The organism is Dactylosporangium aurantiacum, assembly GCF_000716715.1.
GTDB classification, from domain to species: Bacteria; Actinomycetota; Actinomycetes; order Mycobacteriales; family Micromonosporaceae; genus Dactylosporangium; species Dactylosporangium aurantiacum.
Genome location: NZ_JNYJ01000016.1, coordinates 1 through 114,056, shown reverse-complemented (window position 1 = coordinate 114,056; position 114,056 = coordinate 1). Strand labels below are relative to the sequence as shown.

At 74.3% G+C, this 114,056-nt stretch carries 102 protein-coding genes, 2 pseudogenes and 1 riboswitch (1 of these 105 running past the window's edge); of the genes and pseudogenes, 58 read left to right on the top strand and 46 right to left on the bottom strand.

Features of this window, described 5'->3' with window-relative positions:
- Positions 1-1,020, top strand: the end of a protein-coding gene (locus tag OP18_RS19865; protein WP_033360440.1) for a CHAT domain-containing protein. The gene continues 1,905 nt to the left of window position 1, outside the view; the window shows 1,020 of its 2,925 coding nt (coding positions 1,906-2,925); its start codon lies beyond the left edge, outside the window; it ends in the stop codon at positions 1,018-1,020.
- A gap of 13 nt (positions 1,021-1,033) precedes the next feature.
- On the opposite strand, the gene OP18_RS19860 is transcribed toward OP18_RS19865, so the two are convergent.
- The 3 genes from OP18_RS19860 to OP18_RS19850 form a co-directional block, all read right to left on the bottom strand.
- Positions 1,034-4,366 carry a CHAT domain-containing protein gene (locus OP18_RS19860; RefSeq protein ID WP_052387000.1) on the bottom strand — a complete coding sequence of 1,111 codons (3,333 nt, stop codon included), beginning with the start codon at positions 4,364-4,366 and terminating at the stop codon, positions 1,034-1,036.
- Positions 4,367-4,429: 63 nt separating this feature from the next.
- Positions 4,430-4,858, bottom strand: a complete 429-nt coding sequence (locus tag OP18_RS19855; RefSeq protein ID WP_063745543.1) for a DUF6114 domain-containing protein — start codon at positions 4,856-4,858, stop codon at positions 4,430-4,432.
- 1 nt (position 4,859) lies between these two features.
- On the bottom strand, positions 4,860-5,414 hold the full coding sequence (locus OP18_RS19850; protein ID WP_245635454.1) for a DUF6230 family protein: 555 nt from the start codon (positions 5,412-5,414) through the stop codon (positions 4,860-4,862).
- A 281-nt stretch (positions 5,415-5,695) separates the two neighbouring features.
- Here OP18_RS19850 and OP18_RS19845 point away from each other — a divergent pair, with 281 nt between their 5' ends.
- The 4 genes from OP18_RS19845 (at position 5,696) to OP18_RS19830 (ending at position 9,409) form a co-directional block, all read left to right on the top strand.
- On the top strand, positions 5,696-6,616 hold the full coding sequence (locus tag OP18_RS19845) for a hypothetical protein (protein WP_033360438.1): 921 nt from the start codon (positions 5,696-5,698) through the stop codon (positions 6,614-6,616).
- A 34-nt stretch (positions 6,617-6,650) separates the two neighbouring features.
- The gene (locus OP18_RS19840; RefSeq protein WP_033360437.1) at positions 6,651-7,328 is read left to right on the top strand and encodes a hypothetical protein; all 678 of its coding nucleotides are present in this window, start codon (positions 6,651-6,653) and stop codon (positions 7,326-7,328) included.
- A 90-nt stretch (positions 7,329-7,418) separates the two neighbouring features.
- The gene (locus OP18_RS19835; protein WP_033360436.1) at positions 7,419-8,030 is read left to right on the top strand and encodes a hypothetical protein; all 612 of its coding nucleotides are present in this window, start codon (positions 7,419-7,421) and stop codon (positions 8,028-8,030) included.
- Between the two features lie 83 nt (positions 8,031-8,113).
- Positions 8,114-9,409, top strand: a complete 1,296-nt coding sequence (locus OP18_RS19830) for a PucR family transcriptional regulator (RefSeq protein WP_052386999.1) — start codon at positions 8,114-8,116, stop codon at positions 9,407-9,409.
- A 5-nt stretch (positions 9,410-9,414) separates the two neighbouring features.
- Here OP18_RS19830 and OP18_RS19825 read toward each other — a convergent pair whose 3' ends face one another.
- The 8 genes from OP18_RS19825 to OP18_RS19790 form a co-directional block, all read right to left on the bottom strand.
- A complete protein-coding gene (locus OP18_RS19825; RefSeq protein ID WP_033360435.1) occupies positions 9,415-9,648 on the bottom strand; it encodes a cation:proton antiporter regulatory subunit in 234 nt (77 codons plus the stop codon).
- Between the two features lie 12 nt (positions 9,649-9,660).
- A complete protein-coding gene (locus OP18_RS19820) occupies positions 9,661-9,981 on the bottom strand; it encodes a TraR/DksA C4-type zinc finger protein (protein ID WP_033360434.1) in 321 nt (106 codons plus the stop codon).
- 11 nt (positions 9,982-9,992) lie between these two features.
- Positions 9,993-10,310: a TraR/DksA family transcriptional regulator gene (locus OP18_RS19815; protein ID WP_033360433.1), complete on the bottom strand. Its 318-nt coding sequence runs from the start codon at positions 10,308-10,310 to the stop codon at positions 9,993-9,995.
- A gap of 751 nt (positions 10,311-11,061) precedes the next feature.
- Positions 11,062-11,835 (bottom strand): acetate and sugar kinases/Hsc70/actin family protein, encoded by a 774-nt coding sequence (locus OP18_RS19810; protein ID WP_052386998.1) that lies wholly within the window; start codon positions 11,833-11,835, stop codon positions 11,062-11,064.
- Between the two features lie 368 nt (positions 11,836-12,203).
- On the bottom strand, positions 12,204-13,274 hold the full coding sequence (locus tag OP18_RS19805) for an ABC transporter ATP-binding protein (RefSeq protein WP_033360432.1): 1,071 nt from the start codon (positions 13,272-13,274) through the stop codon (positions 12,204-12,206).
- Positions 13,271-14,083, bottom strand: coding sequence for an ABC transporter permease (locus OP18_RS19800; protein WP_033360431.1), 813 nt, complete (start codon positions 14,081-14,083; stop codon positions 13,271-13,273). The genes OP18_RS19805 and OP18_RS19800 overlap by 4 nt, the downstream gene beginning before the upstream one ends.
- Before the next feature lie 9 nt (positions 14,084-14,092).
- Positions 14,093-14,902, bottom strand: a complete 810-nt coding sequence (gene modA, locus OP18_RS19795) for a molybdate ABC transporter substrate-binding protein (RefSeq protein WP_033360430.1) — start codon at positions 14,900-14,902, stop codon at positions 14,093-14,095.
- The gene (locus OP18_RS19790; protein ID WP_033360429.1) at positions 14,899-15,312 is read right to left on the bottom strand and encodes a TOBE domain-containing protein; all 414 of its coding nucleotides are present in this window, start codon (positions 15,310-15,312) and stop codon (positions 14,899-14,901) included. Before OP18_RS19790 ends, modA begins: the two co-directional genes overlap by 4 nt.
- 143 nt (positions 15,313-15,455) lie before the next feature.
- On the opposite strand from OP18_RS19790, the gene OP18_RS19785 reads away from it, so the two are divergent.
- The 3 genes from OP18_RS19785 (at position 15,456) to OP18_RS57315 (ending at position 17,933) form a co-directional block, all read left to right on the top strand.
- The gene (locus OP18_RS19785; protein ID WP_156089642.1) at positions 15,456-15,950 is read left to right on the top strand and encodes a hypothetical protein; all 495 of its coding nucleotides are present in this window, start codon (positions 15,456-15,458) and stop codon (positions 15,948-15,950) included.
- A gap of 183 nt (positions 15,951-16,133) precedes the next feature.
- Entirely contained in the window at positions 16,134-17,732 is a 1,599-nt protein-coding gene (locus OP18_RS19780) for a methyl-accepting chemotaxis protein (protein WP_245635453.1), read from the top strand.
- A 45-nt stretch (positions 17,733-17,777) separates the two neighbouring features.
- A complete protein-coding gene (locus OP18_RS57315) occupies positions 17,778-17,933 on the top strand; it encodes a hypothetical protein (RefSeq protein ID WP_156089641.1) in 156 nt (51 codons plus the stop codon).
- Positions 17,934-18,035: 102 nt separating this feature from the next.
- Here the strand turns inward: OP18_RS57315 and OP18_RS62335 are convergent.
- Positions 18,036-18,146: pseudogene (locus OP18_RS62335) on the bottom strand (hypothetical protein); the annotation flags it as partial.
- Positions 18,147-18,151: 5 nt separating this feature from the next.
- Between OP18_RS62335 and OP18_RS62570 the strand changes: the two are divergent.
- Positions 18,152-18,429, top strand: a pseudogene (locus tag OP18_RS62570) (IS5/IS1182 family transposase); the annotation flags it as partial.
- A gap of 223 nt (positions 18,430-18,652) precedes the next feature.
- Here the strand turns inward: OP18_RS62570 and OP18_RS19770 are convergent.
- Positions 18,653-19,396, bottom strand: a complete 744-nt coding sequence (locus OP18_RS19770; RefSeq protein WP_033360426.1) for a hypothetical protein — start codon at positions 19,394-19,396, stop codon at positions 18,653-18,655.
- A gap of 334 nt (positions 19,397-19,730) precedes the next feature.
- Here OP18_RS19770 and OP18_RS19765 point away from each other — a divergent pair, with 334 nt between their 5' ends.
- Together OP18_RS19765 and OP18_RS19760 are read left to right on the top strand one after the other, a co-directional pair.
- Positions 19,731-20,051, top strand: coding sequence for a hypothetical protein (locus tag OP18_RS19765; RefSeq protein WP_211273601.1), 321 nt, complete (start codon positions 19,731-19,733; stop codon positions 20,049-20,051).
- A gap of 171 nt (positions 20,052-20,222) precedes the next feature.
- Complete coding sequence (locus OP18_RS19760; protein ID WP_033360425.1) at positions 20,223-22,640, top strand: putative bifunctional diguanylate cyclase/phosphodiesterase; 2,418 nt, start codon at positions 20,223-20,225, stop codon at positions 22,638-22,640.
- A 52-nt stretch (positions 22,641-22,692) separates the two neighbouring features.
- Here the strand turns inward: OP18_RS19760 and metE are convergent, their stop codons facing one another.
- The gene (gene metE, locus OP18_RS19755; RefSeq protein ID WP_033360506.1) at positions 22,693-24,939 is read right to left on the bottom strand and encodes a 5-methyltetrahydropteroyltriglutamate--homocysteine S-methyltransferase; all 2,247 of its coding nucleotides are present in this window, start codon (positions 24,937-24,939) and stop codon (positions 22,693-22,695) included.
- 109 nt (positions 24,940-25,048) lie between these two features.
- Positions 25,049-25,261: riboswitch (cobalamin riboswitch) on the bottom strand.
- A gap of 101 nt (positions 25,262-25,362) precedes the next feature.
- Between metE and OP18_RS19750 the strand changes: the two genes are divergently transcribed.
- Complete coding sequence (locus OP18_RS19750) at positions 25,363-28,635, top strand: NACHT domain-containing protein (RefSeq protein ID WP_033360424.1); 3,273 nt, start codon at positions 25,363-25,365, stop codon at positions 28,633-28,635.
- Between the two features lie 362 nt (positions 28,636-28,997).
- Here OP18_RS19750 and OP18_RS19745 read toward each other — a convergent pair whose 3' ends face one another.
- Positions 28,998-31,055 (bottom strand): RICIN domain-containing protein, encoded by a 2,058-nt coding sequence (locus OP18_RS19745; RefSeq protein WP_033360423.1) that lies wholly within the window; start codon positions 31,053-31,055, stop codon positions 28,998-29,000.
- 93 nt (positions 31,056-31,148) lie between these two features.
- Positions 31,149-31,526 carry a hypothetical protein gene (locus OP18_RS57305; RefSeq protein ID WP_156089639.1) on the bottom strand — a complete coding sequence of 126 codons (378 nt, stop codon included), beginning with the start codon at positions 31,524-31,526 and terminating at the stop codon, positions 31,149-31,151.
- A 74-nt stretch (positions 31,527-31,600) separates the two neighbouring features.
- Here OP18_RS57305 and OP18_RS19735 point away from each other — a divergent pair, with 74 nt between their 5' ends.
- The 4 genes from OP18_RS19735 (at position 31,601) to OP18_RS19720 (ending at position 34,508) form a co-directional block, all read left to right on the top strand.
- Complete coding sequence (locus OP18_RS19735; protein ID WP_033360421.1) at positions 31,601-32,290, top strand: GNAT family N-acetyltransferase; 690 nt, start codon at positions 31,601-31,603, stop codon at positions 32,288-32,290.
- A 179-nt stretch (positions 32,291-32,469) separates the two neighbouring features.
- Positions 32,470-33,732 carry a cytochrome P450 gene (locus OP18_RS19730; RefSeq protein ID WP_033360420.1) on the top strand — a complete coding sequence of 421 codons (1,263 nt, stop codon included), beginning with the start codon at positions 32,470-32,472 and terminating at the stop codon, positions 33,730-33,732.
- A complete protein-coding gene (locus tag OP18_RS19725; RefSeq protein ID WP_033360419.1) occupies positions 33,732-33,932 on the top strand; it encodes a ferredoxin in 201 nt (66 codons plus the stop codon). Before OP18_RS19730 ends, OP18_RS19725 begins: the two co-directional genes overlap by 1 nt.
- Before the next feature lie 9 nt (positions 33,933-33,941).
- Positions 33,942-34,508 carry a GNAT family N-acetyltransferase gene (locus OP18_RS19720; RefSeq protein ID WP_052386997.1) on the top strand — a complete coding sequence of 189 codons (567 nt, stop codon included), beginning with the start codon at positions 33,942-33,944 and terminating at the stop codon, positions 34,506-34,508.
- A gap of 83 nt (positions 34,509-34,591) precedes the next feature.
- Here OP18_RS19720 and OP18_RS19715 read toward each other — a convergent pair whose 3' ends face one another.
- The 5 genes from OP18_RS19715 to OP18_RS55235 all read right to left on the bottom strand — a co-directional run bounded on the left by OP18_RS19715 (position 34,592) and on the right by OP18_RS55235 (position 38,818).
- Complete coding sequence (locus tag OP18_RS19715) at positions 34,592-35,044, bottom strand: cation:proton antiporter regulatory subunit (RefSeq protein WP_052386996.1); 453 nt, start codon at positions 35,042-35,044, stop codon at positions 34,592-34,594.
- A 17-nt stretch (positions 35,045-35,061) separates the two neighbouring features.
- Positions 35,062-36,348 carry an ArsB/NhaD family transporter gene (locus tag OP18_RS19710; RefSeq protein WP_033360418.1) on the bottom strand — a complete coding sequence of 429 codons (1,287 nt, stop codon included), beginning with the start codon at positions 36,346-36,348 and terminating at the stop codon, positions 35,062-35,064.
- Positions 36,349-36,490: 142 nt separating this feature from the next.
- Positions 36,491-36,841 carry a hypothetical protein gene (locus tag OP18_RS19705; RefSeq protein WP_156089638.1) on the bottom strand — a complete coding sequence of 117 codons (351 nt, stop codon included), beginning with the start codon at positions 36,839-36,841 and terminating at the stop codon, positions 36,491-36,493.
- A 79-nt stretch (positions 36,842-36,920) separates the two neighbouring features.
- Positions 36,921-38,054, bottom strand: coding sequence for a cellulose binding domain-containing protein (locus OP18_RS19700; RefSeq protein WP_156089637.1), 1,134 nt, complete (start codon positions 38,052-38,054; stop codon positions 36,921-36,923).
- An 89-nt stretch (positions 38,055-38,143) separates the two neighbouring features.
- Complete coding sequence (locus OP18_RS55235) at positions 38,144-38,818, bottom strand: DUF4232 domain-containing protein (RefSeq protein WP_162189809.1); 675 nt, start codon at positions 38,816-38,818, stop codon at positions 38,144-38,146.
- A gap of 264 nt (positions 38,819-39,082) precedes the next feature.
- Between OP18_RS55235 and OP18_RS52750 the strand changes: the two genes are divergently transcribed.
- Both OP18_RS52750 and OP18_RS19685 read left to right on the top strand, forming a co-directional pair.
- Positions 39,083-39,868, top strand: a complete 786-nt coding sequence (locus OP18_RS52750) for a hypothetical protein (protein WP_052386994.1) — start codon at positions 39,083-39,085, stop codon at positions 39,866-39,868.
- Entirely contained in the window at positions 39,869-42,286 is a 2,418-nt protein-coding gene (locus tag OP18_RS19685; RefSeq protein WP_156089636.1) for a winged helix-turn-helix domain-containing protein, read from the top strand.
- Here the strand turns inward: OP18_RS19685 and OP18_RS19680 are convergent.
- Entirely contained in the window at positions 42,264-42,818 is a 555-nt protein-coding gene (locus OP18_RS19680; protein WP_033360414.1) for a TIGR03086 family metal-binding protein, read from the bottom strand. The genes OP18_RS19685 and OP18_RS19680 overlap by 23 nt on opposite strands.
- A 159-nt stretch (positions 42,819-42,977) precedes the next feature.
- Here OP18_RS19680 and OP18_RS57300 point away from each other — a divergent pair, with 159 nt between their 5' ends.
- The gene (locus OP18_RS57300) at positions 42,978-43,115 is read left to right on the top strand and encodes a hypothetical protein (protein ID WP_156089635.1); all 138 of its coding nucleotides are present in this window, start codon (positions 42,978-42,980) and stop codon (positions 43,113-43,115) included.
- 10 nt (positions 43,116-43,125) lie between these two features.
- Here OP18_RS57300 and OP18_RS19675 read toward each other — a convergent pair whose 3' ends face one another.
- From OP18_RS19675 to OP18_RS19665, 3 genes are all read right to left on the bottom strand, one after another.
- A complete protein-coding gene (locus OP18_RS19675; protein WP_156089634.1) occupies positions 43,126-43,545 on the bottom strand; it encodes a hypothetical protein in 420 nt (139 codons plus the stop codon).
- Positions 43,546-43,705: 160 nt separating this feature from the next.
- Positions 43,706-44,017, bottom strand: a complete 312-nt coding sequence (locus OP18_RS19670) for a hypothetical protein (protein WP_033360412.1) — start codon at positions 44,015-44,017, stop codon at positions 43,706-43,708.
- A complete protein-coding gene (locus OP18_RS19665) occupies positions 43,963-46,674 on the bottom strand; it encodes a hypothetical protein (protein WP_033360411.1) in 2,712 nt (903 codons plus the stop codon). Before OP18_RS19665 ends, OP18_RS19670 begins: the two co-directional genes overlap by 55 nt.
- Before the next feature lie 173 nt (positions 46,675-46,847).
- Between OP18_RS19665 and OP18_RS19660 the strand changes: the two genes are divergently transcribed.
- Positions 46,848-47,669, top strand: a complete 822-nt coding sequence (locus OP18_RS19660) for an alpha/beta fold hydrolase (RefSeq protein ID WP_245635452.1) — start codon at positions 46,848-46,850, stop codon at positions 47,667-47,669.
- A gap of 7 nt (positions 47,670-47,676) precedes the next feature.
- On the opposite strand, the gene OP18_RS19655 is transcribed toward OP18_RS19660, so the two are convergent.
- Complete coding sequence (locus tag OP18_RS19655) at positions 47,677-48,264, bottom strand: copper resistance CopC family protein (RefSeq protein ID WP_052386993.1); 588 nt, start codon at positions 48,262-48,264, stop codon at positions 47,677-47,679.
- A 224-nt stretch (positions 48,265-48,488) separates the two neighbouring features.
- Between OP18_RS19655 and OP18_RS19650 the strand changes: the two genes are divergently transcribed.
- A complete protein-coding gene (locus tag OP18_RS19650; protein ID WP_033360499.1) occupies positions 48,489-49,694 on the top strand; it encodes a Dyp-type peroxidase in 1,206 nt (401 codons plus the stop codon).
- A 37-nt stretch (positions 49,695-49,731) separates the two neighbouring features.
- Here OP18_RS19650 and OP18_RS19645 read toward each other — a convergent pair whose 3' ends face one another.
- Positions 49,732-50,109, bottom strand: coding sequence for a LamG domain-containing protein (locus OP18_RS19645; protein ID WP_033360410.1), 378 nt, complete (start codon positions 50,107-50,109; stop codon positions 49,732-49,734).
- A 333-nt stretch (positions 50,110-50,442) separates the two neighbouring features.
- On the opposite strand from OP18_RS19645, the gene OP18_RS19640 reads away from it, so the two are divergent.
- The 3 genes from OP18_RS19640 (at position 50,443) to OP18_RS19630 (ending at position 54,186) form a co-directional block, all read left to right on the top strand.
- The gene (locus OP18_RS19640; RefSeq protein WP_033360409.1) at positions 50,443-52,590 is read left to right on the top strand and encodes a substrate-binding and GGDEF domain-containing protein; all 2,148 of its coding nucleotides are present in this window, start codon (positions 50,443-50,445) and stop codon (positions 52,588-52,590) included.
- Positions 52,591-52,655: 65 nt separating this feature from the next.
- A complete protein-coding gene (locus OP18_RS19635; protein WP_033360408.1) occupies positions 52,656-53,495 on the top strand; it encodes an NAD(P)-binding domain-containing protein in 840 nt (279 codons plus the stop codon).
- 55 nt (positions 53,496-53,550) lie between these two features.
- Complete coding sequence (locus OP18_RS19630) at positions 53,551-54,186, top strand: adenylate kinase (protein WP_052386992.1); 636 nt, start codon at positions 53,551-53,553, stop codon at positions 54,184-54,186.
- 1 nt (position 54,187) lies between these two features.
- On the opposite strand, the gene OP18_RS19625 is transcribed toward OP18_RS19630, so the two are convergent.
- A complete protein-coding gene (locus tag OP18_RS19625) occupies positions 54,188-56,545 on the bottom strand; it encodes a glycoside hydrolase family 3 C-terminal domain-containing protein (protein ID WP_052386991.1) in 2,358 nt (785 codons plus the stop codon).
- A 261-nt stretch (positions 56,546-56,806) separates the two neighbouring features.
- Between OP18_RS19625 and OP18_RS19620 the strand changes: the two genes are divergently transcribed.
- From OP18_RS19620 to OP18_RS19600, 5 genes are read left to right on the top strand one after another with little or no spacing between them, the layout of a single operon-like run.
- On the top strand, positions 56,807-58,516 hold the full coding sequence (locus OP18_RS19620; RefSeq protein ID WP_052386990.1) for a type 2 periplasmic-binding domain-containing protein: 1,710 nt from the start codon (positions 56,807-56,809) through the stop codon (positions 58,514-58,516).
- 13 nt (positions 58,517-58,529) lie between these two features.
- A complete protein-coding gene (locus OP18_RS19615) occupies positions 58,530-59,495 on the top strand; it encodes an ABC transporter permease (RefSeq protein ID WP_052386989.1) in 966 nt (321 codons plus the stop codon).
- A gap of 38 nt (positions 59,496-59,533) precedes the next feature.
- Positions 59,534-60,421 (top strand): carbohydrate ABC transporter permease, encoded by an 888-nt coding sequence (locus tag OP18_RS19610; protein WP_245635451.1) that lies wholly within the window; start codon positions 59,534-59,536, stop codon positions 60,419-60,421.
- Positions 60,422-60,425: 4 nt separating this feature from the next.
- Positions 60,426-62,354 carry a beta-galactosidase gene (locus OP18_RS19605; RefSeq protein WP_033360406.1) on the top strand — a complete coding sequence of 643 codons (1,929 nt, stop codon included), beginning with the start codon at positions 60,426-60,428 and terminating at the stop codon, positions 62,352-62,354.
- Positions 62,335-64,665: a glycoside hydrolase family 95 protein gene (locus OP18_RS19600; protein WP_052386988.1), complete on the top strand. Its 2,331-nt coding sequence runs from the start codon at positions 62,335-62,337 to the stop codon at positions 64,663-64,665. The genes OP18_RS19605 and OP18_RS19600 overlap by 20 nt, the downstream gene beginning before the upstream one ends.
- A 43-nt stretch (positions 64,666-64,708) precedes the next feature.
- Here OP18_RS19600 and OP18_RS19595 read toward each other — a convergent pair whose 3' ends face one another.
- Positions 64,709-64,900 (bottom strand): DUF3072 domain-containing protein, encoded by a 192-nt coding sequence (locus tag OP18_RS19595; protein ID WP_033360493.1) that lies wholly within the window; start codon positions 64,898-64,900, stop codon positions 64,709-64,711.
- A 165-nt stretch (positions 64,901-65,065) separates the two neighbouring features.
- On the opposite strand from OP18_RS19595, the gene OP18_RS19590 reads away from it, so the two are divergent.
- From OP18_RS19590 to OP18_RS19580, 5 genes are read left to right on the top strand one after another with little or no spacing between them, the layout of a single operon-like run.
- Positions 65,066-66,217 (top strand): DUF1996 domain-containing protein, encoded by a 1,152-nt coding sequence (locus tag OP18_RS19590; RefSeq protein ID WP_156089633.1) that lies wholly within the window; start codon positions 65,066-65,068, stop codon positions 66,215-66,217.
- Positions 66,218-66,253: 36 nt separating this feature from the next.
- Positions 66,254-66,472 (top strand): pyridoxamine 5'-phosphate oxidase family protein, encoded by a 219-nt coding sequence (locus tag OP18_RS60675; protein ID WP_245635450.1) that lies wholly within the window; start codon positions 66,254-66,256, stop codon positions 66,470-66,472.
- 20 nt (positions 66,473-66,492) lie between these two features.
- A complete protein-coding gene (locus OP18_RS60670; RefSeq protein WP_245635449.1) occupies positions 66,493-66,744 on the top strand; it encodes a pyridoxamine 5'-phosphate oxidase family protein in 252 nt (83 codons plus the stop codon).
- Positions 66,639-66,926: a tyrosine-protein phosphatase gene (locus OP18_RS61890; RefSeq protein ID WP_279327177.1), complete on the top strand. Its 288-nt coding sequence runs from the start codon at positions 66,639-66,641 to the stop codon at positions 66,924-66,926. Before OP18_RS60670 ends, OP18_RS61890 begins: the two co-directional genes overlap by 106 nt.
- 36 nt (positions 66,927-66,962) lie before the next feature.
- Positions 66,963-68,075, top strand: a complete 1,113-nt coding sequence (locus OP18_RS19580; protein ID WP_156089631.1) for a glycoside hydrolase family 130 protein — start codon at positions 66,963-66,965, stop codon at positions 68,073-68,075.
- Positions 68,076-68,121: 46 nt separating this feature from the next.
- Here the strand turns inward: OP18_RS19580 and OP18_RS19575 are convergent, their stop codons facing one another.
- Positions 68,122-68,460: a hypothetical protein gene (locus OP18_RS19575; RefSeq protein WP_245635447.1), complete on the bottom strand. Its 339-nt coding sequence runs from the start codon at positions 68,458-68,460 to the stop codon at positions 68,122-68,124.
- Between the two features lie 92 nt (positions 68,461-68,552).
- Between OP18_RS19575 and OP18_RS19570 the strand changes: the two genes are divergently transcribed.
- Positions 68,553-69,317: an ArsR/SmtB family transcription factor gene (locus OP18_RS19570; RefSeq protein ID WP_033360491.1), complete on the top strand. Its 765-nt coding sequence runs from the start codon at positions 68,553-68,555 to the stop codon at positions 69,315-69,317.
- 20 nt (positions 69,318-69,337) lie between these two features.
- Here the strand turns inward: OP18_RS19570 and OP18_RS19565 are convergent, their stop codons facing one another.
- Together OP18_RS19565 and OP18_RS19560 are read right to left on the bottom strand one after the other, a co-directional pair.
- Positions 69,338-71,008: an ABC transporter ATP-binding protein gene (locus OP18_RS19565; RefSeq protein WP_052386986.1), complete on the bottom strand. Its 1,671-nt coding sequence runs from the start codon at positions 71,006-71,008 to the stop codon at positions 69,338-69,340.
- Positions 71,009-71,129: 121 nt separating this feature from the next.
- Complete coding sequence (locus OP18_RS19560; protein ID WP_081970926.1) at positions 71,130-72,719, bottom strand: ABC transporter transmembrane domain-containing protein; 1,590 nt, start codon at positions 72,717-72,719, stop codon at positions 71,130-71,132.
- A gap of 229 nt (positions 72,720-72,948) precedes the next feature.
- Between OP18_RS19560 and OP18_RS19555 the strand changes: the two genes are divergently transcribed.
- The gene (locus OP18_RS19555; protein ID WP_156089630.1) at positions 72,949-73,701 is read left to right on the top strand and encodes a hypothetical protein; all 753 of its coding nucleotides are present in this window, start codon (positions 72,949-72,951) and stop codon (positions 73,699-73,701) included.
- A gap of 114 nt (positions 73,702-73,815) precedes the next feature.
- Complete coding sequence (locus OP18_RS19550; protein ID WP_033360402.1) at positions 73,816-74,958, top strand: EstA family serine hydrolase; 1,143 nt, start codon at positions 73,816-73,818, stop codon at positions 74,956-74,958.
- Here OP18_RS19550 and OP18_RS19545 read toward each other — a convergent pair.
- From OP18_RS19545 to OP18_RS19530, 4 genes are read right to left on the bottom strand one after another with little or no spacing between them, the layout of a single operon-like run.
- The gene (locus OP18_RS19545; RefSeq protein WP_033360401.1) at positions 74,947-75,915 is read right to left on the bottom strand and encodes a nitroreductase family protein; all 969 of its coding nucleotides are present in this window, start codon (positions 75,913-75,915) and stop codon (positions 74,947-74,949) included. The two genes, OP18_RS19550 and OP18_RS19545, sit on opposite strands and share 12 nt — an antisense overlap.
- The gene (locus OP18_RS19540) at positions 75,912-77,000 is read right to left on the bottom strand and encodes a hypothetical protein (protein ID WP_033360400.1); all 1,089 of its coding nucleotides are present in this window, start codon (positions 76,998-77,000) and stop codon (positions 75,912-75,914) included. Before OP18_RS19540 ends, OP18_RS19545 begins: the two co-directional genes overlap by 4 nt.
- Entirely contained in the window at positions 76,997-77,440 is a 444-nt protein-coding gene (locus OP18_RS19535) for a hypothetical protein (RefSeq protein WP_033360399.1), read from the bottom strand. The genes OP18_RS19540 and OP18_RS19535 overlap by 4 nt, the downstream gene beginning before the upstream one ends.
- Positions 77,437-78,978 (bottom strand): phenylacetate--CoA ligase family protein, encoded by a 1,542-nt coding sequence (locus OP18_RS19530; RefSeq protein ID WP_033360398.1) that lies wholly within the window; start codon positions 78,976-78,978, stop codon positions 77,437-77,439. The genes OP18_RS19535 and OP18_RS19530 overlap by 4 nt, the downstream gene beginning before the upstream one ends.
- 118 nt (positions 78,979-79,096) lie before the next feature.
- Here OP18_RS19530 and OP18_RS19525 point away from each other — a divergent pair, with 118 nt between their 5' ends.
- On the top strand, positions 79,097-80,713 hold the full coding sequence (locus tag OP18_RS19525; protein ID WP_033360397.1) for an amidohydrolase: 1,617 nt from the start codon (positions 79,097-79,099) through the stop codon (positions 80,711-80,713).
- On the opposite strand, the gene OP18_RS19520 is transcribed toward OP18_RS19525, so the two are convergent.
- On the bottom strand, positions 80,694-81,476 hold the full coding sequence (locus OP18_RS19520) for a phosphotransferase (RefSeq protein WP_052386984.1): 783 nt from the start codon (positions 81,474-81,476) through the stop codon (positions 80,694-80,696). The genes OP18_RS19525 and OP18_RS19520 overlap by 20 nt on opposite strands.
- A gap of 162 nt (positions 81,477-81,638) precedes the next feature.
- Between OP18_RS19520 and OP18_RS19515 the strand changes: the two genes are divergently transcribed.
- The 3 genes from OP18_RS19515 to OP18_RS52745 all read left to right on the top strand — a co-directional run bounded on the left by OP18_RS19515 (position 81,639) and on the right by OP18_RS52745 (position 88,981).
- Positions 81,639-87,047 (top strand): AAA family ATPase, encoded by a 5,409-nt coding sequence (locus OP18_RS19515; RefSeq protein WP_052386983.1) that lies wholly within the window; start codon positions 81,639-81,641, stop codon positions 87,045-87,047.
- 118 nt (positions 87,048-87,165) lie between these two features.
- Positions 87,166-87,927, top strand: coding sequence for a hypothetical protein (locus OP18_RS19510; RefSeq protein WP_033360396.1), 762 nt, complete (start codon positions 87,166-87,168; stop codon positions 87,925-87,927).
- Between the two features lie 130 nt (positions 87,928-88,057).
- Positions 88,058-88,981, top strand: coding sequence for a universal stress protein (locus OP18_RS52745; RefSeq protein WP_081970906.1), 924 nt, complete (start codon positions 88,058-88,060; stop codon positions 88,979-88,981).
- Here the strand turns inward: OP18_RS52745 and OP18_RS19500 are convergent.
- From OP18_RS19500 to OP18_RS19490, 3 genes are all read right to left on the bottom strand, one after another.
- Positions 88,971-89,645, bottom strand: coding sequence for a 2OG-Fe(II) oxygenase (locus tag OP18_RS19500; protein WP_033360395.1), 675 nt, complete (start codon positions 89,643-89,645; stop codon positions 88,971-88,973). The two genes, OP18_RS52745 and OP18_RS19500, sit on opposite strands and share 11 nt — an antisense overlap.
- Before the next feature lie 2 nt (positions 89,646-89,647).
- A complete protein-coding gene (locus tag OP18_RS19495; protein WP_156089629.1) occupies positions 89,648-90,502 on the bottom strand; it encodes a hypothetical protein in 855 nt (284 codons plus the stop codon).
- A 152-nt stretch (positions 90,503-90,654) separates the two neighbouring features.
- The gene (locus OP18_RS19490; RefSeq protein WP_033360393.1) at positions 90,655-91,458 is read right to left on the bottom strand and encodes an SDR family oxidoreductase; all 804 of its coding nucleotides are present in this window, start codon (positions 91,456-91,458) and stop codon (positions 90,655-90,657) included.
- 291 nt (positions 91,459-91,749) lie between these two features.
- Between OP18_RS19490 and OP18_RS19485 the strand changes: the two genes are divergently transcribed.
- The 4 genes from OP18_RS19485 to OP18_RS19470 all read left to right on the top strand — a co-directional run bounded on the left by OP18_RS19485 (position 91,750) and on the right by OP18_RS19470 (position 97,154).
- On the top strand, positions 91,750-92,652 hold the full coding sequence (locus OP18_RS19485; protein WP_033360392.1) for a carbohydrate ABC transporter permease: 903 nt from the start codon (positions 91,750-91,752) through the stop codon (positions 92,650-92,652).
- Positions 92,649-93,464 carry a carbohydrate ABC transporter permease gene (locus tag OP18_RS19480; RefSeq protein WP_033360391.1) on the top strand — a complete coding sequence of 272 codons (816 nt, stop codon included), beginning with the start codon at positions 92,649-92,651 and terminating at the stop codon, positions 93,462-93,464. The genes OP18_RS19485 and OP18_RS19480 overlap by 4 nt, the downstream gene beginning before the upstream one ends.
- 25 nt (positions 93,465-93,489) lie before the next feature.
- Complete coding sequence (locus tag OP18_RS19475; protein WP_052386981.1) at positions 93,490-94,887, top strand: ABC transporter substrate-binding protein; 1,398 nt, start codon at positions 93,490-93,492, stop codon at positions 94,885-94,887.
- 101 nt (positions 94,888-94,988) lie between these two features.
- Entirely contained in the window at positions 94,989-97,154 is a 2,166-nt protein-coding gene (locus tag OP18_RS19470) for an MMPL family transporter (RefSeq protein WP_245635446.1), read from the top strand.
- A 76-nt stretch (positions 97,155-97,230) separates the two neighbouring features.
- On the opposite strand, the gene OP18_RS57290 is transcribed toward OP18_RS19470, so the two are convergent.
- A complete protein-coding gene (locus OP18_RS57290) occupies positions 97,231-97,380 on the bottom strand; it encodes a hypothetical protein (protein WP_156089628.1) in 150 nt (49 codons plus the stop codon).
- A 39-nt stretch (positions 97,381-97,419) separates the two neighbouring features.
- Between OP18_RS57290 and OP18_RS19465 the strand changes: the two genes are divergently transcribed.
- Genes OP18_RS19465 through OP18_RS19455 form a run of 3 tightly spaced genes read left to right on the top strand, consistent with a single transcriptional unit; the run spans position 97,420 to position 99,782 of the window.
- On the top strand, positions 97,420-98,082 hold the full coding sequence (locus tag OP18_RS19465) for a HEAT repeat domain-containing protein (RefSeq protein ID WP_033360483.1): 663 nt from the start codon (positions 97,420-97,422) through the stop codon (positions 98,080-98,082).
- Positions 98,083-98,089: 7 nt separating this feature from the next.
- On the top strand, positions 98,090-99,088 hold the full coding sequence (locus OP18_RS19460) for a MerR family transcriptional regulator (protein WP_033360390.1): 999 nt from the start codon (positions 98,090-98,092) through the stop codon (positions 99,086-99,088).
- Between the two features lie 58 nt (positions 99,089-99,146).
- On the top strand, positions 99,147-99,782 hold the full coding sequence (locus OP18_RS19455) for an HD domain-containing protein (RefSeq protein ID WP_081970905.1): 636 nt from the start codon (positions 99,147-99,149) through the stop codon (positions 99,780-99,782).
- A 32-nt stretch (positions 99,783-99,814) separates the two neighbouring features.
- On the opposite strand, the gene OP18_RS19450 is transcribed toward OP18_RS19455, so the two are convergent.
- The gene (locus OP18_RS19450) at positions 99,815-100,306 is read right to left on the bottom strand and encodes a MarR family winged helix-turn-helix transcriptional regulator (protein ID WP_033360388.1); all 492 of its coding nucleotides are present in this window, start codon (positions 100,304-100,306) and stop codon (positions 99,815-99,817) included.
- 60 nt (positions 100,307-100,366) lie between these two features.
- Between OP18_RS19450 and OP18_RS19445 the strand changes: the two genes are divergently transcribed.
- From OP18_RS19445 to OP18_RS19420, 6 genes are all read left to right on the top strand, one after another.
- Positions 100,367-101,215 carry an LLM class flavin-dependent oxidoreductase gene (locus tag OP18_RS19445; protein WP_033360387.1) on the top strand — a complete coding sequence of 283 codons (849 nt, stop codon included), beginning with the start codon at positions 100,367-100,369 and terminating at the stop codon, positions 101,213-101,215.
- 195 nt (positions 101,216-101,410) lie between these two features.
- On the top strand, positions 101,411-102,628 hold the full coding sequence (locus OP18_RS19440; protein ID WP_052386980.1) for an ABC transporter substrate-binding protein: 1,218 nt from the start codon (positions 101,411-101,413) through the stop codon (positions 102,626-102,628).
- A 12-nt stretch (positions 102,629-102,640) separates the two neighbouring features.
- Positions 102,641-103,516, top strand: coding sequence for a branched-chain amino acid ABC transporter permease (locus tag OP18_RS19435; protein ID WP_033360386.1), 876 nt, complete (start codon positions 102,641-102,643; stop codon positions 103,514-103,516).
- Complete coding sequence (locus OP18_RS19430; RefSeq protein ID WP_052386979.1) at positions 103,513-104,463, top strand: branched-chain amino acid ABC transporter permease; 951 nt, start codon at positions 103,513-103,515, stop codon at positions 104,461-104,463. The genes OP18_RS19435 and OP18_RS19430 overlap by 4 nt, the downstream gene beginning before the upstream one ends.
- Positions 104,456-105,253 (top strand): ABC transporter ATP-binding protein, encoded by a 798-nt coding sequence (locus OP18_RS19425; protein ID WP_211273599.1) that lies wholly within the window; start codon positions 104,456-104,458, stop codon positions 105,251-105,253. The genes OP18_RS19430 and OP18_RS19425 overlap by 8 nt, the downstream gene beginning before the upstream one ends.
- A complete protein-coding gene (locus tag OP18_RS19420) occupies positions 105,240-105,959 on the top strand; it encodes an ABC transporter ATP-binding protein (protein ID WP_211273598.1) in 720 nt (239 codons plus the stop codon). The genes OP18_RS19425 and OP18_RS19420 overlap by 14 nt, the downstream gene beginning before the upstream one ends.
- Positions 105,960-105,995: 36 nt before the next feature.
- On the opposite strand, the gene OP18_RS19415 is transcribed toward OP18_RS19420, so the two are convergent.
- On the bottom strand, positions 105,996-106,796 hold the full coding sequence (locus OP18_RS19415) for a class I SAM-dependent methyltransferase (protein ID WP_033360385.1): 801 nt from the start codon (positions 106,794-106,796) through the stop codon (positions 105,996-105,998).
- 329 nt (positions 106,797-107,125) lie between these two features.
- Positions 107,126-107,869: an SDR family NAD(P)-dependent oxidoreductase gene (locus tag OP18_RS19410; protein WP_033360384.1), complete on the bottom strand. Its 744-nt coding sequence runs from the start codon at positions 107,867-107,869 to the stop codon at positions 107,126-107,128.
- 41 nt (positions 107,870-107,910) lie between these two features.
- Between OP18_RS19410 and OP18_RS19405 the strand changes: the two genes are divergently transcribed.
- Genes OP18_RS19405 through OP18_RS19390 form a run of 4 tightly spaced genes read left to right on the top strand, consistent with a single transcriptional unit; the run spans position 107,911 to position 111,731 of the window.
- A complete protein-coding gene (locus OP18_RS19405; protein ID WP_052386978.1) occupies positions 107,911-108,777 on the top strand; it encodes an LLM class F420-dependent oxidoreductase in 867 nt (288 codons plus the stop codon).
- Positions 108,774-109,619, top strand: coding sequence for an SDR family oxidoreductase (locus tag OP18_RS19400; protein WP_033360383.1), 846 nt, complete (start codon positions 108,774-108,776; stop codon positions 109,617-109,619). The genes OP18_RS19405 and OP18_RS19400 overlap by 4 nt, the downstream gene beginning before the upstream one ends.
- Positions 109,609-110,772: an acyl-CoA dehydrogenase family protein gene (locus OP18_RS19395; RefSeq protein ID WP_033360382.1), complete on the top strand. Its 1,164-nt coding sequence runs from the start codon at positions 109,609-109,611 to the stop codon at positions 110,770-110,772. Before OP18_RS19400 ends, OP18_RS19395 begins: the two co-directional genes overlap by 11 nt.
- Complete coding sequence (locus OP18_RS19390; protein WP_052386977.1) at positions 110,769-111,731, top strand: acyl-CoA dehydrogenase family protein; 963 nt, start codon at positions 110,769-110,771, stop codon at positions 111,729-111,731. Before OP18_RS19395 ends, OP18_RS19390 begins: the two co-directional genes overlap by 4 nt.
- A 93-nt stretch (positions 111,732-111,824) precedes the next feature.
- Here OP18_RS19390 and OP18_RS19385 read toward each other — a convergent pair whose 3' ends face one another.
- Both OP18_RS19385 and OP18_RS55225 read right to left on the bottom strand, forming a co-directional pair.
- Complete coding sequence (locus OP18_RS19385; RefSeq protein WP_033360381.1) at positions 111,825-113,939, bottom strand: 3-hydroxyacyl-CoA dehydrogenase NAD-binding domain-containing protein; 2,115 nt, start codon at positions 113,937-113,939, stop codon at positions 111,825-111,827.
- A complete protein-coding gene (locus OP18_RS55225) occupies positions 113,939-114,052 on the bottom strand; it encodes a hypothetical protein (RefSeq protein ID WP_245635459.1) in 114 nt (37 codons plus the stop codon). Before OP18_RS55225 ends, OP18_RS19385 begins: the two co-directional genes overlap by 1 nt.
- Positions 114,053-114,056: the final 4 nt, after the last annotated feature.

The following is a 114,056-nucleotide window of genomic DNA, read 5'->3' as shown; positions in this document are numbered from 1 at the left end:
GGTCCGGCGGTCGTGATCAACGTCGCGCGGCACCGATGCGACGCACTGGTGGTGATCGGCGACGAGGTCAGTCACGCCGAACTGCCGCAGCTGAGCTACGCCACGGCCCGTGACGACGCCAACCGGCTCCTGCGGGCCGTGTCCGAGCCGGACTGGAGCACCGCGGGCGAGCTGCGGGCCGTCCTCGCCGACCTCTGGGACCGGGTCGCCCTGCCGGTCCTGGACCATCTGGAGGCACGCGGGTGGGCGGCGGCCGACCGGCACGTCTGGTGGATACCGACCGGACCGTTGACGGTGGTCCCGCTGCACGCGGCCGGCCGTGACGACGGGACCGACACCTCGGTCATGGCCCGCACGGTCTCGTCGTACGCGCCGACGGTCCGGGCGCTGGCCCACGCCGCCGAGCGGATGCGCACGGCGACGCCGGTCACGGCCGGGACGTCGCTCGTCGTGGCGGTGCCCGACCCGGTCGGCCACCGGCCGTTGCCGGAGACCTCAGCGGAGGCGGCGGATGTCGTGCGCCGGCTCGAGGAGGCCGGTGAGACGTCCGTGACGACGTATCTCGGTGCGGCGGCCACCAGAGCCGACGTCCTCGCCGCGCTCGCCGGCAGCCGCTGGGCGCATTTCGCCTGTCACGGTGCCAGCGAGCAGAATCCCGCCGACAGCCACCTCGTCCTGCACGAGGAGGTGCTGACGGTTCGCGACCTCGCCGAGCTGGATCTGCGGCAGGCGGACCTGGCGTACCTCTCGGCCTGCACCACGGCGTTCGGTGGGGCCGACCTCATCGACGAGGCGGTGCACATCTCGTCCGCGTTCCAGCTCGCCGGCTTCACCCACGCGATCGGGACACTGTGGCGGATCGGCGACGCCGACGCCCGGCTGATCACCGCCGAGATCTACGCCGAGCTGCTCGACCGCCGGCCGGTCGCGGTCGGGGTGCACACCGCACTCGCCCGGCTCCGGCAGCGGTACCCGGACAATCCACTGCTCTGGGCGGGACACGTCCACGTCGGCCCGTAGGAGCCGGCCGTGGTCAGGGCCCCAGATGGATGTGGGAGGCCCACAGGTGGGGATTGTTCGGGTAACGGTCGCGTGCGGCCCGCGCCGCCCGATGCACGGCGTTGGCCGTCGTCGTGCCGGAGGTGACCTGGCCGTAGACGCGCTGGGCGAACTCGAGGCCGTAGTGGTCGTCGACCTCCCACAGCGTGCCCACGACGTGGGCGAAGCCGGCCGCCTGGAACGCGGAGGCGATGTGGATCGACTCGTCCAGCAGCGCCGTCCCGCCGAACGCGGTGGTGCACGCGGACAGGAAGGCCAGGTAGGCGTCCGGCAGGTCGAGCCGCACGACGTCGCGCACCGACAGTCGCCCCCGGGCCCGGGCCAGCAGCCGGACGGTGGGGGCGTAGGACGAGACGACCCGGTCGAGGGCCGTGCCGCCGGCCGCCCCGCCGTGCCGGCCCGCGGCGTGGATGGGCAGCACGGACAGCGGCCCGGTCGCCAGCCACCAGACTCGGGGCAGCTCGCCGTCCGGTGCGGTGAAATGCCCGAGATGGGCCAGAATCGGCTCGACCGTCGTGTCCCACAGCCATGCGAGCACATCGGACATGACGGGGTTGGTGGTCCAGTCCGGCCGACGCACCGCCGTCAGCAGCTCCTGCGCCCGCGCGACCGCGTCCGCGCCGGTCAGGTCCGGCAGCGGGCACGTGTCGACGCCGTCGCCGGAGACCAGCAGCGCGTCGCAGCGCCACGCGGTGACGTTGAGCGCCACGACGGTGCCGCCGCCGGCCGCCGCGCGCAGCTCACCGGTCGTCGGCAGCTCGCCGAAGCGTTCGTACCCGGCTTTCGTGCGCAGTGTCCGGGTCAGGACCTCCCAGTCGCGCCGGGCCTGCCGGCGGATGTCGGGGGAGCTGACGCTCTCGTCGTTGAGCAGGGCGCGGACCCGGCTCATCTCCTGGGCCAGCCCGGGGTGCTGCCGCCGTAGCCCGTGATCGGCACTCGTGTCGAGCGCCTGGCCGAGCAGCACGCCACGGCCCTGTTCGAGGGCCTGCCATGCCTGACCGGGACGGCCGAGGGCCAGCGCGGCCGCGGCGGCACCGGTGCTCACCGTGGCGAAGGCGCGCAGGTTGTGCTGCCGGTCGGAGCGGGACAGCCCTCGGTCCACGACCAGGGGAAGCAGCGACAGCACCGTCTCCCACGCCGGCCCGGCGGTCTCCCAGTCGCCGCGGTCGGCCGCGAGCCGCGCCAGTCCGACCCCGCACCGCACCCGCCATGCCGGTGTCGCGGTCTCCAGGCCGAGCCCTTCGGCGAAGTGGCGTGCCGCCTCCGCGAGGTCCCGCGGGTCGCCGCCGCGGTCGGATCGCGCCAGCAGGGCATTGGCCAGGTTGCACAGTCGTCCGGCGCGGGCCGGGTGGTCGCGCGGGGTCAGGCCGGCCGCCTCGGCGCTCAGCGTGATCGTGGCATCGACGTCGGCGCGGTCACCGGACCATTCGAACCGGGCCCACAGGGCGTTGGCGAGGTTCAACAACCGGCCGGCCCGGTCCGGATGGTCGGCAGCGGTCAGCACCGTGGCTTCCCGGCTGACCTCGATCGCCGCGGTGAGATCCGCGGGGTCGACGGCGTGCTCGAACCGGTCCCGCAGCGCGTTGCTCAGGTTGGTCAGATACACGGGCCGGCTCGCATGGTCCGTCGGCGTCCGCCGTACCGCCTCGGTTCCCGCGTCGACGGCCCCGGCGATGTCGGCCGGGTCTGCCGTACGCGAGAACCGGTCCCGCAGGGCGTTGCCGAGGTTGGAACAGTAGAGCGCACGGTCGGTGTGGTCGGGCGGGGTCGCCGCGACCGCCGCGCCGAGCAGGTCGACGGCCTCGGCGAGGTCGGCCGACTCGCCGCTGGTGGAGAAGCGTCGCCACAGCACGTTGGCGAGATTGGACATGATCCCGGGCCGGTCCGGATGGTCCGCCGGGATCGCGCCGAAGGCCTCCCGCAGGGCCGCGACGGCCGCGTCGACGTCGGCAGGATCGCCGGTCCGGCTCGCCCGGGTGGAGTACGCGGTGCTGAGGTTCGACAACCGCGCCGGCCGGTCGACGTGGTCGGGCGGGGTCGCGGACACTGCCCGGCGCAAGAGGTCCACGGCGGTCGAAAGGTCGGCCAGCTGACCGGCCCAGTCGAACCGGACCTGGAATGCGGTGCCGAGGTTCGACAGGTACATGCCGCTGTTGGGATGGCCGTCGGCGGCGGCCACCGCCTCGCCGCCGGTCGCGATGGCGTCGTCGAGATCGTCGCGGTCGCCGGTGCGCAGGAAACGGGTCAGCAGGGTGTTGGCCAGGCTCGCCTGGCGTCCCGGCCGATCGAGGTGCCCGGCCGGGGTGGACTCCACGGCGGCCCGTCCGGCAGCGACCGCGGCGGTGAGGTCCTGCATGTCCCCGGTCAGCTCGAACCGGCGCTGCAGCGCATTGCCGAGGTTCGCGAGAATCCTGGCACGGTCGGGATGGCCTGCCGGCGCGAGCTCGGCCGCGTGCCGTCCGGCCGCCACGGCGGCATGGATGTCGGCGGGATCGCCGAAGCGCGTGAACCGGCTGTGCAGGGCGTTGCCGAGGTTGGACAGGCGGGTGGCGCGGCTCGGATCGTCGGGTGGTGTCCGGTCGACGGACGCCCGCAGTCTGTCGACCGCAGCCGCCCCGTCCGCGGCGAGGCCGGTGCGCGCGAAGCGCATCCGCAGCATCGCGCCGAGGTTCGACAAGATCCGCGGCAGCTCCGGGTCCTCAGGTGGCGCGTGGTCGAGCACCGAGGTCATCGCGTCCACGGCGGCCGTGATGTCATCGAGGTCGCCGGAGCGGCGGAACCGCTGGAACAGCGCCGTCCCGAGGTCGGCGAGGAGCCCGAGCCGATCGGGATCGCCGTGGTCGGTGGCGGCCAGGGCACGTCGCAGCAGCCGCACCGCCCGGTCGGCGAGCGCGAGGTGGCCTGCCGCGTCGGGATCGTCGAGCAGGCGTCGCGCCTCGTCCTGCCAGTCCGTGATCCCGTCGCCGGCAGGCGGCGCGTGCTCGGCCAGCGTGGGCAACAGCGCCGGTGGCACCGCACCGGGCCGCCACGGCAGCAGGCGGGCGAACCATGCGACGGCGGACCGGGCGTCGGCGGCGTGCTCACCCTCGGGCAGGAACTGCAGGCGCAGCCAGTGCAGGGCGGCGAGCAGATGGACGACCTCGGTGTCGAGGCGGTCGGGCTCGGCCCAGCCGGCCAGATCAGCCGCGTCGGCGAGCGCGCCGGTGTCCGTCACGGCGGCCCGGTCGCCGGCCGCGGCGCGCTCCAGCCGGTGCTGGACGGCGGCGACCGCCTCGGTGCGGGTGGAGAGGCGATCGCCACCTGACATGCATGGATCGTATTGCCTGCGGGTCGTCGTCGGCCGCCGCCCCGCGGCTTCGCGACCCGCGGGCTACCGGTCCGCCCGCTCCGGCTCCACCGGCTCCGGGTCGGGTCCGGCGGCGTCGGGTTCGGTGTCCGTGGCGGCGGGCCGGGCGGGTGGTCGTACCGGCTGCCAGGAAAAGGCCAACGAGCCGCCGATCATGCCCAGGAGCAGCCCGATCAGGAAGCCGCCGAGGTTGGACGTGACCCAGGAGGCGAAGGCCATGAGCAGGGCCAGCACCGAGTAGAAGGTGCGGTTCTCGGGGCTGAACCACAGCAGCACCCCGCACAGGAACATGATGATCGGCACGAGGTAGCCGGCCAGGCCCTGCATGCCGATGTGCAGCACCACCGGCAGCGGGGCCTTGACGGTCAGGAAGATCTCCACGGCGGCGACGACGATGAACAGCCCGCCCCAGAAGGGGCGGCTGCGCCGCCAGCGACGGAAGGAGGGGCGCAACTCAGCAGCCCTCGTCGCTGAAGCTCATGTGCAGGTTCGGCAGGATGAAGGTGGCGGCCGTGGTGGCGTAGTTGTTCTGCCGCAGGTGCTTGATGGTCACCGTCTCGGCCTGCTGGCCGAAGATGCCGATGCCGCCGGTGGCGCCGGGGACACGGGTCAGCGTGCTGGCGTCCTGGCCGATGTCGATGGTGGTGAAGCTGGCGTCGCCGCTGATCAGGTCGGAGTCGACGATGAGCTTGGTGGCGGTGACCGGGTGCTCGGCGCTGCCGGCGGTCAGCTTCAGGTTCGTCCCGCCCAGGTTGATGCTCTGGCACAGGTTGGTCAGCTTGGCGTTGTCGACCGCCGAGACGATGAGGATCAGCTGGCCGCCGGTGTCGCCCTCGTTGGGGCTGCCGGGCTCCATCGTGTCGAGCACCGCGTACTGCTCGAAGCCGGTGCCCTGCAACTCGTCCGCGGTGACCACGAACGGCAGCCCGGACACCGAGAACGAGGCGGCGATGACGCCCTGACCGGTGAGCACGACAAGGGCTGCGGTGACCGCGGATGAAATGCCCATCGTCAATGCGAATCGGCGCCAGCGGGTCTTTCCCTGCAGCGGTTCTTCCTGATCTTCGGCCTGGGTCATGGCGGGACCTCCACATGTGAAGCGGGCGGCGTTCCCCGGGAAGTTACTCGCGGGTATAGATCAGGTCAACCCTGCTCACCGGTATTTCACGGATTGAAAACTCCGGCGGTATTCGATCTCCTGAAGCCGATTATCGGTGCGCGATTCTTGACGTTAGATACTCGCCGGGTTTACAACTCGTCACACCCCGCCGAAATCCAGCAGGAGGTTCCATGCGCTCCAAACGTGTGTCCGCCGCGACCGCGGCGGTGACCGCCGGCATCCTCGCGATCTTCGGCACCCCCGCAAGTGCACAGCCGGTCGCGACCGCCAAACCGACCGGCATCTACACCGGGATGGGCAACTGCCCGCTGTCCAGCCCGGTCCTCGCCGACCCGGGCAACCAGCAGGTCGGTTGCGTCATCTCGGTGACCCGCGGCGGCAGCGTCACGATCGGCTCGACCACGGTCCCGCTCACCCAGCCGATCACGCTGCAGTTCGGCGTGTACTGGCCGGCGAGCGGCCCGACGGTCGAGTTCCCCGACGGCACCGTCGCCAACGTGTTCAGCACCGTGCCGTCCGCCGACGGCAGGACGCTGACCTCGTCGCCGTTGCAGGTGCCGATCCCGGGGCTGGCCAACTTCCTGCCCGGTGTCACCAGCGCGTTCGCCCAGGTGGAGCTGGCCGGGCCGATCACCGAGTTCGTCCCGCTCGCCACCGGCGAGCCCGCCCCGGTGTTCCGCCTGCCGATCAAGCTGCACCTGTTCAACGCGCTGTTCGGGCTGCACTGCTACATCGGCTCCAACGCCAACCCGATCGTGCTCGGCCCGACCACCGGCACGACCAGCCCACCGCCGCCCAACGGCCCGATCACCGGCGACGCCGGCGTCATCGACCTCGCCTCGGACCCGAACGGCTTCGGCGCCTTCGTGGTGTCGTTCTCCGGCGCGTCGCTGGTCGACAACAGCGTCAGGGTGCCGGCGGCGAACGGCTGCGGCATCGGCGGCTCGCTGGACTGGGTCATCAACACCGTGTTCGGCCTGCCCGCCGCGGCCGGACGCAACACCGTCGTGTTCAGCCAGACGAACACGGCACTGGCCGTCGACCCGAGCCTCGACGACCTCAAGCAGGCCATCGCCGCGTCCGCGCACTGACCGGCCGCGCAAACCCGCACGAGAAAGGCCTCCCATGCGCAAGTTCTGGACCCTGTCCGCCGCCGCGCTCACCGCGGTGCTGGTGGCCGGGCTGCTCCCCGCCGCGGCGCACGCCGCGACCGTCAACGTCCTGACGATCAACAGCGTCGGCGGAGCCAACGTCGCCAACGGCGACGCGCTCAGCGCGACGCTGAAGACCGGCACCACGGCCACGTTCTACAACACCCCGGGCGGCTCCAGCTTCATCAGCTGCACGGTGTCGAACTTCGGCGCCACCGTCACCGGCAACGTGCCCGCACCGGGCACCGCCGCCGAGTCGCTGACCCTGCAGAACTTCTCGTCGTGCACGCCGACGGGCATCCCCACCGTCACCGGGGTGCAGAGCATCGTGGTGAACAACCTGCCGTACGCCACCACGGTGACCTCCCCGCCGAGCAACCAGGTCAAGGTGACCGGCACCGCGACGCTGCCGATCCAGACCACCATCAAGCTCGTCTCGGGCCTGGGCATCATCACCTGCGTGTACCGCGCCGACCTCAACCAGGTGCTCGGCGTGGCGAACAACGTCGGGCAGTCGATCACGTTCACGAACCAGAAGTTCAACCGCTTCTCCGGTCCGTCGGCGTGCTTCCCGAACGGCTACTTCAGCGCCGCCTACGGCCCGGTGAAGGACACCACCGTCGCCGGCGGCCCGCTGGTGTTCGTCAACTGAGGCACGCGGATCCACCCGTCGCGGGGTGTGAAGGCGCGGCCCCGTCCGAGCGGACGGGGCCGCGCCCTGCGGCCGGTAGAGTCGACCACCGTGCCGCCCGCCGATCCGACGTTCGAAGAGCTCCAGGCCGCGGTCGAGGCGACGCTCGACGACCTGTACCGGCTGGACGAGGCGATCCTGCAGACGACCGAACGGGTGGTCGTCGGCAGGATGATGATCTACCTGGACCGGCACCTCGATCGGTGGCTGGCCCGGGAGCCGGACGACGGGGGACTGCACCTCGACCAGGAGTACGAGCGATTCGCCGGCGTGACCAAGGTGCTGCGGGGCGAGAGCTCCGACCGCGCCCGCAAGATCTCGCCGGACGTCGTGCTGCACCGGCGGCGCACCAACGACGACGGCGCCAACGTGCTGGCGATCGAGGTGAAGGTCCGCCAGGACGCGCCGGACCGCCTGCACGACCTGGCGAAGCTGTCCGTGCTCACCGGCCTCAGCGGGGCCTACGCCTACGGGGCGGGCCTGCGGGTCCGGCGCGACAACACGCTCGGCGAGCCGACCGCCATGGTCGGGCTGCCGTACGACGCCGGGACCGGCGAGCAGATGCGCCCGTACCGGTTCGGGCTGTGGCTGCCGATCACCGGCCACAGGGGCCGCGACGCCGCACGGACCGTGTGGCTGCACGGCCGGCACCGGGAAGGGTGAGGCCGGCAAGCCCATCACCTGCGGCACCGGGACCGCGTCCGGGGCTACACTGCCGCTGGCTGGACGTCAGCGGGGGGTGGGGTGTGGCCGAGCGCGGCCGGCGGGAGTCAACCGGCGCGTCCGCGGCGCCGCCGGCGCAGCAGGTGTGGCTGGCCGAGGTGGCCACCGCCGCCGCCCGGGACGCCGGCGGGGTGCCGGTGCAGCTGCTCGGTGACTACCTGCCGATGCTCGCCGACGCGGCGGTCAGCGGCCGCCGGCCCGGCCGCGCCGAGCTCGACGCGGTGGCCCTGCTCGGGCGGCAGGCCGCGGAGCAGGGCATCTCCGCCGGCCGGGTGGTGCAGCTGTACCTGTCGGCGGCCCGCCGGCTGTGGCAGGACCTGCCGATGGTGGAGCGTTGCGGCGACAGCGAGGTCGTGCGGGCGTCGGCGGCCGCGGTGCTGCACGTCATCGACGACGCGGTCGCCACCCTCGCCGACGGCTACGCGGTCGCCCGCCGGGACCTGGTCCGGCGGGAGGAGGCGCTGCGCCGGGAGCTCGTCGACGACCTGCTGCGGGGCGACTCCGACCTCGGCAGCGTGGTCGAGCGGGCCGAGCCGTTCGGGCTCGACCTCGCCCGGGTGCACCAGGTGGCGCTCGCCGCGCCGAGCCGGCGGCTGCCGGACGCGGACGCGGCGATCAGCGCCCTCGAGGCGGTCATCTTCGACCGGCTCGGCGACCGTGACGTCCTCGTCGCGACCAAGGAGCACCTGCTCGTCGTCCTCGCGCCGGCGGAACCCGCCGCGGCCGGCCCGACCGCACCCGCCGGCCCGACCGCACCCGCCGGCCCGACCGCACCCGCCGGCCGGGCCGCTCCGTCGGGCCGGGACAGCGAACTGGGCGAGCTGATGCACGGCGAGCTCGAGCGGCTCCGGCACGGGCGGCCGTGGCGGGTCGCGGTCGGCCGCCCGCACCCCGGCCTGTACGGCATCGCCCGCTCCTACGAGGAGGCCCGCGAGGCGCTGACCATGGCGGGCCGCCTGCACGTCGACAGGCCCGTCATCACCGCGCACGACCTGCTGGTGTACCGCGTGCTGCTGCGCGACCAGCCGGCCATCGTCGACCTGGTCTCGGCCGTGCTCAGCCCGCTGCTGCAGGCCCGCATCGGGGTCGGGGCGCTGCTGGACACCCTCGACGCGTACTTCGCCACCGGCGGGGTCGCCACCGAGTCCGCGAAGCGGCTGCACGTGTCCGTGCGGACGGTGACGTACCGGCTGGGCCGGGTCAAGGCCCTCACCGGCTACGACGCGGCGGACCCGGCCCACCGGTTCACCCTGCAGGCCGCGGTCCTCGGCGCCAAGGTCCTCAACTGGCCGGCCGAGACCCGCCCGGGCACGGCGTGACCCGCTCACGGCCGGGCGCTCGGGTCTGCGTCGCCGGTGACGTCGAAGACCCCGAGCAGCCCGGCCAGGACGATCGCCTCCTCCCTGGTGAGGGTGAGGCGGGACCGGCCGTCGGGACCGTGGATGAGCTCCCGCCGGCCGCCGGCGTGCTGCGCGACCACCGCCACCCGGTGCCCGGCGGCGGTGGTGAACGCCCGGCAGGTGCCGATGCCGGGCAGCGCGGTCCGTTCGATCTCCATGCCGGCGCCGCGTCACACCGCAGGCCGGTGACCGGCATCGGCGCAGCCGGGACAGCGGGTCGCCGCCGGCTGCCGGAGCAGGTCGTCGATGCGGATGTCGGCGGTACAGCCGGCGCACACGCCGTAGGTGCCGCGGTCGATCGCGTGCAGCGCGTGCTCCAGGTCGCGGAGCCGGTGCCGGGTGAGCGCGGCCAGCGCCGGCTGCTCGGTGCCGGCGCCGTCCCGCGGTGGCTGGTTGAGCAGGCGGAGCTGGGTGTGGCAGCGGTCGCGGTGCTCGTACAGCAGCACCCGCAGCGCATCGAGCTCCCGCTGCCTGCTGAGGACGCCCGTCATGGCCGGCCTGCTCAGCGCCCGCGGGCGTGGCACGGCACGCACAGCCGGGCGTGCGGCAGGATCTCCAGCCGCTCGGCGGGGATCGGACCGGCGCAGCGCTCGCACCGCCCGTAGCTGCCCGCGGCGACCCGCGCCAGCGCGGCGTTGGTCTCCTCGATGGCCTGCCGGGCGGCGGCCGTACGGGCGGCCACGGCCTGCGGGTCCTCGCCGGCGGTGTCCGGGTCGGCGCCCGCCGCGACCAGGGCCGCGAGGGTCTCGGTGTGCTGGCGCAGCTGGTCCTGCAACGTCTGCCGCACCGTGTCGGTGTTCGCGGCGGTGTCGACGTCCATGCGTGGTGCTCCCATCGTGTGTGTCGAAAAGCGGCCCGCGCCGGAGAACAGCGCGGCAAAGCCCCAGAGCGCCCCGCGCCGTGCCGAGTACGCGGCCCGTGCGTGCGGTGCGGCGGTACCTGTCGTGCGGCGGTGCCTGTGGTGCCTGTTGTGCGGCGGTGCTTGTTGTGCGTGCGGTGCGGGCGGGCGATGCGTGTTGCGGTGCCCGCAGTGCGGTGCCGGGCGGTGCCGCGCGGTGCCGACGCTGAATGCGGGGGCGTTGCGTGCGTCGGTGGTGCGGCGCGGCATCGGGTCTGCCTGTTCTCTGATCCAGTCATCAACCTCGCTACTGGTCCAACCAGTTGATATATGAGTTGGAGCTACGGCGCGGCCTGGAGCCAACGGCTGCGCGCGGTGCGAGCGGTGCGGCGGTGCTGGCGGTGCCCCGGTGCCGGCGGTGCGGCCTGGAGCTAATGGCGGCCTGCGGTGACGTGGGGTGCCTGCGGTGCGGTGCCTGCGGCGTCCGCAGTGCGGTGCCGGCGGCGCGGTGCTGGCGTGTCGGCCAGGGCCGCTTAGGCACTGCGGCGTCGCCCGGCGTGCCGGTCCGGGCCGGATGACACCACACTGTGCGTGCCGGTCCGGGCCGGATGGGACTGCACGTGCGTGCCGGTCCGGGCCGGATGACACCGCACCGTGCGTGCGGGTCAGGGCCGCTGCACACCGCGGCGTGCGTGCCGGTCAGGGCCGCTGCACACCGCGGCGTGCGTGCCGGTCAGGGCCGCATGGCGCCCCGGCGCAGCGCGGCCAGTGCGGCCAGCCCCGCCCCGCGCGCCGCGGCCAGGTGCGGCGCGGCCGGCCGGCGGACCGGGGTGCCGGCGGTGCCGGCGATGCGGGCGGCCAGCCGTGGCCGGGACGCGCCGCCGCCGACGAGGAGCAGGCCGCCACGGACCGCCGCCGCGACGGCCTGGCGGTCGCCGGCCTGCCGGCACACCTGGCGGACGAGGTCGGCGACGGCCGCGACGACCGCCGCGTCAGGGTCCGGCCCGCCGGCGTCGTGCAGGCCGACGTCGCGCCGCCGGGCTGCGACGGTCAGCCCGTCGGCGAGCACGGCGACCTCGGTCAGGTGCGCGCCGATGTCGGCGATGAGCAGCGGCGACGAGGTCGCGCCGGCGCCGATCGCGGCGGCTCGGACGGTGTCGATGAACAGCAGGCGCTCCGGCTCGAACACCGTCGTGACCACCCCGCGCACCGCCGACTCCACCGAGGTGTCGCTGCCCACGGGCCGGCACGCCACGACGATGGCGCCGCCGGGCAGTGGTCGCCGGCGGCCGGCCCGCAGGCCCGACAGCAGCGCCCACATCGCGGCCGGGTCGGTGATCCGGCCCCGGACGACCGGGCCGGGACCGGCCGCGGGCGGGGTCGCCGGGTACCCGAGCTGCAGCATGCCGTGGCCCGACGCCCAGACCCTGATGCTCGCGCCGCCGAGGTCGAGCCCGACCGCCGAAGGCCCGTGCGACACGGTGTCGACGGATGGCTGGGTGAACATGGAAGTCTCCTCTGGGTGCCAGGACGCGGCCCAAGGCAAGCTCGAGCGAGGGGTGCCGCGTGCGGCGGAGTGCGGGAACCGGCGGTCAGCGGGCGGCGGTCGTCACGCCGGCACGGCCGGGGGCGTGTGACGACTGCCGGAAGGAGCGCGCGAGCGCGAGCCGTCCCCGCAGCGCTCGTGCCGCCGCCGGCGCGGGGCGCACAGCGACGGGGACAGCGGTCGGCCCGCCGTTCACCACACCAGTCGCCATGATCACCATCCCGCGTGCGCCGTACCGAAGGAACCTCCAGCATCGGCGACCCGCCTGGGGCGGACATCGGGAGCCGTCGGCAAACCTGACCCCGGTCCGGTTGCCGATCATCGGCAACCTAGCTCCGGGCCTCGGCGGCCGGGTAGGCGTGCGTCTCGGCGGCCTTGACGGCGGCCCACAGCCGCTGGCCCGGGGCCAGGTGCAGGTGCGCGGCGGCGGCCGGGGTGACGTCGGCGGCGGCGGTGATCGGCCCGGTGAGCTGGATGCGCAGGTTGTCGCCGTGGCGCTGGATCCCGGCGACGGTCGCCTGCCACGTGTTGCGCGGGCTGCCGTCCGGCTGGTGCGGGTGCAGGGCGACCGCGGCGGGCCGGAACACCACGAAGGCGTCGCCGTCGAGGGGGTCGGCGGCGGCGAGGCTGAACCCGTCGGCCAGGTGCACGGTGTGGCCGTCGGCGCGTCCCCGGTACAGGTTGAGCCCGACCAACCGGGCGACGTAGTCGGTGCGGGGCCGGGCGGTGATGGTCGCGGCGTCGCCCTCCTGCACGACCCGGCCGTCCTCGACGATGACCAGCCGGTCGGCGAGGACGAGCGCGTCGAGCGGATCGTGGGTGACGAGGAGCGCGGCGCCGGCGTGCTCGGCGAGGTGCCGTTGCAGCTCGGCACGGGTGTCGAGCCTGGTGCGCGCGTCGAGCGCGGCGAGCGGCTCGTCCAGCAGTAATAGCGCCGGCTGTACCGCCAACGCCCGGGCGAGCGCGACCCGCTGGGCCTGCCCGCCGGAGAGTTGGCGCGGTCTGCGGCGCGCGTGGCCGGCGAGCCCGACCCGGTCGAGCCACCCGGCGGCCTGCTCGCGGGCGGTGCGCCGGTCGACGCCGTGCCGGCGCGGGCCGAACGCGACGTTGTCCAGGGCGCTGAGATGCGGGAAGAGCAGGTAGTCCTGGAACACGACGCCGATCGGGCGGCGCTCCGGCGGGATGAACCGGCGCCGGCCGGGCCGGTCGAGGTCGGTGCCGTCGACGGTGACGTGGCCCGCGGTGAGCGGCTGCAGGCCGGCGAGGGCGCGCAGGGCGGTGGTCTTGCCGGCGCCGTTGGGCCCGAGCAGCGCCACCACCTGTCCCGGGTCGATCCGCAGCCGGACGTCGAGCCGGAACGTGCCGCGGTCCACCACGACGTGCGCGTCGACGGACGTCATGGGCTGGTGATCCAGCGGTCGCGCAGGCCGGCCAGGATGGCGACGGAGACGGCGAGCAGGATGAGGCTGAGCACGATCGCGGCGTCCAGGTCGGTCTCGAGGGCGAGGTACACGGCGAGCGGCATCGTCTGCGTGGTGCCGGGGTAGTTGCCGGCGAACGTGATGGTGGCGCCGAACTCGCCGAGCGCCCGGGCCCAGCACAGCACCGCCCCGGCGGCGATGCCGGGCGCCACGAGCGGCAGCGTCACGTGCGTGAACGTGGTCCACCGGCCGGCGCCGAGGGTGGCGGCGGCCTCCTCGTAGCGGCTGTCGGCGCCGCGCAGCGCCCCCTCGACGGCGATGATGAGGAACGGCATCGCCACGAACGCCTCGGCGATGACGACCCCGGTGGTGGTGAACGGCAAGGTGATCCCGAACGTGGTGTCGAGCCACCCGCCGAGCAGCCCGCGCCGGCCGAAGACGAGCAGCAGTGCGACGCCGCCGACGACGGGCGGCAGGACGAGCGGGACGGTGACCAGGGCCCGCACGAGCCGCCGGCCGGGGAACTCGACGCGGGCGAGCAGCCACGCGAGGGGTACCCCGAACAGGACGCAGACCGCGGTGGCGAGGGTGGCGCACTGCAGCGACAGCCGCAGCGCGGTGAGCACGCCCGGCTCGGTGAGCCGCTGCGGCAGCGTCGCCCAGGGCGCGCGGACCAGCAGGCCGGCCAGCGGGAAGGTGAGGAAGAGCAGGCCGAGCCCGGCCGGCAGGAGCAGCCCGGCGGGGATCCGCTGTCGCCGGGCCGCCCTCGCGGAGTCCGTGATCGGCATCGCGGGAGCCTACGGTGCCTGGAAGCCGGCGGTGGTGAGGACGTTGCTGCCCTTGCCGGACAGGACGTAGGCGACGAACGCCTGCGCGCCGGCCGGGTTCTTCGCCTTCTTCAGCACGATGATCGGGTAGTCGTTGACGGCGCCCGCGGACTCGGGGAACTCGACGCCTTCGACGTCGGCGGCCGCGGTCCTGGCGTCGGTGCGGTACACCAGCGCGGCGTCGACCTCGCCGAGCTTCACCTTCGACAGGGCGGCCTTCACGTCCTGCTCGAGGGTGACCGGGGTGACCTTCACGGCGGCGGCGGTCAGGACCTTCTTCGCCGCGGCGCCGCACGGCACCTGCTCGGCGCACAGGGCGACCTTCACCCCGGGCCTCGTGAGGTCGGCCAGGCCCTTGATCGCCTTCGGGTTGCCCTTCGGCACGGCGATGACGAGCTGGTTCTTCACGAACGTCGCCGGGCTGCCCGCACCGCCGCCGGCGTCGGTGACGGTCTTCATGTTCGCCGGTGCCGCGGGGGCGAACACGTCCGCGGGCGCGCCCTGGTTGATCTGGGTGGCGAGGGCGGAGCTGCCGGCGAAGTTGAAGGTCACCTTCGTGCCGGGGTTGGCGGTCTCGAAGTCCTTGCCGATGGTCTTGAACGACTCGGTCAGCGACGCGGCCGCGAACACGGTGATGTCACCGGTGACCGCGGCGCCGCCGGAGCTGCCGGTCGACGGCTGCGGCCCGGCGGTCTTCGGGTCGTCGCCGCAGGCGGCGACCCCTGCGACGGTCAGCGCCGCGAGCGCGGCCAGGCCGGCGCGGATCCAGCGGGACGTCACGAGCCGCTCCTCCCCTTGTTGGCCACGGCCGGGGTGGAGCGCTCCACCACGACCGTGGTCGACTTGATCACTGCGACGGCCACCGAACCGACCTGGAGATCCAGCTCGTCGACGGCCTCGCGGCTCATGAGCGACACCACCCGGAACGGGCCGCACTGGATGTCCACCTGCGCCATGACCGTGTCCTTGACGACGGCGGTGACGATCCCGCGCAGCCGGTTGCGCGCCGAGGACATGCCTGAGTCGGCGCCCTCGGTGCGGACGAACTCGGCGAGGTCGACACCGTCGACGAGCCGGTGGCCGTGCTCGTCCCGGCCGGCGGCCAGCCGGCCGGCGTCGACCCAGCGGCGGACGGTGTCCGCGCTCACGCCCAGCAGCTCGGCCGCCTCACTGATCCGGAACACGGTCACGCGGTCACTCTAGCCGCCGCAAGTGCGGCGGCAAACCCGCTCTGCCCCTGGCTTCTTCGAGGAGTTCGGTATAGGAGCCTCGCATCTGCATGACGGGGTTGATGACCGCTCGGCGTGCCGGTGGCGGCGCGTACCGTGGCGGTGTGCAGCTACGTGGGGTGGAGACGGCGGACAGGACCATGGCGACGCTGTGGTTCACCGGCGACGGCGTGTACCTGGTCCGGCACTCCGCCCGGCAGGCCGTGCTGCTGCGCCGGGCGGGCGGCACCGCGTTCGCCGCCCTGGCCGTCGCGCTGACCGCGACCGGCGTCGGCAGCGCGGTCAACGGGCGGGCCGGCGGCATCCTGTTCGCCGGTGCCGGGATCCTCGCGGTCGCCGCCGCGGCGACGGCGGTCGCGGGATGGGTCCTGTCCCGCCGGCACGCACGGGCGATCCGCGAGGCAGCGGCGGCGCCGGACCTGCCGCTGGCCGGTATGGTCTGGGCCCGCAGCACCGACGAGGGGGAGCGCAGGCGCGTCACGGTCGGCATGACCGGCGGGGAGGTGCACGAGTTCACCGCGGCGGGGATGACCGGCATCGACCTGGTCCGGCAGTTCGGCGCCCTGCTGCGGCCGGACGGGGCCCTGGACGGGCGTTGACGGCGGGCGTCGTTACAGCCTGGTCCGCAGGTCGGCATGCCGGGCACGAACGATCCCGCCGCCGCCACGAGCACCACCACCAGCGCCGCCGGAAGCCCCGGCGCCGCGCGACGGCCGTCGCCACGACGCCCCGAGCACGACAAGTACGACTACACACAGTACATGGCGGCATACGCTGTGGACATGGTACGGGTGAGGGCCTCGATCGCCGACCTCGGCGTCAACGTCAAGATCCTGCTGGCGGTCGGGGTGGCCGCGCTGGTAGCGCTGGTCGTGGGGGTGCTCGGGCTGGAAGAGCTCGGCCGTGCCAGCGACGCGGCGGACCGGATCTACCGCAGCAACGTCGCCAACGTCCGGACCGCAGGTGAGATCCAGGAGGCGGTGACCCAGGCGCGGGTGGACGTGGCGAACCACGCGATCTCCAGCGACGGGGCCGACACGGCGAAGTTCGCGCAGGCGTTCGCCACCGACCTGCGGACGTTCGACACCGCGCTGGCCACCTACCGGGCCGGCCACCCGGCCGCTGACCCGGCGCGCATCGCCGACCTGGACACGAACTGGCGGGCCTACGTCCAGGTCGCGAAGACCAGGCTGATGCCCGCCGGGGAGCGCGACGACCTGGTCGCGTGGCTGCGCATCCGCGACACGGAGGCCGCCCCGCTGGTGTCGAGCATCTCCGCCGACGTGGACGAGCTCAACGAGGCGGAGCGCGCCGACGCCGCCCGCAACGCGGCCGCGGCCCGCAGCGGGTACGAGTCCAGCCGCACCACCTCGACCGTCGTGCTCGCCGCCGGGCTGCTGCTGGCGCTGGCGACGGGCGCGTTCGTGGCCCGCCGGATCGTGGCGTCGCTGCACCGGGTGACCGAGGTGTGCGACGGCCTGGCCGCGGGCGACCTGACCCGCACCACCGGACTGACCTCACGCGACGAGCCGGGCCGGATGGGGCGCGCCCTGGACACGGCGATGGCGCGGCTGCGCGAGGCCGTGTCGACCATCGACGAGTCGGCGTCGTCGCTGTCCGGCGCGTCCGAGCAGATGACGGGCGTCGCCACGCAGATCGCCGCGTCGGCGGAGGAGTCCACCGCGCAGGCCGACACCGTGTCCGCCGCGGCGGAGCAGATCTCCCGCAGCGTGCGGACCGTGTCGGCCGGCAGTGAGCAGCTGGGTGCGGCGATCCGGGAGATCTCCCGCAACGCCGGCGAGGCGGCCGGCGTGGCCGCCGAGGCGGTCGGGATCACCGCGGCGACGGCCGCGACGATGGGCAAGCTCGGCGCGTCGTCCGCGGAGATCGGCGACGTCGTCAAGGTCATCACCGCCATCGCCGAGGAGACCAACCTGCTCGCGCTCAACGCCACCATCGAGGCCGCCCGCGCCGGTGAGACGGGCAAGGGCTTCGCCGTGGTCGCCGCCGAGGTCAAGGAGCTCGCCCAGGAGACCGCCCGCGCCACCGACGACATCTCCCGCCGGGTCCGCACCATCCAGGACGACACCGCCGGCGCGGTCGCCGCGATCGGGCAGATCAGCCGGGTCATCGCCCGCATCGACGACCTCCAGGCCACGATCGCCTCCGCCGTCGAGGAGCAGAGCGTCACCACCGCGGAGATCAACCGCAGCGTCGCCGAGGCCGCGACCGGCAGCGCCGAGATCGCCAAGAACATCACCGGCGTCGCCGAGGCCGCCCGCCTCACCAGCGAAGGGGCCACCGAGACCCAACAGGCCACAGCCGACCTGGCCCGCATGTCGACCGACCTGGCGGCCCTCGTCGCCAGGTTCCGCCACTGAGCCCGGCCGGCGCCGGCCCACACCCGGCTGAGCAGGAACGCGGTGATGAACCCGAGGCAGGTGCTCAGCCCGCCCACGCTGCCGGCGTGCTCGTACGCCTCGGGCATCATCGTGTCCGCGAGCATGGTGAGGATGGCTCCGGCGGCGAAGGCCTGGGTGACGGCGATCGCCTCCGGCGGCGCACCGCCGAGCGCCGCGTAGCCGACCGCCGCGGCGACCGAGGAGGCGACGGCGACGCCGGTCCACGGGCCATGCGTCCTCGTCCGGGGCGAGCCCGGCCCGCCGGGCCAGGTGCAGCCCGTCGAGCGTCTCGCCCCACACGTCGAGCTGGAACTGGCCGGATGCGGCGTTGCCCACGCGGGCCGGCGCGGCGCCCCCGTAGCCGGGCAGCCAGTCCAGGGTGAGGTCGCTGAGCCGGCGGGATGACGTGCTGGCGGCGGCTGGAGGAGTGGAACCGGGCCGGGGTCTGGAAGCAGCTGCACGAGCTGCTGCTGGCCGAACTGCACGCCGCGGGGAAGCTGGACTGGTCCAGAGCGGTCATCGACTCCTCCCACGTCCGCGCTGCTCGTCGCGGCCCAAAAGCGGTCCGAGCCCGGTCGACCGCGCCCGAGCGGGCTCCAAGCACCACGTCCTGACCGAGGGCGCCGGCATCCCCATCGCCGCATCGCTCACCGGCGCCAACCGCAACGACATCACCGCAACGTCCTCCGCCGCAAGGGCATCCATCCGAGGATCGCCCGGCATGGCCCACCGCACGGCTCCGGCCGCGGCGTCCACCGGTGGATGATCGAGCGAACCATCGCCTGGTACCACGGCATGAAACGGCTCCGCATCCACTGGGAACGCCGCGACGACATCCACGAAGCCTTCCTCGGCCTCGCGACCTGCATCATCACGTACCGACACGTCAGACGACTTTGTTAGGACTGGTCGACGCCCGGCAGCGGCAGCCACATGCCGTCGTCCTCGTCGCCGGCGGTGCCCGGGGCGTCGTGGTCGAGCATCCCGCCGAGCCGCTCCACCTCCGGCAGCAGCCGCACCGCGAACAGCAGCTCGCCGAGCCCCACGCACGCGGCGGCGACGACGAGCCCGGTCGTCGGCGCGACGGCGACCGCCATCGCGGCGACCACCCCGCACGCCGCCCGCAACCGCAGGCAGCCGCGGGCGAGGCCGGGGAACCGCGCCGCGGCACCGGCGTCGCCGGCCGCCGCGATCCCCAGCGCGAGGCTGATCGCGGCGACCGCGACCGCCGGGTCGTACGCCGGCAGCTGCACCACGACCAGCCCGGCCACCGCCAGCAGCGCCGCGCCGGACTGGAACAGGCGGGGGCCGCCGTAGCGGGCGCGCAGCAGCTGGCCGCCACCGAACCGGCCGAGCGCGACGAACAGCAGCCACGAGCCGGCCGCGGCGGCACCGAACATCCGCACCGACGACGGCCACAGCCCCGCCAGCACGGCCAGCAGCAGGCTCAGCACGCCGAAGCTGGTCACCGCCCACCAGCCGAGCACCCCGTTGAGCGGGCCGGCCTGGCGGCCCGCGGTGCGCAGCCCGGCCAGCGCGTCGCGTTCGGCGGTGCGCAGCCAACCGCGGGCCTGCTGTGGCGCCGCCCGCAGCGCGGTGCGGACCTGGTCGGCGTCGGTGCCGGCGGCGGGGGAGGGTCGCATGAGCCGCCTCCTTCGGTCGGGGTCGGCCATCTGGTACCCGCCGGACCGGCCGGTCGAACGCACTGCGCGTGCCATCGCCGCCGCCGGTACGGGCAGCACCATCGTCGCCGGTTTCGATGCCGGCCGTCCCCGGTTCCGGGGGCGCGCCACCCGAACGGGGACCGTGGGACGGGCGGCCCGCCGGTGCCCGGCGTGGACTTCCCCGGCGGGTCCGGCCCGCGGCGCCGCAGCCGCCCGAGCCGCTGGTCGCATCCGTCCACAGAGGACCGTGCGGTGGCCGCCGGTCGCCGGTCGCGCCGTCGAGATCGCGGCCGGTGAGCGTTACGCTTGGCCGGTGTCCACCGTGACGCAGGTGCTGATCTACGTGCTCGCCCTGGTGATCCTCGGCGTGGTGGTGCTGCGGGTGGCGCGGGTGTCCCAGCAGCGGGGGTACCGGTTCGGCCGCGACGTGATCGTGCGGTGCCGCGACGGGCACCTGTTCATGACGACCTGGGTCCCGGGCATGTCGTTCAAGGCGGTCCGCCTCGGGTTGCTGCGCTACCAGCACTGCCCGGTGGGCGACCACTTCACCGCCGTGCGGTTGATGCGCGACGGGGACCTCACGCCCGCCGAGCGGCTGCAGGCGGCCCGGCACCGCGACAACGGCGTCCCGTAGCGGGGTAGGGGCGGCCCCACCAGTGGATGGGTGGGCCACCGCAGTGACCGCGGCCGGCGCGCCGACCAGGGCGGCCCGCCCGCTGAGGACGGCGGACCGGAGGCACCGGAGATCTTCATACCGGGTTCCGGCGGCCGATGGTACGGGCGACGGAGGTCCTGGGAGGACGGGTTGAGCCTGCGGCGCAAGCTGGTCGGCGGATACGTGCTGGTCGCGGTCCTGGTCGCGCTCGTCGGTGCGGTCGCGTGGCGGGTCGACGTCCGTTCCGCGCAGCGTGCCGCGATCACCGAGGCCGAGCACGTCGCGTACGGGGTGGCCAAGGACGTCGCGTTCGGGCTGGCCGCCGACACCAGCGGTGAGAACCCGGGGCCGCTGTACGACAACCCGGAGGGGCTCGCCGCGTACCTGGACCGGCTGGGAGAGCTGCAGGGCCGCGACATCGTCGTGGTCGACGCGCGGCAGCGGGTGCTCGGCGACGCGGTGCCGGAGAACATCGGCACCGTGTTCGACCACGACACGGCCGACGAGGTCGGCGCCACGGTCCGTGACCGGGTGCCGCGCACGTTCGTCGAGGTCAGCGTCGACTACCCCGACGGCATCAAGCAGCTGGTCGTGCCGCTGGTCGGGCGGGACGGCACGACCCTCGGCGCGGTGATCCTGGAGTACACGCCGCTGTACGACGAGATGGTCGCCTCGACCCGGCGGGCGCAGCTGACGATCGCCGCCGTGTGCACCGCCGGTGTGCTGCTGGTGCTGCTCGTCGGCGGGCTGCTCGCCGCGTCGCTGACCCGGCGGGTGGCGACGCTGACCACGGCGGTGCTGGACGTGCGCGACGGCGGCTACGAGCGGCGGGTACCCGCAGGTGGGCGCGACGAGCTGCACCGGCTGGGCCGGGCGTTCAACGACATGGCCGCCGAGCTGGAACGCTCCGCGCGGGAGATCCTGGCCAAGGAGTACACCGACGCCATCCTGGCCAGCGCCGCGGAGGGCATCTGCGGCGTGGACCAGCACGACCGCATCACGTTCGCCAACGCGGCGGCCGGGCGGCTCACCGGCCTCGGCGTCGACGGGCTGCTCGGCGAGCCCGCCGCGACGGTGCTGCCGCACATCGAGCCGGCGCTGGGCGACGGCCGCGGCGACACCGTCCGCGAGCACGACATGCCGGCCCCGGACGGCTCGTCGGCGCGGGTGTCGTGCACCATCAGCCCGATCATGAAGGACGGGCGGCGCGCCGGCGCCGTGGTGCTGCTGCGGGACGTGACCCGGCAGCGGGCCCTGGAGCACGAGCTGCGCCACCAGGCGCTGCACGACGGGCTCACCGGCCTGCCGAACCGGGCGCTGTTCAACGACCGGCTCGAGCAGGCGATGGCCCGTGGCGCGGCCGGCCACGGGCGGGTCGGTGTGCTCTTCGTCGACCTCGACGGGTTCAAACGGGTCAACGACAGCCTCGGCCACAGCGCCGGCGACCAGCTGCTGCAGACCGCCTCCGACCGGCTGCGGGCGGCGGTGCGGCCCGGCGACACCGTCGCCCGGTTCGGCGGCGACGAGTTCGGCATCCTCGTCGAACCCGCCGACGACGCCGCCGTCGCGCTGATGCCGGAGCGGCTGCTGCGGGCGATGGGCGAGCCGTTCCTGCTCGCCGGGCGGGAGGTGACCGTCACCGCGAGCATCGGCGCCGTCTGGGACGCCGGGCGGCACGCCGACGCCGGCGAGGTGGTCCGCAACGCCGATGTCGCCATGTATGCCGCGAAGGAGCAGGGCAAGGCGCGCTGCGTGGCGTTCCAGGCGGACATGCACACCCGCCTCGTCGACCAGCTCGACCAGGAGCGCCGGCTGCGGGTCGCCATCGACCGCGGCGAGCTGCGCCTGTACCTGCAGCCGATAGTGGACACCGTCGCCGGCCGCACCGAGGGCGTGGAGGCGCTCGTACGGTGGCAGGATCCGCAGGCGGGGCTGCGGGCACCCGGCACGTTCCTGCCGCTGGCCGAGAGCACCGGCCTCATCACCGACATCGACCGGTGGGTGCTGCGGGAGAGCTGCCTGACGCTGCGCGCCTGGCAGGACGAGGACCCGGCGGGCGCGCCGGACTGGATCACCGTCAACATCTCCGCCGCGTTGCTGGACAGTCCGGACCTGCCGGACCTCGTCACGCGGACGCTGCGCGACACGGGGCTGCGGCCGGAGGCGCTGCTGCTGGAGGTGACCGAGACGACCCTCATGCGCGACGTGGCCGGCACCGCACCGCGGCTGGAGCGGCTACGGTCCTGCGGTGTCCGTATCGCCATCGACGACTTCGGCACCGGCTACTCCTCGCTGGGCTACCTGCGCGACATCCCGGCCGACGTGCTGAAGATCGACCGGTCGTTCCTCGACGGGCTCGTCGGCAGCGCCCGGCACCGGGACCTGCTCGCCGCCGTCGTGCAGCTCGGGCACACCCTCGGGCTGCGGGTCGTCGCCGAGGGTGTCGAGGACGCCGCGCAGCTCGCCGAGCTGGTCGGCCTCGGCTGCCGGTACGCCCAGGGGTACCACCTGGCCCGCCCGGCCCCGGTGGCGGCGCTGCGCGCCGCCGCACAGCCCGTCGGCGGTTAGCCGGGCCCGGGCGGGCGCCCCGCAGGGAAGCGCCCGCCCGGGTGCGGACCCGTCAGGCGCCGCGCAGCTCGGCGGCGGCCGCGACGAGGTGCCGCAGCGCCGCCTCGACCTCGGGGTAGCCGCGGGTCTTCAGGCCGCAGTCGGGGTTGACCCACAGCCGCTGCGCCGGGACGGCGGCGACCGCGCGGCGCAGCGCGGCGACGATCTCGTCGCGGGACGGCACGCGGGGGGAGTGGATGTCCCAGACGCCCGGGCCGACCCCGCGGCCGTGCCCGGCGGCGGCGAGGTCGTCGAGGATCTCCAGCCTGGACCGGGCCGCCTCGATGCTGGTGACGTCGGCGTCGAGAGCGTCGATCGCGGTGATGACGTCGCCGAACTCGGAGTAGCACAGGTGGGTGTGGATCTGGGTGCCGTCGGCGACGCCGCCGGTGGCGAGCCGGAACGCGCCGACGGCCCAGTCCAGGTACGCCTTCCGGTCGGCCTCGCGCAGCGGCAGGGTCTCCCGCAGCGCCGGCTCGTCGACCTGGATGACCCCGATCCCGGCGGCCTCGAGGTCGGCGCACTCGTCGCGCAGCGCGAGCGCGACCTGGTCGGCGGTGTCGGCCGGGGGCTGGTCGGTGCGCACGAACGACCAGGCGAGGATCGTGACCGGGCCGGTGAGCATGCCCTTGACCGGCTTGCGGGTCAGCGACTGCGCGTAGGTGGACCACTCGACGGTCATCGGCGCCCTGCGGGCCACGTCGCCGTGGATGATCGGCGGGCGGACGCAGCGGGAGCCGTACGACTGCACCCAGCCGCGCTCGGTGGCGGCGAACCCGGACAGCTGCTCGCCGAAGTACTGGACCATGTCGTTGCGTTCGGGCTCGCCGTGCACGAGCACGTCCAGGCCCAGGTCCTCCTGCAGCCGGATGACGTGCCGGATCTCCTCGCGCATCCGGTCGGCGTAGCCGGCGGCGTCCAGCCCGCCGGCCCTGACCGCGGCGCGGGCCCGGCGCAGCTCCGGGGTCTGCGGGAACGAGCCGATGGTGGTGGTCGGCAGGTCGGGCAGCCGCAGCCGCTCCTGCTGGACCCGGGCCCGGACGGCGGCGGAGCCGCGCTGCCGGTCCGCCGGGGTGAGGGCGGCGAGGCGGGCCCGGACGGACGCGTCGCGCCACGCCGCCGGGATCGGCGCCGGCGCCGGCGGCAGGTGGGCGGTGCCGTCGCGGACCGCCCGGCCGAGCAGCACGACCTCGTCCACCTTCTGCCGGGCGAACGCGAGCCGCTCGTGCAGCGCCGGGTCGAGCCGCGTCTCCACGGACAGGTCCACCGGTACGTGCAGCAGCGAGCACGAGGTGGACACCGCGACATGGTCGGCGAGCGCGGAGACGGTCGCGCCGCGGACGGCCGCGGTGCGCAGATCGGTGCGCCAGACGTTGTGCCCGTCGACGAGCCCGGCGACGATCGTCTTGCCGCCGAGCGGTCCGGACGCGGCGAGGCGTTCGAGGTTGCGGGGTCCGGCGACGAGGTCCAGGCCGATCGCCTCGACCGGGGTGCGCAGCAGCGCCGGGAGGGCGTCGCCGAGGTCGCCGAAGTAGGTGGCGACGAAGAGCCGCGGCCGGTCCCGCAGCTGCCCGAGGCGGGTGTACGCGCGGCGCAGCCCGTCGATCTCCGGCGGGGTGCGGTCCGCGACGTACGCCGGCTCGTCCAGCTGCACCCAGGCCACGCCGGCGGCGGCGAGCAGGGCGAGGATCTGGCCGTACGCCTCGACCAGGTCGTCGAGCCGGACGAACGGGTCGGTGCCGTCGGTGCCCTTCGCCAGCAGCAGGAACGTGGCCGGGCCGACGAGGACCGGCCGGGTGGCGATGCCCAGCGCGCCGGCCTGCGCGACCTCGCCGAGCGCCTTGCCGGGGTTGGCCGCGAACGTGGTGCCGGCGTCGATCTCCGGCACCAGGTAGTGGTAGTTGGTGCCGAACCACTTCGTCAGCTCCAGTGCCGGTTCGGCGTCGACGCCACGGGCCATCGCGAAGTAGGTGTCCAGCTCGGACAGGCCGAGCCGGGCGAACCGGGGCGGGACCGCACCGACGGCGACGGCGGTGTCCAGCACGTGGTCGTAGTAGGAGAACGTGTTCGACGGGATCGCGTCGAGACGGGCGTCACGCAGCGTCCGCCACACCTCGGCCCGCAGGCCGGCGGCGGTCTCCTCCAGCGCGGCCGCGTCGATGCGGCCCGCCCAGTACGCCTCGACGGCCCGCTTCAGCTCCCGGTCGCCGCCGATGCGCGGATAACCGAGGACGGTGCTCTGCCCGAACGGGGTGCTCACCACAACAGGAACCCTTCCCTCGAAGTCGCGGCGACGCTCGCGGGAGGGAAGGCGGCAAGACCCGGCTTCCGCCCTGACCCTCCCGAGGGGTCGCCGGCGGCGCACACCGGCGGTGTGCGCAGTGCGGGCAGGTCTTCGGACTCGCGGGCGTGACCACGGATGGTCGCCTACTGGCCGTCGCTTCCCAGACCTCGCGGTCCAGTGCTTGATGACGGCGGTCGTTCCCACTCACCGCTGCGGGGCAGTCCCGGTCTCACACCGGGTTCCCTCTTACGACGCCCCGATCTCACGAGCGGGGCGAACCAGCACTGCCGGACATCCTACGCGTGCCCGGCCAGTCGAGGCGTCCCGGGCCGGTGCCGTGCCACATTCGTTGCGATGATTGTGGCGGCGTGGGTGGGCGCGGGTGGGACAGGAGTGGCTGTGACCGGGATCGAGACGGTGTTGCTGCAGGTCGGGAGGGTTGTTGTCGGGCCCGCGGTCACACGATGGCTCGGTGAGCGGCGCAAGCGGGCAGAGCGCGGGCTGCCGCTGTCGGAGCTGATCAACCGGCGGTTCACTGACCGGTTCTCCCGGCGGAAGGCGGAGCGGGAGATCGAAGCGATGATCGACTCCGTTGCCGAACGGCTGCAGCCGCTCGTACTGACCCGGTTCGCGGGCCTGCCCGACGGCGAACGGGACGCGGTCCTCGCCGCCGTCGGCGAAACGTTCAGCCGTGCCGACCTGAGCGACGAAGGGCTGTTCGGCGCGGACGTACAGCCGGCGGCACTGGCGGACCGGCTGCGGCGACGCTGCACCGACGCGTCCCGACGGGCGGGCCTGTCCGAACTCGGCACCCGGCTGTACGAGCTGATGCTGGACGAATGCTGCACCTACCTCGCGGCGCTCATCGTGGAGCTGCCGCAGTTCCCGGCCAGAGCCGATGCGGACCTGCTCGCGCGGACCGCCCGACTCGCCGACGAGCTGCGACAGCTGTCCGTTCGCGTGCCGCAGACCAGCCTCGACGCACCGGCCGGGACGCTGCACGACGACGCCTTCCGGCACCGCTATCTGAGCTACCTCGGCACCTGGCTCAACGACGTCGAACTGTTCGGCGTCGACATCCACCACTACCGGCCGCGGACCACCCTGTCGATCGCCTACATCAGCCTGACCGTCAGCACGACCGACGCCGCCGCGTCGGCGGGTGCGGTGGCCTGGGCGCCGGCGGACCTGCGCAGGTCCGCCGTCCAGCTGCCCGGCATCCGGGTCGAGCAGGCGCTCGGGCGGGGCACCCGCTTCCTGTTGCGTGGTGAGGCGGGATCCGGCAAGTCCACGGTGCTGCGGTGGCTGGCCGTGACCGCGGCACGACACGGGTTCACCGGGGAGCTGGCCGCGTGGAACGGCTCCGTCCCGCTGCTGGTGAAGCTGCGCAGTCACGCCGGAGGACCGCTGCCCCGGCCGGAGCACTTCCTGAACGGTGTGGTCGATCCGATCGCCGGTCTCATGCCCGCGGGCTGGGTGCACCGCCAACTCATGTCCGGCGCCGCCGTGCTGCTCGTCGACGGCGTCGACGAGCTGCCCGCGGCGGAACGACCCGCGGTCAAGCCGTGGCTGGCCGGCCTGTTCCGCGCCTACCCGCACATCAGGGTCGTCGTCACATCCCGGCCGGCCGCGGCCGCCGAACGCTGGCTGGCCGATGAAGCCTTCACCAGTGCGATGCTGGAGCGAATGAGCCCGGCCGCCATCCGGGCGCTCATCCGGCACTGGCATCTGGCGGTCCGCGACGCCGCGAACCTGCCGTGCCCGGAGCAGGAGCTGCCGCGGTACGAGAGTGCGCTCCTTGCCCGCCTCGACAGCAGCCCGCACCTGCAGTCGATGGCGGCGAGTCCACTGCTGTGCGCGATGTTGTGCGCGCTGAACCTGGATCGCAACACCCACCTGCCTCGCGACAGGATGGCGCTGTACCAGGCCGCGGTCGATCTGCTCCTGGAACGCCGGGACACGCAACGAGACATCGCCGAGGCGGTCACCGGCCTGTCGTCCGGCGCCAAACTGCAGCTGCTGCAGGGCCTTGCGTGGCGACTGTCCATCAACAACGCGACGGAGATGGCACGGCAGACGGCCCAGCAACGCGTCCAGGAACGGCTCGCCGTGATGCCGGGCATGGACGGCGCGCCCGGTGACGTCCTTGAGCACCTGGTGCACCGCAGCGGCGTCCTGCGCGAACCCGTTCCCGGGCGGATCGACTTCGTGCACCGTACGTTCCAGGAGTACCTGACCGCCCGAGAGGCCGCCGAGCAGGGCGACGTCGGGCTCCTTCTCCAGCACGCCCATCTCGACTCGTGGCGCGAGGTCGTGGTCATGGCCGCCGGGCACGGCAACGCGGTCGTGCGGCGGCACCTGCTCACCGGCCTGCTCGAGCGGGCCGAGGCCGCACCGCGGCACGCACGCGCGATCAGACTCCTCGCCGCGGCGTGCCTGGAGACCGTGCCGTCGCTGCAGCCACCCGAACTGCTGCGCCGGGTGGAGGATGAGTTCAGGACCCTCGTGCCGCCGCGCAGCGTCTCCGAGGCCCGCAGCCTCGCCGCGGTCGGCGACCCGCTCCTGCGGTGCCTGCCGCGGGACAGCCGCGACATGCCGGAGACCCGAGCCGCCGCGGCGATCCGAGCGGTCGCCCTGGTGAACGGGCCCGCCGCCCTCGACCTGCTCGCCGGGTACGCCGTCGACGGGCGACCCGCCGTCCAGCGGGAACTCGCCCGGGTCTGGGAGTTCTTCGACCCGCACGAGTACGCCGACCGGGTGCTGGCCGGCGCGTCACTGATCGACGGTGCGCTGACCATCACCAACCCGAACCTGCTGCCCGCCACGTACCGGCTGTCGAACCTGCGGGCGTTGGCGGTCGCGTTCGCGACCCCCATCGATCTGCGCTGCCTGGACGACGTGCCGATGCTGAGCGCTGTCACCTTCGACGAGGGCATCCTGGGTGACCTGACGCCGCTCGCGGCGCATCCACGACTGCGCCGGCTCGACGGTTACTTCGGTGACCGCGAGACCGACCCGTCCCCGGTGGGAGCCCTCGCCGACCTGGACTTCCTGAACCTGTGGCTGTTGCCCGGCATCACCTCGATCGACTTCGTCCGCCCGCTGGAACACCTGACAGGGCTGGAACTCGGATACGTCAACAAGGTCCACGACTTCACGCCGCTGTCCTCGCACGGTCGGCTCACCAGACTGCAACTGCACGAGTTTCCGGCGCGCGACGTGTCCTTCCTCGCCGATCTGGCGGCGCTGGACATGCTGGGTCTGTACGACTCCGCGGCACCGACCGGTGGCCTCGCCGCCCTCGCGAGCGCGATCCCGGCCGTCCGGCAGCTGTGGCTCAACGGCAGCCGGTGGGCGACCGACCTCCGTCCGCTGCTGCGCCTGCGCGGCCTCGAGGAACTCGCCGTTTCCGACATCCCCGGCGTCGACCTGCAACCACTGTCGGAATCCGGGACGCTGCGGACACTCGTTCTCGGGCGCACCGACGCGCTCGACCTCACCCCCGTCGCCCGTATACCGGCCCTGCGCTCGGTACGCATCGCGAACGTGTCCACCCCGGTTGATCTCACCCCGCTCGCCGGCTGCACGGTGGAGGTCCATCTCGGGCCGAACCAGCTGGTCAGGGGCGAGGCCGAACTGGGGCCGGGCGTCCGGATCAAGCACGCCCGGTAGGCCATGACGCCATCTGACACCCGCCGCACCGGCCGGTCGAACGCACTTCGTGTGCCATCGCCGCTGCCGGTACGACAGGACCATCGTCACCGGATCCGGTGCGCGCCACCCGACGGCTCATCCGGCATCACGCGCCGCAGCCGGCATCGAGCCGGCGCCCGGCGCGGACCTCGTCCCGCGGCCGGCAGCGGCGAGCCTTACCGGTCCCGGTGGGCCCGTCGCGATGGCTTGGATGGCGTTGCGTCGGTACCGCGACGACGGGGTCCCGCTGCAGGGCCGCCGGCCGTGACGCAGCCGGGCCCGCCACCCAGCTGCGCCACGCCGCCGATCAGGTCGCGACGCTCGTCCGAGCGGCTACCGGCTCACGACAGCGTCCAGCGCTGGTTGGTGCCCGAGCCGCACGCCCACAGGATGATCTTCGTGCCGTTGGCGGTGCCCCGGTTGCTGGCGTCCAGGCACAGGCCGGACAGGGCGCTGGTGATCGTGCCGTCGGCGTTCACGTTCCACTGCTGGTTCGCCTGGCCGTTGCAGTCCCAGATCACCACGGTGGTGCCGTTGGTGGTGCCGCTGTTGTACGCGTCGAGGCACTTGCTGCCGTACACGGTCAACTGCCGGCTCGACGTCTGGGTCCACGCCTGGTTGCTCTGCCCGTTGCAGTCCCACAGCTGCAGCTGCACGCCGTTGGTGGTGCTGGAGTTGTTGACGTCGAGGCAGCGGCCGGACTGCACGCCCTGGATGCGCACGGTGGCCGGTGCCGCCGCCCCGGACAGCGCGCGGACCTCGACGGCGTCCAGGTCGGGCGCCCACGCGGCGGCGTTGCCGAACGTCAGCGTGTTGGCCGAGCCGGCCGTCAGCTGCACGATGACCGAGACGGTGCCGGGCGTGGTCCACGACCCGGTCGGCGGGAACGCGACCACGGTGGACGGCTGCCCGTTGACCTGCAGCGTCGCCGTGCGGGTCGCGGTGTCGCCGTTGGCGTAGGCGATCGTCGCCACGGCGAGCCCGGCCGCGGCGGCGGTGACGGCGTTGAAGCGCAGCGTGCCGCCGTTGCCGATCCCGCCGACCTTCGAGCCGCCGGAGCAGCCGGCGCAGGCGGCGACCGTGGCGCCGGTGCGGGTGTTGCCGGCCGCCTCGGCCTCGTACGTGCTCGCGGCCGCCTCGGTGCCGGTCACGGTCAGCAGCACCGACTCGTTCGCCGGGACGTTCACCGTGTACGACGAGGCGAAGCTGCCCGCGTTCGTGGCCGACCACAGGTTGCGCACGGTCGCGGTCGTGGCGGCCAGCCCGAGGTCGGCCCAGCGCACCGTCATCGCCGCGGCGGTGGAGGTCCGGTTGAGCAGCAGCACGGCGCGCCGCCCGGAGCCGGACAGCACCTTGCCGTACACCTGCCGGCCCTGCGCGTCCTGGGCGACCTTCACGCCCTGCAGCCCGCGCGGGTCCTGGTCGACCGCGATGACCTCGGCGTTGCGCAGCGTCGCCAGAGTGGTCGCGTCCATGGTGGCGACGTCGTCGCCGATGAGCAGCGGCGCGCCCGAGATCGCCCACAGCCCCAGGTGGGTACGGTTCTGCGCCGCGGTCAGCCCGGGCATGCCGGCGATCATCATGTCGGGGTCGTTGTAGTAGCCGGTGTGCTGCGCCGTGGGGTGGACGCCCTGGTCGAAGTTGGCGAGCACCATCGCCTGCGTCGCGGTCTGCCCGTAGTAGATGATGTCGCCGCTGGTGCGCCACATGGTGCCCAGGCCGGGCGCCCAGTTCCACGGGCTCTGCACGCCCCAGTTGCAGATCGACAGCGTGAGCGGCCGACCGGTGCTCGCGGTGGCGGCGGTGACGGCGGCGCTGATCGCGCGGTACGTCGACTGCGGGTCGAGCCCTTCGGCGCTGCCGCCGCACCAGTCGACCTTCACGAAGTCGAAGCCCCAGCGGGAGAACTGCAGCATGTCCTGCGCGTAGTGCCCCTCGCTGCCGCTGCCCGGCGCCGCCGGCCGGCCCGTCGGGTAGTAGTAGCCGCAGCCGTCGCGCCCGGCGTCGGTGTAGATGCCGGCCTTGAGCCCCTTGCTGTGGAGGTAGTCGGCGATCGCGGCCATCCCGCCGGGCCACTCGGCGGTGTCGACGGTGATGTTGCCGGCGGCGTCGCGGGTGCCCTGCCACCAGCCCTCGTCGATGTTGACGTACGTGTACCCGGCGGCGGCCAGGCCGGAGGAGACCAGCGCGTCGGCCTGCGCCCTGATGACGCTCGCGTTGATCTTCGCGGCGAACGTGTTCCAGGAGGCCCACCCCATCGGCGGGGGCGGCACGGGCACCTGGGTGCCGGTCACCGCGACGGGTACCGGCACCGGTTCGGGCGCGGGCCCGGTGGCCGCGGCGGTGACGAGCCCGGCGAGCAGGGCGAGGGGCGCGAGGAGACGGACCGCGAATCGCATCGGCAGAAGTCCATGTCAGTGATGCCCGGATCGGCGGCTCCGGGCGGCTGCGTCGATTGTGAGCGCGCACACTGACGTCCGTCAATGACCAGTTCAAATCTCCATGTGAGCGCACACGTCGCTGACGGGTGCGGACCATCCACCACCCGCTGCGGCGACAGCGTGCACGGGCGCGTGCCGCTGCGGGAACTCCTCGACCAGCGCGGTGACCTCGCCCGCCTGGCCACCGCCGAGCAGGCCGGTGCCGTGCTCCGCGCCGATCGGCAGGAACACCTGGTGCGCCACGTTCTTCGGCGCCGTGGTGTCGAAGCGCTGCGCCGCCTCGGCGAACGGGTGGTCGTTCTCCGCGGCGAGGGACAGCGCCGGCGCAGGGTGACCGCGGCGGCCAGGGACGCGGCGCCGCCCTTCGACACGCCCATCAGCACGACGTCGGTGACGCCGCCGGCGCTCCCGCGATGGTCCCGACGACACCGGATCACGTGCTCCCGTAGAGTGGCCGTCGGTCCGGTGCCCGGCCGGGCGACCCGACGAGCTGTGAGCGTGCCGTGCCCGGAACCGACCTCGCCGCCCTCGACGACCCTGTCGGTCACTCGCTGCGCGGCCACCACGCGCACCTCGCGCGGTGGGTCGGCGGCGCCGGGACGTACCAGGCCGGGGTGGCGACGTTCGCGACGGTGCCGGCCGAGCCGGGGGCGGGCGACTGGCGCGACCTGGCCCGGCTGCTCGGCAGCGGGGAGCTGGCCGACCTGTTCAGCGCCCCGGTCGCCGCGCCGGCCGGGTGGGAGCCCGTGTTCGACCTGGCCGGCTACCAGATGGTCCTCGAACGGCCGGTCGAGCCCGTCGAGCCGGGGACCGTCGTGGCGCTGGGGCCGGCCGACGTGCCGGAGATGCTGGCCCTGACCGCGCGGGCCCGGCCCGGGCCGTTCTGGCCGCGGACGGTCGAGCTGGGCGCCTATTACGGCATCCGCGAGCACGGCGCGCTGGTGGCGATGGCCGGCGAGCGGCTCCGGCCGCCGGGCTGGACCGAGATCAGCAGCGTGTGCACCGCCGCGCACGCCCGCGGCCGCGGGCTGGCGTCCCGGGTCGTCAGGGCCGCCGCCGAGCGGGTCGCGGCGCGGGGTGAGCGGGTGTTCCTGCACGTCGCGGCCGCCAACGCGACCGCGATCCGGTGCTATGAACGGCTCGGGTTCGTCATCCGCGGGCCGGTGCGGTTCCACGGCTACCGCGTGCCCTGAGCGCTCCCAGTCGCGGCCCGCCGCGCAGCCCGACGTGGTTGTCCAGGCGGATGCCGGCGGCATGCGGAAATCGTCGATCCGGGCCGGGAACTTCCCGGCCCGGACGGTGGTGTTTCATCGATTGGTCGATGAAGATGGATCGGTTGTTGCCGGGTGCCGAACCATCGGGGGTCAAACTGATGACAGCTGTCAGCGAGAACGAGACCGGGGCGCTGCCGCCGCTGCCACTGCCGGGGGAGCGGACCTGCCCGTTCGGGCCGCCGCCGGAGTACGAGGACCTGCGCGCCGGCCACCCGGTGATCAGGGTCGCGTGCCCGACCGGGGTGGACGCGTGGCTGGTCAGCCGGTACGCCGACGTGCGCCACGTGCTCGGTGAGCCGGAGCTGTTCAGCAACCGGGCCGGGGTCGCCGCGCACATCCTGCTCGGGTTCGGCGGCCGCGACGTCCCCGTCGGCGAGGGCGAGTTCCCGCGCATGGACGGCGCCGAGCACCTGCGCTTCCGCCGGCACATGGCGCCCGAGGTGTCCAACATGAAGCGGATCAACCAGCTCCGCCCCCTCGTGCAGAAGCTCGTCGACCGGCAGCTCGACCTGCTGGCGAACACGCCGCCGCCGGTGGACCTCTACTCGGCGTTCGCCCGGCCCGTCACCACGGCCGTCATCGCCGGGCTGCTCGACGTGCCGGAGGCCGACCGGCCGCTCTTCCAGCGGGCCGCCGAGGCGCTCAACGCCGGCGCGTCCAGCGCCGAGGAGGTGGCCGCGGCGCTGCGGCCGCTGTTCGAGTACCTGTACATGATGGTGGTGACCCGCCGCGCCGACCCCGGTGAGGACGTCATCAGCCGCATGATCGTGCGCAGCGACCAGACCGACCGGCCGTTCACCGACACCGAGCTGGTGTCGATGTCCGCGGCGCTGCTGCTGGCCGGCTACGACACCACGGCCAGCCTGATCAGCCACAGCATCGTCGCGCTGCTGGAGCACCCGCAGGAGCTGCAGCGGCTGCGCGCCGACCCGACCCTGGCCGGCAGCGCCGCCGAGGAGATGGTCCGCTACCTCGGCGTCGGCGGCGGCCTGCTGCGCGAGGTCACCCGGGACACCGAGATCGCCGGGCAGCCGGTGAAGGCCGGCGACTTCGTGGTCGTGGCGGTCCAGTCGGCGAACCGCGACAGCGCCCTGTACCCCGACGGCGACCGGCTCGACATCGGCCGGACCAGCGGCGCGCACCTCGGCTTCGGCCACGGCCCGCACCAGTGCGTCGGGCAGCAGCTGGCCCGCCTCGAGCTGACCTCCGTGCTCGGCACCGTGCCCCGGCGGATCCCGACGCTGCGCCTGGCGGTGCCGTTCGAGGAGATCCGGTTCAAGACCAACAGCGCCGTCCTCGGCCCGGTCGCCGTGCCCGCCACCTGGGACGAGATCGTGCCGGCGCTGGAGACGGAGGCGTGATGCGGGTCGAGGTCCACGCCGACCGGTGCATCGGCTCCGGCGTCTGCGCGCTCGTCGCCCCCGACGTGTTCGACCAGCGCGACGACGACGGCGTCGTGGTGCTGCTCGCCGAACACCCCGCCGACGAGCACCACGAGTCGGCGTACGAGGCGGCGACCCGCTGCCCGGCGGCGGTCATCGACATCCACGAGGCCGGGTAGATCCGCCGGATGCGCCGCACGACGCCCGACCACGGGGGGCCGCCGACCGACCCCGACCGGCCGGTCCTGCGCATCGCCGGGCCGCCCGACGCGGCGGCGCTGCTGAAGCTCAAGCAGCGCCTGGACGAGGAGACCTCGTTCATGCTGCTGGAGCCGGGCGAGCGGGACGCCTCGGTGCCGGCGCTGGCCCGCCACCTGGAGCAGGTGGCCCGGTCGGAGAACTCGGTGGTGATCGTGGCCGACCGGCGCGGCGAGCTGGCCGGGTACGTGGAGCTGACCGGAGGGGCGTTCCGGCGCAACCGGCTCACCACGCACGTCGTCATCGGTGTCCTGGCCGGCGCGAGCGGTGCCGGCGTCGGCGCCGGGCTGCTGGAGGCGGCGAAGGGCTGGGCGGCCGCCAACGGCCTGCACCGCATCGAGCTCAACGTGATGGCCCACAACCACCGGGCGATCGCCCTGTACGAGCGGATGGGCTTCGTCCACGAGGGCCGCCGCGTGGGCTGCCTGCTGATCGACGGCGAGTTCCGCGACGAGCTGTCGATGGCCATGATCCTGCCGGGCCCGGCGTCGCCGTGACCCTGCCCGCCGCCGGCCGCGGGCGAGCAGTGTGGCGCCGGGCTGCCGCGGTCCCACCGAGGCGGGACCGCGGCAGGACCGGTTCAGGCCGCCGTCACCGCGTCGATGACGTCGAACACGGCGTCGGGGCCGCCGATGATGACGACGATGTCGCCGGCCCGGCATCGGAAGTCCGGGCCGGGCGGCGGCAGCACCCGCTCGCCGCGCACGACGGCGGCGACGACGGCGCCGTCGACGCCGGCGTCCGCCAGCGGCCGGCCCACCCGCGGCGAGCCGCCGCCGATGAGCACCTGCAGCACGCAGACGCCGTCGTCGTGCCGGTCGAGGCGGGCGCAGTGGGTGGCCGGTCCGTCCGCGCCGGCGACGTCGGCGAGGACCTGGGCCTCCGCCGCGGTGAGCAGGACGCCGGTGCGCCGGGGCGCCGGGTCGGCCGGGTGGTGCACGACGAGCTCCCGGTGCCCGTCGGGGTGCCGGGCGACCCCGACACGATGGCCGTCGGAGGCGGTGAGCAGGTGCACGTTGCTGGTGGTATGCATGATGGCTCCCTGAGCTGTCACGAGAAGTACCGCAGCCACACGTAGGCCCACGCGATGACGGTGGTCATCACGGTGGTGACGATGCCGTAGCGGGTGAACTGCCAGAAGCTGATCGGCTCGCCGGCGCGGGCCGCGATGCCGAGCACGACGACGTTGGCGCTGGCCGCGACCGCGGTGCCGTTGCCGCCGAAGTCCGCGCCGAGCGCGAACGCCCACCACAGCGACTGGCCGGTCGCCGGGTCGGGGGTGGTCGCGACGATGTCCTCGACGATCGGGGCCATCGTCGCCACGTACGGGATGTTGTCGAAGAACGCGCCCAGCACCGCCGAGCCGAACAGCAGCCCGGTCGCGGCGAGGAAGTAGTCGTCGCCGACCTGGCCGGTCGCCCAGGTGCCGATGCCGTGGATGACGCCGGTCTCGACCAGGCCGCCGACCATGACGAACAGGCCCATGAAGAAGACCAGCGTCGACCACTCCACCTCCTGCAGGTAGACGGAGGTGTCGACCCGCGCGACGAGCACCATCAGCCCCGCGCCGAGCAGGGCGATGATGGCCGGCTCGACGTGGATGACGGCGTGCAGCGCGAACCCGGCGACGACCAGCGCGAGCACCGCCAGGCAGCGGGCCAGCAGCCGCCGGTCGGTGATCGACGCCCGCTCGTCCATGGCCATGACCTCGGCGACGCGCTCCGGATGGAACTCGAACCGCTTCCGGAACATGACCCAGGCCAGCAGGATGAACAGCGCGAACAGGACCACGACGATCGGCGCCATGTGCACCACGAAGTCGTTGAAGGTCAGCCCGGCGCGGCTGCCGATGATGATGTTCGGCGGGTCGCCGATGAGCGTGGCGGCGCCGCCGATGTTCGACGCGAGGGCCTCCGCGATGAGGTACGGCGCGGCGGGTATCCCCAGCCTGCGGCACACGAGCACGGTCACCGGCGCCACCAGCATGATCGTGGTGACGTTGTCCAGGAACGGCGACGCGACCGCGGTGATGACCATGAGCAGCACGAGCAGCTTGTACGGCCGGCCACCGGAGCGTTTCGCCGCCCAGATGGCGAGGAACTCGAACACCCCGGTCTGCTTGATCACCCCGACGATGATCATCATGCCGAGCAGCAGGAAGATGACGTTCCAGTCGATGCCGGCGTGCTCGGAGAAGAACACGTCCTTGCCGGGCACCAGGCCCAGCAGCGCCATCATGCCGGCGGCGAACAGGGCCACCGCCACCCGGTGCACCTTCTCGGTGGCGATCAGGACGAACGCGATCGTGAAGATGGCGATCGCGGCGAGGGCGCTCACGTGCGGCCCGGCGGGCCGTGCGGCGTGACGAGCTGGCGAGGACGCGGCGGTATACGGGACATGACGGAAACCTCCGGAAGGCAACACGACGAGACCGTCGACCCGGCGGGTCACGGCGGTGGGACGCGAGTCGTCTCGTGCGTCAGGAGGTGGGTGGGCCCCGGCAGCCCGGCGTCCCCGCCGACCGTCCATCGTGGAGGGTCACCGCGGTGGGGGCGGCGCACGCCGCCCGGAACCCCGGCTCGACGTCGGTGCTGTCGGGCAGGACGGCCAGCCACTGCGGCGCGTCGGTGCGCGAATGCCGCGGCTCGGGCACCTTCCTGCCCTGCGGTGTCTCAGCCCCGGCGACGGCGGCGACCGCGGCCGCGGTGCGGGCGACCTGGAACGTGTCACCCGGCAGCGCGTCGTGCGCCCGTGACAGCCCGAGCAGCAGCGCGCACAGGCTCAGCGCGAGGCCGACGGCGGTCGTGCGCACCGGACCGGATCGCCGCACGCCGCACCTCCCGCCGTCTCTGGAGCCATCCACCTTACCAGGCGAAACGGTCAGTCCGGCGGTTGTCCGAAGTGGACGGTCAGGCGGTGCAGGGCACCCCGTTGACATACACGGTCGGCGGCGGCGTGGGCGGGCTGGTGCGGCTGCCGTACAGGCCGACCGTCACCGAACCGCCCGGGGGAATGATCCGGTTCCAGTCGGCGCGGGTGAGGGTGACCGCGGCGCCGGACTGGCTGAAGGTGGCGTTCCACGCCTGGCTGACGCGCTGGTCGCCGCCGAAGCTGAAGGTGATCACCCAGTCCGTGATCGGCGTGGTCCCGGTGTTGGTGATGGTCACGTCGGCGACGAAGCCGGTCGCCCACACGGACGTGTAGGTGAACCGCGCGCGGCACGACAGCACGGGCGGCGCGCTGCTGGACGGGCTGGCCGCCGGGCTGCTGGGCCCGCTGGTGCCGCCGGTGACGGTGACCGTGTTGGAGGCGATCGACACGTTGCCGGCCGCGTCGCGGGCCCGCACGTAGAACTGGTCGCGGGGCGTGGCGACGGTGGCGGTGTAGCTGGTGCCGGTGACCGTGGCCAGCAGGGTGGAGATGAACACGCCGTCGAAGCGGTAGACGTCGTACCCCGTGACCGCCACGTTGTCCGTGCCCGGCGACCAGGTCAGGGTGGTGGTGGGGCCGTTGGTCGGGTCGGCCCGCAGGTTGCCCGGCGCGCCCGGCGGCACCGTGTCCGGGCCGGTGTCGACGACCGGGGTGACCACGACGACCACGTTGGATCCGACTGAGCGGTGGCCGAGGTCGTCGTGGGCGGTGACCAGGAAGCTGTACTGCGTCCCCGGCCGGATGTCGGCGGTGATGGTGGCCGTGGTGACGTTGCCGAGGTTGGCGACCCGGCCGACGTCGTAGAACGCCTGCATGTAGGTGACGTCGTAGCCGGTGACCTGGCAGCAGCCGGGCGTCGAGGCGGTCCAGCTCAGCGTCACCGACGTGGACGTCACCGCGGTGACCCGCAGGTTCGCCGGCGCGGTCGGCGGGAACGGCGAGGTGTTCGGCGTGCCCGAGCCGGACGGTGCCGGCGCGGCTGGGGCGGCCGCGGCGGGCGGCACACTGCCGCTGGCGTCATTGACGGCGACCAGCAGTGCGCCGGCGAGCAGGGCGGTGGCGGCGACGGACGCCAGTCGGAGCGGCGACAGCAGCGCTCGGGTCCCGGACATGCCCCGACCCTGGCCCATGGCATCGACGTCCGTCAACTATGTCGGTCTCCTGCGCCGGTACGGGCACCGCACGGGTGAAACTTCCGCGATCACGGGGACGGCTCGATCGGGCGGACCCCGGCCTTCGCGTCGCACAGCCCCTCGCCCGGCGTCCACGCCATGCGGGCGAAGGTGGTCTCGGCGGTCAGCCGGGCCTCCAGGGCCGCCGGCGCCGGCGGGCACAGCACGTCCGGGTCCGACGGCAGCGACCGGGACCGCCGCCACTCCAGGCCGGCGTTGGCGGCCCGGCCCGGCTGCAGCACCGACGTGGAGCCCGGCATCGACCCCGGCAGCCGTTCGACGGTGACCGGCATCGGCCGGCCGCCGCCGTCGAGCCACCGCACGGTGATCGTGCCGCTGACCCGGCAGCGGTCGGCGGCGGTGTTGGTCATCCGCACCGACCCCGACGCGAACGGCCCGGCCATCGGCAGCCCGAGACTCAGCGAGAACCGCAGGTCCGCCATCGTGCACGGCCGGGCGAGCGACCCGGCCGGCGGGGTGGTCCCGGCGCTCGTGCGGCTCGTGGCGGGCTTCGCCGACCGGCCGCCGCCCGCGGCGGACGCCGAGGCCGGCGACTGCTCCGCGAGCGGGACGGTGGAGGCCGCCGCGTCGGTCGACGGCGGATCCGGCCGGCCGACCGGTGCGGTGGAAGCCGGACCGGACGCCGAGCAGCCGGCGACGGACAGGCCCAGCATCGCGATGAAGGTGAATGTCCTGATATGCACGGCGCGCATCGTAGCCGTCGGTGCCCGGCCCGGGTGACCCGTCATGGCAGCACGCTAGTCCTCGTACCGGTGAAATTTCTCAGCGAATCGTCCGGGAACGATCGACTATGCACCGTTCTGACCATGACTGGCGGTGCATATTGACAACGACTGGAGTAACCAATTTGGCAACCGCAACGCAATTCTTGGTGGATGATGAGCCACGCTCCGACACTGAAAGTGCATGTTCCGATCCACCGAAATGGATGGTGAAGTGAGGCTGCCGTGATCGAGTCACTGGTGCGGCTGCGCGGCGACGTCGAGCGGGCCACCGTCGAGGTCATCCTCGAGGGGCGGTGGGACGCGCGCGTCAGGATCGACCTGGCCGCGGCCGTGCGCAAGGGCCTGGCCGAGCAGCCGCGGGCGCTGCTGCTGAACCTCGCGGCGGTCACGGAGCCCGACCCGGCGCTGGTCGGCGCGGTCCTGCTGGCGGAGCGGCGCTGCGGCGCCGTCCAGCCGGCGGTGCCGCTGGTGCTCGTGGCGTCCGACGCCGTCTGGCACCGGCTCACCGCCGTCGGGCTGATGCACCGGCTGCCGATCTACACCAGCGTGGCCGCGGCCCAGGACGCGCTCCGCCGCGGGACGCCACCGTTCGGCCGGGTCCGGCTCGACCTGCAGCCCGGCATCCTGGCGCCCTCGACGGCACGGACGTTCATCGGCGACACGGTCCTCGCCTGGGACCTGCGCGACCTGCTGCACCCGGCCCGGTCGATCATCTCGGAGCTGGCGACCAACGCCGTGGAGCACGCCGGGACGCCGTTCACCGTGACCGCCTCCCGGCGCGGGCAGCTGCTGCACCTCGCGGTCGAGGACGGCGACTTGGGGCTGCCCGCCGTGCTCGACCGGGTCCACGGCGCGCACACGGGGCTGGACTTCCGCGGCATCGGGCTGCGGTTCGTGGCCGACGCGGCGAAGGCCTGGGGAGCGATGCACACGGCGGCGGGCAAGGTGGTCTGGGCGACGCTGACGATGCGGGCCCAGCGCAGCATGGCAGCCGCGCACGATCGGTAGATGCACAGCGCTGAGGGGGCGACGCGCATGCAGCACACGGATCAGCACGACCACGGCGACCCACCGGCACTCCTGCACGCGAAGCTCGTCGTGCCCGAGATCGTGCCGGAGGCACTGTGCCGCCAGCAGCTGCAGGACCAGCTGTGGAACCTGACCGACCTGCCGGTCACCGTGATCACCGGGCCCGCCGGCTGCGGCAAGACGCAGCTGGTGGCCGCGTGGCTGGCCGAGGACGGCGACCCGGTCGCGTGGCTGACCCTGGACCGCGACGACCGGCAGCAGCCGAACCGGATGTGGCGGCACCTCATCGGGGCGTTGCGCGCCGCCGGGGTCATCCTGCCGGCCGGGCTGCTGGAGCGGTGGGCCGAGCTGGCACCCGACCACGACTGCGTCATGGAGGTCGCGGCGGCCCTGGCCGAATGGAACCGCTCGCTGCTGCTCGTGCTGGACAACGCGACCTGGCTCGACGAGGAGCAGCTCGCCGAGGTCGACTACCTGGTGCGGCACGTGGGCTGCCTGCGGCTGCTGCTGATCGGCCGGTGCCGGCCCAGGTTCCCGCTGCACCGGTACCGCCTCGCGGATCAGCTCAGCGAGGTCACCGCCGACGAGCTGCGGCTCGACGCCGAGGAGACGCGGGCGCTCTTCGCGCTGCACGACGTCGAGCTGTCCGACGAGGAGCTCGCCGACGTGATCCGCCAGACCGGCGGCTGGATCACCGGCGTCCGGCTGTGCGCGCAGGCGATGCGGCACGACCCGGGCGGGCCGGTGCCGGACCTGGCCGCCCACGAGCACATCGTGGAGTACCTCACCGGCGAGGTCCTGCACGAGCTCACCGCGCCGCAGCAGGAGCTGCTGCACGGCGTCGCCCTGCTCGACACGTTCACCGACGACCTCGTGGCGGCCGCCGCCGGCGAGCCGTCGCCCACCCACCTGCTGGAGCGGCTCGTCGAGGCCGGCGCCCTGATCGAGACGGTCGACGCCGACCGGCGCATGCACCGCGTCCACCCGCTGCTGCGCCCGCTGCTGGACGCCCGGCTGGCGGCCCGGCCGCACGACGCGCGGGCACTGCGGCTGCGGCTGGCGCGGTGGCTCGCCGCCATCGGCGACGTGGCGGGCGCCGTCGCGCAGACCGCCGCCGCCGGCGCCTGGGACGACGCGGCACGGATCCTCGTGGCGGACCACGGGGTGTGCGCGCTGGTCGTCGACGGCCGCCGCGGCCCGTTCGCCGAGCTGCTCGGCGACGCGCCGGCCGCGCCGTCGACGGCGGAGGGTGCGGTCGTCGCCGCCGCGCTCGCGATCACCCGCGGCGACCGCGACGGGGCCGAGCGGCTCATGGCCGGCCGCCCGGTCGAGCCGGCGCCGGGTACCCCGCTGGCGCTCGCCGTGTCCACCTGCGTGCTGCACCAGGCGCTCGCCTTCTTCGCCGGCGACGTCGAACGCCTGGCGGCCGCCACCGGCGCCGGCGTCCACCTGCTCGAGCTGGCCGGCGAGCGGCTGCGCGACCGTCCCGAGCTGCGGGTGTACGTGCAGGCCGGCGCGGCGACCGTGCTGCTGTGCACGGGCCGGCTGGCCGAGGCGGCGCAGGCGTTCACCGACGCGGCCCTGGCCGCCGAGGGTCCCCGCTGCGCCGAGCTGCTCGCGTACTGCATGCAGCACCTCGCCCTCACCGAGGCCCTGCGCGGGCGGCTGCGCACCGCACACCACGCCGCGCAGCGGGCGATCGCCCTGGCCTCCGTCGACTGCCGGCGCCACCACGTCGCCGACGCGGCGCTGGCCTGGGTCGCCACCGAGTGGTACGACATCGACGCCGCGTGGCGGCACCTGCGGGCCGCCGAGAGCGGGCTGGGCGCCTCCGCCCGCACGCCGCAGGCCGGGGCCTTCGCGACCGTCCTCGCCCTGGTCCGCGCCCGGCTGCTGCGGGCCCGCGGTGAGCTGCCGGCGGCGCTGTCCGCGGTGCGCCAGGCGGGCGGCACCGGGCAGTCCAGGGTGTGGATCCGCCACCAGGCCGCGCTCACCGAGCTGCGCCTGCTCCTGGCGATGGGCCGCGACCAGGAGGTCCGCGACGGCCTCGCCGGCCTGGACCCCGGCGCGCCCGACGTGGTCCTGGTCGGCGGCGAGGCGCTGCTGGCCGCCAGCGAGCCCGACCGCGCGATCGAACGCGCCGACCTCGTGCTGCGCGACGTGGACCTGCCGCAGGACGTCGCCGCGGAGGCGTGGCTGCTGCTCGCCGCCGGCGTCGCCCGGCAGGGCGAGCAGTGGCGGGCGGTGGAGGCGCTGCGCACCGCGGTCGAGCTGATGGCCGAGGAGGGCGCCGTCCGGGTCGCCTACGAGGCCGACGTGTCCGTGCGACGGCTGCTGCGCCAGCAGGACCTCGCCCTGCCCGCGATGGACGGCGCTACCGCGGATCGCGGCCGATGAACGCCAACAGCCGGGTCTGCGGGCCGGCGTCGTCGGGCACGTCCACCCGCGGCCCGTAGTGCCCGCTGCCGCGCATCGTCGCCTCCATCGGCAGCATCCCCTCCAGCATCGCCGCGCACCGGTCCGGGTCGAGGCGCTCGTCCTGCCCGGTCGCGCGGGCCAGGTCCCACGTGTGCAGGAAGACGTCGGCGGTGTAGAACTGGCTGATCGCCCGGTCGAGCGGCAGGTCACCGATGTGCGGGTTGCTCAGCGTCCGCCCGCCGCAGGCCGGGTCGTCCAGCACCGCTTGGACCGCGTCGCTGTGCACCTGCCACGCGGCGACCGGGTCCTCGCCGACCGGCGGTCCCTGCGGCAGCTCGATGCCGGCCCCCGCCCGCAGGAACCCGGGGAACCACTCGACGAGGTGGCCGACGACGTCGCGGGCCACCCAGCCAGCACACGGCGCCGGGCGGTCCCAGCCACCGGCCGGCACGCCCCGGACCCGCTCGGTGAACGTCCCTGCGATCTCCCGGTGCTCCTGCGCTGCGTCCATCCGGCCACGCTAACGCCTCCAGCCACCCGCCGCGGTCCCTTCGGCGCCGTCGCAGCACCCGGCGCGCCCACCGTCGTGGGCCGGCCGGGACCGGCACGGGCGGCAGTCGCTTCCTGATGCCCGGCGCTCCCAGCCGGCGCGGACCGCGGCACCGTCGTCGTGCTCACCGCCGGCGACGCCATGCCCGCCGCCGACCGCAACTCGCCCGACCCCGACCCCGACCCGGGCACCGGCACCCGGATGATCGGCGTCGGCGGTCCAGGGGTCCGGGCGCTGCCCGGCGGTTCGACGCGCTGACCGGGACGGCTCAGCCGATGTCGATGAGCAGCGCCTCGTCGCCGGTGAGGGCGGCGAGCTGCCCGCGGAGCAGCTCGAGGGTCTCCCGCGTCGCGACCGGGGCCTCGTCGAAGTCCGCGAAGCCCATCTCGTCCAGGTACTCCCCGAACGCGGCCTGGTCGAACGACGCCGGGTCCAGCCGCGGCAGGTACTGCTGGTGCTCCGTGGTGAGCAGGAAGTACAGGCCCTCCACGCCGGCCAGCTCCTCGTCGTGCCGGGACTCGGAGACCGGCACGCCCTGCTCGTCGAGGAACAGCATCAGGTACAGCATGAAATAGCCGGACCAGTGGAAGGCGTCATGCAGCTGCCGGCCCTCCGGGGCGACACCCGACTCGGCGAACGCCTTGACGTCAGGCCCCTGCAGCACATGGATGGAAGCGATCGACGACACCCGCACAGGGTATGCCCGGCGGGCGTTACGGCGTCCCACGTGGACCGGCGTTTCCGCGGCTGTGCGCCGGGAGCGGGTCGCCGCCCACGACCCGCGGCGGGACCGGCCGCTCGACGACGAGGTGCGGGCCGTCGTCGACGACCTGGCGGGGCCGGCGGCGCTACCGTGGGCGCGGGTCGGTCCCGTCGCCGAGGATGGTGCCGGTCTTGCGCTTGCCGCGGAACACGACCGACAGCGTGAGGTAGCCGGCCATGCCCAGCAGCAGGCCGATCGAGTACCAGCCGAAGGCGTCGGAGTCCGTGTTCGGGAACAGGGCGGTGATCGCGCCGCCGCCGACCGCGCCGAGGACCGCGGCGATGTCGGACACCTGCGGGGCGACCGTCGCGCGGGCCAGGGTGCGGTACGTGATGTAGCCGGTCACGACGCCGAAGCAGGCCGCGCCGACGCTGCCGACGAGCGGGCTGTGTCCCATGAGCGCTCCATTGTGGGAAGTCGGAGGTTGACGTCGCAGTAGGCGGAGTACGCCAGGCCCATCACGTTGCCGCGGGCGAGCAGCTGCCGGCGCACCCGCCACAGCGCGAGCCCGACGCCGTCGCCGGTCCACAGGTGGCTCAGCAGCAGCTCGACGGCGTGGCACGCCAGGCCGCTGTCGATCGCCACCTCGGTGGTCAGCACCCCGGCCGCGCCGAGCGAGCCGACGAACGCCGACACGAACTCCGCCAGCGTCGCCGGCAGCACCTCGCCGGTGTGGCAGCCGTTGAGCACGACGAGCGGGCGGCGGGTCGCCCAGCGCACCGGCGGCGACAGCTCAGCCCAGTCGGCGACGCCCTGCGGCGTGATCCGGTCGGCCGGGCCCAGCTCGAGCTCGACGCGGTCCGGACCGCCGAGCCAGTGTGGCTCGCGCCGGCCGTGGCACAGGAAGTACAGCAGGTCGACCCCGGCGACGGCGGCGGCGCGGAGCGCGGCGGTGCTCGTCACGACCAGCGCCTCCGGCGGGCGGCAGATCCGGTCGAGCGCGGCGCGGTGCGGGTCCCAGCCGGCACCGACCGCGGCGCGGTTCACCGCGGCGAGCACGGTCGCGGGAGCGTCGGCGCCGGTGCGTTCGGCCAGGTCGGCGCCGCGGCTCCACGGCGGCACCTCCAGCCGGTACGCCACACCCCAGAACCCGAACGGGCACACCACCCCGTGCGGCCCGTGATGACCCGGGTCGTCCTCCAACCGGCAACGGACCCGGAACGGGTCCCGCTCCAGGTCGGCGAGGCCCGGGCAGATCGTCGCGTCCGCCAGCCGGTCCGGCACCGGCAGCTCGTACAGCAGCTGCCACGGCACGGCGACCCGGCTGTTCGCGGTCCGTGCCACCTGGATCGTGCCCGGCAGCCCGTCGCCGCGGCCGAGGGCGAGCCGGTCCCGCAGCGACCGCCGCCGGGCGGCGTCCGGGAACATCGCCACGTACGCCTCCCGGCCGGCGACCGCCAGCCCGTGCAGGTCCGCGGCGAGCAGCGCGGGGGGCTTGGCGAACGCCGCGTCGTAGCGGCTGCCCCAGGAGCCGTCGCCGTGCTGCACCAGGTGGGCGGTGAACAGCCGGGTGCGCAGCAGCCGCGCGGCGGTGCCGGCCTGCTCCTCGGCCAGCTCGAACGGCTCCGGCGCGTGCTCGCCGTCGTTGAGCACCAGCTGGTGGCGGCCCGCGACCGGCTCCGCCGCCACGATGCCGACGCTGCGGTCGGCGAACCGGCCGAGCCCGCGCAGGTCCCGGGTCAGCGAGAACACGACCTCCCGGCGGTGCTGCCCCTCGGCCCGCACCACGACGACGATGCGCAGCACCTGCACCGCCGCCGGCCCGTGGTAGACCACCAGCCGCAGCTCCGCCTCGCCGGCGCCGGCGGTGACGAACGGCAGCTCCACCCGCGGTGTGCGCGCCGTTTCGTCGCAGCTGTGCCTCGTGTACGGGGCGCAGCCGCACCGGTACGCCGCCCCGACGACCCCCAGGAACACCGGGGTGGGCCGCGGCGGGCACCGCACGTCGCGGCTGGACAGCGACAGCTCCAGCCACCAGCCGACGTCGCTGGGCGGCAGGCGGTCCACGGGCAGCGCCTCGTCGCCGAGCGCACGGACCCCGGTGCGCCGCAGCGGGCCGATGTCGACCTCCAGCAGGTACCGGGTGTCCACGGCGAGCGGCCCGGGGACCGGCGCCCCGCTGACGGCGTCGAGCACGTCGACGTTGACGTGCCGGGCCAGCCGGTCCTCCGGCGAGGGCCGTGCGGCGCGGCCGGCGCGTTCGTCGTCCGGTGCCGCCGAACCGGGGGCGTCCCACGGGTCCCCCAGGCGCGCGAACTCGCCGGTGTCGGCATCCCAGCCCCGGCCGTTGTAGCCGCCGACGGTGTCGCCTCGCCCGCGCAGAGGTATCCGCTGCTGCGGCAACGCGGGACCGACCGTCACGCCCCCGTGGCCGACCTCGTCGCGGGGCGGCGGCAGCCGTCGGCGGGCGTTGCGGGCGATCACGACCGGCTCGCCGGCCACGAAGACCGACACGTCGAAGGGCCGGCCGCGCAACAACGAATGCCGGCGCAGGTCCGGGTACGCCACGTCGGGCGTGATCCACGGCGACCGGTCCGCGACACCGTACTCGACCAGATCGGCCAGGGCCGCGGTGCCGGCGCCGGGACCGTCGCCGGCGAACACCAGCCGGGTGAGGAAGGGCTCCGGCGCCCAGCCGTGGCGGGCGCCGGAGCCGCTGTCCACGATGAGCGCCCGCCGCCGGGCCCGGATCCGGCCGATCAGGTCGGTCAACCGGTCGTAGCCGATCAGGCTCCGGGGCAGGTCCGGCTCACTGTCGGCGCAGGCCAGGGCGGGACGCCCGGCGTCGTCGAGGACGGTGTGCCCGGCGAAGTGCACCAGCAGCGTGTCGGTGGTGTCGGCGGCCTGGTACAGCGCGCCCATCACCTGGTCGTACGTCGGGTCGAGCAGCACCGTGCAGCGCGCGGGATCCAGCACCGCGGTCGGCGGCGCGGTCAGGGCCCGGGCCAGCGCGGCCACGGCGGGCTCGACGCCGGGTAGGGCAGGAAGCGCGGTGGAGCGGTGCCGGGTGACCCCGACGAGGATCGCCCTGGAGCGCTGCGGATCGGGCTGCATCAGTCGCGACGCTAGCGCGGGCGCCACCGTGAGCGGCTCCTACTGCGGACCGTAACCGGACGGTTTCAGGCTCGCCGGCGATGGCTGGTCGGGGGCTGATACGCCGTCCCGGCCAGCGTCGCGTCCACCGCTCGGATAGGTTGGGTGCTCCCGACCGGCGGAGGGGACGTCCGTTGCGCAACGAGTTCGTGACCGTGGGCGGGGTGCGGCTGCACTACGAGGACAGCGGCACCGGCGACGCGGTCGTGCTCGTGGCGGGGACCGCGGCGGCCGGGCGGACGTGGCGGCTGCACCAGGTGCCGGCGCTCGTCGCCGCCGGGTACCGGGCGATCACGTTCGACAACCGGGGTGTCGCGCCGAGCGACCCGGCCGGACCCGGCCTGACCGTCGAGGACCTCGTCGCCGACACCGCCGGGCTGATCGAGCGGCTGGTCGGCGGTCCCTGCCGGCTGATCGGCTCGTCGATGGGCGCGCACGTGGTGCAGGAGCTGCTGCTGGCCCGGCCCGAGCTGGCGACCCAGGCGGTGCTCATGGCCGGGCGGGGCCGGCCCGACGCGTTCTCCCGGGCCCTCGCCGCCGCCGAGCGCAGCCTGTACGACGAGCGCGTCCGGCTGCCGCCCGGCTACGACGCGGCGGTGCGGGCGCTGCAGAACCTGTCGCCCCGCACGCTGCTGGACGAGCAGGCGGTGCAGGACTGGCTCGACCTCTTCGAGATGGCCGCGCCGGACGTCACCGATGCCGCGGTCCGCCCGCAGCTCGACGTCGACGTGGACACCGACCGGCTCGGCGCGTACCGGCGGATCAGCACCCCGACGCTGGTCGTCTCGTTCGCCGACGACCTGGTGGCGCCGGCGGCTCGTGGGCGGGAGCTGGCCGCCGCCATCCCGGGTGCCCGGTACGTCGAGATCCGCGACGCCGGGCACTACGGCTACCTGGAGCAGCCCGAGGCGGTCAACGCGGCGGTGCTGGACTTCTTCGCCGGCCGGACCGCCTGACGGCCGCTCAGCCCTTGCCCGGGGCGCGGCGGCGCCACCAGAGGGTGCCGCCGACCAGGACCAGCACGACGGCGGCGGCGACCGATGCGGGCCACAGCAGGCCGCTGCCGCCGTCGTCCGACGACGAGGCCGGGTCCGCCGCGCCGGTCGTCGCGGACGGCGGCGGTGCCGGGGCGGCACTGGTCGGCGGGGCGCTGGACGGGGCGGCGCTGGACGGGGCGGGGGCGGCGTTGGTGAAGGTGAACTGCCCCTCCAGGGGGTGACCGTCACCGGAGACGGTGCGCCACACGACCTTGACGGCGCCCGGCGGCAGCGGCTTCACCGGTTGGGTGAGGGTCTTGTCGACGGACTTCGGGGTGCCGTCGCTGTAGGAGACGCCGTCGGCGCCGGTGACCACGACCGTGCTGAACTGCTGCTTCACCATCTCGTTGAAGGTGAAGGTCACGGCCGTGAGCGGGGCGGTGACGGTGGCGCCGGCGGCCGGGTCGCTCTTGACCAGCATCGCGTGCGCCCAGGCGGGCCGGGCCGGCAGCAGGATCACCAGCAGGGCCGCCACGGCGGCGAGGGTCGCGCGGAGCGTCACGTACGGTCGCATGGGCCAATCCTGGACCCTGCCCTGCGGCCGGCGGAGCACCGGGGTCGGACGAGCCGCCGGCGACCACCCGTCGCACGTGTCCGTCAGAACAGCGCGTTGAGGGTGAAGGATCGCTGATGTCGTTACGCAACCGTGGACCGCTCACCGCCGGCGACGGGTCCTTCCCGGGCGGCGCCGGCCCGACGACGGTGGGCTGAGGGGTGCACGAGGCAGCCCGTGGCCCGCTGCGCCGGCGCGTCCTGCTGGCCGGTGGCGCATTGACGGTCGGTGGCGCGGTCGCCGCCGGTGCGGCCGCGGCCAGGAGCGGCGGCGGTGGCGGTACCGACGCGGCGGCACCGGCGACCGTGGACGGCCTCGGCGGGCAGATGGTGCCGTTCCACGGCCCGCACCAGGCGGGGATCGCGACGCCGGCGCAGGCGCACGCCGCGTTCGTCGCGCTCGACCTGGCCGCCGGCGTGGACCGGGCGGCGCTGCGCCGGCTCATGCTGGTGCTGTCCGGCGACGCGGCCCGGCTCACCCAGGGGCGGGCGCCGCTCGCCGACGGGCAGCCGGAGCTGGCGTACGTGCCGGCCCGGCTCACCGTCACGTTCGGGTTCGGCCCGCGGCTGTTCGACGCCGCCGGCCTCGCCGGGCAGCGGCCGGAGACGCTGCGGCAGCTGCCGGCGTTCCCGATCGACCGGCTGCAGCCACGCTGGTGCGGCGGTGACCTGCTGCTGCAGATCTGCGCCGACGACCCGCTGACCGTCGCGCACGCGCAGCGGGTGCTCGTGAAGGACAGCCGCCCGTTCGCCACCGTACGGTGGGTGCAGCGCGGGTTCCGCCGGGCCAGGGGCATGCAGGACGACGGGGTGACGCAGCGCAACGTGCTCGGGCAGCTGGACGGGACCGGCAACCCGGCGCCGGGCGGTGCGGTGTTCGACGGCGCGGTGTGGACCGACACCGGGCCGGGGTGGCTGCACGGCGGCACGACCCTGGTGCTGCGCCGGATCCGGGCGGAGCTGGAGGCGTGGGACGCGGTGGACACCGCGGGCAAGGAGTTCGCGGTCGGCCGCCGGCTGTCCGACGGCGCCCCGCTGACCGGCCGGCGGGAGCAGGACCCGCCCGACTTCGCCGCGAAGAACGCGCTCGGGCTGCCGGTCATCTCGGAGCGCTCGCACGTCGCGCGGGCCCACGTGACCGGTGACCGGCAGCGCATCTTCCGCCGGCCGTACAACTACGACGAGCCGCCGGGCGCGGACGGCACCGCCGACTGCGGGCTGATCTTCGCCGCGTACCAGCGTGACGTGGGCGGGCAGTTCCTGCCGATCCAGCGCAATCTCGCCGAGGCGGACCTGCTCAACGAGTGGGTCACGCCGATCGGGTCGGCGGTGTTCGCGATCCCGCCGGGGTGCGAGCCGGGCGGCTGGATCGGCCGGACGCTGCTGGGATGACGCCGGACGCCGCTGGGATGTCGGTGGAAACCGGTGGTCACCGCGGGCCGCATCCACGGTGACCACCGGTGCTCGGGGTGATCTTCAGGTTGCCCGAGCCGTCGAGGCCGATGTTCTGGGTGCTGGTGGTGTAACTCTGGATCTCGCCGGTGCCGAAGTTGGCCGGGCCGTTGGGGTACTGCGTGCCGGTGGTGAGGAGCCAGTTGTTCGACCACGGCAGGGCGTTCGCCGACCCGGTGAAGTCGTCGCTGCACTGCGGCGACCATCCCGACGGTGTCGCGGGGATGGCGGCGTACGCGTTGACGGTGACCGCGGCGGTGCCGGCCAGGACGGTCGCGGCGGCGGTGGCGAGCAGCGCCCGGCGGCGCCGGGAGCGGCCCGGTGCGGTGCGTCCGGGGGTGTCGGTGGGGGTCATCGGGAAACCTCCGCGGCGGGAAAGGTGCGATTCGAGGTGACCGGGCGGGGCTCTTAGTGAGAGCGCTCTCACGTTTCTAACGAGTTACAAAATCGCCGTCCATGGCGAGATGCGGAGTATTTTTACTGGTCAGAGTGTTCATGGCGGTCCCGGGGCGCGCACGCCGATGAGTTGGAGAGAGCGCTCTCTGGGCTGGTCGGCGGTCGTTTCGCGCGCCGGCCGCAACCGGTACCGCAACCGGTCCCGAATCGACCCCGGGACACGGTGACGGCGACAGCGGGGAACACGAATCCGGCCGCGGTTCGTGCCGATACGGCAAGACCGGAGGTGCGCATGGGCAACGGACCGGTGATCGGTGTGCTGTCGCCGTTCGTCGGCGGCGCCTACTACGGCACGATCCTCGCCGGGATCAGCGCCGCCGCCTCCGCGGCCGGCAGCCGCACCGTCGCCGTGCAGACCCTCGACGCCGCCGCCGCCATGGCGGTCAACGGCGGTACGCCCGGGTTCACCGCGCCCGTCGCGTGGGAGCACCTCGCCGGGTTCGTGGTCCTCGCCGACGCGGTCACCGGCACGTACGTCGACCGCCTGCGCGCCGCCGGCAAGCCGGTCGTCCTGCTCGGCCACACCGCGGACGCCGCCGGGAGTCCCGCCTCGGGCGGCGGGCCGCCGGCCGTCGTCGCCGACAACGGTGCCGGCATCCGCGCCGCCGTGGAGCACCTGCTCGGCCACGGGCACCGCCGGATCGCCTTCACCGGGTACGTGGCCGCCTCCGACGTCGCCGAACGGCACGCCGCCTACGCCGGGACCCTGCGCGCCCACGGCATCGAGCCCGACCCGGCGCTGTTCGTGCCCGCCGCCGACAACCTCGAGAGCGGCGTCGCCTGGGCCACCCCGCAGGCCCTGCGGGACCTGGCCGCCACCGCGATCGTGGCCGGCACCGACCGCAACGCCATCGGCCTGCGGCGGGCGATGGCCGCCGCCGGGCTGACCGGCCCCGGCGACCTCGCCCTCACCGGCTTCGACGACACCGAGGTCGCCGCCTATCTCACCCCCGGCCTGGCCAGCGTCCGCCAGCCCCTCGAGGTGATGGCGGCCCGGGCGGTCGAGCTGCTGCTGCGGGCCGTCGCCGGGATCGCGGTGCCGCCCGGCGAGCGGCGCATCCCGACGGTCTTCGTCCCCCGGGCCTCCTGCGGCTGCGACGACGCGGCACTGTGCCTGCCGCCGTCCGGCGCCGCCGCCGGCCCGCAGCGGCTCGCCGAACGCCTGTCGATGCTGTTGCCGCCCGGCGCGGTGCGCACCGGCGAGCATCTCGCCGTGCTGGCCGAGGCGGTCGACGCGGTGGTCGGGGCGGTCGGGGCCGCGGCCGCCGGCCGCACCCCGGACCCCGCCGGTGCCACCGGGGCCCTGCTGGCCCTGCACGGCCTGCAGGCCCGGCCGGAAGGGCCGCCGATCGTGGCCCGCGCGGTGCGGGAGTACACCGAGCAGATCCCGGCCGGCGACGTCGGCACCGCCCGCCGCCTCGACGACTGCGTGCAGGAGCTCATCATGGGCGTCCTGCGGGTGCGGCAGGTGGCCGGCTTCGCCGACCGGTGGCGGCTGCGCGCCACGATCGGCGCGCACTACGACCTGTCCATGGCGCTGCTGTACCACCGCCGCTCCGACCCGCGCGACCTGGGCTGGCTCGCGGTCACCCCGGCCAGCGCCGGCGCGCTCGGGCTGTGGAGCGACGGCGGGCGGCTGGCGGCGCAGCCCGGCTGGCGCCGGGAGCCGGGCCCGCCGATCCCCGCGGGCACCTTGCGGGTGAGCGCGTTCCCGCCGGCGGAGCTCATCGCCGCGGCCGGCCCGGGGGAGACGGTGTTCGTGGTGCCGGCGAAGGTCGACGCCAGCGACCGCGGGCTGCTCGCCGTCGTCGGCGTCGTGGAGTGCCAGGTCGAGGACGGCCGGGAGCTGGTCAACCAGTGCGCCGCGCTGCTCACCGTCGGCCTCGACCTGCGCGAGCAGGAGGAGCGGCTGCGCCGCGCGGCGCTGTGCGACACCCTGACCGGCCTGCCCAACCGGGCCGCGTTCGTGGAGCACCTGGACCGCGCCGTGCGCGGCACCGAGCGGCGCTTCGCCGTGCTGTTCCTCGACCTCGACGGCTTCAAGCAGGTCAACGACCGGCTCGGCCACGCCGCCGGCGACGAACTGCTCGTCTACGTCGCCGAACGCATCCGCCGCTCGCTGCGCGCCGGCGACATGGCCGCCCGCTTCGGCGGCGACGAGTTCGTGGTGTTCCTCGCCCGGGTCGGCTCGGCCGAACACCTGCACCGCATCGCGGAGCGGCTGCGGGCGTCGATCGAGGCACCGTACACGGTCGGCGGCCGCCTGGCGCGGATCGGGGTGAGCATCGGCTGCACCGCGTGCGGCGACAGCGGCAGCGCCGACGAGATCCTGTCGGCCGCCGACGCCGCCATGTACCGGGTGAAGACCGCCGGCCGCTGACCCTTGCCGCGGGCGCCGGCACTCCCGATGATGGATACGCTGTTTCCATTTGCTGGGGGTGGTCGGTGCGGTACGTCGTCATCGGGTGCGGCAACGTCGGCATGGAGCTGGCCCGCCGCTGGTCGGCGGCCGGGCACCACGTCGTCGGCACCACCACCTCGCCGGCCCGGGTCGCCGAGGTCGCCGGGGTGTGCGCCGACGTCGCCGTGCTGCGCGGCAGCGACGAGGGCGCGGTCCGGCGGGCGGCCCGCGGCGCGGACGCGGTCGTGCTCACCGTCAGCCCGCGCGTGGGCCGCGCGTTCGACGCCCGCGACCGGGTCCAGGAGTACGCCGACACGCTCACCGCCTCCGCGGCGACCGCCGCGCGGGTGCACCCGCGGGTGGTGTTCACCAGCTCCGTGTCGGTCTACGGCGCCGGCACCGGCGCGCTGATCGACGAGGACAGCCCGCTCACCGGCGACCACGACGCGTCGCCGCGCAACTTCATCGCCGCCGAACGCGCCGTGCTCGACGCGTCGCCCGGTGGGGCGGTGGTGCGCATCCCCGACGTGTACGGCCACCCGCGCGACCTGGACTACCCGGCGCGCGTGCGGCTGGCCCACGAGCTGCTGGGCGGCAGCGTCCCGTTCGCCGCCGACGCGCTGCTGTACCGGATCGACTACCGGGACGCGGCCGCCGCCCTGGACCTCGTCGTCCGGGCCGGGCTGACCGGGGTGTACAACGCCGTGCCGGACGCGGTCGTGCCGCCCACGAACCGGGAGGTGTTCGGCGCGATCTGCGCCGGGCAGGGCCGGCCCGACCTCACCTACCGCGCGGAGATCAGGACCCCGGTCGTGCCCGTGTCGTCGGCGAGGCTGCGCGCGGAGGGCTGGGCGTGCACCCACTCCGTCGCCGGCCCCGGCTGAGCGCCGCGGCCACCGCGATATCGTGGCGTGCCGACCCGGCGAGCGGAGGACGAGCATGCGCGTGTTGATGGTGGCCCCGCCCGGCGCGGGCAAGGGCACCCAGGCGGCGGTGATCTCGGCGCACTTCAACATCCCGCACATCGCCTCCGGCGAGCTGCTGCGCGATCACGTGGCCCGCCGCACCGAGCTCGGCGCCGCCGTCAAGGAGCACCTCGACCGCGGCGAGCTGGTGCCCGACTCCGTCATCATGGCGATGATCCGGGACGCGCTCACGGCCGCGAAGGCCGCCGGCGGCGGCTACGTGCTCGACGGGGTGCCCCGCACCATGGCGCAGGCGAAGGCCACGTACCTGATCGCCCGGGAGCTCGGCATGACCGCCGACGTCGCCCTGCACCTCACCGCCTCCGACGACGAGCTGCTGCGGCGCCTGCAGGCCCGGGCCCTCGTCGAGCACCGCTCGGACGACACCGAGGACGTCATCCGGCACCGGCTGCGCCTGTACTACGAGGTGACCCACCCGATCGTCGCCTGGTACCGGCGGCGCGGCATCCTCGTCACCGTCGACGCGATGCGTCCCGCGAAGGACGTCGCCCACGAGGTCATCGCCGCGCTGGAGGCGAAGCAGGCCGAGCCCAGGGCCGAGGACCCCGCGCCGGACGACGGCTGGGGCCTCGACCTGTCCGGCCCGTGACTCAACCACCCACGGTGACGGTGCACCTGGCGTCGGGTCCGGCGTGGAACTCGTACTCGCCCGCCGGCGTGACGAAGCGCCCGTCCCGCGCCGACCAGTACGCCAGGGCGGTGCCGGGGACGTCGAAGCGCACCCGCCGGGTCTCGCCCGGGGCGAGGGGCACCCGTTCGAAGCCGGCCAGCCGCCGCTGCGGGGCGGGCACCGGCCAGCAGCGCGGGCTGACGTACAGCTGCACCACCTCGTCGCCGGCGCGGTCGCCGGTGTTCGTGACGGTCACCGTCGCCGAGCGCCCCGAGGGGTCCACCACCAGCGGCCCGTAGGCGAACGTGGTGTACGACAGCCCGTGGCCGAACGGGTACAGCACCTCGCCGCGGTGGTACTGGTACGTCCAGCCCGAGCCGATGACGTCGTGGTCGGTCGGCGCGGGCAGCACGGTGCCGGCGCCGTACCAGGTCTGCGGCAGCCGGCCGCCCGGGTTGGCCGCGCCCAGCAGCACGTCGGCCACGGCCGTGCCGAGCTCCTGGCCGGCGTGCGACGTCCACAGGATCGCCGGCACGTGCCGCTGCGCCCAGCCGACCGCGTACGGGTAGCTGGACACCAGCACCAGCACCGCCGCCGGGTTCGCCGCGACCACCGCGCGCAGCAGCGCCTCCTGCTGCGGCGGCAGCGCCAGCGACGCCCGGTCGACGGTCTCCCGCCCGTTGATGTGCGGGTCGTTGCCGAGCACCACCACGACCCGCGCCGCGGCCCGGGCGGCCGCCTCCGCCTCGGCCACCCCCGAGGAGACCGGCTCCAGGACGAAACGCAGCGCGCCGGACGCCTCGCCGGTGGTCAGCCGGCCGTCCGGGCCCTCGGTCACGTACCGCCCCAGCGCGTTGGACCACAGCAGCACCTGCTCGCCGCCGGCCGGGTGCAGCTCCCACAGCTCGCGCACCACCCACCCGTCCGGGGTGACCGCGGTGGCGGCCAGCGCGCCGGAGTCCTCGACGGTGACGTACCGGTCCGCGGCGGTCTCCCGGAACGTGTGCACCGGCACCGGGCACTGCACGCTGGTGCCCCAGTCCTGCCAGGCGAAGACCGCGCCCGGGCCGCCGGTGAGCCGCAGCGCCCCGTCGACCCGCCGCCCGTCCGGCGTCGCCAGCCGCACCCGGTCCAGACCATCCGCAAAGGACACGTTCGACGACGGGGTCGCGGCGCACCGGGACCGCAGCGCGCCGGCGATCGTCACCGCGTACGGCAGGGTGCCGCTGTACCAGTCGGTGAGCACCCGGTCGCCCAGGTGCCCGATGACCGCGACGTCACCGGGCGCGGCCCACGGCAGCGCGCCGGGGGAGTTGCGCAGCAGCACCACCCCGGCGGCGGCCGCGCGGGCGGCGAGCCGGGCGTGCGCCTCGCAGGCGATCACGTCGCGCCGGATGCCGCGGTACGGGTCCCGCGCGGGCTCGAACTCGCCGGTGCTGGCCCGCATGCGCAGGATCCGCCCGACGGCGGCGTCGATGTCGGCCTCCGTGACGAGCCCCCGCTCCAGGGCCTCGGTGAAGCGGGCGATCGTCGGCCCGGGGTCGGGGCCGTTGTCGGTGTAGCTGTCGACCCCGGCGTGCAGCGCCGCGGCGTGCGACTCGGCGTGCGAGGCGAAGTACCGCTCGGTCTCCACCAGGTTCGACGGCGCCTGCGCGTCGGAGCACACCACCAGGTCGGGCGCCGCCGCCCGCAGCACCGTGGCGAGCAGTGGGTGCACGTGGTTGGGCACGCCGTTGACGAGGTTGTAGGCGGGCATCACCCCGGCCGCGACCCCGGCGCGCAGCGGCTCCAGGAAGCCGGGCAGCTCGTACTCGTGCACGACCCGCTCCGGCACGGCGACGTCGGCGACGTCCCGGTCGGTCTCCACGTTGTAGGCGAGGAAGTGCTTGAGCACCGGCGCGGTCCGCCACACCGTGGGGTGCGGGCCGCGCAGCCCGGTGCAGTACGCCACGGCCAGCTGCGCGGTCGCGAACGGGTCCTCGCTGTAGCCCTCCTCGTTGCGCCCCCACCGCGGGTCGCGCAGCGGGTTGACCACCGGCGCCCACACGTTCAGCGAGGCGCGGCCGTCCGCCGGCGGGTCGTGGTGCAGCGCCCGGACCTCGGTCGCGGCGGCCTCGCCGACGTCGTGCAGCAGCGCCCGGTCCCAGCTCGCGCCGAGCCCGACGGCCTGCGGGAACACGGTCGCCCGGCCCAGCCAGGCGGCGCCGTGCAGCACCTCGCAGCCGGTGTGGAACTCGGCCAGGCCGAGCCGGGGGATCGCCGGCTGCCGCTGGTGCAGCAGGGCGATCTTCTCGGCGGTGGTGAGCTGCCGCAGCAGGTCCGCGACGCGGTCGGTCATGACTCCCCACTCTGCCGGACAAGCCCCGACACGAGCGCTGTCGAAGCGCTTCGATGATCGGTACCAGGCCCTGACGTGTCAAGCGGAGCGAAACTTTCACGCCCGGCGGCACGGTCCGCGCGGTCCGGCGGCGGCGGCCGTCGATGTCCTTGTGGGTCACGCATCGATGCCCTACGGTCTGGCAGTCGAAGCGCAGTCGAAGCGCTTCGATACTTCGCGCACCGCATCGTGCACCTCGATCACCCGAAGGGTGGAACCACCATGCAAAGCGGAGCGACCCCGGCGCCGGACGCGGGCGCCGGCCTGAGCCGGCGCGGCCTGCTCACCTCCATCGCCGTTATCGCCGCGGTGCCGCTGCTGGACGCCTGCGGCAGCCCGAAGGAGAAGAACTCGGGCACGACCAGCGAGGGCGACCTGTCCAAGGCGCTGCCCGCGTACGCGCCCAGCGACCTGGTCAAGCCCGACATCCCCGTCATCGCCGGGGCCAACGGCGCCGCCACCGACCCGGCCTTCCTGGCCTACCCGGCCAGCCCGGTCCGCACCGTGAACGGCCAGGTCGGCCACGGCGGCACGTACGTCACCATGACCCCGCTGTGGGGTGCCATCCCGCCGTCGAACGGCAACGCGTACTACGACGCGGTCAACAAGCAGCTCGGCGCGACGCTGAAGCTGCAGCCCGCCGACGGCAACACCTACGGCGACCTGCTGCCGCCGCTGTTCGCCGCCGACAAGCTGCCCGACTGGATGAACATCCCCAGCTGGAACACCACCAAGCTGAACTTCGGCGAGGCGGTCCGCACCAAGTTCGCCGACCTCACCCCGTACCTCGCCGGCGACAAGATCAAGCAGTACCCGAACCTCGCCGCCCTGTCCACCAACGCCTGGGTGGCCGGGGTGTGGAACGGCAAGCTCTACGGCCTGCCCATCTACTCCTCCAACGCCGTCATCGCCGGCATGTACTACTACCGCAAGGACCTGCTGGACAAGGCCGGCGTCTCGGCCGACGTCAAGAGCGTCGCGGACCTGGAGACGATCGGCAAGGCGCTCACCAACGCCGCCGCCGGCCAGTGGGCCTTCGACGACCTGTTCGGCAAGGACGCCGCGTACATCTACCAGATCTTCGGCTTCCCCGGCACCGGCTACCCGTGGACGACCGACTCGGCCGGCAAGCTCGTGCACCGGTACGAGACCGAGGGCATCGTCGAGGCCCTCAACTGGCACGCCAAGATGGTCAAGGCCGGCTACCTGCACCCCGACGCCGTCGCCGACAACAGCCAGAACGCCAAGCAGCGGTTCTGGAGCGGCAAGGTCGCCGTGTGCGCCGACGGCACCGGCGCCTGGAACGGCGACGACGCCAAGTCCGGCACGGCCGCCACCCCCGGCTACCAGCGGCAGGCGTTCAAGCTGTTCAGCGCCACCGGCGGCAAGCCCACCGTGCAGCTGGGCAACGGCGCGTCGATGTACAGCTACCTGAACAAGAAGCTCAACGACGGCCAGATCAAGGAACTGCTCGCGATCGCCAACTACCTCGCCGCGCCCTACGGCTCCGCGGAGTGGCTGACCGTCAACTTCGGCACGGCCGGCACCCACTACACCATGAAGGACGGCAACCCGCTGCTGACCGAGCAGGGCAGCAAGGAGATCGCCACCACCTACCAGTTCCTGGCCTGCCCCGCCTCCGCCAGCACCGTGCAGTCCGGCGCCGTGCAGGTGACCAAGGACGCCGCCGCCTGGCAGGCCGACATGGTCAAGTACGCGGTGAAGCCGCTGTTCTACGGCATGAACGTGAGCGAGCCCGCCCAGTTCGCCGCGCTCGGCCAGCCGATGATCGACATGATGACCGACGTCAAGCTCGGCCGGAAGCCGATCTCCGAGTGGACCTCGGCCGTCGACACCTGGCGCCGGCAGGGCGGCGACGACCTGCGCAAGTTCTACGACGGCATCCGCGACAAGTTCGGCACCGGCAAGTGAGCGCGGGGACCCGGTGACACTGCTCAAGCCGGCCGCGGAGACGCGGCCGGCCACGCCCCCGGCCCGCACGGTGCCGCGCTGGCGGATCCGGCTGCGCCGGGACCGGTCGCTGCTGCTCATGACGCTGCCCGCGGTCGCGCTGCTCGCCGTGTTCGCCTACGCGCCGATGCTCGGGCTCGTCACCGCGTTCCAGAGCTACGACATCTACTCCGGCTTCTGGTACAGCCCCTTCACCGGCCTCGACAACCTCGAGCGCCTGCTGCAGGACCCGATCTTCTGGCACGCGCTGACCAACACCCTCGTCATCAGCGCCGTCCAGCTGATCCTCTACTTCCCCGTGCCGATCGCGCTGGCGCTGGTCCTCAACGAGGTCGCCAACGGCCGCGTCCGCTCGTTCGTGCAGTCGGTGGTGTACCTGCCGCACTTCTTCTCCTGGGTCCTCGTCGTCACGGTGTTCCAGGAGATGCTCGGCGGCGCCGGCGCGCTCAACACGATCCTGCGCCGGCACGGCTGGGCCACCTGGGACATCATGACCAACCCGGACGCCTTCAAGTACCTCGTCACCGCCCAGGCGGTGTGGAAGGAAGCCGGCTGGGGCATCATCGTGTTCCTCGCCGCGCTCGCCGCCGTCGACCAGAGCCTCTACGAGGCGGCCGCCGCCGACGGTGCCGGCCGGTGGCGCCGGCTGTGGCACGTCACCCTGCCCGGCATGCGCGGCGTCATCGTCCTCATGCTCGTGCTGCGGCTGGGCAACGCGCTCACCGTCGGCTTCGAACAGATGCTCATCCAGCGGCAGGCGGTCGGCCGGGACGCCTCCGAGGTGCTCGACACCTTCGCCTACTACTACGGCGTCGTCAACAACAACTTCAGCTACGGTGCCGCCGCCGGCCTGTTCAAGGGCGTGCTGTCGCTGCTGCTGGTGCTGGCCGCCAACAAGCTCGCACACGCCTTCGGCGAGGACGGACTGTACCGCAAATGACCGTCGAGACCAGACCGCGACCGCGGCACAGCGGCCCTGTGTGGGAAGAGCCGCCCACCGCCGCCGGACGGGCCGGCAAGGGCATCACGCTGTTCATCGTGGTGGCGGTGATCCTGGTGCCGCTGTACTCCATCGTGCTCACCAGCTTCTCCACCCAGGCCGCCATCAACCGGGCCGGCGGCCTGGTCACCGTGCCGACGGAGCTGACGGTCGAGGCGTACCGGCAGATCTTCACCAACCAGCTCGTCACCCACTCGCTGCTGGTCAGCCTCGTCATCACCGTCGTCGGCACGGCACTGTCGATGGTGGTCACCGTGCTGTGCGCCTACGGGCTGTCCCGGCACGGCACGTTCGGCCACCGGGGCATCCTGCTGTTCCTCGTCGTCACCATGTTCTTCAGCGGCGGGCTGATCCCGTCGTTCCTCGTCGTCACCGCCCTCGGCGGCTACGGCGAGTACTGGACGATGATCCTGCCCAGCGCCGTGTCGGTGTTCAACGTCCTGGTGATGCGCGGCTTCTTCAGCAGCACCGCCCCGGAGCTCATCGACGCCGCCCGGATGGACGGCGCGGGGGAGTGGCGCATCCTGTGGTCGGTGGTGCTGCCCACGTCGCGGGCGGTGACCGCGGTCATCACCCTGTTCTACGCCGTCGGCTACTGGAACTCGTTCTTCAACGCCCTGCTGTACCTGCCGGACAACGGCAAATGGCCGCTGCAGATGATCCTGTACACGTACACGCTGCAGGGCAGCTCGATGCCCGGCACCGGCACCACCGGGACGGGACAGTACGCCGGGCACCAGCAGATCGCGCAGCTGTCGCTGCAGATGGCGGTCGTCACCCTCACCCTCATCCCGATCGTGGTGGCCTACCCGTTCGTGCAGCGGCACTTCACCAAGGGCATGCTCATCGGCGCGATCAAGGGCTGAGCCGGTGCCCGGACTGCACGACGTCACGCGCGGGCGGCTGCTGTACGGCGGCGACTACAACCCGGAGCAGTGGCCGCCGCACGTGTGGCGCGAGGACGTCGCCCTCATGCGCGACGCCGGCGTCAACCTCGTCACCGTCGGCGTCTTCGCCTGGGCGCAGCTGCAGCCGGCACCGGACCGCTTCACCTTCGACTGGCTCGACACCGTGCTGGACCTGCTGCACGACGGCGGTGTCGACGTCGCCCTGGCCACCCCCACCGCGTCGCCGCCGCCGTGGCTCGGTCACCACCACCCCGACACGCTGCCGCAGGGACCCGACGGGATCCGGCGCCTGTACGGCTCCCGCAACCAGTACTGCCCCTGCGCCCCCGCGTACCGGGCGGCCGCCCTGAGGATCAGCGACGCCGTCGCGGCCCGCTACGCCCACCACCCGGCGCTGCGGCTGTGGCACATCGGCAACGAGTACGGCACCACCTGCCACTGCGACCACTGCGCCGCACGGTTCCGCGACTGGCTGCGGCGTCGCCACGGCGACCTCGACGGGCTCAACACCGCGTGGGGCACCGCCGTGTGGTCGCAACGCTACGACGACTGGGCGCAGGTGCTGCCGCCGCGGCGCGTCCAGTACGTCATCAACCCGGCCCAGGACCTGGACTACCAGCGCTTCTGCGACGACATGCTGCTGGAGTGCTTCGCCGCTGAACGCGACACGGTCCGCGCGCACAACCCGACCGTGCCGGTCACCACGAACTTCATGGACACCTACCGGCACACCGACGGCTGGCGGTGGGCCGCCGCCGAGGACCTCGTCTCCCTCGACACCTACCCGGACCCGAACGACCCCGGCGCCGCGCCGCGCGCCGCCATGTCCAAGGACATCATGCGCTCCCTCGGCGGCGGCCGGCCCTGGCTGCTCGCCGAGCAGTCACCCGGGGCCGCCAGCTGGCGGCCCGTCGCCACCCCGAAACGGCCCGGGCTGAACCGGCTGTGGTCCATGCAGGCCGTCGCCCGCGGCGCCGACGGCGTCCTGCACTTCCAGTGGCGCGCCTCCCGGCAGGGCGCCGAACGCGCGCACGGCGCGATGGTCCCGCACGCGGGCCCCGACTCCCGCGTCTTCCGCGAGATCCGCGCGCTGGGCCGGGAGCTCGCCGGCCTGTCCGGTGTCGTCGGCACGACCGTGCCCGCCGACGTGGCGATCGTGCTGGACTGGGACGCGTGGCGCGCCGCCGAGCTCGACCACCAGCCGCACGCCGGCTTCCGCTACGTCGAGCGGCTCCTGGAGTACTACACACCGCTGTGGCGGGACAACGTCACCTGCGACTTCGCCCCGGCCGCCGGTGCGCTGGACCGCTACCGCCTGGTGCTGGTGCCCAACCTGTACCAGGTGAGCGCGGCCGCCGCGGCCACCGTGACCGGGTACGTCGCGGCCGGCGGCACCGTGGTCGTCGGCCCGTTCACCGGGGTCGCCGACCCGGACGAGCGCGTCTACACCGGCGGCTGGCCCGGACCGTGGCAGGACCTGCTCGGCGTGCGGATCGAGGAGCACTGGCCGCTGCCGGACGGCGCTCGGCTCGACGTCGCATCGGCGGCGCTGGGCGACTTCACCGCCACCACGTGGGCCGAATGGGGCGAGTCGCGGGGCGCCGACGTCGTGGCCACCGTGCGCGGCGGGCCCCTCGCCGGCCGGCCCATGGTGCTGCGCAACCCGTACCACGCCGGCACCGCCTGGTACGTCGCCACCCAGCCGTCGCCCGACGCCATGCACCGGCTGCTGCGGCGGGTCTGCGCCGAGGCCGGCGTCGCGCCGGTGCTGCCGGACCTGCCGCCGGACGTCGAGGCGGTCCGCCGTGGCGACCTGGTGTTCCTGCTGCACCACGACACCGGCCGGGTCGAGATCCGGCGGGAAGGACACCATGACCCGGCACCGCATTGAGCGCACCGCACCCGCCGCGGACTTCCCCGACGGGTTCCCGATCGGCAACGGCCGCCTCGGCGCCATGCTGCACGGCCGGCCGGGCGCCGAACGCATCGACCTCAACGCCGACACCCTCTGGTCCGGCGGCCCGCTGCCCGATCCGCCCCGGGACGGCGCCGGTCAGGACGACGCGGTGCCGGCCCGGCTGCTGCCGGCGCTGCGGGCCGCGGTCGCCGCCGGTGACCACGCCGCCGCCGACGCCCTCGCCCGGCAGCTGCAGGGCGACGCCTGGACCCAGTCGTTCCAGCCGATCGGCCACCTCGAGTGGCGCTACGCCGACCCGGACGGCGTCGCCGGCTACCGCCGGCACCTCGACCTCGCCGACGCCGTCGCCGTGACCGGCTACGACAGCGCGTGCGGGCCGGTCCGGCTCACCGCGTTCGTCTCGGCCCCCGACGACGTCCTCGTCGTCTCGGCGACCGGACCCGGCAGCCTGGCCTCGACCGCCCCGCCCAGGCTGCACAGCCCGCACCCGGTCACCGCCGGGGTCGTCGACGCCGGCGCCGGGCCGTGCCTGCTGTGGACCGGCCGCGCCCCGGCGCACGTGCTGCCCGACTACGTCGACCGGGAGCCGGCCGTCGTGTACGCCACCGACACCGGTGCCGCGGTGCCGGCCGGCATGGGCTTCGCCGTCGCCGCCGCCGTGCGGCAGACACCGGACGAGACCCGGCTCGTCGTGGCCGTCGCCACCGGGTTCCGCGGCCACCGGCACCCGCCCAGCGCCGACCTGGCCGCCATCGCCGGGGAGGCGCTCGCCCGGGTCGCCCGCGCCCTGGCCCGCCCCACCCGGGTGCTGCGGCAACGGCACGTCGCCGACCACCGGCAGTACTTCGACCGCGCCGACCTGCACCTGCCCACCGACGACCGTGCGGAGCTGCTGTTCCACCTCGGCCGGTACCTGCTCATCGCCGCGTCCCGGCCCGGCACGCAACCGGCGAACCTGCAGGGCATCTGGAACGCCGACGTGCGCCCCGGCTGGTCGTGCAACTGGACCACGAACATCAACGCCCAGATGAACTACTGGGCCGCGGAGAGCACCGGCCTGGCCGACCTGCACGAGCCGCTGCTCACCCTGACCGCCGACCTGGCCGCCGCCGGGACCGCGACCGCGGCGCGCCACTACGCCGCCCGCGGCGCCGCCGCCCACCACAACACCGACCTGTGGCGCTTCACCGCGCCCGTGCCCGGCGAGCCGCAGTGGGCGAACTGGCCCTCGGCGCTGCCGTGGCTCGCCGCGCACGTCTGGGACCACCTCGACCACGGCGGCGCCCGGGCGGGGTTCGCCGACGACGTGGCGCTGCCGGTGCTGCGCGCCGCGACCCGCTTCGTGCTGGACATGCTCGTCCCCGACGCCGGCGGCGCCCTCGTGGTGAGCCCGTCCACATCCCCGGAGCACGACTTCCGCTACGGCGGCACGGGCCACGCCGCCGTCTCCTGGGGCAGCGCCCTGGACCAGGAGCTGGCCCGCGAGGTGCTGACCCGGCTGCTGGTCCTGCTGGACCGCGCCCCCGACCCCGCGCTGCGCCGCGAGGCCACCGCCGCGCTCGCCGCGCTGCGCCCCGTGCCGACCGGACCGGACGGCGCCCTGCTGGAGTGGCACGACGACCACCCGCCGCACGAGCCCGGCCACCGGCACCTGTCGCACCTGTACGGCCTGTACCCCGGCACCCGCATCACGGAGACCGGCACGCCGGCCGACCACGCCGCCGCCCGGGCCGCGCTGCGGGCCCGCCTCGCGCACGGCACCGGCCACACCGCCTGGAGCCGCACCTGGGTGCTGTGCCTCGCCGCCCGGCTGCGCGACCCCGGTCTGGCCGCCGAGTCCCTCGCCGCGCTCACCGGCGGGCTGTGCTCGGCGTCGATGCTCACGCTGCACCCCGACGCGGGGCGGCCCGGCGGCTGGATCTTCCAGATCGACGGCAATCTCGGCGCGCCGGCCGGCATCACCGAGCTGCTCGTGCAGAGCCACGCCGGTGCGGTCAGCCTGCTGCCGGCGCTGCCGGCGGCGTGGGACACCGGTCGCGTCCGGGGCGTGCGCTGCCGCGGCGGGCACCGCGCCGACGTGACCTGGTCCGGCGGGCAGCTCGACACGGCCCGGATCACCGCCGGCACGGACGGGCCGCTGCTGGTGGAGCTGCCGGCCCCGCCGGGCAAGGTGCACACCACCGGCGGTGCGCCCGTGGCGGTGACGGCCGGCGCGGGCGCCCCCGCCGGCCGTTGCCGGATCCGGTGGGACGCCCGCGCGGGCGCCGGCTACGACCTCGGATGACCGCGGGTCCCGGGTGACCGAAGACCTCGGGTGACCGCGACCGTCAGGCGCCGCGCCCCGACTGCTGCTGCAGCTCGTCGATGAGCTGCGAGGCCTCGGCCTTGGTCAGCTCGTCCGGGACGTCGCGGCCCGCCTCCCGGGCCAGGGTGCCGAGGTACGACTCCTGCGGCCCGGTCATCGGCTCGTCGCCGGTCACCCAGTCCTCGGGGTCCTTCTCCGGATTACGGTCGGTCACGGTGCTCACCCTCCTTCTTCGAACGCCTGTGTCATACCCGGCGCCCGGCGCCATGAACATCGACCTTTTTTAAGATCGCATGAAAAGCCTTCCAGGCGCGCCGGGTGGCTGCCTACCATGGCGCGCGGCCGTGACCGAGCGTGTCGTGTCTGGGGAGAGCTGACGGTGTCGATCCGCAAGCGTGGGGTGCTGGCCGGTGGAGCGGCAGCCGTGGTCGTCGTCGCGGCCCTGGTCGTCTACCTGTCCGGCGCGGGCGCCGACCCGGGACCGGCCAGGACCGGCGTCGCCGACGCGGCCCCGGTCGGCGGCGGCGCGGCGGCCACGGCCGGCGTGCCCGGCGCCTCGGGGCCGGCCTCCGCACCGGCCTCCGCGGCCGCCTCGTCCTCCGCGCCGGCGCCGGCCGCCGGTGACGGCGTGCCGAGGGCGGCCGCCGTCGGCGGCTGGATCCCCGTCGACGCCGCATGGAAGGCGCAGGCCGACGCGTACAGGAGCCTCGCCGCCGACCCCGTGCCGGCCGGCGTCGGCAACCTGCCGGAGTTCCGCGCCGACTGCCAGTACAGCCACTCCCGCGCCGACGACCCGATCGTCTTCCCCGGCCTGCCCGGCGCCTCGCACATGCACTCGTTCGTGGGCAACAAGGCGACCGCCGCCGGCACCACCCCCGCCGACCTGATGAAGTTCACCGCCACCACCTGCAAGCCGGTGCAGGACCACTCCGCCTACTGGGTACCGACGCTGTACGACGCCGCGACCGGCACGCCGGTCGAGACCACCGGCTTCCGCGTCTACTACCGCTCGCTGATGAACACCTCCGCCGGCCAGATGCCCATGCCCAACGGCCTGCGCATGATCTCCGGCGACGCCAAGAAGCAGCAGCCGACCCCGCGCGGCGCGTCCGGCCAGTTCTACTGCGCCTTCTACGGCCCCGGCGACCTCGACGGCATCGCCCGCAGCAGCAACGGCAACTGGCCCATCTGCGGCGGCACCGCGACCTTGCACTTCATGCTGCAGTTCCCCGACTGCTGGGACGGCAAGCACCTGGACAGCCCCAACCACAAGGACCACGTCGCCTACGGCTCCGGCAACGCCTGCCCCGCCAGCCACCCGGTGAAGATTCCGGCGATCACCTTCGACATCCAGTACGGCGCCAAGGGCACCACCGACGGCTACTACCTCTCCTCGGGCAAGGAGCTGCGCAGCGCCTCCTCCATGCACGGCGACGCCTTCGTCATGTGGGACGTCGCCACCATGAACAAGCGCACCAGGAACTGCGTCCAGCAACGCCGCACCTGCGACAACTACGGCTACCAGAAGTGACGTTTGCCGCGGGGCGGGCCGGGCATCGATCACGGTATGACCGACGACCAGCAGGACCCCCGCGCCAAGGTCACCGAGCTGCTGCGGGACGCCCGCATCGGCATGCTCACCACGATGACCGGCGACGGCCGGCACGTCAGCCGCCCCATGGCGCTGCAGGAGGTCGAGTTCGACGGTGACCTGTGGTTCTTCGCCTACGACGACAGCGCCAAGGTCGCGCAGATCCGCACCCACCCGCAGGTCACGTCTCGCTGACCACGAAGGGCAACGCCTGGGTGTCGGTGGCCGGGGCGGCCGACGTGGTGCACGACCGGGCCAAGGCCGAGCAGCTGTGGAACCCGTTCCTCAAGGGCTGGTTCCCCGACGGGCTGGACACGCCGGGCCTGACGCTGATCCGGGTGCACGCCGAGTCCGCCGAGTACTGGGATGCGCCGAACGGCCGCGCCGTCACGCTCATCCGGTACCTGGCCGCGGCCGTCGCCGGCAAGCAGCCGCCGGTCGGCGACAACCGCGCCGTCGAGCTGTAGCCCGCGCCCTCACGGACCCGGCCCGGCAGTCGCCGGGGGAGTGTGCGCCGGAGGCGATCCAGGCGGTGCTCGACCTGGTCGACGAGCGGTGGGGCGGCGCGGCGGGGTACCTGCTGGCGCACGGCCTGCCGCCGGACCGGCTGGCGGCGCTGCGGGCCAGGCTGATCGCCCCGACGGAGTGAGCCGGGAGGCGCCGAGCCCGTGCGACCGTGAGCGCTGTGACGACGCGCGACGTCCGCTTCGGCGACGCTATGACCGGCACCGTCTCGCTCGACCGGCCGGTGCTGCGGCATCCGGCGAACCCGGTGCTCACCGCCCGGGAGGTCAACGCGGTCTGGCGGGAGCCGCACCTGCAGGTGGTCACGGTGCACAACGCCGGAGTCGCACGGCTCGCGGGCCGCACGGCGCTGCTGTTCCGCTCGCACCTGCGCTGCGGTGTCAGCGTGCTCGGCCTGGCCACCAGCGCCGACGGCGTCACGGACTGGTCGGTGCACCCGCGGCCGGTGCTGTCCCCGGCGACCGAGGTGGACCTGTGCGTCGACGGCGTCGACCGGCGGCTCGTCGTCGAGGCCGAGTCCGGCGGTGTCGAGGACGCCCGGATCAACCCGGTCGAGGGCACGTTCGCGGTCACCTACAGCGCGTACCACGGCGGGATCCGCAACCGGGTCCGGGTGTCGCTCGCGCTCACCGACGACCTCACCACGTTCACCCGGTACGGGCCGATGCTCGACCGGGACATGCGCAACGTGGTCGTGTTCCCGGAGCGCGTCGGTGGGCGGTACGTCGGGCTGTTCCGGCCCAACGACGTCGGCCCGGGCGACGTCGGCGGCGCGTACACGCAGATCAGGATCGGCTACGCGGACGACTACCGGACCGGGCCGTGGAAGGTGGCCGACGAGCCGGTGATGCGCACGGGCGCCGGGCCGAGCGCGTTCTCCGACAAGATCGGGCCGGGCGCGCCGCCGGTGCGCACCCCGCACGGCTGGCTCAACGTGTTCCACGGCGTGCGCACGACGATGGACGGAAACCCGTACGTGCTCGGCGTCGCCCTGCACGACCTGGACGACCCGGGCGTGGTGCGGATGTCCAGCATCCCGATCCTGTTCCCGTCGCGCGCCGACTGCCGGGTGCCGGACACCGACTACGTGCACGTGCCGAACGTGGTCTTCTCCTGCGGCCTGGTCCGCGAGGACGACGGCACGGTCGTCATCTACTACGCCGGCAACGACACGGTGGTGAACGTGGCGGTGACGCACGAGGACGTGCTGGCGCAGCTGTGCCTGCGCTACGGCCAGGACCCGCTGACGGGGCGGCTGCTGTACGCCCTGTGACCCCCCCGGTGCCGGGTGGCCGGCCGGCCGGTGAGCTGCGCGCCGTTCACCGCAGGCGGCGCAGGGCGGCGTCGGCGGTGTCCTCCGGGGTGCTGTTGAACGCGATCTCGGCGTGCGGCGCGTGCCGGCGGACCAGGTTGACGGCCTGCTCGAAGAGCTCCAGCAGCGGCTCGTGCTTGCGGATGCCGCCACCGACGACCACGCAGGCGTAGTCGGCCGCGGTGAGCGCCTTGATCATCGCCGCGTCGGTGTCCTCGTCGGGGGCGAGCAGGCACAGGTCGGCCTCGATGCCGTGCTCGGCGAAGCGGGCCTGGCCGCGCTCGATCGCGGCGACCACCGGTGCGGGGTCCCAGCCCGGGATCTTCGCCGGATCGAGTCCGATCACGAGTACCCGTCCGTATGTCATACCTCCTTCATACCGCATACCGCCTGCGCCGCACTTGACATTATGCAGGTAAAAACCTGCATAATGCGGTGGTGGACCTGGTCTTCAAGGCCCTTGCCGACCCGACCCGCCGCGGCATGCTCGACAGCCTCCGCCGGCAGGACGGGCAGACCCTGGGCATGCTGTGCGCCGGGCTCGCGATGGCCCGCCAGTCGGCCACCCAGCACCTGCAGGTGCTGCAGGACGCCAACCTCGTCACCGTCGTGCGCCGCGGACGGGAGCGGCTGCACTACCTCAACCCGGTGCCCATCCACGACCTGCAACGCCGCTGGATCGCGGCGTACGAGGAGCCCAGGTTGCGGATCTTGGACGCCGTCAGACACGCCGCGGAAGGACACGCCATGACGACCGACGCCCCCACCGACATCCCGACCTACGTGTACGTCACCTACATCAAGGCCACCGCCGAGCAGGTGTGGCACGCCCTGACCGACGCCGACCTCACCGCCGCCTACTGGGGCCACGCCAACGTCTCGGACTGGCAGGTCGGCTCGACCTGGGAGCACCGCCGCACCGACGGGTCCGGCATCGCCGACGAGACCGGCACGGTCCTCGAGGTCGACCCGCCGCACCGGCTCGTCTTCACGTTCGGCGGCGAGGCCACGGTCACCTTCACCGTCGAGTCCGACCAGGACATCGTGCGGCTCACCGTCACCCACGAGCGCCTCGCCACCCAGGAGGACCTGGAGGCGATCTCCCTCGGCTGGCCCGCCGTGCTGGCCAACCTCAAGTCCCTGCTGGAGACCGGCAGCCCGCTGCCCCAGGAGCCGTGGAAGATGCCGGTCCGCAGCAGCTGACCCCGCCCGCCCGGTGGCGGTCAGGCACCACCGTGCCAGGACCGCCACAGCGCGGCGTACGGGCCGCCGGCGGCGACGAGGTCGTCGTGGGTGCCCAGCTCGATGATGCGGCCGTCCTCCATGACCGCGACCCGGTCCGCGTCGTGCGCGGTCTGCAACCGGTGCGCGATCGCGATCACGGTCCGCTCGTCCAGCACCGCCGCCAGGGCCCGCTCCGCGGTCCGCGCCGCCGTCGGGTCCAGCAGCGCCGTCGCCTCGTCGAGGATCACCGTGTGCGGGTCGGCGAGCACCACCCGGGCGAGCGCGACCTGCTGCGCCTGCGCGCCGTCGAGCGGGTGGCGGGCGAGGTCGCGGTCCAGGTCGTCGGCCCAGTCCGCGCCGACGGTCTTCAGCGCCGCGCGCAGCACATCGTCGGGCGCGTCGACGATGAGGTTGTCGCGCAGCGACTCGCGGAACACGTGGTGCTCCTGGGTGACGAGCACGACCTGGCGGCGCAGCTCGTCCGGCGGCAGGTCGGCGATCGGCACCCCGCCGACGGTGACCGAGCCCGCGGTCGGCCGGTCCACGCCCGCGATCAGCATGCCGAGCGTCGACTTGCCGGCACCGGACAGGCCCACGATCGCCAGCCGCTCGCCGGGGCGGATCGTCAGGTCGACGCCGTGCAGCACATCGCGGCCCTCGTCGTACGCGTACCGGACCCCCGCCAGCTCGATCCGCTCGTGCCGCGGCGGCTCGGTCACCACCGGCGGCGCGGCCGGGATCGCGGCCAGCCCCTCGACCCGCGCGAACGACGCGAGGCTGCTCTGCAGCTGCTCGATCCAGATGAGGATGCCGTCCAGCGGGCCGACCAGCTGCCGCAGGTAGAGCACGGCGGCCACGACGGTGCCGAGGCTGACCCGGCCGTCGATGTACAGCAGGCCGCCGACCAGCAGCACCAGCACGCCCGGCACCGCGTACGACGTCTCCACCGACGGGAAGTACACCGACCGCAGCGCGAGCGTGCCCAGCCTGGTGCGGCGGGTCTCGGCGATCGCCGCGTGACCCGCGGCCAGGCGGCGCTCCCGCAGCGCGAACGCCTCGATCGTGCGGGCGCCGCTGGTGGTGGCGGCGAGGTCGTCGGCGAGCACCGAGTTGGCCGCGCCCTCCGCCAGGTACGCCGCCCGGGCCCGGCGCAGGTACCACCTGGTCACGAACCAGATCCCGGACAGCCCGGCGAGGCCGAGCACGCCGAGGACCGGGTGCAGCACCACCACCGCGGAGACGATGAACACGATCTGCACCGCGCCGACGGCCATGCTCGGCAGGATGTCGCGCAGCGTGTTCGCGACCGCGTCGATGTCGGTCGTGCCGCGGGCCGCGAGGTCACCGGCGGGGACCCGCTCCACGACGGCCGCGGGCAGCCCGAGGGCGCGGCCCACGAACTGCTCGCGGACGCGGAACGCGGTGCGCTCGCCGAAGCGGTACCCGATGGCCAGGGCGGAACGGGTCAGCAGCAGCTGCGCCACGGCGCAGCCGAGCACGCCCAGCGCCAGCCGGTCGATCCCGTCGCCGCCGTGGGAGACCGTGTCGATGATGCGTCCGAGCAACCACGGGGCGCCGAGCCCGGCCAGCGCGGCGAGCGAGTTGAGGGCCACGACGGCGGCGACGGTACGGTGCGCTCCGGCGCCACCGTGAGCCAACACTGCGCCCATGGTTCGCGGCTCCTCCGCTGCGCTCCGGCCCGCTCACGCCGTCACCTCCGCTGCGCTCCGGCGCCACCGTGAGCCAACACTGCGCCCATGGTTCGCGGCCCTCCGCTGCGCTCCGGCCCGCTCACGGCTGCTCCTCGTCGCCGTACGCGCGGGTGACCAGCGCGCGGTAGCCGGGTTCGGCGGCGAGCAGGGCGCGGTGCGTGCCGGACGCGGCGACCCTCCCGTCGACCAGGTAGTGCACGACGTCGGCCCGGTCCAGCAGCACCGGCGACGTGGTCGCCACGACGGTGCCGCGCCCGGCCCGCGCGGCCGACAGCCGCTCGGCGATCGCCGCCTCGGTGTGCGCGTCGACCGCCGACGTCGGCTCGGCGAGCAGCAGCATCTCCGGGTCGGCGTGCACCGCCCGGGCCAGCCGCACCCGCTGCCGCTGCCCGCCGGACAGGTTGCGCCCGCCCCACTCGACCGGGCGGCCCAGGTCGGCGCCGACGTCGTGGGCGACGGCGATGCGCACCGCCCGGCCGACCCGGTCGTCGTCGGGCTCGTCCGGTCCGGCGACCACCTCCCGCAGCGGCCCGGCGAACAGGTCGGCGTCGTGCGCGGCGACCAGGATCCGGGCCCGCACCTCGGCCTGCGCGACGTCGGCCAGGGGCAGCCCGCCCCAGGTGGCGTCGGTCGGCCCGTACCGGCCGAGACGGTCGAGCACGGCGACGGCGTCCTGCGGTCTGGCCCCGGCGAGCGCGGTGAACCGGCCCGGTTCGGCGACGACGCCGGATCCGGGGTCGTGCAGCGCGGCGGGCGTGGCGGGCGCGGCGCCGCCGGACGGGTCGTCGACGGGCAGCCGCAGGAAGTCCACCACCCGCCGGGCCGCGACCAGCCCCCGCACGATGTCGAACGAGCAGAAGATCATGACGTCGACGGGGATGACGAGCATGGCGGTGTAGCCGTACACCGCCACGAGCTCGCCGACCGTCAGCTCGCCGGCCGCGGCCAGCCGTGCGGCCAGCCACACGACCACGCCGAGGAACACCACGGGCAGCCCGTGGCCGACGGCGCCGATCCAGCTCGACGGCCCGCCCACCCGGTAGCCCTGGTCCCGCAGCGTCGCGGACTCCTGCTGGTACCGGCCGAGGTAGGTGTCCTTGCCGCCGAGCCCGTTGAGGATCTTCAACCCGCCGAGGATGTCGACGAGGCGGGTGTTCAGCTCGCCCTGCCGGTCCCGGTAGCGCAGCCCGGCCCGCTGGGTGCGGTGCAGCAGCGGCCCGACGACCACCATCAGCACCGGCAGCCCCGCGGCCACGACCACCGCCAGGGTCCCGGAGGTGCGCGCCAGCAGGACCGTGACGGCCGTGTACGCGAGGGCCGAGGCGACCCCGACACCGCCGACGTTCATCGCCCGGCCGATCGTCCACACGTCGGAGATGCCGATCGTGACCACCTCGCCGGCCGTGATCCGCCGCGGCAGGGCCGCACCGAGCCGGGTCGCGTGGGTCATGATGAGGTCGGCGCAGCGTAACGCCGCGGTCATCCGCAGCTTCGTCATGCTCCGGTGCCGCATGATGCCGAGCCCGGCACTGGCCACGCCGACCACGAGCACCGCCGCCGCCCAGGCGGCCAGCACGCCGGGGCGGCGCGACTGCAGCCCCCGGTCGATCGCCTGCGAGATCAGCAGCGGGGTGGACGCCATGCTCAGGAACCACAGCGACCCGAACATCGCGCCGAGCGCGACCTTCCCCCTGACCTGCCAGCCGAGCCACAACAGAAAACGCGCGGGTCCCCGTACATCCACGACCCCATGCTGCCCGATCCACCCCGGTCCCTGTCGCCCCATTTCCATCGATCGTGGCGATGCTCCCTTTTCCCGCCGACGCCGACGCCGACCGTTACCGAACCGTGCCGGTGCGCGGTGGCACCCGCCGGGCGGGCGGCGGCGTCGAAGGAGCATGGACGCAGCTGCGCGGCGGTCGTGGTGGGCGCCGGTGGCCGCGGTGGTGGTCGCGGTCGTGGCGATGGTGTGTGTCGCGGTGCACGTCGCGGCGCACAGCTACCTCGGCGCCGGCGAGCCGGACAAGTCGGGGGTCCCGATGTCGCCGGCGCCGCCACGGCCCAGACCCAGCGGGGAGCAGTGCCGCACGGACCGGGCCGGCCTGTGCGCCGACGACGACCAGGGGCTCGCACCGATCGCCGGCCTCACCGCCGCCGACTGGACCGGCCGGCTCCCCGAGCCGCTGCGCCCCGGCTACGCCCGGCAGGTCCGCGAGGGGCTCCTGGAGGGCACGGTGCCGATCCGGGAACCGGTCAGCGGCAAGCCGGCCGGCGCCGGCGGCCGGCAGCTGACCCTCACCGCCACCGGCCGGGCGACGCTCACGTCCGGCCCCGACCAGCTCCTGCGCACCGTCGAGTGCGCCGCCGACGCCGCCGGCCTCGCCCCGCTGACGGCACAGGCGCTCGACTTCGTGCGGCAGTGCGTGCTCGTCACCCTGACCGCCGACATCGCGCCCGCCACCGGCGGGTGGCTCGACGCGCGGCTGCGCCCGGCGGAGCCACGGCCCGGCACCGTGGATCCGTCGGAGCCGGCGCCGGCGATGGTGCCCTGGTCGTGCGGCTGGCTGTCGCTGCGCGTCGGCGTCGGCCAGGCGCACGCGGTCGCCGTGGTCACCGCCCCGCGCCGCGCCCCGGCCGGCTGCGCCGGCTGAACCGGGCGCCGGCTGAACCGGGGTGCCGGCTCGGCGGGGTACCGGCCGGGAAAGGCATTGCCGGGTGCGGCTCCGGCGGCGCAGACTGCGCGGTGAGGCTTCGGGGGGATGAGTATGGCCGACAGTGACGTGCAGGGGTCCGTGCGCGGGGACATGGCCGCGGTCCGGGCCGCGTTCGCGCAGAACTTCGCCGACGGCGCCGAGGTCGGGGCCAGCTTCTGCGCCACCGTCGACGGCGAGGTCGTCGCCGACCTGTGGGGCGGGCACGCCGACGCGGCCCGCACCCGGCCGTGGGAGCGCGACACCATCGTCAGCGTCTACTCGACCACGAAGACGATGGCGGCGCTGACCGCGCTGCTCGTCGCCGACCGTGGCGAGCTGGACCTGTTCGCGCCCGTGGCCCGCTACTGGCCCGAGTTCGCCGCCAACGGCAAGGACGGCGTCACGGTCGCGCAGGTGCTGAGCCACTCCTCGGGACTGTCCGGCTGGCGCGAGCCGATGGCGCCCGAGGACCTGTACGACTGGGAGAAGGCCACCGCGTCGCTGGCCGCGCAGGCGCCGTTCTGGAAGCCCGGCACCGCGTCCGGGTATCACGTCGTGACCCAGGGGTTCCTCATCGGCGAGGTGGTGCGGCGCATCACCGGCCGGTCGCTCGGCGCGGTCTTCCGCGAGGAGATCGCCGAGCCGTTCGCCGCCGACTTCCACCTCGGCCTGCCCGAGTCCGAGGAGCCCCGGGTGGCCGAGGTGGTCCCGGCCGCCGAGACGCCACCCGTCGGCGAGGCCACCGAGCTGCGGGACAACGCGGCGCACAACCCGCCGCTGGACCCGGCGGTGATCAACACCAGGGCGTGGCGGGCCGCCGGGATCGGCGCCGCCGGCGGCGTCGGCAACGCCCGCGCGGTCGCCCGCGTCCACGCGGTCCTGGCCTGCGGCGGCACCGCCGGCGGCCGGCGCTACCTGTCCGAGGCGACCTGCCGCAAGGCCCTGGAGGTGCAGGTCGAGGGCGTCGACCTGATCCTCGGCATCCCGGTGCGCTTCGGGCTCGGGTTCGCCGTCGGCGGCGACTACCTGCCCGGTCCGGCCACGCTGTACTGGGGCGGCTCCGGCGGCTCGTTCGCCGTCATCGACCTGGACGCGCGGGCCAGCTACGCGTACGCGATGAACCAGCTCGGCAGCCCGCTCGGCGACCTGCGCGCGTTCGGGCCGATGTCGGCGGCGTGGGACGCGGTCGCGGCCGGGGGACCGTCAGACCTGTGACGCGGGGATGCGGGCGGAGCGGACCGGCTCCCGCAGCGGCCGGCCCGTGCGGAACACGGCCAGGGGCGACTCGTCCGGCGCCAGACCGAGCCGCGCCGCCAGCGCCGTCGACGTGGCCGCGCAGTCCAGCAGCTGGCTCAACGGGTGCACGGCGAGGCCGCGCTCGGACAGCGCCAGCCACACCCGCAGCAGGGTCCGGCCCTGCTCGATGACCGCTTCGGGGGTGACGGCGGAGCCGACGAGGACGAGGACCGTGCCGTCGTACCGCAGCAGACCCTTCGACGCGGCGGCGAGCAGCACCGGGCCGCCCAGCCGGCGGGTCACCGGGTAGGCGCGCGGGCCGATCATCGCGGCCAGGCCGGCGGCCTCGACCCGGGACATCGCCATCGCGCGGTCGGTCAGGCCGTCGAGATGATAGCGGGGGTGCCGCGGCGACAGGCGCATCCAGTCCCGCAGCTCGGCCACCACCTCGGGCGTGCCGAACATCCACCGGTCCGCCTCGGCGAGCGGCCCGACGAGGGACCGGGTGGGCACCTGCCGCAGGTCGGCGCCGAGGGCGGTCAGCGCCGCGAGGACGGCCGGGTCGAGCGCGCCGGGCGCGTACCCGCCCCGGGCGCAGCGCCGCCGCCGCACCGCCTCCGGCGTGAACGGGCTCTCGTACACCGCCGGCGCGGGCACCAGCCGGGCGGCCCGCAGCGCGGTCCGGTCCACGGCGACCTCGGCGCGGACCGGCAGGCCGGCGCCGGCGGCGACGATGAGGCACGTCTCCACGAACGCGCCGAGCGACAGGAACAGGTCCCGCCGGGTCGGGTCCGAGTCCGGCAGCGCGCGGGCCGGATCCCAGTGCACGTCGACCGCGTCCGGCGCGGACCGCAGCAGCCACGGCTGGGTGTTGTGCGCGCTCGGCGCCCGCCGGCAGTCGTCCTCGAGCGCCCGGAACGCCTCGATCCAGCTCACGCTGTGCTCCGTTCGTAGAAGGTGTACCCGTGCAGCGGCCGGCCGCCCATCCGCCGGTACTGCGCCGCCGACGCCGGGTTCGAACGCTCCACGTACGTGCTGCGCAGGGACCGGTAGCCACCGGCCCTCAGGTTGCGGTACAGCTCCCGGGACAGCAGCGTCAGGTAGCCGTGGCCCTGCTCGCCGGGGACGGTGCCCTTGATGATGAGCACGGCGTCGCGCCGGTACCGGCCCCGGGTCAGCAGCAGCCGCAGCTGGTTGCGCACGCCGAGCCGGCCGCCGACCTTCATGAAGAACTCCGACACGTCCGGCACGGTGACCACGAAGGCGACGGGCCGGCCCGCCTTCTCCAGCCACAGCAGCAGCGACTCGTCCAGCAGGTACGCCAGGCCGTCGGTCTGCGCGGCCAGCTCGTCGGCGTCGATCTCGGTGTAGTAGCCGAGCTGCGCGAAGGAGGCGTTGAGCATCCCGCGCAGGATCGGCAGCTGGGTGGCGAACCGGCGACGGGAGCCGCGGCGGATGACCAGGCCTTCGGCCGCCACGCGCGCGTCGTCGAACGGGAACACCGCACCCGGGTCGGCGTCGAACCCCTCGCACAGCCAGGTGTCGGCCTCGAAGCGGCGGGTGAAGCCGTGCCGCTCGTAGACGGCGGGGTAGTACGCCGGGTTCCACGCCGAGTCGATGAAGCCGCGCTCCTCGAAGCCGGACGTGATGACCCCGCCGGTCTGGTTCGGCAGCAGCCCGACCGGGCCGAACAGCGCCTCAGTGTCCCGGCCGCGGGCCGTGACCAGGTCGAACAGGGCCGCGGCGGTCGCCTCGTCGCGGAACTCGGTGAGCCCGAACAGCTGGTGCCGCCGGCCGAGCTTGGCGTCGAACTTGGCGCTGCGGTGCACGATCGTGCGGCCGACCGCCGTACCGGCGGCGTCGCGGGCGAGGAACAGCTCCGCGGCACCCGACCGGTGCCAGCCGGCGATGACCGGGTCGGCGAGCGGCACGCAGCGGTCGGCGGGGTGCAGCCGCAGCGGCACCTCGCAGAACTCGCGCAGCTCGGCCCGGCCCGTCACGGGGGAGATCTCCACGCTCACCGGTGCACGCTCGGTCCGTCGGCCTCGTGCGACAGCGGCGTGTACGTCTCGATGTGCGCCATCGTGGCGCCCTCGGCCCGCCACACGCCGTTGGTGTAGCCGCTCTCCTCGGCGTTGTACAGCCGGATGTAGCCGCCGGTCGCGTTGCGGGTGCCGTGGTCGGTGATCCAGCACATCAGGTCGCGGTGGTGCTTGGTCCGGGCGAACTTCAGCAGCGCGTCGCGGTCGCGGAAGAACGCGATCGTGCCGAGGGTGAAGGGCCACTGCCAGTAGACGGTGTGCCAGCAGTACCCGGGCAGCCGCCGCATCTGGCGCACCATCTTGAACCAGGTGAAGGTGAGGATGAAGATCGAGCGGGGTCCCCGGTACCGGGTGGCGCCGACGAACATCGCGGTCGCCTGGCCCACCGGCGGCACCTTCGAGAAGTCGGTGGTCCTCATGCCGCGGCGCTCCTTGCCAGGTAGACGTTCTTGATCTTGCCGGCGGTGCCGGCGAACGGGCCGGCGCCGTGCTCGTGGACGCGGATGCGCAGGTCCGCGGCGCTCGGGTCCTCGGCGAGGGACTCGGCGAAGTCGCGGCTCACCTCGGCGAGGTAGCGCACCAGGCCGCGCCGGCACACGTCGGCGAGCTCCGCGACCTCCGCGTCGGCCGGCGTGACGCCGTCGCGCAGCTGGACGTGCACCACCGGGCGGCTCTCCAGGTCCGTGTGCTCCTCCAGGGTCAGGCAGAAGCTCTCGATCTGGTGCGCCAGCGGGTTGTCCCGGTACAGGCCGTTCTCCACGTCCTGCGGGTAGATGTTGGCGCCCATGTAGGAGATCGTGCTGTCCTTGCGCCCGAACAGGAACAGCAGCGGCAGCTGCATCCGGTCGCCGAGCGCGGCCCGCTGCGCCTCCTGCCACACGGCCGGCTCCGCGGACACGATCCTGGCCAGCTCGTCGTAGGGCATCAGTCGGCCCTCGTCGCCGATGTTGTAGCGGACCTTCGGGTTGAGCACCGCCGTGGTGTTGATGGTGCACAGGATCTCGTTGTCGGCGGTGGTCTCCAGGTACGTCTCCAGCGGGTTGTACTGGAAGATCATCGGCAGCCGGTGCTCGTCGGGGCCGAGCAGCGCGGCCCGCAGCCGCTGGTCGGTGCGCAGCCGGCGGCGCAGCCACACGGTGAGGTCGGTCTCGCCGCCCATGCCGATGGTCAGGTCGCTGGCGCCGTAGCCGGAGCGGACCTTCGTGAAGCGCCGCTCCAGGTAGTCGCGCAGCGCCTCGGTCATGCCCTCCCCGCCGACCAGCGCGCTGAGCCGGTACGGCGCCCAGTCGAAGCCGATCGCGTCCATCCTGTCCAGCAGGTGCTTCAGGAACGGCGGGTAGGCGGTGATGACGTAGTCGAAGCCGGGCCCGAAGTGCCGCAGCGTGTCGATGATCTTGTCGAGGTCGGGGCCGGTGTTCTTCACCATCGCCACGCGGGCCATGGCGATGCCGGTGTTCGTGCCGGTCGCCCACGCGCCCATCGAGTAGGCGTTGATGACGAAGCGCCGCTTCGACGGGAACACCAGCGTCGTGTAACCGGCCAGGTTCTTGTGCACCGTGCGCAGCTCGCGGCGGCTGCGGATCCAGTTGTACGGCTGCCCCGACGAGCCCGACGACTCGTCCACCACGCTGCCGGCGATCTCGATCCGGCCGTGCCAGCAGCGCTGGTCCTGCGGGTACGCCCGCACGTAGGACTGCTTGTCGGTGGGCGGGTACGAGGTCAGGTCGAACCAGCGGAACTGCCAGCCGTTGCGGCGCAGGAAGTCGCCGTAGGCGGGGACGTCGATCGCGGCGAACTGGCACGTCATCCACGCGTGCAGGCGCGCGAACCGGGCCATCCACGGCCGGTAGTTGCGGGCCATCAGCCGCCACACCGTCGGGTGGACGCGGTAGATCGCGTACAGCCAGGTCAGCCCGAAGCTGCTGACCCGCAGCACCCATTGCCGCACGAACGTCACGACAGGTTCCCTTCCTCCTCGACCGGTACCATCCTGCGGCTCGCGGCGGTCCGGGCGCCTGAGCCGTCCTACTCGCATCGGGCTGAGTACGGACGACACCATGATCTACAGTGCTGGCATGGTCGGGACACTCTTCACCGGAGCGACGATCTGGGCCGGACCGACCTGCACCCCACAGCCTGGCTGGCTGCTGGTCACCGGTGACAGCATCGCCGCCACCGGGGGACAGGACACGCCGCCACCGCCGGCGGACACCATGATCGACCTCGCAGGTTGCCACATCCTCCCCGGCTTCGTCGACACGCACCTGCACGCCGGCGTTGTCGGGTGGCAGACGCTCGGCGTCGACGGCGCCGCCTGGACCGACCTGCGCGAGGCCCTCGCCGCGATCGGCGCCGCGGCCGCCGCCGACCCTCGGGCGCCCTGGCTGCTGTGCTGGAACGCCCGGCCGTTCCGGTGGCCGCAGCGTCGCCTGCCGACCGCCGCCGAGCTCGACGCGGTCGCCCCCGGCCGTCAGATACTCGTCAGTGGCGTCGACGTGCACCGCGGCGCCGTCTCCACCCAGGCGATGCGGTCCCTCGGCATCACCACCCTGCGCGCCCAGGCCGGCGACGTCACCCGCGACCGCCGCGGCCGGCCCACCGGCGAGCTCTGGGAGCAGGCCTACGGTGAGGCCCTGGCCCGGGCCCTCGCCGACGCGCCCGGCGACGCGGAGCAGCTGACTCGGCGCGCCCTGGACCGGTGCGCCGCGCTCGGCATCACCCACGCGCACGAGGCGTACGTCGCGCCGCAGCACCACGAGCGGATGCTGCGCCTCGCCGCCGCTCCCGCGCCCCGGCTGTCCTGGGCCGTCGGCGCCGGTGCCGGCCTGCTCAGCCCGGCCGACGGTCCGGCCGCCGCACCCGAGGGCGACTACGGGGCGAGCGGCCGCGAGGCGAAGCTGTTCCTCGACGGCGGCGACCGGTGCGCCGTGTGCCTGCCGGCCCGCGCGCTCGGCCGCCTCACCCTCCAGGCGGTCCGGGAGAGCGTCGCCGCCCGCCACCCGGGCCCGCTGCGCGACGCGGTGCGCCGGCGCAGCGCCGTACACCGGCGGGAACTGCACCTGGAGTACCTGCGCTACACCGACCGCGAGCTGACCGGCCTGCTCGCCGGCTACCTCGAGGCCGGCATCCGGCCCCGGATGCACGCCCTGGGCAACCTCGCGGCCCGGCAGGCCGCCACCGCCCTGCGTGCGGCCGGCGCGCCGCCCGGCGCCGCCGTCATCGACCACCTCGTCCTGCTCGACCCGGCCACCGTCGACCTGGTCGCGGCCAGCGGCGCGTGGGCGACGTACCAGCCGGGCTTCATCACCACCTTCGGCCCGCAGATCGCCGACGGCGGCACCGACCGGTTCCTCACCGTGCTCGGCGGCCGGCGGCTGCTCGACGCGGGCGTGCCGCTGACCCTCGCCTCCGACCACCCGGCCGGCCCGCTCGACCCGCTGGGCAACCTGCGCCACGCCGTGCGCCGCACCATGCCCGACGGCCGGCCGCTGCAGCCCGGGCAGGCGCTCACCCCCGCCGAGGCGGTCCGGGCGCTGACCGTGACCGCGGCCGAGTCGCTGGGCGCGCCCGGCGGGATCGTCCCGGGCCACCCCGCCGACCTGGCGATCTGCGACGGCGACCCGTTCGACCCGGCGACCCGCGTCACGCGGACCTGGGTCGCCGGCCGGGAGATCAGGGGAACAGCCAGCTGAGGCTCCGGGCGGCGGCCTCCCCGTGCGCCCCGCCGTACGCGAGGTCCTCCAACGCCGCGCACCGGGCGTAGAAGACGATCCGCCCGGTGCCGCCGGGTAGGCCGCCGTACGCGTCCAGGGCCTCGGCGAGGACATCGGGGCCGAAGTCGCGGTACAGCCGGGCGAAGTCCAGCGCCGGGTCGGTGACGGCGGCGTCGGACCAGTCGATCACCCCGGTCACCGCGCCGTCGCGCTCCAGGAGGTGCTCGGCGCCGAGGTCGGCGTGGGCGAGCACCCTGCCGCGGCCCGGCGCGGGCACGCTGCCGCGCACGACGCGCAGCAGGTGGGCCGGGCCGTCGAGGTCCTCCAGCCACTCGGCGGGCTCGGCGTCCTCGACGGGGACGATCCCGCCGGCCGCCGCCGGGTCGATGGCGTGCAGCCGGCGCAGGAACCGCCCGATCGTGCGGCCCAGCCCAGGCGGGGCCGGCCGGCCCAGCAGCGGCCGGCCGGGCAGCATCGGGTACGCCAGCACCCCGGCCTCCTCGTCGCTGAACCGGACCACGGGCACGGGCAGGTCGACGTGGGCCGCGACGAGGGCCAGCAGCCGCGCCTCGGCCCGCACGCCGTGCCCGTCGCCGCGCTCGGCCACCCGCACGACCAGGTCCCCGGCGTGGAAGGCGGCGTTGTCCAGGCCGTGCCCCAGCTCGCGCAGGCCGGTGCCCGCGAGGTCGGGAGCGTGCGCGGCCAGGGCCCGCAGCGCCCGCTCCCGCGCCGTCTCACCCATCGTGTGTCCTCTCCGGTCGCGGCGGACCCGGCACCGGTCGTCGCCGCCCGCCATCGTGCCACGGTGCCGGTGCGTCGGGTGACCCCGCGCGATGTCGGCTTCGTCGGTGAGCGGGTGCTCAGTACGCTTTGAAGTGGGCCGGATCGGGCGCGGAGGGGTCTGATGAAACACGGCGCGATGCTGGACGGCCGCGGTCCACCCGGCCGGAGCGAGATCTTGTACGACGGCGAGTACGCGCGTGTCACCCGGCAGGTCGTCGCCGGACGGCCGGTCATCCACAAGGAGCTGAAGGGCCCCGGCGCGCACCGCACGGCCCGGCACGAGGTGGCGATGCTCGAACGGCTGCGCGGGGTGGCCGGGATCGCGCAGCTGGCGGAGGCGCCGCGGTGCCCGGGGACGGTCATCGTGGCGGACGTCGGCGGCTCGAGCCTGGCCGGGGTGGCGAAGCCGCTGGCGACCGGCCGCCTGATCGGGCTCGCCCTGGCGTTGGCCCGGGCGGTGGCGGGCATGCACCGGCGGGGCGTGATGCACCGCGACATCACGCCGGCGAACATCGTGGTCTCCGGCGCCGGCACGCCCTACCTGGTGGACTTCGCGCTGGCGACGTCATTCGCCGAGCTCCGTCCCGGGTTCACGCCGCACAGCGAGATCGTGGGGACGCTGGCGTACCTGGCGCCGGAGCAGACCGGGCGGACCGGCCGGCCGGTGGACCAGCGGGCGGACCTGTACGCGCTGGGCGCGACCCTGTACGAGCTGGCGACGGGCGCGCCGCCGTTCGGCTGGGGCGACCCGCTGCGGCTCACGCACGCTCACCTGGCCCGGGTGCCGGTGCCGCCGGCGCGGGTGGACCCGGCCGTGCCGGCGGCACTGTCCGAGATCATCATGCACCTGCTGGAGAAGGAGCCGGACAACCGGTACCAGACCGCGGAGGGTCTGGCCCACGACCTGGAGCGGCTGCGCGACACGGGGGCCGTGCGGGTCGGCGAGCGTGACGTCCCGCTGCGGCTGCTGCCGCCGTCGCGGCTGGTGGGGCGCGAGACGGAGGTGGCGGCGCTGGCGTCGGCGTTCGAGGAGGCGCTGTCGGGCCGGTGCCGCGGCGTGCTGATCAGCGGGACGCCCGGGGTCGGCAAGACGGTCCTGGTCGATCGGCTGCGGCCGGTGGTGACGGGCCGGGACGGCTGGTTCGTGGCCGGCAAGTTCGACCAGGGCCGGCGTGACCTGGAATGCGACGCCCTGTACCAGGTGTTCCGGGCGGTCGGCCGGCTGCTGGTGGCCGAGCCGGAGCGCGAGCTGGCCGAGATCCGCCGGCGGATCCTCGCGGTGGCCGGCGCGAACGCGAGCCTGCTGACCGCGGTGGTGCCGGAGTTCGCGGCGCTGCTGGGGGTGCCGCCCGATCCGGGGGATCCGCTGACCGCGCAGGCGCGGGTGCAGCGGGTGGGGTTCGACGTGCTGCGCGCGGTCGCCTCCCGGCGGCGACCCGTGGTGATCTTCATCGACGACCTGCAGTGGGCCGGGCGGACGCCGCTGGGCTTCGTGGACCTCATGCTCGGCGCGGCGCCGGTCGAGGGCCTGTTGCTGGTGGCCGCCTACCGCGACGGTGCGCTGGACGCGGTGCGGCCGCTGGCGGCCGCACGGTCCAGGTGGGCCACCCAGCCGGGGGTGCGGCACCTGCGGCTGGCCAACCTGCCGGTCGCCGGCACGGTCGCCATGGTCGCCGAGATGCTCCACGTGGACGAGGCCGCGGCGGCGGACCTGGGCGAGGCGGTCAGCCCGCACACGTCCGGCAACCCGTACGAGACGGTGGAGCTGCTCAACGCGCTGCGCCGCGAGGGCCTGCTCACCGCCGGGGCGGGCTGGCGGTGGGATGTGGCGGAGGTGCGTGCCCACCTGGGCCGGCCGGAGGCCGCCGGGGCGCCGGCGGCGCTGGTCGGCGCCCTGCCGCGGCGCTCACGGCGGATGGTGGAGGCGATGGCGTGCCTCGGTGGGCGGGCCGAGCGGGGCGTGCTGCAGACCGCCGTCGGCGAGCCGGCGGAGGTGGTGGAACGGCGGCTGGCGCCGGCCCTCGACGAGGGCGTGCTGGTGCTGGAGCCCGGGGTGCGGGAGGCGGTGCTGTTCCGCCACGACCGGATCCGCGAGGCGGTCCTGGCCGGGCTGGACCCGCGGCGGCGGTGCGCCGTGCAGCTGGCGATGGCACGGCGGCTGGCGACGGTGCCGGAGCTGTTCGCGGTCGCGGCGGCGCAGTACCTGGCGGTGGTCGACACCGTCGACGACGCCGTCGACGACGCCGTGGAGCGGCGCCAGGCGGTGGAGCTGTTTCGCCGCGCCGCCGACCAGTCGACGCTGATCGGGGAGTACGCGCAGGTCAACGCGCTGCTGACCGCGGCGCTGCGGCTGATCGGCCCGGACGAGACCGCCACGCTCGTCGAGGTCCGCACCGGCCGGCACGCCGCCCTGTACAGCCTGGGGCGCCTGGAGGAGGCGGACGAGGAGTACCACGCGATCCAGGGGCTGCGCATCACCGCGTTGCAGGGCGCGTCGGCGACGGCGGTGCAGGCGCGGAGCCTGACCCACCGCAACCGCTATGTCGAGGCGATCGGGCTCGGCCTGGAGACGCTGCGTGCGCTGGGTATCGCCGTGCCGGCCGCGGACCAGCTCCGGGCGGAGGCCGACCGCCGGTTCGAGCTGCTGTACCGCTGGCTGGAGCACGAGGAGGACACCGAGGAGCCTACCCGGCCGGAGGTCACCGATCCGACGCTGCTCGCCGTGGCCCGCCTGTGCAACGCGGTCCTGCCGGCGATCTACTTCGCCGCCGACCACGCCGGGCTCGCCTGGCTGAGCCTGGAGGCGCTGCGGATCTGGATCGAGCACGGCCCCGCCGGGCCCCTCCTCGGACCGGCGAGCCACGTCGGCTTCGCCGCCGTGACCGTCCGCGGCGACTACGCCGCCGGCTACCGGGCGATCCGCCGGATCCTGGCCCTGGGCGAGGCCTGCGGCTACGAGCCCGACACCTCGCAGGTGCGCTTCCTGACCGCGCTGCTGAGCTGCTGGTTCGAGCCGGTCGAGCACGGCGTGCGCGCCGGCCGGCAGGCCCGCGAGGGCCTGATCGCGGGCGGTGACCTCGCCAACGCCGGCTACACCTACTACCCGGCCATGGTCGGGCTGCTGGACTGCGCGCCGTCGCTGGACGTCTACGTCGCCGACGTGGAGGCGGGGCTCGCCTTCGTGCGGCGGACCGGTGACGAGCACATCGGCGAGTCGTACGACAGCTACCGGCGGCTGGTCGCCGTGCTGCGCGGCGAGAGCACGTCCGCGGCCGGTGCGGCGGTGCCCACCGAACGGTACGCCGAGAGCCCGTGGGCGCTGTTCCACCTGCAGGTCACCCGCGCGATCGACGCCGCCATCCTCGACGACCCGGACGCCCTGGCCCGGTGCAGCGCGGCGGCGATGTCGCTGCTGTCGGCCGCGGCCACCTTCTACCCGACCGCCGCGGCGCACCTGCTGCGTGGACTGGCCCTCGCCGGGCAGGCCCGGGACGGCCAGGGGACCGAGCGCGACGCCCTGCTGGCCGAGCTGGACGAGGTCATCGGCTGGCTGGCCGCGCGGGCCGCGGACGCGCCGGTGAACTTCCGGCACCTGCTCCGGCTGCTCGAGGCCGAGCGGGCCTGGGCCGCCGGCGACTTCCGTGCCGCCCTCCACGGCTTCGACGCCGCCCGGCACGAGGTCGCCGCCCGGGCACGCCCCTGGCACCAGGCCCTGATCACCGAGCACGCGGCCCGCTTCCACCTCGCCCACGGCCTCGAGCACGCCGGGTACGAGCTGCTCGCCGAGGCCCGCCAGCAGTACCTCGCCTGGGGCGCGACGGCGAAGGTCGACCAGCTCGACTGGGCGTACCCGGCCCTGCGGCGGCACGACGAGCGCTGCGGTGAGCCGCACCCGCGCCGGGCCACCATCAGCACCGGCACGGTCGACCTGCTCGGCATCCTGTGCGCGTCGCGGGCGCTGAGCGCCGAGACCGACGTCGAGGGCCTGTACCGCCACCTGGTCCAGGTGCTCTGTGCGATGACCGGCGCCACCGGCGTCCACCTGCTGCTGTGGAGCGAGGACCGGCACGACTGGCTGCTGCCCGCACCAGACGGCGACGGCGGCGTCGTCCCGGCCGGCGGCGCCGGTCACGAACGCGCGGTGCCGATGTCCGTGCTGCGGTACATCGAGCGGACGCGGGAGCTGCTGGTCGTGGGTGACGCCACCCGCGACGAGCGCTTCGCCCGCGACCCGTACCTCACCGGCCTGCGCTGCTGCTCCCTGCTGGCCGTGCCGATCCTCAACCGCGGCATGCTGCGGGCGGTGCTGCTGCTGGAGAACCACCTCATCCACGACGCGTTCACCGCCGAACGGCTCGACGGCGTCAAGCTCATCGCCGGCCAGCTCGCCGTGTCGCTCGACAACGCCCAGCTGTACACGGCGTTCCGCCGGATCGCCGACGAGCAGACGGCGCTGCGCCGGGTGGCGACCCTGGTGGCCCGCGGGACGGCGCCCGAGCAACTGTTCGCCGCGGTGGCCGACGAGGTCGGCGCGCTCTTCGGCGCCGAGGGCACGGCGGTCGTGCGATTCGAGCCGGACGGTGAGGTGACGGTGCTCGGCGGTCACGGACTGGAGCAGTCCACACCGGGCTGGCGTGGCCCGCCCGATCCCCGCACGGCCCTGGCGGCGGTGCGGGCCACTGGCCACGCCGCGCGCTACGACGCCGACGACCGGACGCCGGCAGCACCCGGTCCCGACCCGGGCATCCGCTCCGTCGTCGCCGGGCCGATCGAGGTCGAGGGCCGGCTGTGGGGCGCCATGCGGGTCGGGTCGCGACGCCGGCGCCTGCCCCCGGACACCGAACGGCGGCTGGCCGACTTCACCGAGCTCATCGCGGCGGCGATCGCCAACGCCGAGAGCCGGACCGAGCTCACCGCGTCCCGCGCACGGATCGTCGCCGCGGCCGACCAGACCCGCCGGCGCATCGAGCGCGACCTGCACGACGGGGCCCAGCAGCAGCTGGTCTCCCTGGCCCTGCAGATCCGCGCGGCGCAGGCGGCGCTGCCGCCCGAGCTGCACACGGTCGCCGCGCAGCTCGACCGCGCCGTCGCCGGGGCGACGAACGCCGTCGACGAGCTGCGCGAGACCTCCCGCGGCATCCACCCGGCGATACTGACCGACGCCGGGCTCGGCCCGGCGCTGCGCGTGCTCGCCCGCCGCTCGCCGATCCCCGTCTACCTCGACGTCCGCCTGGACGGGCGGCTGCCCGAGCACGTCGAGGTCAGCGCGTACTACATCATCGCCGAGGCCCTCACCAACGCGGCCAAGCACGCGCAGGCCTCGGGCGTCACCGTCACCGTCGAAACCTCCGGCGGCGTGGTGTGCCTCCTGGTCCGCGACGACGGTGTCGGCGGTGCCGACTTCGCCCGCGGCACCGGGCTGGTCGGGCTCAAGGACCGCGCCGAGGCGCTCGGCGGCCGCGTCACGCTCGACAGCCCGCACGGCGGTGGGACGACCCTGCGCGCGGAGCTCCCGCTGGCCCCGCGGTAGGCGACCGCGGCCGCCCTGCGGGCCGGCGCGATTCGGTGGGGCGCGGGACGGGTACGGTTCCGGGTGGTCCGGCCGGAAGCCGGCGGGTGGGACGGGTGCAGCCGGGGGACGACGCGACGTGACAGAAGCACTGACGCCACGCTGGCAGGAGGCCGACGAGGCGGTGGAGTCGCTCGTGGCGGAGCTGGTGGCGGCGGCGGCCAGGACCGCGGACCGGACCTCGGACAGGGCCGCCCGGTCGGCCCGGCGGCGGCCCGGCGGGCGGACCCGCTCGAAGCGGCTCCCCGGCACCCGGCGGCTCATCGCCGACGTCGTGCGCGCGCACCGGCTCGCACCCGGGGTCCGGGTGGACCGCAACACGGTCGCGGCGCTGCTGATCGGGCACCGGGACCTGGTGAGCAACCCGGTGCTGGTGGTCGCGGTGGCGCAGGCGTGCGGCATCATCACGGGGCGGAAGCTGACGGCGAAGAAGGCGGCCCGGCTGCGGGCGGCCAGCGTCCGCGTGGGGAAGCTCATCGCCCGGGCGGCCGAGGAGACCCGCCGCGTCCCGGCGCAGCGGACCGGGACCGCATCCCTGGCCGAGGACGCTCCGGTGGTCCGGACCGCGCCGCCGGCCGGGGGCGAGCCGCCGGCGCAGCCCGTGCCGTCAGTGGCGATGGTGACGCCTGTCGACGGGGCGACGCCTGTCGCGGTGCCGGCGCGGGCCGCCGGGAAGCGGACCGGTCCCGATCCGGCCACGCGACGGCAGCGACGTGAGCGCCGCCGGCTCCGCCAGCGCGCGCGGCGTGCCCGGCGGCTGCGGCGCCTGCGGTGGCTCGCCGCCGTGGCGCTGCTGGTCGTGGTGGCACTGGTCGCGGCGGGTCTGCTCGTCGCCGGCTGACGGTTCCCGGCCGGCGGGACGTCCGGGGGCCGAAGGGCCCGCCGGGTGGTAACCGGCGGCCCTGACCAGCGCCGCCGGGCGCGGGCGACGATGGGGCGACCACAGCGAGCAGCACCGCCGGGAGGTTGTCATGGCACGTCGAGGCTTGGTCGTCGCCGGGTTCGACGGCTCGGAGGCCGGCTGGACCGCCGTGGAGCACGCGGCCACCGAGGCCGTGCTGCGCGGGCACGACGTACGGCTGGTCCACGCGCTCCTGCCCGCCCACGCCTACGCGGAGACGGCCCTGATCCGGCCGGTCGAGGACCGCGCCACCGAGGCCCGCCGGCTGCTCGACTTCGCCCGCCGCTACCTGCACCGCCAGCACGGCAGGCTGCGGGTGCAGGTGTACATCGCCGACCGGCCCGCCGGGGACCTGCTGCTCAGCGAGGCACACGCGGCCGACCTGGTGGTCGTCGGCCGCCGGGGGCGCGGGCGGCTGCCGGTGCGCCTCGGCTCGGTCAGCGCCCAGGTCGCCCGGCACGCGACGTGCCCGGTCGCGGTCGTCGGCGGCACGCCCGGCCACCCGGCCGGTCCGGTGGTGGTCGGGGTCGACGCCGCCGCACCGTCGGCGGCGGCGATCGAGTACGCGTTCGACACCGCCGACCGGCACGGCAGCGACCTGCGCGCCTGCTACGTCACCCCGGGCCGGGCCGCGCGCGGGACGGAGGCGCTGACCGAGGCGCTGACCGAGGCGGGGGAGCTGCTGGACCGGGCGCTGCTGCCGTGGCGGGCGCGCTTCCCGCACGTGCCCGTGCACACCGCGGCGGTGCCGGGCACCGACCCTGCGGCGGCGCTGCTGCGGGCCGCCGGCGACGCGGCGCTGCTCGTGGTGGGCTGCCGCCAGCAGGACGGGCTGCGGCGGCTGCTGGCCGGGTCGGTGAGCCACACCCTGGTCCAGCAGGCGGGCGTACCGCTGCTCGTCGCGGCGGTTACCAAGACGGCTTCTCTCAAGACGGCGGGCATCGACCCGGCGGACGCCATGACGGTCGCCGCCGCGGCGGCGGTCAGCGGCTGAAGAGCTGCTCGTCCAGGCCGGCGGGGCGCTGCGTCTCCGGGCACGACGGCGAGTAGTAGTTCATCGTCAGCACGGCCCGCACGGCGTCCGGCCGGCGCAGCGGCTCGACGTAGTGGGCGTGCCGGCGGGCGTCGAAGAAGTACAGCTGACCCTTCGCCGGGTAGATGCGCAGGGCGTCCGCGTCGACGTCAGCGACGGTGCGGGCGGCGCGGTCCCGGGCCACGACCAGGGCACCGCCGGTCTCCTCGGTGCACGTGGTCAGGTACAGCAGGCCCTGCATCGGGTTGCTGTCGACGTGGCACGGGTAGCGCATCGTGATCCCGTCCTGGATGTTCAGGCTCAGCGCGCGGTTGTCGGTGCTGGTCTCCTGCAGCTTCTCCTCGGCGGTGCGCTCGCCGAGCTCCTTGAACCAGCCGCTGTACAGCTCGAACGTCCACGGCGCGGCGCGGCGCAGCACCTCGCCGTCGACGCTGTGCATCGGGATCCGCACGTCGGCGACCTCGCGGGCGGTGGTCATGGTGGGGCGGAAGACGCGGCGTACCGCATGCTCGCGGGCCACGGCGAGCAGCGCCTCGGCCCAGTCCTCGGGCAGCAGGTGCCCGACGTCGTAGGCGTGCCAGTGGAACGGCAGCTCGAGCGGCGGCCGCCACGCGGTGCTGGTCATGGTCAGGTCCTTCCTGCGCGCGTCGTGCCGAGCGGCGCCGGCTCCGGGCCGCCCGCAACGGATTCCTGGTACTGCTGCACCGCCTGCCACAGCCGCGGGAAGCGCATGTGCCCGACGAACCGGTCGAGCACCTCGACGGAGCGGCCGGTCAGGCTGACCGGTCCGGCGCCGTGCGGCTCGCGGAGCCCGTGCAGCGTCGGATGGCCGCCGAGCCGGGCCCACACCATGCGCTGGTGCTCCTGCTGCCAGCCGAGCACCGCGTCGTCGAGCTCGAGCATCTCCAGTGCGACCGCCGCGAGGTCCGGATGCGGGGTGCCGGCCCGCAGCAGCTCCGCCTCGGCGCACACGCCGTCGGACTCCATCGCCGCGCTGAAAGCGCGCCACAAATGCCGGCACGCCTTTTGCAGATTCCGCATGCCGGGGGAGTCCAGGCCGCTGCCGCCTTCCGGCAGGCTCGCCCGGATCTGCAGGAACTCCGCCTGCGGAATACCGGACCGGACCTGGCCCAGATGCGTCACGGTGAGCCGCTGCAGTTCGGTCGCGCGGCGCAGCAGGCGATGGGCCCCGCGATAATCGCCGCGACCCAGGTCCTCGGCCGCGCGCACGATGTCGAAATGCACGTTGTACCAGAGCAGTTCGGCGGTCAGATGCAGGGTCTGGAAGAACAGGAAATCGGGGTGCGGCATTTCCGGCAGTGGATGCAGCGCGCGTACCGCGGCGGTGAACCGCACCACGTCGTCGTACGCGGTCGGCCCGCCCACGGCGAAGACCGGCCCGGACATGCCGTGCTCGTGCTGGTCCGCTGCGCCGGACAGGTGACAGTCATCTGCCATGTGAACGTTTCGCTCCGTCTCCACGTGTACAAATGTGACCGCACACGTCATGAACGAGTATCACCGGCGAACAATGCGATATCTTCCGGTCTGGTGTCAGCGGACACGCTACCGAGGCGCACTGATAGGTGTCAATGAAACTGGGAGTGCGAAAATAAACGCGAGGAAAATATTCGTCAACGGCGCAGATCATGGCGGCGGTGGGTCACCTTCGCGACGAGACCCTGCGGCAGCAGCCGGCGCAACGGGAAGACGACCGGCGCGTTGCTGCCCACCGCGTAGTGCGCCTTCGGCCGGGGCGCCTCGACGGCCTTGACGATGGTGGCGGCGACCCGCTCGGCCGGCACGCCGGTGCGCTCGTTGCGGTCCAGGGCGGCCAGCATCCGCTCGAAGTCCGCGCGGTGCGGCGAGCCCTCCGCGGTGTACCTGGTGCGCCGCTCGCTGATCCCGGTGCTGATCGACCCGGGCTCCACCGTGGTCAGCCACACGCCGAACGGGGTGTACTCGTGCCGGGCGCCGTCGCTGAACCCCTTGAGCGCGGCCTTGGACGCGACGTACGACGACCGGTACGCCAGGGGGAACGACGCGAGCATCGACCCGACCATGACCACCCGGCCGTGCCCGCGCTCCCGCATGCCGGGCAGCAGCAGCTGGCTGAGCCGGACCGGACCGAGCACGTTGACCTGGAACAGCCGCCGCAGCGCGTCGACGGGCAGTTCCTCGAACGGCCCCGACTGGCTCTCCCCGGCGTTGTTGACCAGCACGTCGACCGCCCCGGCCGCGGCGGCCAGGGCCTCGATCGACGCGTCGTCGGTCAGGTCCAGCGGCAGGAACTCGACGCCGTCGGGCCGCTGCGCGGCGGTGAGCCCGTCCGGCCGCCGGCTGGTGCCGATCACCCGGTAGCCCCGCGCGACCAGCGCGGCGGCGGTCGCCCGCCCGATGCCCGACGATGCCCCCGTGACCAGCGCGGTGCGTTGCATCGCTGCACCATACCCGTCACCCGGCCCGGTAGCTGAAGTCCTCGGCCGTCATGGACCGCGCCGGTGGGCACGTCGCCCGGCCGCCCCGGCCAGGCCGGCGACGAGCCCCTGCCACACCGCGCGTTTCAGCATATGGGCCCAGCTACCCGCGCCCGGTGCCGATACGCCTCCCGCGGCCGGGCGGGTGCGGCGCGCACAACCGGTGACCAGCGTCGTTCACCTGTTGTTCATTTGCTGTCAACGATGTAATAATTTGCGCTCGTCGATCAATGCCGATCGGAGCGGGGGCACATGGCCGGAGTCGGCACACCGTCGCGACGACCGCGGGAGCAGCTGCTCGCCTGGGCGTTCCTGCTGCCGTCCGTGGTGGTGTTCGCGCTGTTCGTCTTCTGGCCGCTGGGCCGGTCGCTGTACCTGTCGACGCACGGCAGCGACCTGTTCGGCGGCGCCGGCCGGTTCACCGGCCTGGACAACTACCGCGACCTGTTCACCGCCGGCGGCTTCGGCAGGGTGCTGGCCACCACCGCGCTGTTCACGCTGCTGACGGTGGTGCCGTCGGTCGCCGGGGCGCTGCTGGTCGTGCTGCTGCTGGAGGCGCGGATCCGGGCGGCGCGCTTCTTTCGCACCGCGTTCGCGCTGCCGTTCGCGTTCTCCGTCGCGACCGCCTCGGTGGTGTTCGCGATCATCTACAACCCGGCGATCGGCGTCGCCAACGGCCTGCTGGGCCGGGTCGGCATCGACCGGGTGCGGTGGCTGACCGACCCGGACATCGCGCTGCCCGCGCTGTGCGCCACCACGGTCTGGATGAGCCTCGGCTACAACGTGCTCGTGCTGTCCGCCGGGATCGGCGCCATCCCGCCGGAGGTCGTGGAGGCCGCCCGGCTCGACGGCGCCACCGGGCTCGCCCTCGCCCGGCGCATCACCGTGCCGCTGCTGTCGCCGCAGCTGTTCTTCCTCGTCGTGGTCACCACGATCCACGCGCTGCAGAGCTTCGGCCAGATCCACATCCTCACCAAGGGCGGGCCGGACCGGGCCACCACCACGCTGGTGTACTCCATCTACACCGAGGCGTTCGCCTACGGCTCGTCCGACTACGGCGCGGCCAGCGCCCAGGCGGTCGTGCTGCTGGTCATCGTGCTCGCCTGCACCCTGGTGCAGTTCCGGGTGCTCGAGCGGCGGGTGCACTACCGGTGAGGCGCGCCGCGGTGGTCACGCTGCTCGTCCTGCTCGCCGTGCCGGTGCTGTTCCCCGTGTACTACGCCGTCGCCGGCTCCGTGATGACGCTGCGCGAGCTGGCCGTCTACCCACCGGCGCTGGTCCCCGGCGGCGCGCACCTGGGCAACTTCGGCGCGGTGCTCGACGCCGTGCCGCTGCGCCGGCAGTACCTCAACTCGGCCCTGCAGACCGGCGTCATCACCGCCGCCCAGCTGCTCACCAGCATCCTGGCCGGCTACGCGTTCGCGTTCCTGCCGATGCGGGCCCGGGCCTTCACGTTCGGGCTGTTCCTGTCGACCCTCATGGTGCCGTGGGAGTCGATCATCATCCCCAACTTCCTCACCGTCTCCGGCTGGGGGCTCGTCCGCGGGCCGCTCACCTACGTGGGGCTGGTCCTGCCGTTCCTCGCCTCGGCATTCGGCACCTTCCTGTTCCGGCAGGCGTTCCTGCAGTTCCCCGCGGAGCTGCGCGACGCCGCGACCGTCGACGGCTGCGGCCACGGCCGGTTCCTGGCCCGGATCCTGATCCCGCTGTCGCGCCCGACGATCGCCGCGGTCGGCGTGTACGTGTTCCTGTCCGCGTGGAACCAGTACTTCTGGCCGCTGATCCTCGTGCGCGACCCGCAGTACCAGACGCTGCAGATCGGCGTGTCCCAGCTCAACGACGCCGAGGCCGCCGACCCGGGCCTCATCCTCGCCGGCGTCGTGCTCTCCCTCATCCCCACGCTCGCCATCGTCGTGTTCGGGCAGCGGTACATCGTCCGCGGGCTGACCGCCGGGGCGCTGCGCTGACGCGACCACCGCAAGGAGGAAGCGCATGCTCACCCACTCCATGGGCCGGTTCGCGGCCGCGCTGCTCGTCGCCGGCGCGGCGGCGCTGAGCGCCTGCGGGGGCGGCGACACCCCCGACGGCGGCTCGACCGGCGTCCCCGGCCGCGACGTGCTGGACCAGGCGACCGGCAAGGTCACCATCGAGTTCTGGCACTCGATGCGCGGCGCCAACGTCGAGGCGGTCAACGCCCTCGTCGCCGACTTCGCCAAGCAGCACGGCGACAAGATCGAGGTCAAGCCGGTCTTCCAGGGCAGCTACGACGAGACGGTCGCCAAGTACAAGACCGCCGTGCAGCAGAAGAACACCCCCGCCCTCGTGCAGATCTACGACATCGGCACCCGGTTCATGATCGACTCTAAGCAGACGGTGCCGGTGGCCGGGTTCCTCGACAAGGACGGCACCGCGGCCACCGACATCGAACCCAACATCGCCAGCTACTACTCCGTGGACGGCAAGCTGCACTCGATGCCGTTCAACTCCTCCACGCCGCTGCTGTACATGAACAAGGAGGCGTTCGAGCGCGCCGGCCTGGACCCGGCGAAGCCACCGGCCACCCTCGACGAGCTCACCGACTACGCCAGGAAGCTCACCGTCCGCGACGCCGGCGGCAAGGTCACCCAGTACGGCTTCGGCGCCGCCATCTACGGGTGGCTGCTCGAACAGCTGCTCGCCACCGACGACAAGGAGTACTGCGACCAGGGCAACGGCCGCTCCGGCCTGGCCGGCAAGGTCCAGTTCGACAGCCCGACCGGGGTCCGCGTCGCGCAGTGGTGGGCCGACCTCGTCCGCGCCGGCTACGCCACCAACACCGGCCGCAAGACCGACGACGCCCAGGCCGCGTTCAAGTCCGGCAACGTCGCCATGCACCTGGAGTCCACGTCGGTGCTGCGCGGCTACGTCGACGCCGCCAAGGGCAGGTTCACCGTCGCCACCGCGCCGTACCCGAAGGTCAGCGCCGCCTCCACCGGCGGCCCCGTCATCGGCGGCGCCTCGCTGTGGATCAGCGGCCCCGGCCACAGCGCCCTGGAGCAGCGTGCCGCCTGGGAGTTCGTCAAGTTCGTGTCCCAGCCGGCGCAGCAGGCCCAGTGGCACGTCGGCACCGGCTACGTGCCGGTCAACGTCAAGGCTCACGACGAGGCCGTCACCAGGGACTGGCGGGTCCGGTACCCGCAGTTCGGCACCGCCGTGGACCAGCTGCACGCCCGCAAGCCGTCGGTCGCCTCCGCCGGCTGCCTGCTCGGCGTCATGCCGCAGGCCCGCAAGGCCAGCGAGGACGGCCTCGAACAGGCGATCCTCGGCACGAAACCCGCCGAGCAGGCCATGCACGACGCCGCCGCCGGCCTCAAGAAGGACATCGACAACTACAACGCCGCCGTGCGCTGACCCGACCCCTCGGGACACCGCACCCCCGCCGGAGCAACCTTTCGTGGCGTCTGGCACGTTGATGCGACGGATTGGACAGCACCGGCGGGGGCGGAGGACGGATGGCCGAGGGGTTCATGGCGCGGTTGGGCACGTGGTGCTTCCGGCGCCGGTGGTGGGTGGTGGGCGTCTGGCTGGTCGTGGTCGCCGGCGGGGTCCTCGCCGCGGGGCCGCTGCTCAACGCCATCTCCGAGGACAGCAGCGTGCGCAAGAAGGTCGAGTCGATCGAGGCGTACGACCTGATCAGCACCGCCGAGGACTCCTCCGGCCAGGTCGTCGGGCTGGTCGACGGCGTGGACCCGGCCGCGGCGGACGTCCGGGGCGCCGTCGAGGCCGTCATGGCCCGCGTGCGCGGGGTCGAGCACGTCCGGCAGGTCGAGGCGACCGCCGTGTCCACGGACGGGCGGGCGCTGCTCGTCGTGGCCACCCTGGAGAAGGTCGACAAACCGACCCGCAACGCCGCCGTCGACGCGGTCGAGGCCGAGCTCGACCGGCTCGGCGGTGAGCTGCCGGCCGGTGCGGCCGTGCGCGTCGGTGGCAGCGCCACGATCAGCCGCGACGCCGGGCGGACCCTCGACGCCGACCGTACCCAGGCCGAGCTGCTGTCGCTGCCGCTCACCCTGATCGTGCTCGTCGTCGTGTTCGGCGGCCTCGTCGCGGCCGGCGTGCCGGTGCTCGCGGCGGTCGTGTCGATCGCCACGGTCTTTCCCGTCCTGTACGTCTTCACCACGTTCACGGACGTGGACTCCAACGCGCTGACCGTCGCGTCGCTGCTCGGCCTGGGCCTGTCGGTCGACTACGGGCTGCTGCTCGTGGCCCGCTACCGGGAGGAGCTGGCCGCCGGGTTCAGCCCCGAGGTCGCGATCGGCCGGGCGTGGGCGACCGCCGGGCGCACCATCCTGTTCAGCGCGCTCACCGTCGCCGCCGCGCTCGCCGGGCTCCTCGCGTTCTCGGTCCGGCAGCTCACCGCCCTCGGTGCCGCCGGCGTGTCGATCGCGCTGGTCGCGATGCTGGTGTCGCTGACGTTCACGGCCGCCCTCATCGGCCTGGCCCGCCGCCGGCTCAAACCGTCGCGCCGGCCCGCCGGCGACGAGGCCGGCCGTGGGCTCTTCGCCGCCCTCGCCGCGTTCGTGCAGCGCCGCGCCGCGCTCGTCGCCGTGCTCACCGCGGCGGTGCTGCTGGCGGCGGGGCTGCCGCTGCTGTCGGCGACGGTGAAGCTGCCCGGCCTGGAGGGCACCCCGCGCAGCATCGCGTCGGTGCGGGTCGCCGACGAGCTCAAGACCCGCTTCGGGCGGTCGTTCGCCCCGTCGGTGAGGATCATCGCCCGGACCGGCGCCGCGGACCTCGACGCGTACGCCGCCCGCTGGGCCGCCGACCCGGCCGTCGGCAAGGTCCAGCCGGCGAAGCCCGCCGGGTCCGGGCTGGCCACGGTCGAGCTGAACCTGCGCGGCGGCGCCCAGGACGACGCCGCCCAGGACCTCGTGCACCGCATCCGCGCCGACCGCCCGGCCGGCGTCCAGTCGTGGGTCACCGGCGACGCCGCGGTCCTCGTGGACCTCGTCGACCTCATCCTCGACGACCTGCCGCTCGCGCTGGGCATCACGCTCACCGCCATGCTGGTGCTGCTGTTCGCGATGACCGGGTCGGTGATCGTGCCGGTGAAGGCGATCCTGGCCAACGTCGTGTCGCTCGGCGCGACGCTCGGCGTCATGGTGGCGGTGTTCGAGCACGGCTGGCTCGCCGGGGTGCTCGGCACCCTCACCGTCGGCGGGCTGGACCCGTTCGTCGTGGTCATCCTCTTCGCCTTCGCGTTCGCGCTGTCCATGGACTACGAGGTGTTCCTGCTCGGCCGGATCAAGGAGTACGCCGACGCCGGCGACGACACGGACACCGCCGTGCGCCGCGGCCTGCAGCACACCGGCCGCGTCATCACCTCCGCCGCGCTGCTCATGGTCATCGTCTTCGGCTGCTTCGCCGCGGCGAAGATGGGCAGCATCGAGCAGATCGGCCTCGGCCTCACCACGGCCGTCCTGGTCGACGCGACCGTGGTGCGCTGCCTGCTGGTGCCGGCGACCATGACCCTGCTCGGCCGGTGGAACTGGTGGGCACCCGCCCCGCTGCGGCGCCTGCACGCGCGGATCGGCCTGCGCGAGGTGACGCTGCCGCCACCCGCGCCCGCCCCGGCCGAGCCCGCCATGAGCGGCGTGCGCGGCGCCACCACGCCATGACGCCCGCCGGCGGCGCCGCGCCGGCCGGCGGTCGGGTCAGCCGGTCAGGTCGAGCGGTGAGCGGGCGCGGTCAGGGTCACGTCAGGACGACCGGGTTGGTGAGTGCGGCCATGCGCCCGTCGGGGTGACGCGCCTCGACCCGGGCGAACCCGGCGTCGCCGCCGGTGCGCCACCGCCCGACGCCGGCGTCGTCATCGGCGCATCGTCGGCGGCTTGACCTTGACACGGTGACAAGGCCTTCACTGGTCGCCGGGAGGTGGTCTCGATGACCATGCAGGAAACGGGCACGGCGCGGGTGCTGCGCGCGATGGAGCACGGCAGCGCGTCGGTGCGGCTGGAGGCCGCGCTCGCGGCCGGGACGACCCCGGACCCGGGGCTGGTCGACACGCTCGTCGCGCGGTGCGGCCTGGAGCCGGACTTCTTCGTGCGCGACATGCTGACGTGGGCGCTGACCCGCCACGAGCCGGCGCTGACGGTGCCGAGGGTCGTCGGTGAGCTCGGCTCGCCGCGGCCGCAGGCGCGCGCCCAGGCGCTGCACACGCTGTCGAAGATCGGCGACCGGCGGGCGTGGCCGGCGATCACCCGGGCGCTGCTCACCGACGCCGACGACGACGTGGCGCGCAGCGCCTGGCGGGCGGCGGCCGTGCTGGTGCCCGAGGAGGGCCGCACGGAGCTGGCGGCGGTGCTGGCGACCCAGCTCGGCCGCGGCGGGCGGGAGACGCAGCTGAGCCTGAGCCGGGCGCTGGTCGCGCTCGGTGAGGCGGTCCTGCCGGTGCTCGACGCCGCGGAGCGGGGCGCCGACCCGGGGGTACGCCGGCACGCGGACGCCACCCGGCGGTTGCTGCTCGACCCGGACGCCGGGTCCGGCTACGCCGTCGAGGAGGCCAAGCGCATCGTCGCCCTCGGCCCCGCCGGCCGGGAGGGATGATGGGGCGGTGTTGATCGGTGACGTGGCGCGACGCTCCGGGGTCAGCGCCCGCATGCTCAGGCACTACGAGTCGCTGGGCCTGGTGCGGCCGACGGGTCGCACCGGGTCCGGCTACCGGGAGTACTCGCCCGAGGACATCCAGCGGATCTTCCATGTGGAGAGCCTGCGGTCGCTGGGGCTGTCGCTGCGGGAGGTCGGGCGCGCCCTCGACGACCCGGGGTTCGCGCCCGCGCAGCTGGTCGACGACCTCATCGGCCAGACGCGGGAGCGCATCGCGAGCGAGACGGAGCTGCTCACCCGGCTGCAGCAGATCGGTGGCGCCGAGCCCGCCGACTGGGGCGACGTGCTGCGCATCGTCGCGCTGCTGCAGGCGCTCGGGTCCGACAGCGCCGGCCGGCGGCAGCGGGCCGCGCTGTCCGCCGCGGACGAGGCGCCGGTGGACGCGCTCGTCGAGGCGGTGCTGCACGAGGCGGACCCGAACGTCGCCGGCGCGCTGCGCTGGGCCCTCGCCCGGTCGGGCACCGGCGGGCTCACGGCGCTGGCCGGCGGCCTCACGGCGGGGGACGCCGCCGTGCGCAAGCGGGCGGTGCAGTCGATCGCCGAGGTGCCCGGCGACGCCGCGACCGCCCTGCTGCGCGGCGCCCTGACCGTCGAGGACGCCGTGGTGCGGCGGTACGCGGCCCTCGCCCTCGGCGCCCGCGGTGTGGCCGAGGCGGTGCCGACGCTCATCGGCATGATCGTCGAGGACGTCAACGACGCCGACGCGGCCGACGCGCTGAGCGCCCTGGCCGGTGACCCGGAGCTGGCGGACCGGATCGCCACCGATCTGGCCGGCCGCATCGCCGACGGCGGCACGGCGCCGGCGGCCCGGCAGCGGCTGACCCAGGCCCTGGCGGACATTCCGGGCGGTGTGGCGACCGCCGCGCTGACCGGGCTCGCGGACGACGCCGACCGTCCCGTCGCGCTGACCGCGGCGTACGTCCTCAAGCTGCGCGGCGCCCGGTGACCGGGGTCGCGCCGGACGGGTGAGGCGGTCCGGCGGCGCGCCGCCGGACCGTTGACCCATGTGTGCGCAGCCCGCTGGCCCGGCCCTCCCGGCGGTGCCGGACACGCCGGCCGTCGCCACCGCGATGACCGTGGCGGAGCGGTACTTCACCCCCGCGTTCCTCAACCACTCCGTGCGCAGCTACATCTGGGGCGCGCTGTACGCGCGGGCGCACGGCATCGACCGCGACGACGAGCTGTTCTGCGTCGCGGCGCTGCTGCACGACATCGCCCTGTCGCCCGCGTTCGACAGCCACACGGTGCCGTTCGAGGTGGCCGGCGGCGAGGTGGCCCGGGTGTTCGGCACCGCCGCCGGCTGGCCGGCGGCCCGCACGGACCGGGTCGCGCAGATCATCGTGCTGCACATGCGCGACGACGTCGCCGCCGCGGTGGACCCGGAGTCGCACCTGCTGCAGGTCGCGACGAGCTGGGACGTGGTCGGCCGGTGGCAGGAGGAGTTCCCGCCGGACGAGCGGGCCGCCATCCTGCACCGGTACCCCCGGCTGGGGTTCGGCGCGCAGTTCCTGGCCGGCTTCGAGGACCAGGCCGGCCGCAAGCCCGGCAGCGCCGCGGCCGCGTCGATCGCCAGGGACCTCGCCGGCAAGATCGCCGCCCACCCGCTCGACGCGCGCCCCGACGGCCCCGCGCTCAGCTGACCCCGCGGCCGCTCAGCTGACGCGGCGGCCGCTCAGCCGACCCTGCGGCGCGGCGGCGTCGGCGCGGTCACCTCGCTGAGGTGGGCGAGGACCTTGCCGGCGATCCGGCCCAGTGCGGCCACGTCCTGCTCGTCGAGGACGTCGATGAAGTGCCGGCGGACCGACGCGACGTGGTGCACCGCCGCGGCCTGGACGGTCGCCCAGCCGTGCTCGGTGAGCACCACGGTCGCGCTGCGGCCGTCGTCCGGGGCGCCGGCGCGGGTCACCAGGCCGCGCTGCTGCATCCGGGTCACCTGGTGCGACAGCCGGCTCGCCGACCAGCGCAGCGCCGCGGCCAGCTCGCCTAGGCGCAGCTGCCGGCCGGGAGCCTCCGAGACCGTGGTCAGCACGTCGTAGTCGGCGTCCGACAGGCCGGACTCGGCGCCCAGGTCGCGGGTGAGCTGCAGGTCGAGCAGGGTGCGCATGCGGCGGTAGCCGAGCCAGGTGGCCATCTCGGCGTCGGTGAGCCAGCGCGGTTCGGGCATGCGGCCAAGCGTACGAGATCTGTTTGACATGTCAAACGGAACCGCCGTAGCGTGCTTGACATGTCAAACAGATTCGGGATCGACCTCCCCGCCGCGACAGGCGTGGACCCCGTCGCCGCCGCCCGCGCCGCCGAGACCCTCGGCTACGACTTCGTCTCCACCTCCGACCACCCCAGCGGCACCGCCCCGAGCAACGAGACCTGGACGATGCTCACCTGGATCGCCGCGCACACCGGCCGCGTCGGCGTGATGCCGCGGGTGCTCGGCGTGCCGTACCGCAACCCCGCGATGGTCGCCAAGATGGCCGAGACCCTCGACCGGCTCGCCGGCGGCCGGCTGATCCTGGGGCTGGGCGGGGGAGCGTCGGACGAGGAGTTCCGGGCCTTCGGCATCCCCGTGCCGCCGCCGCGCGACAAGGTCGACGGGCTCGCCGACGCCATCCGGATCATCCGGGGACTGTGGGTCGAGCCGGCGTTCACGTACACCGGCCGCATCCATCACGTCGTGGAGGCGCCGCTGGAGCCGAAGCCGGCGCGACGGATCCCGATCTGGGTCGGCACCTTCGGGCCCCGGGCGCTGGACGTCACCGGCCGGCTCGCCGACGGCTGGATGCCGTCGCTGGGCTACGCGCCGCTGGACCGGCTGCCCGGGATGCTCGCGCGCGTCGGCGCGGCGGCCGAGGCGGCCGGGCGGTCGCCGTCCGACATCACGTACGCACTCAACGTCGAGGTGTCCGTCGGCGCCGACCGGCCCGGCGCGGTGTCCGGGCCGGCGGACCTCGTCGCCGAGCGGCTGCGGGCGCTGCTCGCCATGGGATTTACGGTGCTCAACCTGAAGCCGGCCGGCGCCGACCGGCAGGCGCAGGTCGAGCGGCTCGCCCTGGAGGTGCTGCCCGCCGTGCGCTCCTGAGCGGCCCGCGTTTTTGACGGTTCTGTTACGTCCGTGCGTCCCCCGTGTTCTTGACACCCCGGGCACCCGTGGCCAAGATGTAGAAACCAAGCGCTTGTTAGGTTTATGACTCTGGCCACACCGGTCAGGCGGCGATGTGCCGCGATCACTCCTCCCGAGGCTGACGATTCGTATAATTCCGTGACAGGGGTACAAATGGGCGTTAAAACGACGAGTCGCATCGTCAGCTGTCTCGCGCTGGCGGCGCTCACCGTCGCCGGCTGCGGCAACAAGGCGGGGGACGAGAAGCCGACCAACGGCACCGCCTCCGGCGCTCCGATCATCATCGGCCTGGACGAGGACAGCACCGGCTCCGGCGCCTCCTACAGCACCATCGCGGGCAAGACCATCCGGCTGGCGGTCCAGGACGTCAACGACAAGGGCGGCGTCCTCGGCCGCCCGCTGCAGCTGGTCGTCGAGAACGACGAGTCCGACCCGACCAAGGTGCCGGCCGTGCTGCAGAAGCTCGCCGGCCAGGGCGCCAAGGCGCTGTTCCTGCAGAGCGGCAGCGCCGCCATCCTGCAGGCGAAGTCGACGCTCACCGCGCTCGGCCTGCCCGCCATCGCCCCGACCGGCGTCACCGCCACGCTCGTCCAGCCGCCGGACAACGAGCTCATCTACATGCTCGCCAACACCACCACGGACTGGGCCGACGTGTACTGCGGCGCCTTCAAGGCCGCGAACATCACCAAGCTCGGCGTCCTCACCGACGACACCACCACCATCGCCGCGCTGGACAAGGCGCTGCTGCCGGCCCTGAGCTGCGTGCAGATCGTCGCCACCGAGAAGGGCGCGGCCAACGCCTCCGACCTGTCGGCGCAGGTGGCCCGGCTCAAGAACGCCAACCCGGACGCGGTCCTGGTGACCAGCGTCGGCGGCGCGTTCGAGGTGCTCGCCCAGAACACCCTCGGCAGCCAGATGAAGGGCACCAAGCGGTTCTCCCTGGCGTCCATCGGCAACCAGCCGTCCTCCTGGAAGCTCGCCGCCCCCGGCGCGCTGGAGGGCCTGATCTTCATGGGCTCGATCAACACCGCGAACCCGCGCACCCAGGCGCTGGTCACGCTGCTCAAGGAGAAGTACGGCAAGGACTACGACATCACCGCGTACGACGCCCAGGCGTGGGACTCGGTGCACGTGCTCAAGCAGGCGATCGAGAAGGCCGGCGGGGTCGACGACTCCAAGAAGCTCAACGAGGCCATCCAGAGCATCAAGGGGTACCCTGCCACCTTCGGCCAGGCCAACTTCACCCTCTCCTTCGGCGCCGACAAGCACCTGGGCGCCGACGGGCCGTGCGGCCTGTCGCTGATCGAGTTCGGCGCGGACAACAAGCCCAAGGGCCCGTGGGCCACCTTCCAGCCGCCGTGCAACAAGTAGAAAGGTAGGCAGATGGGCCAGCTGCAACTGTGGTTGTCCGCCCTCGAGATGGGCTGTTTCTTCGGCCTCCTTGCGCTGGCCTACTACCTGGTCCTGGTCGGCGCCGGGTTCTTCAACTTCGCGATCGGCCCGTACGCCATGATCGGCGGGTTGTGCACGTCCTACCTGGTGCTGTACGAGGACATGAACGTATGGGCCGCCGCGGCGGTGGCGGTCAGCGCCGCCGCGGCCCTGGCCGTGGTCACCGAGCTCGCGGTGGTCCGGCCGGTGCAGCGCCGCTCCGGCGGCGGGGAGCTGCCGGCCCTGGTCGCGGTCGCGGCCGTGCTCTTCGCCATCCAGCAGCTCGCCGGGTACCTGTTCGGCTACACCACGCTGCCGGGGCAGCACCTGCTCACGTTCGACCCGGTGACCGTCGGCGACACCGCGATCCAGCCCAGCACCCTGGTGCTGCTGGCGTTCACCGTCGTCGCGTTCGGCGGGCTCGCCGCCTGGATCCGCGGCACCCGCACCGGCCGGCTGCTGCGCGCCGTCGGCGACAGCACGCACGCCGCCCAGCTGCTCGGCCTGCCGGTCAACCGGGTCCGGCTCATCGCGTTCGTGCTGTCGGGGCTGCTCGCCGGGATCACCGGGCTGCTGTTCGCACCGAAGGCCGGGGTCAGCTCCCTGTCCGGGCTCAGCTGGGCCCTGTCGGGCTTCCTCGCGATGGTCGTCGGCGGCACCGGCTCGGTGTGGGCCCCGCTCGTCGGCGGGCTGCTGCTCGGCGCCGTCGAGGTGTTCGTGCCGTACTACTTCGGCGGGCAGTCGCACGTGTACGGCCTGCTCATCGTCGCCCTGTTGTTCTTCGCCCTCAAACCGAGCGGCCTGTTCGTGCGGAGGGTACGAGCATGAAGCGCATCCCCGGCTCCCTCGGCCTGCTGGTCGGCGCCGTGGGCGCGGCGCTGATCCTGCTGTGGGTCGGCGCCGACGGCTACAAGCAGACGCTGGTCACGACGACCGCCACCTACGCGCTGGTCGCGCTCGGCATGTACGTGCCGTACCTGATGGCCGGATCGCTGTCGATGGCGTACGGCGCGTACGCGGGCATCGGCGGCTACGCGGTCGGTCTCATCTCCAGCAAGAGCGGCCTGCCGCTGATCCTCGCCTGGGTCGCCGGGCCGGTCGTCGCCGCGGTCGTCGCCGTGCTGCTGGGCCTGGCCACCCGGCGGCTGTCCGGGTTCTTCCTCGCCGCGGTGACGCTGCTGTTCGGCATGGCGTTCACCGCGTGGCTGGTCGACGCCGAGGGCATCTCCGGCGGCTCCGCCGGCCTCGGCAGCCTCCGCAAGCTCGACATCCTCGGCTGGCAGCCCAGCCACTACCAGGTCGTCGTCGGCTCCGCGGTGGTCGTGTGCGTCATCGCGTTCCTGCTCGACCGGCTGCGGATGTCACCGTGGGGCGTGATCGTGCGCACCATGCGCGACGCGCCCCGCGCGGTGGAGGCCGCCGGTGTACGGGTGCCGATGATGAACCTGGTGGCTCTCGCCATCGGCGCCGCCATCGCGGCCGTCGGCGGCGGGCTGTTCACCTACTCCGCCGGCAGCGTCACCCCGGACACGTTCACCCTCAACCTGGTGTTCCTGGCCATCTTCATGCCGCTCATCGGCGGCTCGGCCACCCCCTGGGGCGCGGTGCTCGGCGCGGTCATCGCGGTGCAGCTCACCCTGAACTTCCCCGCCGTGGAGACCAGCGGCACGCTGATCCTCGCGCTCGGGGTCCTCGTCATCCTGCTCCTCGCGCCGCAGGGCGTGATCGGCTACGCGAGCAGGCTCGTGAAACTCGCAGGAGGCCGTCGTGGCTGAGACGCTGCTGGTCGGTTCGGGCCTCACCAAACGCTACGGCGGGGTCACCGCGCTGCAGGACGTGTCGTTCTCGCTGACCGCCGGCGAGGTCCTCGGTCTGGTCGGACCCAACGGCGCCGGCAAGACGACCCTGGTCGACCTCATCTCCGGCGCGCAGCCCGCCACCGAGGGCGCCCTGACGCTGCGCGGGCAGCGCCTCTCGGGCCCCGCGTCCCGGCGGGCCAAGGCCGGGCTGGCCCGCACCTTCCAGTACCCGCAGCTCGCCCTGGAGCTCACCGTGGCGGAGAACCTGCTGCTCGGCCGGGTCGCCCGCCGCCACGGCACGGTCTGGCAGATGATCGCCGGCTCGTTCAGCGGCGCGCTGCGGCCGGTGCTGCCCGCCGACACCGCCGCGGTGGCCGCGATCGCCGAGGAGCTCGGCATCGACCGGCTGGACCGCCCGGCCGGCGACCTGTCCCTCGGCGAGCAGCGGCTCGTCGAGGTCGGCCGGGCCCTCGGCCAGGACCCGCTGGTGCTGCTGCTCGACGAGCCGTTCGCCGGCTCCGACGCGGCCGGCGTCACCGGCATCTCCGAGGTCGTGCGCACCGTCCAGCGGCGCGGGCACGCGGTCATCCTCGTCGACCACAACGTCGACCTGGTCGCCGGGCTCGTCGACCGGATCATGCTGCTGGACCGGGGCCGGTCCGTGTTCGACGGCTCGCCCCGCGAGTGCCTCGACAGCCCACAGATGCAGCAGGTGTACTTCGGCGTCGCCGACGCCCCTGAGGAGGCTGACCGTGTCGGCTCATGAACTGCGCCTGGAAGGGCTGAGCGTCCGGTACGGCCACGCCAGCGCCGTCACCGGCGCCGACATCGTCGCCCCCGGCGGCGTGGTCACCGCACTGGTCGGGCCGAACGGCGCCGGCAAGAGCAGCGCGCTGCTCGCCGCGTACGGCTCCGTCGCCGCCACCGGCCGGGTCTTCCTCGACGGCGAGGACGTCAGCCGGCTCAAGCCCGCCGACCGGGCCCGCGCCGGCATCGCCGTCGTGCCCCAGGGCCGCCAGCTCTTCCCGAAGCTCAACGTCGCGGACAACCTGCAGGTCATGGCGGAGCTGCTGCGCCTGCCGCGCAGCGCGGTGCAGACCGCCATCGACCGCTTCCCGATCCTGCGGACCCGCATGAAGAGCCTCGTCGGCGTGCTGTCCGGCGGCGAGCAGCAGATGCTCGTGGTGACCCGGGCGCTGATGGGCTCGCCGCGGGTGCTGCTGCTCGACGAGATGATGACCGGTCTCGCCCCGCTCGTCGTGCAGGAGCTGCTGCGCACCGTCACCCAGCTCGCGGCCGACGGCGTCGCGGTGCTCATGGCCGAGCCCGCCCTCGGCGCCGTCCGCGGCGCCGTCGACCGCGGCTACGTCCTGGTCCGCGGCGAGGTCGTCGCCACCCGCGAGGACGGCGGCGCCGCCCTCGACGACGAGTACCGCGCCCGCATGGGCGTGCTGAAGACCGCCGCGCACTAGCCCTGGCCGGAGCCGGGGCGCTCGTGCCGGGCCGGCTCAGCCGGGGTGTGCCGGCCTGCGGCCCCAGCAGACGGCGGTGGCGAATGCGAGCTCGAAGAACTCCTGCCGGTCGAGGAGGCGCAGCGCCTCGTCGACCGCGGGCAGGACCTCGGGCGTGAGCTCGAGCATGCGCGGGCGCAGCTGCGTGAGGGTGTGCGACCAGCAGCGCGCCGATGCGTTGCGGCCTCCGGTCGCCGGGACGTGCACCGAGGCCGACACCTCGGTGAGGCCGTGCGCGAGCAGGGGCGAGGGGAAGGTCCGTGGCCATCCCGCGTCGGTGCCGATGGTCGCGGCCAGCGTCGACTCGACCGCGTGCATGGCGTCGCGGAACGCCGGGGTGCCGCCGGAGGCGATCGGAAAGCTCGCGATCGACTCGATCATCAGCAGGCCGCCGGGGCGCAGGGACCGGCACAGCTTGGCCAGGACCGCATCGCGTTCGGGCAAGTGCTCCAGCACGAACCTGGCGTGCACGAGGTGGAACGCCGACTCCGGCAACGGGTCCAGGACGATGTCGTGCTCGGCCACGCGCAGGGTGGGCGCGTCGATCGCGCGCAGCCATCGGGTGTCGACGTCCGTCGCCAGGACGCTGCCGTCGGGCACCTGGCCGGCAAGCCACGCCGCGACCGTGCCGGCGCCCGCACCGACCTCGAGGCAGTCCCAGTGCGGGCGCAGCCCGAGGTCCTGCAGGACCCGCCGCGTCGTGCCGTCGGCCACCTCGGCCATGGCGACGAGTCGCTCCCGCTCACCGTGCCAGTCGGGGCTGAGGACCGACTCGCCGTAGCGCTCACGTGCCGTCATGGCGCAATTCAACCCTCTCGCGCCGCGAAGCGGGACGGCGGCCGCCAGACGCGGCCGGTCGAGTCGCTCGACCGGCTACGGGTGGCTGCGGACCGCAGAGCCTGCCGCAGCCGCCGCGGCGGCGCCCGACCGACCTGGTGCGGCACCGCACCTGGCTCGGCGAGGACCTGCGCCACCCCGGCCAGCCGCCGCCGGCCCGCGACGCCTGGGTGCGCCACGAGGGCTGGCAGGAGCTCCCGTGCGCGTCGGGCAGCTGCCCGCAGCGGGCCCGCTGCCTGCTGCACGAGTTCGGGGGACGGCCATGGGCTGCTCTTCGGCCACGACGTCGGTCAGGCGGCGTAGCCGCCGTCGACGTCGAGCTTCTGGCCGGTGATGAACCGGGCCCGGTCGCTGGCCAGGAAGCACACCGCCTCGGCGACGTCGGCGGCGGTGCCGAACGTCCGCAGCGGGATGTTGCCCCGGGTCACCTCCAGGGCCCGCTCGTCGAGGTCGCCGTCGGCCATCAACCGGGCCGCCATGCCGTCGGTGAGCATGCCCGGCCCGACGCAGTTGGCCCGCACCCCGAAGCGGCCCTCCTCGGCGGCGACCCCGCGCACGAGGGCCTCGACCGCGGCCTTCGGGCCGGCGGACAGCCCGTCGCGGACCGGGAACCGGCGGGTGGCGGCGGTGGTGACCGCGACCAGGCTGCCGCGCGACTCGCGCAGCCGGGGCAGGGCCGCGGCGAGGATGTTGAAGAAGCCGGCCACGTCGTCGGTGAGCTGCGCGGCGAAGCGCTCCGGCGGGACCCGGCTCAGGTGCAGCATCGGCACGTGCGGCCCGGCGGCGTGCACGAGGGTGTGCACGACCGGCGCGGCGTCGATGAGCGCCGCGCACGAGGCCGGATCGGCCAGCTCGACCCGGTGCGCGGTCGCGCCGGGCAGCTCGGTGGCGAGGGTCTCGGCCGCGGCGGCGTTGCTGCGGTACGCCAGCAGCACCCGGCTGCCGCGGGCGACGAGGAGACGGGCGACGGCCTCGCCGATGCCGCCGGTGGCACCGGTGACGACGGCAACGCCCTTGCGGAACCTGAAATCCATCCGCTTACGTTACCAAGCAAGCGTTTGGTAGAGTACCCGTCGTGGAGCTGAAACTCGGGGTCATGCCCGTCCTCGGCGGCACCGGCGCCGCCGATCCCGCCACCACCGCGCGCTTCGTCCGGCTGCTGGAGGAGCTCGGCTGCGAGTCGGTCTGGGCCGTCGAGCACGTGGTCGTCCCGGACGACTACACCTCCGCGTACCCGTACGATCCCGGCGGCCGGATGAGCCTCGGCGCCGGCGACGACATCCCCGACCCGCTGCACTGGCTCACCTTCGCCGCCGCGCACACCACCAGCCTGCGCCTCGGCACCGCCATGCTGATCCTGCCCGAACACCACCCCGTCGAGCTGGCGAAACGCCTCGCCACCGTGGACGTGCTCAGCGGCGGGCGGCTGCTGGCCGGCATCGGCGTCGGCTGGCTGCGCGAGGAGTACGACGCCGTCGGCGTGCCCTTCGAGGAGCGCGGCGCCCGCGCCGACGAGTACCTCGAGGCCATGCACGCCCTGTGGACCCGGGCGCCCGCCACGTACACCGGCCGGTTCGTCAGCTTCCGCGACGTGCACAGCCGGCCCCGCCCCACCCGCCCCGGCGGCGTGCCGATCGTCGTCGGCGGGCACTCCATGGCCGCGGTGCGCCGCGCCGCCCGGCACGGCAGCGGCTGGTACCCCCTCGGCGTCACCGGCGTCCGGTTCGCCGAGCTGCGCGCCGCCCTCGCCGAGCAGTGCGCCGCCGCCGGGCGCAGCATCGACGACATCGAGATCACCATGCGGGCCCCCGGCAACGTCGGCGACCTGGAGACGCTGCGCTCCCTCGGCGTGGCCCGGGTCGTCATCCGCGCCGACCCGAACGACCCCGTCGGCGTCCGCGACAAGGTCCGCCGGTACCAGCGAGAGGTGCTCCGCGTATGAGATCCGTCATCGTCACCGGCGCCGCGCAGGGCCTCGGCCGGGCGCACGCGCTCGCGCTCGCCGAGGCCGGCGCCCGGCTGGTGCTCAACGACCTGGACGCCGACGCGCTCGCCGACGTCGCCGCGCGCACCGGCGCGGTCGCGGTCCCCGGCGACATCGCCGACTGGGACTTCGCCGCCGCCCTGGTCGACCGGGCCGTCGCCGCGCACGGCCGGCTCGACGCCCTGGTCAACAACGCCGGCCTGGCCCGCGACCGGATGGTCGTCAACCTCGCCGAGGACGAGTGGGACGCCGTCATGCGGGTCAACCTCAAGGGCACCGCCGCCCCGCTGCGGCACGCCGCCGCCCACTGGCGGGCCCGGGCCAAGGCCGGCGAGGACGTCGCCGCCCGGGTCGTCAACACCACCTCCGGCGCCGGGCTCATGGGCAGCGTCGGGCAGGCCAGTTACAGCGCCGCGAAGGCCGGCATCGCCGCGCTCACCGTGGTCGCCGCCGCGGAGCTGGCCCGCTACGGCGTCACCGTCAACGCCATCGCCCCCAGCGCCCGCACCGCCATGACCGAGACCGTGTTCGCCGACGCGATGCGCGCCCCCGACACCGGTTTCGACGCCATGGCCCCGGACAACGTGTCCCCGCTGGTCGTCTGGCTCGCCGGCGCCGACAGCGGCGACGTCACCGGCCGCGTCTTCGAGGTCTCCGGCGGCGCGGTCAGCGTCGCCGACGGCTGGCAGCACGGCGAGACCCGCGACGCCGGCCGCCGCTGGCACCCCGACGAGCTCGGCCCCGTCGTGCGTGACCTGCTGTCGCGCGCCCCAGCACCGGCGGCCGTCTATGGCGCCTGAGGTCGCCCTGCGGGCCGCGGACATCCGCGCCTGGCTGCGCGAGCACCTGACCGGCGAGTTCGCCCCGCTCGTCGGCGCCGGCGGCCCGGGCCGCGAGCACGAGCACCTCGAGCTGCGGGCCCGCTGGGAGCGCGTCCTCGGCGCCGCCGGTTGGATCGGGATCGGCTGGCCCGCACCGTACGGGCGCGGCGCCACCATCGCCGAGCAGGTGGTGTTCTTCGAGGAGTACGCCCGCGCCGGCGGCCCCGGCCGGCTCAGCCACATCGGGGAGTACCTGCTCGCGCCGACCCTCATCGCGCACGGCACCGACGCCCAGCGCGACCGCTTCCTGCCGCCGATCGCCCGGGCCGAGGAGCTGTGGTGCCAGGGCTACTCCGAGCCCGGCGCCGGCTCCGACCTCGCCGGCGTGCGCACCCGGGCGGCCCTCGACGAGGACGGCGCGTGGCGGGTCACCGGGCAGAAGGTGTGGACGTCCCTGGCGCACGTCGCCGACTGGTGCTTCGTGCTGGCCCGCACCGACCCGGCCGCCACCCGCAAGGACGGCCTGTCCTACCTGCTGGTCCCGATGCGCCAGCCGGGCGTCGAGGTCCGGCCGATCAAGCAGCTCACCGGCACCTCGGAGTTCAACGAGGTGTTCTTCGACGGTGCCCGTGCCGACGCGGACCTGGTCGTCGGCGCGCCCGGCGACGGCTGGCGGGTGGCCACCAGCACCCTGTCCTACGAGCGGGGGGTCGCCACCCTCGGCCAGCAGCTCGGCTTCGCCCGGGAGCTGGCCGCCGTCGTCGCCACCGCCCGCGCGAACGGCACCTTCGACGACCCCGTGACCGCCGACCGCATCGCCGACGCGTGGGCCGGCCTGCAGGGCCTGCGCCACCACGCGCTGCGGGCGCTGTCGGCCACGGCGCCGGACCCGGCCGGCGCGTCCGTGGCGAAGCTGCTGTGGGCCCGCTGGCACCAGCGCCTCGGCGAGCTGGCCATGGACGTCGGCGGGGCCGCGGCGACGATCGCCGAGGCCGCGCCGTACGAGCTCACCGACGCCCAGCGGCTGTTCCTGTTCACCCGCGCCGACACCATCTACGGCGGTTCCGACGAGATCCAGCGCAACATCGTCGCCGACCACGTCCTCGGCCGCACCCCGCGAGGCACCCGATGAACCCCGAACACGCCGCCCTGCGCGACAGCGTCGCCGCGTTCTTCCGTACCGGCGCCGACTGGGACCGGCTCACCGGCGAGCTGGGCCTGACCGCCCTGGCGGTCCCCGAGGAGCACGGCGGCTTCGGCGCGACCCTCGTGGAGGTCGGCATCGTGCTGGAGGAGGCCGGCGCCGCGCTGCTCACGTCGCCGCTGCTGGCCACCACCGTCGCCACGCTCGCCCTCGACCCGGCCGAGCCGGCCGCCGCCGAGCTGCTGCCGGCCCTCGCCGCCGGCGACCTCGTCGGCGCGCTCGCCCTCGACGGCACCTGCACCGCCCGCCCCGACGGCGACGGCTACCTCCTGGACGGCTCGTTCGCGCACATCCTCGACGCGGACACGGCCGGCGTGGTGATCGTGTCCGACGGGACCGCGCTGTTCGCCGTCACCGACCCCGACATCCGCCCGCAGCCGACCCTGGACCAGACCCGCACCCAGGGCACCCTCGTGCTGTGGCAGGCCCCGGCCCGGCTCGTCGCCCGCCACGCCGGCCGCGCGCAGGACCTGCTGCACGCGGCCCTCGCCGCCGAGTCCGTCGGCGTGGCCCGCGCGTCGCTGCGCGTCACCGCCGAGCACCTGCGCACCCGCACCCAGTTCGGCGTGCCGCTGGCCACCTTCCAGGCGCTGCGGCACCGGGTCGCCGACCTGCACGTCGCCGTCGAACAGGCGCAGTCGTCGGTCTGGTACGCCCTGCGCGCCGCCGGCACCCCGGAGTTCGCGACCGCGGCCCCCTTGGCGAAGCTGCTCGCGACCGAGGCCGCGTGGACCGTGACCCGCGCGTCGATCCAGCTGCTCGGCGGGATCGGCTTCACCTGGGAGCACGACGCGCACCGCTACCTCAAACGCGCCACCGCCAACCGCCTCCTCGCCGGCGACCCCACCACCCTGCGCCGCCTCCTGCTCACCCGCGCGGCGCTGTGACGCCGGGCCGCGCCGCCCGGGCGGGAGTCCGCGGCCGCCGGCACCCGACGGGCCCGGGGACGTGCGGTCCCCGGACCCGCGGTGTGGTGCGGGTCAGCGGAACAGTTCGCCGCGGGTGGCCTTGTCCAGCAGCAGCCGGGGCGGCTCGAAGCGGCTGCCGTACCGGGCGGCCAGCTCGCGGGCCCGGGCGACGAACCCGTCCAGCCCGCCCGGGTAGCCGTTGATGTACTGCAGGACGCCGCCGGTCCAGCCGGGGAAGCCGATGCCGAAAATCGAGCCGATGTTGGCGTCGGCGACCGAGGTGAGCACGCCCTCGTCGAGGCACTTGACCGACTCGAGCGCCTCGGCGAACAGCATCCGCTCCTGCAGGTCCACCAGCGGCGGCAGGTCGGCGCCGGGGGCGGCGAAGTGCTCCCGCAGCCCTGGCCAGAGCCGGGTGCGCCGGCCGTCGGCGTACTCGTAGAACCCGGCACCGCCGGAGCGTCCCGGCCGGCCGAACTCGTCGATCATCCGGTCGATGACCGCGTCCGCCGGGTGCGGGGTCCAGGTGCCGCCGGCGGCGGACACCGCGGCCGCCGTCTCCCGCCGGATCTTGCGCGGCAGGGTGAGGGTCAGCTCGTCCATCAGCTGCAGCACCGGCGCCGGGTAGCCGGCCTGGGCGCTGGCCTGCTCGATCGACGGTGCGGGGATGCCCTCGGCGAGCATCGCGACGCCCTCGTTGGTGAACGTACCGATGACCCGGCTGGTGAAGAACCCGCGGCTGTCGTTCACCACGATCGGGGTCTTGCGCAGCTGCCGTACGACGCCGAGGGCGCGTTCGACGGCGTCGTCGGAGGTGGTCCGGCCACGGATCACCTCGACGAGGGGCATCTTGTCCACGGGGGAGAAGAAGTGCAGCCCGACGAAGTCGGCCTGGCGGCGCACCCCGTCGGCGAGCTCGGTGATCGGCAGTGTCGAGGTGTTGGAGCACAGCAGCGCGTCCGGGGCGACGACGTCCTGGATCTCGGCGAACACCTTGTGCTTGAGCGCCGGGTCCTCGAACACGGCCTCGATGACCAGGTCCGCGCCAACGAGGTCGGCCGGGTCGGCGGTCGGGGTGATCCGGTCCAGCAGGTCGGGGCCGCCGCGGCCCTTGTCGACCAGCCGCCGCGAGTACGCCTTGCCGCGCTCGGCGGCCTCGACGGTCACGTCCTTGAGCAGCACCCGCATCCCGGCGCGGGCGCACACGTAGGCGATCCCGGCGCCCATCATGCCGGCGCCGAGCACCGCCACGGTCGTGAACGGCGCGGCGGAGGAGCCGCGGGCGTTGGCGGCCTGCAGGTCGAAGAAGAACGCCTGGATCATGTTCTTGGCGACCTGCCCGGTGACCAGCTCGGCGAAGTAGCGGGCCTCGATGTCGAACGCGGTCGCCAGGTCGACCTGGGCGCCCTCGACGGCGGCGGCGAGGATGTTGCGCGGCGCCGGGTACGGGGCGCCCTTGAGCTCCTTGCGCAGGTTCGCCGGGAACGCGGGCAGGTTCGCCGCGAACGCCGGGCTGCTCGGCGTGCCGCCGGGGATCCGGTAGCCCTTGACGTCCCACGGCTGGACCGCGTCGGGGTTGGCGGCGACCCACGCCCGCGCGGCGTCGAGGACCTGGTCGGCGGGGACCACCTGGTGCACCAGCCCGATCTCCAGGGCCTTCGGCGGGCGGTGCCGCTGACCCTTCAGCAGCACCTGCAGCAGCGCCTCGGTGATGCCGAGCAGGCGCACGGTGCGCACGACGCCGCCGCCGGCCGGCAGCAGCCCGAGGGTGACCTCTGGGCAGCCGATCTCGATGCGGCGGTCGTCGGCGACGACCCGGTGGTGGCAGGCGAGGGCGAGTTCGAGGCCGCCGCCGAGCACGGTGCCGTTGATCGCGGCGACCACGGGCCGGCCGAGCGTCTCCAGGCGGCGCAGCTGCGCCTTGACCCGCATGCTGGCCGTGTACGCCAGCTCGGCCTGGTCGGCGCCGATGCTGCCGAGCATGTCGAGGTCGCCGCCGGCGAACCAGGACTGCTTCGCCGAGGTGATGATGACGCCGGTGATGTCGGCCCGCTCGGCCTCCAGGCGGTCCAGGACCGTGTCGAGGCTGGACAGGAACGCCTCGTTCATGGTGTTGACGCCCCGGCTGGGGTCGTCGAGGGTCAGCACGACGACGCCGTCGGCGCCCCGCTCGTATCGAATGGTCATCAGATCCGCTCCACGATCGTCGCGATGCCCATGCCGCCGCCGATGCACAGCGTGGCGAGGCCGTAGCGTTGGCCGCGGCGTTCGAGCTCGTCGATGAGGGTGCCGAGCAGCATGCCA

What these genes read in the sequence shown, in the direction of transcription:
- OP18_RS19385 (WP_033360381.1), bottom strand. Translation starts at nt 113,939, where the DNA reads ATGACCATTCGATACGAGCGGGGCGCCGACGGCGTCGTCGTGCTGACC.
- OP18_RS19620 (WP_052386990.1), top strand. Translation starts at nt 56,807, where the DNA reads ATGCAAAGCGGAGCGACCCCGGCGCCGGACGCGGGCGCCGGCCTGAGC.
- OP18_RS19555 (WP_156089630.1), top strand. Translation starts at nt 72,949, where the DNA reads ATGGACGCAGCTGCGCGGCGGTCGTGGTGGGCGCCGGTGGCCGCGGTG.
- OP18_RS19640 (WP_033360409.1), top strand. Translation starts at nt 50,443, where the DNA reads ATGGGCAACGGACCGGTGATCGGTGTGCTGTCGCCGTTCGTCGGCGGC.
- OP18_RS60675 (WP_245635450.1), top strand. Translation starts at nt 66,254, where the DNA reads ATGACCGACGACCAGCAGGACCCCCGCGCCAAGGTCACCGAGCTGCTG.
- OP18_RS19565 (WP_052386986.1), bottom strand. Translation starts at nt 71,008, where the DNA reads ATGGGCGCAGTGTTGGCTCACGGTGGCGCCGGAGCGCACCGTACCGTC.
- OP18_RS19520 (WP_052386984.1), bottom strand. Translation starts at nt 81,476, where the DNA reads ATGGGTGAGACGGCGCGGGAGCGGGCGCTGCGGGCCCTGGCCGCGCAC.
- OP18_RS19725 (WP_033360419.1), top strand. Translation starts at nt 33,732, where the DNA reads ATGCGGGTCGAGGTCCACGCCGACCGGTGCATCGGCTCCGGCGTCTGC.
- OP18_RS19685 (WP_156089636.1), top strand. Translation starts at nt 39,869, where the DNA reads ATGCACAGCGCTGAGGGGGCGACGCGCATGCAGCACACGGATCAGCAC.
- OP18_RS19455 (WP_081970905.1), top strand. Translation starts at nt 99,147, where the DNA reads ATGTGTGCGCAGCCCGCTGGCCCGGCCCTCCCGGCGGTGCCGGACACG.
- OP18_RS19450 (WP_033360388.1), bottom strand. Translation starts at nt 100,306, where the DNA reads ATGCCCGAACCGCGCTGGCTCACCGACGCCGAGATGGCCACCTGGCTC.
- OP18_RS19625 (WP_052386991.1), bottom strand. Translation starts at nt 56,545, where the DNA reads ATGACCGACCGCGTCGCGGACCTGCTGCGGCAGCTCACCACCGCCGAG.
- OP18_RS55225 (WP_245635459.1), bottom strand. Translation starts at nt 114,052, where the DNA reads ATGCTGCTCGGCACCCTCATCGACGAGCTCGAACGCCGCGGCCAACGC.
- OP18_RS19850 (WP_245635454.1), bottom strand. Translation starts at nt 5,414, where the DNA reads ATGGGCATTTCATCCGCGGTCACCGCAGCCCTTGTCGTGCTCACCGGT.
- OP18_RS19390 (WP_052386977.1), top strand. Translation starts at nt 110,769, where the DNA reads ATGAACCCCGAACACGCCGCCCTGCGCGACAGCGTCGCCGCGTTCTTC.
- OP18_RS19410 (WP_033360384.1), bottom strand. Translation starts at nt 107,869, where the DNA reads ATGGATTTCAGGTTCCGCAAGGGCGTTGCCGTCGTCACCGGTGCCACC.
- OP18_RS19825 (WP_033360435.1), bottom strand. Translation starts at nt 9,648, where the DNA reads ATGGAGATCGAACGGACCGCGCTGCCCGGCATCGGCACCTGCCGGGCG.
- OP18_RS19720 (WP_052386997.1), top strand. Translation starts at nt 33,942, where the DNA reads ATGCGCCGCACGACGCCCGACCACGGGGGGCCGCCGACCGACCCCGAC.
- OP18_RS19560 (WP_081970926.1), bottom strand. Translation starts at nt 72,719, where the DNA reads ATGTTCGGGTCGCTGTGGTTCCTGAGCATGGCGTCCACCCCGCTGCTG.
- OP18_RS19400 (WP_033360383.1), top strand. Translation starts at nt 108,774, where the DNA reads ATGAGATCCGTCATCGTCACCGGCGCCGCGCAGGGCCTCGGCCGGGCG.
- OP18_RS19645 (WP_033360410.1), bottom strand. Translation starts at nt 50,109, where the DNA reads ATGACCCCCACCGACACCCCCGGACGCACCGCACCGGGCCGCTCCCGG.
- OP18_RS19860 (WP_052387000.1), bottom strand. Translation starts at nt 4,366, where the DNA reads ATGTCAGGTGGCGATCGCCTCTCCACCCGCACCGAGGCGGTCGCCGCC.
- OP18_RS57315 (WP_156089641.1), top strand. Translation starts at nt 17,778, where the DNA reads ATGAACCCGAGGCAGGTGCTCAGCCCGCCCACGCTGCCGGCGTGCTCG.
- OP18_RS19435 (WP_033360386.1), top strand. Translation starts at nt 102,641, where the DNA reads ATGGGCCAGCTGCAACTGTGGTTGTCCGCCCTCGAGATGGGCTGTTTC.
- OP18_RS19805 (WP_033360432.1), bottom strand. Translation starts at nt 13,274, where the DNA reads ATGACGTCCGTCGACGCGCACGTCGTGGTGGACCGCGGCACGTTCCGG.
- OP18_RS52745 (WP_081970906.1), top strand. Translation starts at nt 88,058, where the DNA reads ATGGCACGTCGAGGCTTGGTCGTCGCCGGGTTCGACGGCTCGGAGGCC.
- OP18_RS19670 (WP_033360412.1), bottom strand. Translation starts at nt 44,017, where the DNA reads ATGGGACACAGCCCGCTCGTCGGCAGCGTCGGCGCGGCCTGCTTCGGC.
- OP18_RS19490 (WP_033360393.1), bottom strand. Translation starts at nt 91,458, where the DNA reads ATGCAACGCACCGCGCTGGTCACGGGGGCATCGTCGGGCATCGGGCGG.
- OP18_RS19745 (WP_033360423.1), bottom strand. Translation starts at nt 31,055, where the DNA reads ATGCGATTCGCGGTCCGTCTCCTCGCGCCCCTCGCCCTGCTCGCCGGG.
- OP18_RS19535 (WP_033360399.1), bottom strand. Translation starts at nt 77,440, where the DNA reads ATGAGGACCACCGACTTCTCGAAGGTGCCGCCGGTGGGCCAGGCGACC.
- OP18_RS19445 (WP_033360387.1), top strand. Translation starts at nt 100,367, where the DNA reads ATGTCAAACAGATTCGGGATCGACCTCCCCGCCGCGACAGGCGTGGAC.
- OP18_RS19475 (WP_052386981.1), top strand. Translation starts at nt 93,490, where the DNA reads ATGCTCACCCACTCCATGGGCCGGTTCGCGGCCGCGCTGCTCGTCGCC.
- OP18_RS19470 (WP_245635446.1), top strand. Translation starts at nt 94,989, where the DNA reads ATGGCCGAGGGGTTCATGGCGCGGTTGGGCACGTGGTGCTTCCGGCGC.
- OP18_RS19680 (WP_033360414.1), bottom strand. Translation starts at nt 42,818, where the DNA reads ATGGACGCAGCGCAGGAGCACCGGGAGATCGCAGGGACGTTCACCGAG.
- OP18_RS19800 (WP_033360431.1), bottom strand. Translation starts at nt 14,083, where the DNA reads ATGCCGATCACGGACTCCGCGAGGGCGGCCCGGCGACAGCGGATCCCC.
- OP18_RS19600 (WP_052386988.1), top strand. Translation starts at nt 62,335, where the DNA reads ATGACCCGGCACCGCATTGAGCGCACCGCACCCGCCGCGGACTTCCCC.
- OP18_RS19780 (WP_245635453.1), top strand. Translation starts at nt 16,134, where the DNA reads ATGGTACGGGTGAGGGCCTCGATCGCCGACCTCGGCGTCAACGTCAAG.
- OP18_RS19665 (WP_033360411.1), bottom strand. Translation starts at nt 46,674, where the DNA reads ATGCAGCCCGATCCGCAGCGCTCCAGGGCGATCCTCGTCGGGGTCACC.
- OP18_RS19550 (WP_033360402.1), top strand. Translation starts at nt 73,816, where the DNA reads ATGGCCGACAGTGACGTGCAGGGGTCCGTGCGCGGGGACATGGCCGCG.
- OP18_RS19655 (WP_052386993.1), bottom strand. Translation starts at nt 48,264, where the DNA reads ATGCGACCGTACGTGACGCTCCGCGCGACCCTCGCCGCCGTGGCGGCC.
- OP18_RS19395 (WP_033360382.1), top strand. Translation starts at nt 109,609, where the DNA reads ATGGCGCCTGAGGTCGCCCTGCGGGCCGCGGACATCCGCGCCTGGCTG.
- OP18_RS19730 (WP_033360420.1), top strand. Translation starts at nt 32,470, where the DNA reads ATGACAGCTGTCAGCGAGAACGAGACCGGGGCGCTGCCGCCGCTGCCA.
- OP18_RS19515 (WP_052386983.1), top strand. Translation starts at nt 81,639, where the DNA reads ATGAAACACGGCGCGATGCTGGACGGCCGCGGTCCACCCGGCCGGAGC.
- OP18_RS19820 (WP_033360434.1), bottom strand. Translation starts at nt 9,981, where the DNA reads ATGACGGGCGTCCTCAGCAGGCAGCGGGAGCTCGATGCGCTGCGGGTG.
- OP18_RS19430 (WP_052386979.1), top strand. Translation starts at nt 103,513, where the DNA reads ATGAAGCGCATCCCCGGCTCCCTCGGCCTGCTGGTCGGCGCCGTGGGC.
- OP18_RS19770 (WP_033360426.1), bottom strand. Translation starts at nt 19,396, where the DNA reads ATGCGACCCTCCCCCGCCGCCGGCACCGACGCCGACCAGGTCCGCACC.
- OP18_RS19815 (WP_033360433.1), bottom strand. Translation starts at nt 10,310, where the DNA reads ATGGACGTCGACACCGCCGCGAACACCGACACGGTGCGGCAGACGTTG.
- OP18_RS19415 (WP_033360385.1), bottom strand. Translation starts at nt 106,796, where the DNA reads ATGACGGCACGTGAGCGCTACGGCGAGTCGGTCCTCAGCCCCGACTGG.
- OP18_RS19840 (WP_033360437.1), top strand. Translation starts at nt 6,651, where the DNA reads ATGCGCAAGTTCTGGACCCTGTCCGCCGCCGCGCTCACCGCGGTGCTG.
- OP18_RS19485 (WP_033360392.1), top strand. Translation starts at nt 91,750, where the DNA reads ATGGCCGGAGTCGGCACACCGTCGCGACGACCGCGGGAGCAGCTGCTC.
- OP18_RS19630 (WP_052386992.1), top strand. Translation starts at nt 53,551, where the DNA reads ATGCGCGTGTTGATGGTGGCCCCGCCCGGCGCGGGCAAGGGCACCCAG.
- OP18_RS19465 (WP_033360483.1), top strand. Translation starts at nt 97,420, where the DNA reads ATGACCATGCAGGAAACGGGCACGGCGCGGGTGCTGCGCGCGATGGAG.
- OP18_RS19810 (WP_052386998.1), bottom strand. Translation starts at nt 11,835, where the DNA reads ATGTTCACCCAGCCATCCGTCGACACCGTGTCGCACGGGCCTTCGGCG.
- OP18_RS19845 (WP_033360438.1), top strand. Translation starts at nt 5,696, where the DNA reads ATGCGCTCCAAACGTGTGTCCGCCGCGACCGCGGCGGTGACCGCCGGC.
- OP18_RS19500 (WP_033360395.1), bottom strand. Translation starts at nt 89,645, where the DNA reads ATGACCAGCACCGCGTGGCGGCCGCCGCTCGAGCTGCCGTTCCACTGG.
- OP18_RS19700 (WP_156089637.1), bottom strand. Translation starts at nt 38,054, where the DNA reads ATGTCCGGGACCCGAGCGCTGCTGTCGCCGCTCCGACTGGCGTCCGTC.
- OP18_RS19440 (WP_052386980.1), top strand. Translation starts at nt 101,411, where the DNA reads ATGGGCGTTAAAACGACGAGTCGCATCGTCAGCTGTCTCGCGCTGGCG.
- OP18_RS19525 (WP_033360397.1), top strand. Translation starts at nt 79,097, where the DNA reads ATGGTCGGGACACTCTTCACCGGAGCGACGATCTGGGCCGGACCGACC.
- OP18_RS19715 (WP_052386996.1), bottom strand. Translation starts at nt 35,044, where the DNA reads ATGCATACCACCAGCAACGTGCACCTGCTCACCGCCTCCGACGGCCAT.